Below are 113,792 nucleotides of genomic sequence, written 5' to 3'. Positions count from 1 at the left end.
GCACCTTGTTGTAGCCCTTGCCCTTTTCGGCGCCGCCTTCTTCGCTGATCACATCGGTGCCGTAGAGGGCATCGTACAGCGAGCCCCAGCGGGCGTTGGAGGCGTTCAGGGCGAAGCGCGCGTTCATCACCGGCACGACCAGCTGCGGGCCGGCCAGACGGGCGATTTCTTCGTCGACGTTGGCCGTGGTGGCCTGGAAATCTTCCGGTTCCGGCAGCAGGTAGCCGATTTCCTGGAGGAAGGCCTTGTAGGCAGCGGCGTCATGCGCCTGACCCTGGCGTGCCTGGTGCCAGGCGTCGATCTGCGCCTGCAGTTCGTCACGCTTGGCCAGCAGGGCGTGGTTCTTCGGCGCCAGGTCCTTGATGACCGCGGCGGCACCGGCCCAGAACTGGTCGGCAGCGATGCCGGTACCGGGAATGGCTTCGTTGTTCACGAAGTCGTACAGGGCTTTGGCGACCTGCAGGCCACCGACTTGAACGCGTTCAGTCATCACTTGCCTCACTCTCTGAGCTTTACTCAATCGCCGCTTCGGGCACCTCTGAAAACGACCTGCGCACTCTACACCTGCGCTTTCAGAGAGGCTCGTCGGAGACGGGCTGGCCGTCTTGTAGTCCGTGGCGCGGCATACTACATGAAGATTCCGGGGAAATGCAGTAGGTATGCGTCAGACCGCGACCAAAAGACTATTTCTAGTCACGCCCAATACATAGTGTGTTCAAAAAACTTACATATTGTTCCATAGAATTGTTAAAAAACGTACACGATTAATTGCTCGGGCTAGTGACAACGACGTCAATATGGCCTACGCGCCAGCTCGCCTATACTGCCTGACACATCATTCCGGAGCTGCCATGACGGTTTCCGCTGCGACCACGGCCGACCTCGCCGACCTCACCCGCCTGTTCGCCGGCTATCTGCGTTTTTATCAGGTGCCGCGCGCTGATGCGGACATCGCCGCCTTTCTCGGTGCGCGTCTGCAGTACGGTGATGCGCAGCTGTTCATCGCCCGTGACGGGCAGGGCACTGCGCAGGGCTTCGTGCAGCTGTATCCCTTTCATGCTTCGCTGGCGCTGGAACCGGCCTGGCTGCTCAGTGATCTGTATGTCGACGAAAGCGCGCGCCGCTGCGGCGTTGGCGAAGCGCTGATGAAGGCTGCCCGCGCCCATGCTGAGGCGAGCGGGGCCTGCGGTCTGCAACTGGAAACGGCGCAGAACAACCTGGCTGCTCAGCGTCTTTACGAGCGTCTTGGCTACGTGCGTGACGAACAGTTCCTGACCTACTGGCTGTCGCTGCGTGGCTGACAATTTCCCATCCTGTGAACGAGTGAGGTAGTACATGGATCATCTGGTACTGACGGTGATTGCCGAAGACCAACCGGGCCTGGTCGAGCGCCTTGCCGGCTGCGTGGCGAAACATGGTGGCAACTGGTTGGAGAGTCGCATGGCGCGCATGGCCGGACAGTTCGCCGGGATCGTGCGGGTGGATGTGCCGGCCGAGGCCCATGCCGGCCTGATCAAGGAGCTCGAAGCGCTCAGTGCGCAGGGCATTCGCGTGCAGCTGGCCGCCAGCGGTAGCGAACCGGGCGGGCGCTTCACCGCGATTCGTCTGGAACTCGTCGGTAATGATCGGCCCGGTATCGTCCGCGATATCACCCGAGTGCTGGCCGAGCAGGGCGTCAACCTGGAGAGCCTGCTGACCGAGGTGGCGCCAGCGCCGATGAGCGGCGAGTTGCTGTTCACCGCTGAAGCACTGCTGGCCGTACCGGAGGCGCTGGCGCTCGAGCAATTGCAGGCACGCCTGGAAACCCTGGCCGATGACCTGATGGTGGAGCTGAATCTGCGCGCCGAGGAGTGATATCCACGACGAGCGTGGGTCAGCCTGTGGGTAACTGGGGAGCCCCGGCGCACAACCTGGGCTGCCCCGCGACACCCTGAGGTGTCTGCGACCCGCGTAGGGTGCGCTGTGCGCACCAGCCTTTTACTGCGTCGAGCGCTTGCGCAGGTGCAGCCAGATATCCAGGCTGTATACAAACAGCCCGGCCCAGATGCAGGCGAAGGCCAACAGGGTGCTCGGCGAGAAGTGCTCATCGAACAGCAAGATGGCCTGCAGCAGCACCAGGGTCGGTGCCAGGTATTGCAGGAAGCCCAGCGTGGTGTAGGGCAGATGCCGTGCGGCGGCATTGAAGCACACTAGCGGCACCAGGGTGATCGGCCCGGCGGCCACCAGCCACAGTGCTTCGCTGCTGCTCCAGAAACTGGTCTGGCTGCTCATGGCGGCGGGATGCAGCGCCAGCCAGGCCAGCGCCACCGGTAGCAGCAGCCAGGTTTCCACCACCAGGCCGGGCAGCGCCGCCACGGGAGCCTGTTTGCGGATCAGTCCATAGAAACCGAAGGTCAGCGCCAGCACCAGCGACACCCAGGGCAGGCTGTCCACCTGCCAGACCTGCTGCGCCACGCCAACCACGGCCAGGCCGACAGCCAGCCACTGCAGGCGACGCAGGCGCTCGCCGAGAATCAGCAGGCCGAGCAATACGTTGATCAGCGGGTTGATGTAGTAGCCCAGGCTGGCCTCAAGCATGCGGTCGTTGTTCACCGCCCACACGTACACCAGCCAGTTGGTCGCGATCAGCAACCCGCAACCGGCCAGCACCGCCAGACGCTTGGGGTTGTCGCGCAGTTCACGCCACCAGCCGGGGTGCTTCCAGACAAGCAGCAGCAGACTGCCGAACAGTGCCGACCAAAGCACGCGATGGACGATGATCTCCATCGCCGGGATGCTTTGCAGGGCTTTGAAGTAGAGCGGGAACAGGCCCCAGATGATGTAGGCGGTAAGACCCAGAACGTACCCGCGTTGCGGGTTGGCGGTGGCCATCGAAAATCCTTGGTTAGGCAGCTAACGGTTGCCGCGAAATTCTAGCGCTCTGGCCTCTGCCTTGTCTGTTCGTTCAGCTTTTTATGCATACCGAAACGCCGGCAAAGTCGTAAGGCAAACTTTACGCGGTGCGCGCAACTGTATGGGTACGCGGGCCTGACGCCCCGGAGGCAATCCGGGAACTGCGCGCCCGGATGTCATCGGCTCAGAACAGCCGCAGTGGCTCCTCGTCCAGAGCCGCCAGCTGTTCGCGCAGGGCGAGAATCTGGTCGCCCCAGTAGCGCTCGCCGGCGAACCAGGGGAAGGCCAGGGGGAAGGCCGGGTCGTCCCAACGCTTGGCGATCCAGGCGCTGTGATGCATCAGGCGCAGGGCGCGCAGGCCTTCGATCAGCGGCAGCTCGCGGGCGGCGAAGTCATGGAATTCCTGGTAACCGTCGATCAGCTCGGCCAGCTGACCCAGGCGCTCGTGACGCTCGCCGGCCAGCATCATCCACAGGTCCTGTACCGCCGGGCCCATGCGGCAGTCGTCGAGGTCGACCATATGGAAGGCGTCATCGCGGTGCAGCAGGTTACCCGGGTGGCAGTCGCCGTGCAGGCGAATCGGTGTATAGCGCACGCGGGCGAACAATTCATCCAGGCGCGCGAGCAGATCGCGCGCGACCGACTCGTAGGCAGGCAGCAGGCTGCGCGGAACGAAGCCGCCTTCGAGCAGCGAGGCCAGGGCGGCGTGGCCGAAGTTGTCCACAGTCAGGCTTTCGCGGTGTGCGAACGGACGGCTGGCGCCAATCGCATGCATACGCCCGAGCAACTGCCCCAGGCGATACAGCTGGTCGAGATTGCCTGGCTCCGGTGCCCGGCCACCGCGACGCGGGAACAGGGCGAAGCGAAAACCGCCGTGCTCGAACAACGTCTCGCCATCGCGCGCCAGCGGCGCCACCACCGGGACTTCGTGCTCGGCCAGCTCGGCGCTGAAACTGTGCTCCTCGCGGATCGCCGCATCGCTCCAGCGATCCGGGCGATAGAACTTGGCGATCAACGGCGTTTCGCCTTCGATGCCCACCTGATAGACGCGGTTCTCGTAACTGTTGAGTGCCAATACGCGCGCGTCGCTGAGGTAGCCAAGGCTCTCCACGGCATCGAGCACCAGATCCGGGGTGAGGGTGGCAAAAGGATGGCTCATGAACGGCTCCGCATGATTGGGCGCTCAGTCTACCGGCTTGCGCCACACCTGGGGCGGGTGTAACCCGCCGTCAGCGTATTGGCGGTTTATCCCGCCCTTATAACTGAGTACCGAGCAGCACCTGACTGGCAGCGAACTGCGCACGCACCGGATCGCCCACCGCCAGCCTCAGGGCTGCCAGGCGCTCGGGTTCGATCGATGCGCACAAGGTCTGGCCGTTGCTCAGGCTCACGCGTACTTCGCTGGGGCCATCGCTGGCCGGCAGAATCTGTTCGATATGGCCTTCGAGTGTGTTGTGCTGTGCTGTGCGGGGAGCCTGTAGCGGTTGCAACTCCAGCCAGCCTGCTTTGATCAGCGCGACCACGCTGCTGCCTTCGCTTAATTGCAGGTTTTCCGTGCTGTCATGGGTAATCTGCGCCTGCAGGCGGCTGCCGCCGGGCAGTTCGATGTCGATCAGGTCGTTGTGGCCGTGGGCGTGAATCGCGCGCACACGGCCGGTGAGCTGGTTGCGCGCACTGGTGCGCAGCATCAGGCGACCGAGCAGTTCCAGGTCGGCGTCGTCACCGGCCGCCTGCAGCAGTTGCACCTGCAGCGCCTGCAGGCGTTGTTGCAACGCCAGCAGGCGCTCGCCCGCTGGCGTCAGGCGCGCGCCGCCGCCGCCTTTGCCGCCGACGCTGCGGCTGACCAGGGGCTGCTCCGAGAGGTTGTTCAGCTCGTCGATGGCGTCCCAGGCGGCCTTGTAGCTCAGCCCGGCAGCCTTGGCGGCGCGGGTGATGGAGCCCTGCTCGGCGATCTGTTCGAGCAGGGCCAGGCGTTTCGGGCGGCGGCTGAGCAGTTGGGCAAGGGCATCGAGCTGCGACATGATTCAGGCCTGGTCAGGGAGAATGCCGGGCACGGTGCGTGACTGCACCAGGCGCGTCAAGTCAGGTATCGCCCGGTCGCGGCGTACGTGCCAGGCAGTAGACATCGACGCGCAGGGCGCCGGCCCGACGCAGCAATTGCGCGAGCATGCCGGCGGTGGCGCCCGTAGTGAGCACGTCGTCGACCAGCGCCAGGTGTGCACCGGCTACCTGTGCGGGCTGTTTCAGGCTGAAGGCCTGGCGCAGGTTGCGCTTGCGTGTCGCGGCGTCCAGGCCTTGCTGCGCGGGCGTGTCGAGGTGGCGCAGGAGCCAGTCATGCCTGACGGGCAGATCGAGGCTGCTGCCCAGCCAGTCGGCGAGCATCTGTGCCTGGTTGAAGCCGCGTTGCCGTTGTCGTCTGCGCGCCAGCGGCACGGGTAGCAATGCCTGGGGGCGCGGCAGACCTTCATCGAAGGCGTGGCGCAGATGCTCGCTCAAGAGTTCGGCAAGCAGATGCCCGTGCGGCCACTGCGCCTGGTGCTTGAAGCGGGTGATCAGGTTGTCGACCGGGAAGGCATAGCGCCAGGGCGCTTCCACGCGGCTGAAACTCGGCGGCTTGTTCTGGCAGGCGCCGCAGATCATGCCGGGTACCGGCAAGGGCAGCGCACAGCACTGGCAGTGTGCGCCGAGCCAGGGCAGCTCGGCCTCGCAGGCGGTGCAGATGTTGTGTGCGGGGTGATCCGTGGGTTCGTCACAGAGTTGGCAGTGACGGCGCGGCCGTAGCCAGGGCAAGTGACGCAGTGAGGTGAGATCGAACGCGGGCATGGCGGCTCATCCATGAGCGGTGGTGCCTGAAGTCTAGCCGGCGTCAGCGAATCAGCCAGCCCATGACCATCAACCCCAGCAGCAGCCAGATCACCCCACCGATGATCGAGCGTCGCAGCAGCGCGCGTATGCCATTGACCAGAAACAGCAGGCCGATGATCAGCAGGATGATGCTGAAGATCGACACGTCCATGCCGATGGCCCTGGCCAGCCCCTGGAGGAAGTCGTCGATGGCATCGGCCATGGCGCCCAGCACGCCGGAGAGCATGTCGACGATAAAGCGAATGAAGCGCCCCAGCGCTTCGCCGAGCCCTTCGAAAAAGCCTTCTACCTGCATGCAGAACATCCTGTTGAAGAGGTAAGCATTGGGCCTTGTGCCATGCCATAAGTTCTATTGGTTGTTATTTGATCAGATGTAAACCTGTGTCTTTGTTGTGGTTGACAGCATCCAATCGCCACTTATGATGGCCAAAGCCTGAATGCCCCGCGCGGGCCTGACAACAGATGCCACCCAGCGTCGAAGGACTTCCCAGATGAGCGCAACCGCCGCAATCACCCCCCGTCACGACTGGAGCCTCGCCGAGGTTCGCGCGCTGTTCGAGCAGCCGTTCAACGACCTGCTGTTCCAGGCGCAGAGCGTCCATCGTCAGCACTTCGACCCGAACCGCGTGCAGGTCTCGACGCTTTTGTCGATCAAGACCGGCGCCTGCCCGGAAGACTGCAAGTACTGCCCGCAGTCCGGCCACTACAACACCGGCCTGGACAAGGAAAAGCTGATGGAGGTGCAGAAGGTGCTGGAGGCGGCCGCCGAGGCCAAGGCCATCGGCTCCACCCGTTTCTGCATGGGCGCGGCGTGGAAGCACCCATCGGCCAAGGACATGCCCTACGTGCTGGAGATGGTCAAAGGCGTGAAGAAACTCGGCCTGGAGACCTGCATGACCCTCGGTCGCCTCGATCAGGAGCAGACCCAGGCGCTGGCCGAAGCAGGGTTGGATTACTACAACCACAACCTCGATACCTCGCCGGAGTTCTACGGCAACATCATCACCACCCGCACCTACGGCGAGCGCCTGCAGACTCTGGCCTACGTGCGCGAGGCGGGGATGAAAATCTGCTCCGGCGGCATCCTCGGCATGGGCGAATCGGTGGATGATCGCGCCGGGCTGCTGATCCAACTGGCCAACCTGCCGGAACACCCGGAATCGGTGCCGATCAACATGCTGGTCAAGGTCAAGGGCACGCCGCTGGCCGAGGAGAAGGACGTCGACCCCTTCGACTTCATCCGCACCCTGGCCGTGGCGCGGATCATGATGCCGAAATCCCACGTTCGCCTGTCTGCCGGTCGCGAGCAGATGAACGAGCAGATGCAGGCCCTGGCCTTTATGGCCGGCGCCAACTCGATCTTCTACGGCGAGAAGTTGCTGACCACCGCCAACCCGCAGGCGGACAAGGACATGGCCCTGTTCAAGCGCCTGGGCATCAAACCCGAAGAGCGCGAAGAGCATGCCGATGAGGTGCACCAGGCGGCCATCGAGCAGGCGCTGATCGAGCAGCGCGATTCCCAGCTGTTCTACAACGCCGCTTCGGCCTAAACCGCTGTTTATGTAGGAGCCAGCTTGCTGGTGATTGCGACTGCCGCTAATCGCCGGCAAGCGGGCTCCACAAGGTATGTATATGCCTTTCGATTTATCCGCCCGCCTCGCCGAACGCCAGGCTGCCGACTTGTTCCGCCTTCGGCCCTTGCTGGACAGCCCGCAAGGGCCGCAGGTACAGGTCGATGGTCGGCGTCTGCTGGCCTTCTGTTCCAACGACTACCTCGGTCTGGCCAATCACCCCGACGTCATCGCTGCGCTGCAGCAGGGCGCGGAAAAGTGGGGTGTCGGCGGCGGTGCCTCGCACCTGGTGAGCGGCCACAGCACGCCGCATCATGAGCTGGAAGAAGCACTGGCTGCCTTTACCGGTCGGCCGCGCGCGCTGTTGTTCTCCACCGGTTACATGGCCAACCTGGCGGTGGTCACTGCACTGGTCGGGCAGGGCGACAGCGTGCTGCAGGATCGCCTCAACCATGCTTCGCTACTCGATGCCGGGCTGCTCTCGGGCGCGCGGTTTTCACGCTACCTGCACAATGATGCGGTGAGTCTGGCCAATCGTCTGCGCAAGGCCCACGGCAATTGCCTGGTGGTCACCGATGGCGTGTTCAGCATGGACGGCGACCTGGCCGATCTACCGGTTCTGTGCGCCGAGGCGCGTGCCGCGCAGGCCTGGGTGATGGTCGACGATGCTCACGGGTTCGGCCCGCTGGGCGCCACGGGCGGCGGTATCGTCGAGCACTTCGGCCTGGGTCAGGATGACGTGCAGGTGCTGGTCGGCACCCTGGGCAAGGCCTTTGGTACCGCTGGCGCCTTCGTCGCCGGCAGCGAGGAACTGATCGAGACGCTGATCCAGTTCGCCCGTCCCTATATCTACACCACCAGCCAGCCGCCGGCGGTGGCCTGCGCCACGTTGAAAAGCCTGGAGCTGCTGCGCAGCGAACACTGGCGCCGCGAACACCTGCAGCGGCTGATCACGCGCTTTCGGCAGGGCGCCGCCGAGATCGGCCTGAGTCTGATGGACAGCCCCACGCCGATTCAGCCGATTCTGGTCGGTGACAGCGCACGTGCGCTCAAGCTGTCGGCGTTGCTCAAGGCGCGTGGCCTGCTGGTCGGAGCCATCCGCCCGCCCACCGTGCCGGCTGGCAGCGCGCGGTTACGTGTGACGCTGTCTGCCGCGCATAGCGATGCACAGCTTGAGCGTTTGCTCGAGGCATTGGCCGAGTGCTGGCCGCAGGTGCAAACCGATGCGTGAGACCCTGATACTGCTGCCGGGCTGGGGCCTGGATGGTGCCGTGTTGCAGCCATTGGCCGAAGCGCTGGGGGCTGAGCTGAATGTGCAGGTGCCGACCCTGCCGCGACTGAACAGTGCCGCCGTTGCCGACTGGCTCGACGAGTTGGATACACGCCTGCCGCTGGACTGCTGGCTGGCCGGCTGGTCGCTGGGTGGCATGTTGGCTGCTGCCCTGGCGGCGCGGCGCGGCGCGCGTTGTCGTGGCCTGATCAGCCTGGCAAGCAATGCCTGCTTCGTTGCCAGTGATGCCTGGCCGACGGCGATGTCGGCGCAGACCCATGCCGCCTTCCATGAAGGCTGTCAGCACAACGGCAGCGCCACCCTCAAGCGTTTCGCCATGCTCTGCGCCCAGGGTGGTGCTGATGTGCGCGCCCTGTCACGACAGCTGCAAGGCCATCTGGCGACCGGCGACGAGCCGGCCCTGCTGGCCGGGCTACGCCTGTTGGCCAGCCTGGACAACCGCGCGGCGCTGACGGCGTTCAGCGGGCCGCAACTGCACCTGCTGGCCGAACAGGACGCGCTGGTGCCGGCCGCCGTTGCTTCTGAGCTGCTGGCGCTGCTGCCAGCAGGTGAGGTGGATGTGCTGGAGGACTGCGGTCATGCCTTCGTGCTTGAACAGGCCGATGCGCTGGCGACCCTGATGCTCGATTTTATCCGCGAGGCCTGTGATGCCTGAGATGTGTGCGTGTCCGTCTTCTGCTGTGCACGGCGCACCCTATGCGCTGCCGGACAAGCGTCAGGTCGCCGCTTCCTTTTCCCGCGCGGCAGCCAGCTATGACGCGGTGGCCGAGCTGCAGCGCAGTGTTGGTACGCAGTTGCTGGCGCGCGTGCCGGCCGAATTGCCGGTGCAGCGCTGGCTGGACCTGGGCTGCGGTACGGGCCACTTCACCCGTGTCCTGGCCGGGCGCTATGCGCAGGGCGAAGGGCTGGCGCTGGATATCGCCGAGGGCATGCTGCGCCATGCCAGGCCGCAGGGCGGCGCTGCACACTTTATCGCTGGCGATGCCGAAGCCCTGCCGCTGCAGGGCGCGAGCATCGATCTGCTGTTCTCCAGCCTGGCGCTGCAATGGTGCGGCGATTTCCCGCGCGTGTTGAGTGAAGCGCAGCGGGTGTTGCGTCCCGGCGGCGTGCTGGCGTTCTCCAGCCTGTGCGTGGGCACGCTGCAGGAGCTGCGGGACAGTTGGCAGGCGGTCGATGGCCTGGTGCACGTCAATCGTTTTCGCCATTTCGAGGATTATCAGCAGCTGTGCGCGGCCAGTGGCTTGCAGGTATTGACGCTGCAGCGCGAGGCTGAGGTGCTGCATTTTCCCGATCTACGCAGCCTGACCACGTCGCTGAAGGAACTCGGTGCACACAACCTCAACCCGGGGCGACCCGGCGGATTGACCGGGCCCTCGCGCATTCGCGCGTTGATCGAGGCCTACGAAGGTTTTCGCCAGCCGCACGGGCTGCCAGCCACCTATCAGGTGGTGTATGGCGTGTTGCACAAACCGTCGAGCCTGTATTGAGTGGAATATCAGCCATGAGCCAAGCCTACTTCGTTACCGGTACGGATACCGAAATCGGCAAGACCACCATCGCCGCAGGCCTGCTGCATGCCGCGCGTCTGCAGGGTTTGAGTACAGCAGCGGCCAAGCCGGTCGCCTCCGGTTGCAGGCGCACCGTCGACGGTTTGCGCAACGACGACGCGCTGGCCTTGCTCGCCCAGTGCTCGTTGCCGCTGCGTTATGAAGAGGTCAACCCATTTGCCTTCGCGCCGGCCATTGCCCCGCATCTGGCGGCCCGTGAGGCCGGCATCAGACTGGATGTCGCCAGTCTGATGCCGGCGGTGCAGGCGATCCTGGCCAAGGGCGCAGATTTCTCGCTGGTGGAAGGCGCCGGTGGCTGGCGTGTGCCCCTGGCCGGCGAGGAAAACCTCTCGGATCTGGCCATTGCCCTCGGCATGCCGGTGATTCTGGTGGTGGGCGTACGCCTTGGGTGTATCAATCACGCGCTGCTGAGTGCTGAAGCCATTGCGCGTGACGGGTTGCCACTGGCCGGCTGGGTGGCCAATATCTTCGAGCCGAAAACCGCCCGCCTGGAAGAGAATCTCGCCACTCTCTGCGAGCGCCTGCCGGCGCCCTGTCTGGGGCGTGTGCCGCACCTGGCTCAGGCGAACGCAGCCGCCGTGGCGGCGCACCTGAATCTCGAGTTACTGGCAGACTGGTAATAAACAGTAAACTGACCATAGCCATTTGCCTGTACGTTTTTTAGCCGGTTTCTGCTTCAATGGGCGCGTCTAGGTTCTACATCCCCCAGGGGGTTGACGATGGAAATCTCTGCCAACGCATTCCGGTCGGGTCTGAACGGTATCCAGTCCGGCCAACGCCGTGCCGATCAGGCTGCTGCCGATATTGCCAGCAGCACCGTCAATCCGGCGCAGCAGGCGACGCAGACCCCGCCGCAGAATCAGGTCAACCCCAGCTCGCAGGTTGCCGAGCGCAGCCGTCCCGATCTGACCGAAAGCCTGGTGACATTGCGTGCCGCTGAAAACGAAGTGCGTGCCAATGCGCGCGTCGTTGACACCGCCGATGAGGTGTTGGGTACGCTGATCGATACCCGCGCGTAAGCAGTTCCACCCCGGCCGCCCTCGCTGCCGGCAAGGGGGCAGGAGGGCGCACATGCAGATTGGCAGCAGCCTGCCACCTTTCCTTCCCGCGCCGTCCGCCAGTTCGGCCCGGTCACTGCCGCCCGAAGTTTCTCCTGACATTGCCCGTGCCGACCAGGCACCCTTAGCGGCGCCGCAGGAACAGCAGGCCGACTCACCAGCCTCCGGACGCGAAGAGGGTGATCGCGATAGCGCTGCAACAAGTGCTGACAAATCCGAACCCAGCCCTCGGGAGCAGCGCCAGCAGCAACTGGAAATCACCGAGCTGGCGCAACGTGACCGCGAAGTGCGTACTCACGAACAGGCGCACGCTGCCGTAGGTGGCCAGTACGCCGGTGCGCCGACATACAGTTTCAAACGCGGCCCGGACGGGCAGCGCTATGCCGTTTCCGGCGAAGTCAGCATCGACACGGCTCCCGTTCCCAATGATCCCGCCGCCACGTTGCGCAAGATGGAGATCGTCCTGCGCGCGGCGCTCGCCCCCGTTGAGCCTTCCCCGCAGGATCTGCGCGTCGCCGCCCTGGCCCAGGCGCAGGCGGCGCAGGCGCGGGTCGAACTGGCCGAGCAGCGCCGAGAAGAGGCCGTCACCGCCGTCGAGGCGCGCAAAGCCCGCGACGAGGCACGTGAGGCTGAGGACCAGCCCGCCGAGCAGTCGCAGCAGACACTGCCACCAGCGCCTAATCTTGATCTGTATCGGCGTCTGGGCGAACTGTCAGCGCCTGAATCGCGCATCGATCTGGTCGCGTAACCGGCCGATTGGCAGCGCTTGACAAGGGGGTGGCGTAAACGTATGTTTCAAACGCCTGTTTGATTGCTTCGGCCGCAGCCTCGTGGCCAGGCAGCCGGGATTGATCCGGAAATCGACCGCCAAAGCCGGTCACCCCAACTACTAGGAATCCACCGCAGAGGTTTACCGTTATGCCTGACTACAAGGCCCCCTTGCGTGACATTCGTTTCGTTCGTGACGAGCTGCTGGGCTATGAAGCTCACTACCAGAGCCTGCCAGGCTGTCAGGACGCCACGCCGGACATGGTCGACGCCATCCTCGAAGAAGGCGCCAAGTTCTGCGAGCAGGTTCTGGCTCCGCTGAATCGTGTGGGTGACATCGAGGGCTGCACCTGGAGTGAATCCGGCGTGAAGACCCCGACCGGCTTCAAAGAGGCGTATCAGCAGTTCGTCGAAGGCGGCTGGCCGAGCCTGGCGCATGACGTCGAGCACGGCGGCCAAGGCCTGCCGGAATCGCTCGGCCTGGCCATCAGCGAGATGGTCGGCTCGGCCAACTGGTCCTGGGGCATGTACCCGGGCCTGTCCCATGGTGCGATGAACACCCTGAGCGAACATGGCACCGACGAGCAGAAGCACACCTACCTGACCAAGCTGGTGTCCGGCGAGTGGACCGGCACCATGTGCCTGACCGAGCCGCACTGCGGCACCGACCTGGGCATGCTGCGTACCAAGGCCGAACCGCAGGCCGACGGCACCTACAAGGTTTCCGGCACCAAGATCTTCATCTCCGCCGGTGAGCACGACATGGCCGACAACATCGTCCATATTGTCCTGGCCCGCCTGCCCGATGCCCCGGCCGGTACCAAGGGGATCTCGCTGTTCATCGTGCCGAAGTTCCTGCCCAATGCCGAAGGCGGCGTAGGTCAGCGCAACGCTGTTTCCTGCGGTTCCATCGAACACAAGATGGGCATCCACGGCAACGCCACCTGCGTGATGAACTTCGACGGTGCCACCGGCTTCCTGATTGGCCCGGCCAACAAAGGCCTGAACTGCATGTTCACCTTCATGAACACCGCTCGTCTGGGCACTGCGCTGCAAGGCCTGGCCCACGCTGAAGTCGGTTTCCAGGGTGGCATCAAGTATGCTCGCGAGCGTCTGCAGATGCGTTCGCTGACTGGCCCGAAAGCGCCGGAAAAAGCCGCTGACCCGATCATCGTGCACCCGGACGTACGCCGCATGCTGCTGACCATGAAGGCGTTCGCCGAAGGCAACCGTGCCATGGTCTACTTCACCGCCAAGCAGGTGGATATCGTCAAGTACAGCCAGGACGCCGAAGAGAAGAAAGCCGCTGACGAACTGCTGGCCTTCCTCACGCCGATCGCCAAGGCCTTCATGACCGAAGTGGGCTTCGAAGCTGCTTCCCACGGCATGCAGATCTACGGTGGCCACGGTTTCATCGCCGAGTGGGGCATGGAGCAGAACGTTCGCGACTGCCGCATCTCGATGATGTACGAAGGCACCACCGGCATTCAGGCCCTCGACCTGCTGGGCCGCAAGGTACTGATGACCCAGGGCGGCGCGCTGAAGAACTTCACCAAGATCGTGCACAAGTTCTGCCAGGCCAACGAAGGCAACGATGCCGTCAAGGAATTCGTCGAGCCGCTGGCCAAACTGAACAAGGAGTGGGGCGACGTCACCATGAAGATCGGCATGGCGGCGATGAAGGATCGCGAGGAAGTCGGTGCCGCTTCGGTGGATTACCTGATGTACTCCGGTTACGCTTGCCTGGCCTACTTCTGGGCCGACATGGCGCGCCTGGCTGCCGAGAAGCTGGCCGCCGGTACCGAAGACGAGGCGTTCTACAAGGCCAAGCTGCAGACCGCGCGCTTCTACTTCGCGCGCATCCTGCCGCGTACCCGCATGCATGTCGAAGCCATGCTGTCGGGCGCCAGCAACCTGATGGAGATGGAAGAAGAGCACTTCGCTCTGGGCTTCTAAGACTGGCTCTGAGCCATCTCTTTCGGTTGAATCACAACGCCGCCCTCTGGGCGGCGTTGTCGTTTTTGCGCCGGGCACTGCAGAGAATGGCGCATCCTGTCGCTGTTTTAAGTGGGTCAAGCAGGCAGAATGCCTTCATCACTCCTCAGGATGCCCACGTGATCCGTCCGGCCGCTCTGCGTTTCAGTCACTTCTTTTCCTCGCTGCCCTTGCTGGTCGGTGGGGTCGTGGCTGCGCGGCTGCCGGTGCTCAGCGAGTTTTTCATCTCCCTGTTCAATGTGTTGCCGACCTTGCTGTTATTGCTCGGTGGGGCGTTCTGTCTGGTCTATGGCCGTCAGCGCGAAGTGTTTCTGCTGCTGGCGCTGTATGTCGGCTACTTCCTGCTGGATATCCAGGTCGACCACTATCGTGGTCATGGCCAGGTGCGTGCCGATGCGGCGCTGGTCTTTCATTTGCTTTGCCTGCTGTTGCCGCTGCTGTATGCCCTCTACGGTTGCTGGGAGGAACGCTCGCATCTGGCTCAGGACATGCTCGCCCGTGGCCTGGTGCTGCTGGCCGTCAGTGCCGTGGCGTTCGGCCTGGCACGGCGCTATCCGCAGGGGATCGCCGGTGGCTGGCGCAGATTCACTGGCCGGCGCTGTACGGCGCCTGGATGAGCCTGGCGCAGCTGGGTTATCTGCTGTTTGCCCTGGCCTTCATCGTCCTGTCCGTGCAATACCTGCGTCGGCCCAGGCCGTTGCATGCAGCGCAAGTGGTGGGCTTGTTCGGGCTGCTGTGGATGCTGCCGCAGGTGTTCATTCTGGCCAATGCGCTGCAGGTGATGATCAGCATAGTCATGCTCATGCTGGTCGCCGCTGTGGCGCACGAGGCCTACCAGATGGCTTTTCGCGACGAGCTCACCGGGCTGCCGGGGCGGCGCGCGCTCAACGAGCGCCTGCAGCGTCTGGGGCGCGACTATGTGATTGCCATGGTCGACGTCGATCATTTCAAGAAATTCAACGACACCCATGGTCATGACGTAGGCGATCAGGTGCTGCGCCTGGTCGCCAGCCAGTTGCGCAAGGTCGGTGGTGGCGGCAAGGCCTACCGTTACGGCGGTGAGGAATTCACCCTGCTGTTTCCCGGCAAAAGCGTGGAGCAGTGCATGCCGCATCTGGATATGGTGCGTCTGGCCATCGAGCAGTACCGCATGCAGCTGCGTGACTCGCAGAGCCGTCCGCGCGATGACCAGCAAGGCAGGCAGCGCCGTGCCGGCAAGGCTGCCAGCGAGGTGTCGGTGACCGTCAGCATGGGGGTGGCCGAGCGCCAGGCCGAGCAGCGCACGCCACAGGAGGTGATCAAGGAGGCGGACAAGGCGCTCTACAGCGCCAAGGCTGCCGGGCGTAACTGCCTACGCAGTGCCGCGCAACGGCGTGGCGCGGTCAAGGTTGCCAGCGCTGCCGACTGAGCCGGTTTATGGCGCCGCATTCAGGCCGCCAACGATGATTGTTGCCGGTTCGCGCATGGCAGTAGCGTGGTGACACCTGACCGCCAACCCGAACGGAGAATCAACATGCCTGAGTACAAGGCTCCCCAGCGCGACATGCGCTTTCTGATCGACGATGTCTTCGATTTTTCTGCTCATTACCAATCGCTGGGCGCCCACGAAGCCAGTCCGGATATGGTGGCGGCGATTCTCGAGGAGGGCGCGAAGTTCTGCGAGCAGGTGCTGGCGCCGCTCAACCACAGTGGTGACGAAGAAGGTTGTCACTTCGACAATGGCGTGGTGACCACGCCCAAGGGCTTCAAGGAAGCCTTCGCCCAATACGCCGAGGGCGGCTGGATGGGGCTGGCGGCCGACCCTGTCTATGGCGGTCAGGGGTTGCCGGAGTCGCTTGGGCTGATCTTCAGCGAGATGGTCGGCTCGGCCAACCTTTCCTGGGGCATGTATCCGGGCCTGACTCAGGGGGCGATGTCGGCCATTCATGCGCACGGCAGCGAGGAGCAGAAACAGACCTACCTGACCCGTCTCACCGAAGGGCGCTGGACCGGCACCATGTGCCTGACCGAGCCGCATTGCGGCACCGACCTGGGCATCATCAAGACCCGCGCCGTGCCACAGGCCGATGGCAGCTACGCGATCAGCGGGACGAAGATCTTCATTTCCGCCGGCGAGCACGACATGAGCGAGAACATCGTGCATCTGGTGCTGGCCAAGTTGCCGGATGCGCCGGCCAGCACCAAGGGTATTTCCCTGTTCATCGTGCCCAAGTTCATGCCCGAAGGGGATGGCATCGGTGCGCGCAATGCTGTGAGTTGCGGCTCCATCGAGCACAAGATGGGTATCAAGGCCTCGGCCACCTGCGTGATCAACTTCGACGGCGCCACCGGTTACCTGATCGGAGAGGCCAACAAGGGCCTGGCCTGCATGTTCACCATGATGAACCACGCGCGTCTGGGCACCGGTATGCAGGGGCTTTGCCTGGGTGAAACCAGCTACCAGGGCGCCCTGCGCTATGCCCGCGAGCGCCTGCAGATGCGCGCGCTGACCGGCGCCAAGGCGCCGGACAAGGCGGCCGATCCGATCATTGTGCACCCGGACGTGCGGCGCATGCTGTTGACCATGAAGGCCTTCAACGAGGGTAACCGTGCGCTGGCCTATTTCACCGCGCAACTGATCGACACCGCGCACCGTGCCGAGAGCGCCGAGGCACGCCAGGAGGCCGAGAATCTGCTGGCCTTCCTCACGCCGATCTGTAAAGCCTTCATGACCGAGACCGGCCTGGAGGCCACCAACCATGGCATGCAGGTATTCGGCGGGCATGGCTACATTCGCGAGTGGGGCATGGAGCAACTGGTGCGCGATTGCCGCATCGCCCTGATCTACGAAGGCACCAACGGCATCCAGGCGCTCGACCTGCTCGGGCGCAAGGTGCTGGGCAGCCAGGGCAAGCTGCTGCTGGGCTTCACCCGTCTGGTACACAAGTTCTGCCAGGCGCAGGCGGCGCATCCGCAACTGGCTGCCCAGGTGGCTCAGTTGGCTGCACTGAACAAGCAATGGGGCGAGCTGACCCAGCAGATTGGCATGGCGGCAATGAAGAACCCGGACGAAGTGGGCGCGGCCTCCGTCGACTACCTGATGTTCTCCGGTTACGTCACCCTGGCCTATTTCTGGCTGCGCATGGCGGTGGTTGCCCAGGAGAAGCTGGCGGCCGGTGCTGACAACGGTTTCCATCAGGCCAAGCTGACGACATGTGCCTTCTATTTCCAGCGCATCCTGCCGCGCACCGAGGCACATCGTCTGGCGATGGGCGCCGGCAGCGCCAGTACCATGGAGCTGGCGGCGGAGCACTTTGCCTTCTAAGTGCTCAGGTGTTTGGCATGTATAGGCGCGGCACTCCGCCGCGAATCCCAGGCCCGCATGTTTGCGGGCCTTTTTCCTGGTGGTGAGTGCAGACTTTTCATGAATTATTGGTCACAACACGACCCTATGTGTCTATCTTGTTGTTGTATTAAGCTCGTGGCTCTCAAGTAAGTCCGTTTCCGAGGATGTGTCATGGCCGATTACAAAGCCCCCCTGCGCGACATGCGCTTCGTGCTCAATGAAGTATTCGAAGTCTCCAAGTTGTGGGCCGAGCTGCCGGCCCTGGCCGAGGTGGTGGATGAAGAAACCGCCAATGCCATTCTCGAAGAAGCCGGCAAGGTCACTGCTGGCAGCATCGCCCCGCTGAACCGCAGCGGCGACGAGGAGGGCTGCTCCTGGGACAACGGCGTGGTGAAGACCCCGGCCGGCTTCCCCGAGGCCTACCGTACCTACGCCGAAGGCGGCTGGGTCGGTGTCGGTGGCGCGCCGGAGTTCGGCGGTATGGGCATGCCCAAGGTGATCGGCGCCCAGGTCGAGGAGATGGTCAACTCGGCCAGCCTGTCCTTCGGCCTGTACCCGATGCTCACCTCCGGCGCCTGCCTGTCGATCCTCAATCACGCCAGTGAAGAGCTCAAGGCGCAGTACCTGCCGAACATGTACGCCGGCGTCTGGGCCGGTTCCATGTGCCTGACCGAGCCGCATGCCGGTACCGACCTGGGCATCATCCGCACCAAGGCCGAACCGCAGGCCGATGGCAGCTACAAGATTTCCGGCACCAAGATCTTCATCACCGGCGGCGAGCACGACCTGACCGAGAACATCATCCATCTGGTGCTGGCCAAGCTGCCGGACGCACCGGCGGGCCCGAAAGGCATCTCGCTGTTCCTGGTGCCGAAGGTGATGGTCAACGCCGACGGCTCGCTGGGCGAGAAGAACGCCCTGGGCTGTGGTTCCATCGAGCACAAGATGGGCATCAAGGCCTCGGCCACCTGCGTGATGAACTTCGACGGTGCCACCGGCTACCTGATCGGCGAAGTGAACAAGGGCCTGGCGGCGATGTTCACCATGATGAACTACGAGCGCCTGGGTGTTGGCATCCAGGGCTTGTCCCTCGGTGAGCGCAGCTACCAGAGCGCCATCGAGTACGCCCGCGAGCGTATCCAGAGCCGCGCGCCGACCGGCCCGGTGGCCAAGGACAAAGCCGCTGACCCGATCATCGTGCATCCGGACGTGCGCCGCATGCTGCTGACCATGAAGGCGCTGAACGAGGGCGGTCGCGCCTTCTCCAGCTACGTCGCCATGCAACTCGATACCGCCAAGTACAGCGAGGACAAGGCCACCGCCCAGCGCGCCGACGAACTGGTCGCCCTGCTGACCCCGGTAGCCAAGGCTTTCCTCACCGACATGGCCCTGGAAACCACCGTGCACGGCCAGCAGATCTTCGGCGGCCACGGCTTCATCCGCGAGTGGGGTCAGGAGCAGTTGGTGCGCGACTGCCGCATCACTCAGATCTACGAAGGCACCAACGGCATCCAGTCGCTGGATCTGGTCGGGCGCAAGATCGTCGGCAGTGGTGGCAGCTACTACAAGCACTTCGCTGACGAGATCAAAGCCTTCGTCGCCTCGGCCGATGCCTCGCTGGCCGAATTCACCCAGCCGCTGGCGGCTGCCGTGGAGAACCTCGACGCGCTGACGGCCTGGGTGCTGGATAACGCCAAGCGCAATCCCAATGAAATCGGCGCGGCTTCGGTCGAGTACCTGCAGGCCTTCGGCTACACCGCCTATGCCTACATGTGGGCCTTGATGGCGCGCGCCGCGCTGGGCAAGGAGGCGCAGGACGAGTTCTACGCCAGCAAGCTGGGCACCGCGCGCTTCTACTTCGCCCGCCTGCTGCCGCGTATCCACTCGCTGAGTGCGTCGGTCAAGGCCGGTAGCGAGTCGCTGTATCTGCTGGATGCTGCGCAGTTCTGATCACGCTGCAGCGCAAAAATGAGCCCCGGCCCGCGTGCCGGGGCTTTTCATTTCAGGGGGCGCACGGGTTCAGCCTGGCCACGTAGAGCAGGGCGGGTCGTTGTGCGTGCAGGTGCAATTAGCCAGGTTCGTTCTCGATCAGTAGGCCATTGCCCGCTGCTAGCGGGTGCATCGCGCCGCCAGCATTCACGTCGACTGCGCTCTGGGCAGCATTCCACAGCAGCAGTACCGCCGCGTCGTTCTCCAGCCCCTGGGTTCCCTGCCATTTCAGCACCTGCACCCGATGCGTCCAGAGGCCTCGCCGGGTCATCAGGTTGAGGTCGGTGATCGGGCCGTCCAGCAGTTGTGCGCTGATCGTTTCTTCTCCGCCGAACACCGCGATGGCGCCATCGCGATGTAGCGTCTCGACCCGCCCATCCTCTCGGTGCAGGCGCAAGCCGTTGCCGGCGAGCACGGCCAGGCTGCGGTCGACGCCGGGGAAGCTGGAAAAGGCGCCATCCACCGCCACCTGAGCACTGCTGATACGCCAGGCGAAATCCTCCAGGCTGGCACCGCGCGGTGCAATGACCAGTTCCAGCGTCGTGCCGCCGCCGTTCTTCCAGGGCATCGCAATGGCTGTCGCGGGATCGAGCAGGGTGCAGGGCATGAAGCCTCCAAATGTATATACATAATGATTGGGCGACGAACGGCTCAAGTGCTTGCCTTAATTCTGTCCTCTCCAGCTTGAGCGTTCCTGCGCTCTACAGCTGAATCTCACGCGTCTTGTTGTGGCCTGAAGCGGCTGTGTAAGGCTTTTGTCTCTGACTTGACGACGATTCGATCTATCCATATTGTATATACAAAACAAGCCGGGAGAATCCCATGCCGATGCAATCCCCCTCGAAACAGCTCTGGCGCGATGTGCAGGTCTTCGATGGCCTGGCGCAGCTGGACGAGGCGATGAACGTGCTGGTCGAGGGCGGTCGCATTGCCGGCCTGTGGCCTTCGCGCACTTTCGACGAGGCGCTGGTTCAGGGAGCAGTCGAAGCTGAGCGTGGCGGCGTGATGACTCCGGGGCTGGTCGATTGCCACACCCACCTGGTCTACGCCGGCAACCGCGCAGGCGAGTTCGAGCAGCGCCTGGAAGGCGTCAGCTACGAAACCATCGCCCGCAACGGCGGCGGTATTCTCAGCAGCGTGCGTGCCACCCGTGCCGCCAGCGAGGACGAGCTGATCGCCGCCAGCCTGCCGCGTCTAGATGCGCTGCTGGCCGATGGCGTGACCACGCTGGAAATCAAGTCCGGCTACGGCCTGACTGTCGAAAGCGAGTTGAAGATGCTGCGCGTGGCCCGCCACCTCGGCCAGCTGCGCCCGGTGCGGGTGATCACCACGCTGCTCGGTGCCCATGCTCTGCCGCCGGAATACGCCGGCCGCGCCGACGACTACGTGAGCCTGCTCTGCGACGAGATGATCCCGGCTGCCGCCCGTGAAGGGCTGGCCGATGCGGTGGACGTGTTCTGCGAAGGCATCGGTTTTTCCCCGGCGCAGTGCGAGCGCATCTACCAGGCAGCACAGGCCCACGGTCTGGCGATCAAGGCCCATGCCGAGCAACTGTCCAACCTGGGTGGCAGTGAATTGGCTGCCCGTTACGGCGCCCTGTCCGCCGACCATATCGAATACCTCGACGAGGCTGGCGTGCGCGCCATGGCCGAGGCCGGCACGGTTGCCGTGCTGTTGCCCGGCGCCTTCCACGTGCTGCGCGAAACCCAGCTGCCGCCCATCGAACTGCTGCGCCAGTACGGCGTGCCGATGGCGGTGGCCAGCGATGCCAACCCCGGCACCTCGCCGATCTGCATGCCGACGCTGATGGCCAACCTGGCCTGCACCCTGTTTCGCCTCACCCCGCGCGAAGCCCTGGCCGGCATGACCGCCCATGGCGCCCGTGCATTGGGTCTGCCCGACCTCGGCCGCATCGCCGTCGGTGCACCTGCGGATCTCTGCGTCTGGGATATCCAGCAACCGGCCGAACTGGCCTACGCGGTGCAGGCCGGGCGCCTGCGCCAGCGCGTATTCAATGGAGTCGTGACCTATGCTCGCTGATCGTCACAGCATGGCCGCCTGGAGCGGTCGTACCGACCCGGAAACCGACAGCGCGCGCTGGCACCAGCGCATCCGTTCGCTGGTCGAAGACAGCCAGCCGGGCCTGGCGCTGCTGGGTTTTGCCTGCGATGAAGGTGTGCGCCGCAACCATGGCCGTGTCGGCGCCGCCGCAGCGCCGCAGAGCGTGCGCAAGGCGTTGGCCAACCTGGCCTGGCATCGTCAGGCGCCAGCCTATGACGCCGGTGACGTGGTCTGCGAAGACGGCGACCTGGAAGCCGCCCAGGCGCGCCTTGGTCAAAACGTCTGCGCGCTGCTGGACGCCGGCCATCTGCCGCTGGTGATCGGTGGCGGGCATGAAGTCGCCTTCGGTAGCTGGTCGGGCCTGGCCGAGCATCTGTCCGGTAATCCTGCGCCTCGTATCGGCATCGTCAACTTCGACGCCCACTTCGACCTGCGCGACCCGACCCATGTGCATTCCTCCGGCACGCCCTTCGCGCAGATCGCCGAGCAATGCGCTGCACGCGGCTGGCCGTTCCGCTATGCCTGCCTGGGCGTCAGTCGCGCCAGCAACACCCGTGCGCTGTTCGCCAAGGCCGCCGAGCTGGGCGTGCTGGTGCGCGAGGATCATGAAATTCGTGAGTCGACCCTCGATGCCATCGGCGCCGAGCTGGACGCCTTCACCGCCGAGTGCGACGCGCTCTACCTGACCATCGACATCGACGTGCTGCCGGCCTGCGAAGCGCCGGGCGTCAGCGCGCCGGCCGCCCGTGGCGTGCGCCTGGAGCAGCTGGAGCCGCTGCTCGAACGGCTCAAGGCCAGCGGCAAGCTGCGCCTGGCCGACCTGGCCGAGCACAACCCCGAATACGACATCGACAACCGCACCGCCAAGGTGGCGGCGCGGCTGATTCATCTGCTCAGCCTCTGAGCGCCGAACAACAAGAGGAAACCGCTGTGACCTCCAAATACCGCGATATCGAAATCCGCGCCCCGCGCGGCACCACGCTCACCGCCAAGAGCTGGCTGACCGAAGCGCCGCTGCGCATGTTGATGAACAACCTCGACCCGGACGTGGCCGAGAAACCCAAGGAGCTGGTGGTGTACGGCGGCATTGGCCGCGCCGCGCGCAACTGGGAGTGCTATGACAAAATCGTCGAGAGCCTGACCAACCTGAATGACGACGAGACCCTGCTGGTGCAGTCCGGCAAGCCGGTCGGCGTGTTTAAGACCCACAGCAACGCGCCGCGCGTGCTGATCGCCAACTCCAACCTGGTGCCGCACTGGGCGAGCTGGGAGCACTTCAACGAGCTGGATGCCAAGGGTTTGGCCATGTACGGCCAGATGACTGCCGGTAGCTGGATCTACATCGGCAGCCAGGGCATCGTCCAGGGCACTTATGAAACCTTCGTCGAAGCCGGTCGCCAGCACTACGCCGGCAACCTCAAGGGCCGCTGGGTACTGACCGCAGGCCTCGGTGGCATGGGCGGCGCCCAGCCGCTGGCCGCCACCCTGGCCGGCGCCTGCTCGCTGAATATCGAATGCCAGCAGAGCAGCATCGATTTCCGCCTGCGCAGCCGTTACGTCGACGAGCAGGCCACCGATCTGGACGACGCCCTGGCGCGTATCGCCAAGTACACCTCCGGAGGCAAGGCCATCTCCGTCGCCCTGCTGGGCAATGCCGCCGAGATCCTGCCGGAGCTGGTACGCCGTGGCGTGCGCCCGGATATGGTCACCGACCAGACCAGCGCCCACGACCCGCTCAACGGCTACCTGCCGATCGGCTGGAGCTGGGCCGAGTACAAGGATCGCGCAGCCACCGACCCGGCAGGTGTGGTCAAGGCCGCCAAGCAGTCCATGGCCGTGCATGTGCAGGCCATGCTCGACTTCCAGAAGATGGGCGTGCCGACCTTCGACTACGGCAACAACATCCGCCAGATGGCCAAGGAAGAAGGCGTGAGCAATGCCTTCGACTTCCCTGGCTTCGTCCCGGCCTACATCCGCCCGCTGTTCTGCCGTGGCATCGGCCCGTTCCGCTGGGCGGCGCTGTCCGGCAACCCCGAGGACATCTACAAGACCGACGCCAAGGTCAAGGAACTGATCGCCGACGACGCCCACCTGCACCGCTGGCTGGACATGGCCCGCGAGCGCATCTCGTTCCAAGGCCTGCCGGCGCGTATCTGCTGGGTCGGCCTGGGCCAGCGCGCCAAGCTCGGCCTGGCCTTCAACGAGATGGTGCGCAGCGGCGAACTGTCGGCGCCGGTGGTGATCGGCCGCGACCACCTGGACAGCGGCTCGGTGGCCAGCCCCAACCGCGAGACCGAGGCGATGCAGGACGGCTCCGACGCCGTGTCCGACTGGCCGCTGCTCAACGCCCTGCTCAACACCGCCAGCGGCGCCACCTGGGTGTCGCTGCACCACGGTGGTGGCGTGGGCATGGGCTTCTCCCAGCATTCGGGTATGGTCATCGTTTGCGATGGCACCGATGAAGCCGCTGCCCGCATTGCCCGCGTGCTGACCAACGACCCGGGCACCGGGGTGATGCGTCACGCCGATGCCGGTTACCAGATCGCCATCGATTGCGCCAAGGAGCAGGGTTTGAATCTGCCGATGATCGGCTGAGAGCATGTCCAAAGTCTGCTGCGCGTCGGCCAAACGGCGTTGCAAACGACTTCGGACTGCTCATTTACAGCTCGTAAACTCCGCGTCCTCAGCCATTTGCGCCACCGTTTGGCTCTAGCTCGCGAGACTTTGAACACGCTCTTTGGAAGAACACTTGATGAATACGCTTAACCTGAAACCTGGCCATCTGATCCTGGCCGACCTGCGCGCCGCCTACCAGGCGCCCGTGCACCTGACTCTGGACGCCAGCGCCCATCAGGCCATCGACGCCAGCGTCGCCTGTGTCAACCAGATCATCGCCGAGGGCCGCACCGCCTACGGCATCAACACCGGTTTCGGCATGCTGGCCTCGACCCGCATCGCCAACGATGACCTGGAAAAGCTGCAGCGCTCGCTGGTGCTGTCCCATGCCGCCGGTTTCGGTGAGCCGCTGGATGACGCCATGGTGCGGCTGATCATGCTGCTGAAGATCAACAGCCTGGCGCGCGGTTTCTCCGGTATTCGCCGTCAGGTGATCGACGCGCTGATCGCCCTGGTCAACGCCGAGGTTTATCCACACATTCCGCTGAAAGGCTCGGTCGGCGCCTCCGGTGACCTGGCGCCACTGGCCCATATGTCGCTGGTGCTGCTCGGCGAAAGCCAGGCGCGCCACAACGGCCAATGGCTGCCGGCCAGCGAGGCGCTGGCCATCGCCGGTCTGGAGCCGATGACTCTGGCCGCCAAGGAGGGCCTGGCGCTGCTCAACGGCACCCAGGTGTCCACCGCCTACGCCCTGCGCGGGCTGTTCGAGGGTGAAGACCTGTACGCTGCCGCCAGCGTCTGCGGCGCGCTCAGCGTCGAGGCGCTGCTCGGTTCGCGTTCGCCCTTCGATGCGCGCATCCATGCCGCACGCGGCCAGCGTGGGCAGATCGACGCGGCGGCTGCCTTCCGCCATCTGCTCGGCGCCAGCAGCGAAATCGGTAGTTCTCACGCCGCCTGTGACAAGGTGCAGGATCCGTATTCGCTGCGCTGCCAGCCGCAGGTCATGGGCGCATGCCTGACCCAACTGCGCCAGGCTGCTGAGGTGCTTGGGGTCGAGGCCAACGCGGTTTCCGATAACCCGCTGGTGTTCGCCGCCGAAGGCGAGGTGATTTCCGGTGGCAACTTCCACGCAGAACCCGTGGCCATGGCTGCCGACAACATCGCCCTGGCCATCGCCGAGATTGGCTCGCTGTCCGAGCGGCGTATCTCGCTGATGATGGACAAGCACATGTCGCAACTGCCGCCGTTCCTGGTGGCCAATGGTGGGGTCAACTCCGGCTTCATGATCGCCCAGGTCACTGCTGCGGCTCTGGCCAGCGACAACAAGGCGCTGTCTCACCCGCACAGCGTCGACAGCCTGCCCACCTCGGCCAACCAGGAAGACCATGTGTCGATGGCGCCGAACGCCGGCAAACGCCTGTGGGACATGGCCGATAACACCCGCGGCATCCTCGCTGTGGAATGGCTAGGTGCCTGCCAGGGCCTGGACTTCCGTGAAGGCCTGAAGAGCACGCCGGCGCTGGAGCAGGCGCGTCAGGCGCTGCGCGCCAAGGTGCCGTACTACGTCGAGGATCGCTTCTTCGCCCCGGACATCGCCGCTGCCAACGCCCTGCTCGCCGAGCGCGTGCTGACGCCGTTGCTGCCGGCCGGCATGTTGCCTTCCGTGAGCTGAACTGCGTAGCCCGGATGCAATCCGGGGCCTTGATTTCGAGGCTCCCGGATTTCATCCGGGCTACGGTCTTGGTGTAGGCGCCGCGCCCCACGGCGAATGGTGGGTACGCCGCAGAATGTGCTGAGTGGCCACAACCGCTTCGCCCCGGGGCGGGGCTCCTACGAGATCACGCGTATGGCTGATGTATCATCCGCGCACCGGGCATTTCCAAGGAGCAGCCGTGACCAGTCCCACCCCGCGCTACAAGGCCATCGAGGATTTCCTCCTCGAGCGCATTCACGGCGGCGCCTATCCGGTCAATCATCAGATTCCGCCCGAGGAGCAACTGGCGCGCGATTTCTCGGTCAGCCGCATGACCGCCAACAAGGCGATCCAGAACCTGGTGCAGAAGGGCTACCTGGTGCGTCAAGCCGGGCTTGGCACCTTCGTCACCGACCGCAAGGCAGAGTCGTCGCTGCATGAGGTGATGAACATCGCCAGTGAAGTGCGCGGTCGCGGCCATGCCTACAGCAACGATGTGGTGCGCTGCGAGGCCATCGCCGCCGATGACGAAGTGGCTCTACGTCTGGGGCTGCGCCTGGGCGCCGAGGTGTTTCACAGCATCCTCGTGCACCTGCAGGACGGCCTGCCGATCCAGCTCGAGGACCGCTTCGTCAACCCGCGCTGGGTGCCGCATTACCTGCAAAGCGATTTCACCCGGGTCACGCCCAACGAGGTGCTGGTCGCCAGTTGCCCGATCTCGGATGTCGAACATGTGGTCGAAGCGGTGCGGGTGGATGCACGCACCGCCGAGCTGCTGCAGATCGACCCGACCATGCCCTGCCTGAGCGTGATCCGCCGCACCTGGTCGGACGATCACCTGATCAGCTATGCACGACTGATCCATCCCGGCGACCGCTACAAGCTACGTTCACTGCACAAGCGCAGAGCGTAGGGCGATTGGTAGGGTGCGCTGTGCGCACCAAGCACGCTGTAGTTCAGCAGACAGATTCGGTGCGCACGGCGCACCCTACTCGGCGTCGCGATATCGAAAGCAGCGAGACCTCAATCAGCGATCAACTGATCCACCAGTGACGGATCGTCGATAAAGCGATTGCGTGTGCCCTGCAGTGCTTCGATTTTGTCATTGCGCGCCTTTTCCTCGGCATCGGGCGGATCCATGCGGTGCCAGTTCTTGTACATCGGTACCAGGCCGACGATGGGCAGGTCGTATTCGACATGCATGTAGAAGATCGCCCGGGCGATATTGCCCTTGGCTTCGTCGCGCGGGTTGAGCAGTTGGAAGCTGGCTTTAAGGTCACAGCCGATATCGGCGAATTTGCTTGGTCCATCCTCGACCTGTTCGCTGAACTGCGAATTACGCCGTATCAGCTCAACCCTCGCCAGCGCCGGGTAGTGGTTATGCAGGTCGGAAGCGATGTAGGGGTAGCGCGGGTTCATGATGGTGCATTGGCGGTCGGTAACGCAGCGCAACGCACTCTTGAGCTGTTTGCTGCTGTAGATCGGGCTGGCCGCCAGGTTGCCGCTGACGCGGGTAAAGGGCTGGCCACAATACAGTGTGGTGCCGCCGTTACCGTACAGATCCTGCCAGAACACCTGGTCGATGGCCTGTTTGACGTTGCCCAGTTGGCTCTGGCCGCCAGCCAGGGCAGTCGTGCCAATGCAGGTTGCCAGGCAACCGAGAAGCAGGGTAACTACGCGCATACTCTAGCCTCGTGACCGCCGTGATCGGGGGTCTGTTGTTTTTGTCGTTCGCGACTGAGTCTAGCAAGGCGCACCTTACAAAAAACATAGTCGATGAGATTCTTCCCGGCGCCATGCCATGGATGATGGAGTGTGTAAGCCATGGCTTACAGGATGTGGCGAGTATCGCTACTGTGAGGTGATCAGGTACGAGCGTACTCTTGCGCCCATGGATTCAGCGCAGGAAGCGCCTAGACGAACAGGGACACGCTGGACAGCCACCTGGATGGTGAGCAGATCAAGGATGTCAGGACAACAGTCTGCAGGCCCCGCAATCGCGGGGTTTTCTTTTTTGGGCAGCCGCCCGGAGCGCCAACGCCAGATACACAGTCGACGCCGCACGGTTTTCAGCCGGTACGGCGCCAGGGTCTGTATTCATCCGGCGTGCTTGGCCACCCACGCCGCATAGGCCTCGATGAACTTCTGCAGGAACGGCTTGATGCCGTCGCTGAGTACGCCGTTGTCGTCGAAGAAATTGCCGGCGCCGCCCAGATAAGCCTCCGGCTGCTGCAGCACCTGTACGTCGAGGAACACCAGGCACTGGCGCAGGTGATGGTTGGCACCGAAACCGCCGATGGCACCTGGCGAGGCGCTGAGCACGGCGCCCGGCTTGCCGCTGAAACCGCTCTGGCCGTAAGGGCGCGAACCGACGTCGATGGCGTTTTTCATCGCGCCGGGGATCGAGCGGTTGTATTCGGGGGTGATGAACAGCACCGCGTCAGCCGCCTTGAGCGCATTGCGAAACGGCGCGTAGGCGGCCGGAGCGCTGTCGCCGTCGGCGTCTTCGTTGTACAGCGGCAGGTCACCGATCTCGACGATTTCCAGCTTCAGCGAGGGCGGTGCCAGATCAGCCAGCGCCAGGGCCAGCTTGCGGTTGATGGAGGCCTTGCGCAGGCTGCCGACCAGCACGGCGACCTTGTAGGTCTTGCTCATATGAACTCCAGAAGCTGTAGTGAGGAAGGAACAACCACTATAGACCCCGGATGTTTCAGCAGGTGCCGTGCCTGGACATCATCAGGAACTTGGATGCGTTATCGCTAGCCAGCTCCCGCTGCGCCGGCAGATACAAAAAAACGGGCCTGTTCAGGCCCGTAAGTTCACGCTAAATAATTGACCTGCCATCAGTCCAGGCATTGCCCCAGGCCAATGCGTTCGGGCTGGAACAGCCGCGTATCCATTAGCTTCGGTTCACGCACGATGGGTACGAAGTCCATGCGCGCGAGGATGTCGCGCTGGATATCCACGCCCTGCGCCACTTCGATCAGCTCCAGCCCTTCGGTCGTCAGGCGCAGCACGCAGCGTTCAGTGACGTAGAGCACCGGCTGGCCGCGCTCGGCAGCCAGGCGGCCGGAGAAGGTGCGGTGCTCCACCTCACTGACGAACTTGCGCACGTCGCCGTCCTGGATGATGCGCAACTGGCCGTCTTCGATGCGGATGTCCTGTTTGCCGGCACTGAAGGTACCGACGAACACCACCTGCTTGGCGTTCTGGCTGATGTTGATGAAACCGCCAGCGCCGGCCAGGCGACTGCCGAACCTGGAGACGTTGAGGTTGCCTGCCGCATCGGCCTGGGCCAGACCGAGAAATGCGATGTCCAGACCGCCGCCGTCGTAGAAGTCGAATTGATAAGGCTGGTCGAGCAGGGCGCTGTGGTTGCTCGCCGCGCCGAAGTCCAGGCCCGAGGCCGGTACGCCGCCGATCACGCCCGGTTCGGCGGTCAGGGTCAGGCGCTCGATCACGCCTTCCTCGGCGGCCACCGCCGCGACGCCTTCAGGCATGCCGATGCCGAGATTGACCACCGCGCCGCTCTTCAGCTCCAGCGCCGCGCGACGGGCGATCAGCTTGCGCACGTCCAGCGGCATCGGCGTCAGGCTGTCCACCGGCACGCGGGTTTCGGCGGCGAAGGCGGGGTTGTAGGCCGTGGCGAAGGTTTGCTGGTGATTATCGGGTTCGGCCAGCACCACACAGTCCACCAGGATGCCGGGAATCTTCACCTGGCGCGCATTCAGCGAGCCGCGCTCGACGATCCGCTCGACCTGGGCGATCACCAGCCCGCCAGAGTTGCGCGCGGCCATGGCGATGGCCAGGCTCTCGATGGTCAGCGCCTCGCGCTCGAAACTGAGGTTGCCATCGGGATCACTGCTGGTGGCGCGGACGATGCCGACGTGGATCGGGAAGGTCGGGTAGAACAGGTAGTCTTCGCCATCGATGGGCATCAGTCGCACCAGATCGGTGGTGGTGCGCGCGTTGAGTTTGCCGCCGCCATGGCGCGGGTCGACGTAGGTGCCCAGACCGACGCGCGACAGCTGCCCCGGTTTGCCGGCAGCGATATCGCGGAACAGCTGGGAGATCACCCCCTGCGGCAGATTGTAGGCCTCGATGCGGTTATCCACTGCCAGCTTCTGCAGGCCCGGCACCAGCCCCCAGTGGCCACCGATCACCCGGCGTACCAGGCCTTCATGGGCCAGGTGGTTGAGGCCGCGACCCTTGCCGTCGCCTTGGCCGGCGGCATACACCAGCGTGAGGTCACGCGGCGTCTGTTCAGCCACGAAGCGTTGTTCCAGGGCGATGGCGATCTGCTCGGCGAAGCCGATGCCGACGAAGCCGCCGCTGGCCAGGTTGGCGTTGTCCGGGATGCGCGCCACGGCGGCGGCGGCGGTCATGATCTTGCTCATTGCGGGTACTCGTGACGAAGGGGTCATGTAGGCGCCGGCTTGCTGGCGATCCATGCGGTTCAAAGCATCGCCAGCAAGCTGGCGCCTACACCTTTTGCTGAGCGAAAGCGCAGCGTCTGGAAGGCTCTTATGGCTTAGAAGCTTCCAAACAGCGTGCCCAGGGTGATCACCACCGCCAGTGCCAGCAGCGGGAAGGCCACGGTGTTGACGAAGATGAATTTGTACGATTCGCGGTGAGTGAGCTTGCAGATCGCCAGCAGCGAAATTACCGCGCCGTTGTGCGGCAGGGTGTCCATGCAGCCCGAGGCCATGGCGGCGACGCGATGCAGCAGCTCGGGGCTGATGCCGGCAGCATTGGCCATTTCCAGGTACTGCTCGCCGAGGGTCTTCAGCGCGATGGACATGCCACCAGAGGCCGAGCCGGTGATGCCGGCGAGGATGTTCACCGCCACCGCTTCGGAGATCAGCGGGTTGCTGGAGACGCCCAGCACCAGGTCACGGATGATCACGAAACCGGCCAGCGAGGCGATCACCGTGCCGTAACCCACCTCGGCGGCGGTGTTGAGAATCGGCAGCATGGAGCCGAAGGCGCCGTCGTTGACGCTCTTCTTCAGATCCATCCAGCGCTTCCAGTGCATGGCGATCAGCAGCACGATGGCGGCGCCGAGGGCGACGATGATCGACCAGATACCGATCAGCGATTTGGCGTCCTGCAGGCCGCCGTATTCCGGTTTGGCCAGGTAGCTGGTGTCGACGCTCGGCAGAATCTGCTTGGCCATCAGGAAGTTCAGCGCGATCACCACGAAGATCGGCAGCAGTGCCAGCCAGAAGCCGGGAATGTTGCCGCGCTCCTCGCTGACTGGGTCGTCACGGTGTTCGCCGTAGCCTTCACCAGCGGCCATCATCTTGCGTGACTGCGCGGTGAGCCACCAGGTACCGAGGCCGAACATGATCAGCCCGCCAATCACCCCCAGACCTGGCGCGGCGAAGGCGTCGGTGCCGAAGAAGGGGTTGGGGATGGCGTTCTGAATCGCCGGGGTGCCGGGCAGCGCGGTCATGGTGAAGGTGAACGAGCCAAGGGCGATGGCACCGGGGATCAGGCGCTTGGGAATGCCCGCCTCGCGGAACAGCGCGGCGCCGATCGGGTACACGGCGAAGGCCACCACGAACAGCGAGACGCCGCCGTAAGTGAGGATGCCGCAGGCCAGCACGATGGCCAGGATCGCGCGCTCGCTGCCCACTTTCGCGACGATGCCCTGGGCGATGGCGCGGGCCGACCCCGAATCGTCCATCAACTTGCCGAACAGCGCACCGAGCAGGAACAACGGGAAGAACTGAATCACGTAGCCGCCCATGGCCTTCATGAACACCTGGGTGTAGGTGAGCAGCAGCAGGCCGACATCACCGGCGAACAGCAACGCTAGCAGAGCCAGCAGTGGGGCGAGGATCAGGACGTTGATGCCGCGATAGGCGAGGTACATCAACAGTGCGAGGGAAATCAGAATACCGAGGGTACCCATGGCTGGTTCCTTTTGTTGTTGTTCTAGCGGCTCAGGGCCGTTCTATCGTGAGCGCGCGGATACACCAGCGCGCCTCTGAGGTTTACAGAGCGAGAGTCGTGCCAGTGCGCGGTTGGGCCCTCTTGGAAAGTGCGCTAAGGCCTGTGGATAAAGGGGCGCAGCGGTTTATGACGGGTTCGGCGTGGCTGTTGCGGTGTTGAGTGGTTGTCCATTTTTCTGGACTTATTCCGATATCTTGGAATGCAAGGGCGAAATTCTGTCCAGGAAATTGGAATTTATGAGGCGCAGAATTAGAGCGCTGTTTCGTTTTGCCTGGGGTTCGCCGTTATGGTCCTGCTGGATTGTGCTGGCGTCGTAGGCAGGCGATCTCTGTGTTGGGGATCAATGGACGGATCTGCCAGGGTCTGCGATCAAGGTCGGGTAGCGACTCGAGGGCGAGCGCTGTCTTTTGTCAGAACGGCGGAGTAAGGTTGCCGCCGATGGTTCCGCCCGCACGTGCGTGCGGATGAAAAGGGAACAGGGTGCGGCGAGTCTCGCCAATTCCCTGGCTGCCCCCGCAACTGTAAGCGGCGAACGATGCCCGGATGCCACTGACTTCGGTCGGGAAGGCGGGCGAAGTGCCAAGCCGTGAGCCAGGAGACCTGCCATCGAATCCATCGATCCTCCAACTCGTCGCGCGGTGGGCGCGATCAAGGAACTTGCATGCATATCGAACCCGGTGTCGTCGAAGGCGCCAAGATCTTCCTCAGCTACGCAACCGCAGTCGGTGCCTTTGGCCTGACCGCCAAACTGGCGCGTGATGCCATTCGCGACAACGGCGGGGCGACCGCCCTGGCGCTGCGCAGCCTGCTGACCACCGCGCTGGTGTTCTGCTTCTTCGAGGTGTTGCCGCATCATGCGGTGGGGGTTTCCGAGGTGCATCTGATCCTCGGTTCGACCTTGCTCCTGCTGTTCGGCGCGGGGGCCACGGCCGTCGGTCTGGCGGCTGGCTTGCTGTTGCAGGGCTTGTTGTTCGCGCCGTTCGATCTGCCGCAGTACGGCATGAACGTCACCACCCTGCTGGTACCGCTGTGGGCCATCAGTGTGTTGGCCAAGCGTATCGTTGCGCCGGGCACCGCCTACGTCGACCTGTCCTACAAGCAGGCGTTGGCGCTGTCGACCGCCTACCAGGGCGGCATTGTTGCCTGGGTCGGCTTCTGGGCCTTCTATGGCCATGGCTTCACCAGCGATAACCTGGCCGCTGTGGGCAGCTTCGGCCTGGCTTACATGAGCGTGATCCTGATCGAACCGCTGGTCGACCTGGGCGTGCTGGCCGCTGCCAAGGCGCTGGCGCGTTTCAGTCAGGGGCCGCTGTTCAACGTGCGTCTGCACCAGGCGGCGGTCTGATGCAGTGCGCGGTGGCCGCTGGTTCGGTCGCCGCGCTAGGTTTTGCCATGAGGATGCAGGCAAGATGGGGGCGTTCGTTCTGCCAGGAAGATGCCTGTGAAAGCCTGCTCCGATGATTTCATCATTGCCAACACCCCCGAAGAGGCGGTCGACCGCCTTGCCGCGCTGCATCAGGAAGCCACCGGCGCCCTGAGCCACGCACTCAAGCGCTACCTCAAGGAACGCATCCGCCCGGATGCCAGCGAACACTGCCTGTTCCGCTACCCCGAATTGCGCCTGACCTACCTGTGCCAGGGCGAGGTGCCGACCACCGTGCGCGCCTATGCCAAGGTACAGGTGCCAGGCACCTACGCCATCACCGTGACCCAGCCAGCGGCCTTCCGTAAATACCTGCTGGAGCAGCTGCGCCCGCTGATGAATGACTTCACCTTGCGTGTCGAGGTCGGCCGCAGCCAGCAGAACATCCCTTACCCGTACGTGGTCGAGGGCGGCGATGAGCTGGCTGGCAGTGGCGTGACTGCCGCCGAGCTGGCGCGTGTGTTCCCCAGCACTGACCTGTCCGCCGCCACCGACGGTACCGCCGATGGCCTGTACGACTGGGAGAACATCGACCCGCTGCCGCTGGCGCTGTTCGACGCGGCGCGCACCGACTTTTCGCTCAAGCGCATCCAGCACTACACCGGCAGCGACTGGCGTCATGTACAGCCGTGGATCCTGCTGACCAACTACCACCGCTACGTCGACCAGTTCATCCGCCATGGCCTGGACATGCTGGTGAACGACTCACGCTTCACCCGCATGGTGCTGCCGGGCAACGTGGTGGTCGAGCGCGGCATGGCTGAAGGCGAAATGCAGGCGATCATCGAGAACGTGGTCTGGCACCGTTACCAGATGCCGGCCTACCACCTGCAGGCCAATGATGGCCACGGCATCACCCTGGTCAACATCGGCGTCGGCCCGTCCAACGCCAAGAACATCACCGACCACCTCGCCGTGCTGCGCCCGCACTGCTGGCTGATGATCGGCCACTGTGGCGGCCTGCGTCAGTCGCAGACCATTGGTGACTACGTGCTGGCCCACGCCTACATGCGCCGCGACGGCATTCTCGACCGCGTACTGCCGCCGCACATTCCGCTGCCGGCGCTGGCCGAAGTGCAGCAGGCGCTGCAGGAGGCGGCCAAGCAAGTGACGGGCGAGCAAGGCGATGAGCTGAAGAAGCGCCTGCGTACCGGCACCGTGCTGACTTACGACGACCGCAACTGGGAGCTGCGTTGGGCGCAGGAGCGGCCGCTGATCAACCTGTCGCGTGCGGTGGCGGTGGACATGGAAAGCGGCACCATTGCCGCGCAAGGCTATCGTCTGCGGGTGCCCTACGGCACGCTGCTGTGCGTGTCGGACAAACCCCTGCACAGCGAGATCAAGCTGCCCGGCGCGGCCGGTGCCTTCTACGAACGTGCGGTGACCCAGCATCTGCACATCGGCATCGCCGCGCTGGAGCTGATGCGCAGCCAGCTCAACTCGCTGCACTCGCGCAAGCTGCGCAGCTTCGACGAGCCGCCGTTCCGCTGATGGGCAATCCAGTGGTGAAGGCTTGAACGGGGTCAGCAGGTTGCTGTTTGCCAGTGGTGCGCACAGCGCACCCTACACCTTCAGCCACCGCTGGTAGGCGTAGCTCAGGCTGCTGCCGGGGTTTCGTCACGCAGCAGCTCGGCCAGCGCTGCGCGGTCGATGTTGGCGCCGCTGAGCACCACCGCCACGCGCTGGCCGGCATTGAGCTGGCGCTCCTGTATCAGGGCGGCCAGCGCCGCTGCACCGGCGCCTTCGGCGAGGTTGTGGGTGTCTTCGTGATAGGCGCGGATGGCCGCGCGGATCTCGTCATCGCTCACCCGCACGATGCGTGCAGCGCCGGCACGCAGCATGTCCAGTGCCAACTGCTGCGGCTGGCGACAGGCCATGCCGTCGGCCAGGGTGTCGGCGCGTTCGGTCTGTACCAGGCGACCCTGCTCGAAACTCTGCGCGTAGGCGTCGGCGCCGCTGGCGACCACGCCAATGATCTCGGTGTCGAGGCCGAGCAGGTCGCGGGTGCGGATCATGCCGCAGATGCCCGAACCGAGACCGATGGGTACGTACACCCGGCGCAGATTCGGCACCGCTTCCAGCAGTTCCAGGGCATAGGTGGCCACGCCGCGCACCAGATCCTCGTGCAGTGAAGGCACCCCATGCAGGCCATCGCGCTCGGCAATGCGTGCGGCTTCGGCGCGGGCTTCGTCGAAGTCGCGGCCATGTTCGATCACCTCGGCGCCGAGGGCGCGCATCGCCGCGTTCTTTTCGCGGGCATTGCCGTGCGGCACCACAATACGGATCGCCAGGCCGGCCTGGCGCGCGGCCAGCGCCAGGCTCTGGCCGTGATTGCCACGGGTGGCGGTGACCAGCCCACGCACCTGCGGCTCGCGGCGTAGCAGGGCGTCGATATAGACCAGCCCGCCGCGTACCTTGAAGGCAGCAGTCGGGGCGTGGTTCTCGTGCTTGACCCAGACCTCGCAGGCGGTGCGCTGCGCCAGCAGCGGCCAGCTCAGTTGCGGCGTCGGTGCCATGTGGCGGTGAACCAGTGCAGCGCTCTGGCGCAGTTGGGCGAGGTCGAACATGGCGGGCACTCCGGGTGGCGTTGACCCGGATGCTAGTGCGGCGCATTGTATGGGTAAATCTTTATATTGCATGGCAAGCAATGTGGCTTCCTGATCTGCAAGACAGCGCTCTGCCAACGTACCTGGCACTGGTCGAGGCCATCGCGGCGGCCATCGGCCGTGGCGAACTCAAGCCCGGCGAGCGCCTGCCGCCGCAGCGCCGTCTGGCCTGGGCGCTGGGTATCAACCCGAGCACGGTGATGCTCGCTTACCGCGAGGCGGCGCGCCGGCATCTGGTGTCCGGCGAGGTCGGGCGTGGCACCTACGTGCTGGCCGGCAGCCGCGAAGCGAGCCTGTTCCGCCTCAAGCAACCGGCCGCGCAGGGCGAACTGATCGACCTGTCGACCAATGTGCCGGTGCATGACCCGGACAATCGCGACCTGTCGGCCAGTCTTGCCGAGCTGATTTCGCGCGGTGAGCTGGATGTGTTGCAGGCCTACCCGTCGGCGGCACTGGTCGAGCGTGCGCATCTGGCCGGCGCGACCTGGCTGCGTCGGCGTGGCCTGGAGCTGGCGCCGGGCGGTCTGCTACTCAGCGCGGGTGCCCAGCAGGGCGTGTCTGCGGCGTTGCTGGCGCTGTGCGAAGCGGGCGAGCCGATTCTGGTCGAGCGCTACACCGCACCGGGGATCAAGGCCGCCGCACGCCAGTTGCGTTTGCCGCTGCATGGCGTGGCGATGGACGCACACGGCATCCTGCCCGATGACCTCGACCGCCAGGCCCGTGCTACCGGGGCGCGCGTGGCGGTGCTGACGCCCTGTTTGCAGAATCCCACCGGCGCCAGCCTGGACGCCGAGCGCCGCGCGGCCATTGCCGAGGTGGCGCGGCGCCGTGGCTTGTGGATCGTCGAGGACGATGTCTACGGCGTGCTCGGCAGCGAGGCGCCGCTGGCAGTGCAGGCGCCGGAGCGTTGCCTGCTGATCAGCAGCCTGTCCAAGAGCGTTGCGCCCGGCCTGCGCCTGGGCTTTATCGCGGGTGCGCCGGAGCTGCTCGAACGCATCGACCCTGAAGCGCAGGCCACGCGCTGGGCGGTGACGCCGCTGAGTCTGGCGCTGGCCTGTGAGTGGATCGAAAACGGTATCGCCGAACAGCGCCTGGCCTGGCAGATCGACGAGCTGCAACAGCGCTGGCGCCTGGCCGCGCGTGTGCTCGGCCCGCGCATGCCGCAGGGCAGGGCAGTGGCGCCGCATCTGTGGCTCGATGGCGCGCCGCCTGTGGGGCTGGTCGCGGCGTGTTGGCACAGCGGTGTGGAGGTGGTGCCAGCCGAGGTGTTCGCGGTCGAGGCCAATCCGGGGCATGCCGTGCGTATCAGTCTTGCGGCGGCGGTTAGCCGGGTCGAACTCAAGCGGGCATTGGCAGGGATTGTCGCGGCCTGGCCTGTCTAGCCCAGCGATAGATGCAGAATCGGAAACGGCCGCCCGCCGCCATCCAGGCGCGAGCGGCCGGTCACCAGGAAACCCAGGCGCTGGTAGAAAACCACGGCTTGCGGGTTCTGCTCGTTGACGTCGACGCGCGTGGCGCCCAGCTCGTCGATGGCATGGCGCATCAGTCGCGTGCCTACGCCCTGACCATGGCAGGCCGGATCGACGAAGAGCATCTCCACCATGCCTTCGCGGGTGCCGAGAAAGCCCAGTATTCGCCCTGACTCATCGCGCGCGCAGGTCAAGTGCACGGCCGGAAAATACTGTGTGCGCAGCAGTGGCTTGATCACCTGCAGATCGGTTGCTGGCAGGAAGTGATGGGTTGCGCGCACGGCAGCCTCCCAGATTTCTTCCAGTACAGGCAGTTCGGTGTCGGCGGGTGTGTCGAGAATCAGCATGCTAACAGGCCGTTGAAAAACGTAGGCGAGGCAGGCAAACGGGGGCGGAGTATACCCGTCGGTTGCGTGTCTCAAGGCTTCTCAACCCTGCGGATTTATTCCTGGAGCGCAACACCCGCGACAGGTGGGAGCCCGCTTGCGGGCGATCCTTCCAGGCCTATGATCGCCGGCAAGCCGGCTCCTATGTATGGACTCGCCCCCACTGTCAAACCTGCTTTTCAACACTGCTACCCGGCTGCATCTATGTATCAGGCCTATTCGAGGAAGCTGTCATCAGCTTCTGGCCAACATTGTGTGAGCTTGCGGTATGCCTATTACATTCAGACCTCGAAGGCCAGTAGGAGCCAAGGCATCAATCCGCAACGGTCTTACCTGGGGTCAATGTTTTCTAGCAGAGGTTGGAGCGACTTCGCGCCCCGGTGGCAGAACTCGGTGGATCAGTGACTCATTTCCGCCTGCCTGTCATTAACTGGCTGGCGTTGATAAGTCTGTTCATTCTGTAGCAGCACCCAGGCGATCCGTAGGTTGCGGTTGGCTAACCTCACCGCCGCCTCTTTGCGCCCCAGGCGACTCAGCCAGCCCAGCAAGCGGCGATCATCCGGTTGCTGCGAATCAGGCCGTAGTTGTCGGAGGACCGCATGCGCGCCCTGGATCATCAGGCTGCGCATGTAGCCATCGCCTCGCTTGCTCATCTTGCCCAGGCGGATCTTTTCTCCGCTGCTGTGCTGATCAGGCACCATGCCGAAGTAAGCCGCATATAAGCGGGCATTGGCGAAACGTTCAGGTTCGGTTTGCTTGGCCAGCAGCGCGGTGGCGATGATCGGGCCGACTCCGCGCACCGTCATCAGTCGTTTCGCGGTCTTGTCCGCGTTCGCAGCAGCTTCCAAGCGCCCGCTCAAGACGTTGATGCGTTCGCCCAATTGCCGCCATTCACCCAGCAATTCGTCGATCAACTCCCGCAGTATCTCCGGCAGTGGCTGCGTTGCATCTTCCAGCACCCTCGGTATCACGTGGCTGATAGCCGCATCGCCTTGCGCCAGAGCCACGCCGTGCTCCAGCAGCAAACCGCGCATCTGATTACTCATCGCCGTACGCCGACGCACATAACCCTGCCGAGCGCGATGCAGCGCCTGCATGGCCAGCGAGGCAGCGCTTTTGATGGGCACGGCTGAAATCTTGCTATCGCGACCGGCGCGCAAGATCGACAGGGCATCGTTACGATCATTCTTCGCACCGCTGCGGTGACCCTCGACGAGACGAGCCGGAAGAATCCGCGCCAGGTTGCCTTGCCCCTGTAGCTGCCGTGCCCACGCCTGAGCACCTGGGCCAGTTTCAACCAGCACGACGACACTCGGCGGCAACTTGCACAGAAACTCGTAGAACGCCTCACGCGACTTGATCCGCGCCTCGTAACGCACCTGACCAAGAACGTCTTCTCCCGCCACCTGAAAGACCCGCTTGGCAAGATCGACTGCCACTGTCGTGCAGGCCGATAGATCGTTTAAGGCCTGGGATTGATTAGTTGCTGTATGCTTTTTCATTGACTCGCCCTCGCTGCCGTTGGCTTCTTAGACTGCCACCGTGGCGCATTGACGCCTCGGCGTGGGCGAGTCCATGTAATTACACTCAAGTGACGCCGATAGCTTTCGCCCTTGCTGTCATTGGCTGGCGTCGAGCACCACGCGGTAGCGCGCCTTGCCGCTGCGCAGGTGATCGATGGCCGCGTTCACCTGGCTCATGGGGAAGTGCTCGACCTGCGGCAAAATTTGGTGCCGCGCGCAGAACTCGAGCATGGTCGCCATGGTTTTCGGCGAGCCTACCGGCGAGCCGGACAGGCTCTTTTGCTGCGGGATCAGGTTGAACACGTGCACCGGGATGGCGCTGGGCACGATGCCGACGAAATGCAGGCGGCCCTTGCCGCGCAGGGTGGCGATCAGCCCCTGCCAGTCCAGATCGGCGCTGGCGGTCACCAGGAGAAAATCCAGGGTGCCGGCTATTGCCTTCAGTGCCGCGCTGTCGGTGGAGGCCACGACATTGTGCGCGCCCAGGCGTTTGGCTTCGTCCTGCTTGTTCAGCGACGAGGTGAAGGCCGTCACCTCGCAGCCCCAGGCATTGAGAAAACGCAGCGCCAGGTGGCCGAGGCCGCCGATGCCGACCACGCCGACGCGGTCGGTGGGCTTGATGTCGTATTCCAGCAGCGGGCTGAACACCGTCGAACCGGCGCAGAACAGCGGGCCGACCAGGGCTGGGTCGAGGCCGTCTGGCAGCGGTACGGCCCAGGCCCAGTGCGAGCGCAGGCGGTCGGCGAAACCGCCGTGGCTGCCGACGATGGTCGGTTTCACCGAGCGACACAGCTGGTGCGAGCCTTCCATGCAGGAGCCGCAATGCATGCAGCTGCCCTTGTACCAGCCGATGCCAACCCGCTGGCCGAGCTTGAGCCCGCGCGCCTGCTCGCCGAGGCGGACGATGGTGCCAACCACTTCATGGCCGGGAATGAAGGGGTAACGGGCGTTGCCCCATTCGTTGTCGATCATCGACTGGTCGGAGTGGCAGATACCGCAGTATTCCACGGCGATCTCGACGTCTTCGGCGCCCAGCGGGCCGGGGTCGTAGCTCAAACGCTCCAATGGCGCCCCGGGCGTGGTGGCGGCCCAGCCGGTGAAGGTGGCGAGTTCGGCGTTGTTGCTCATCGGTGGCTCCTGAATGCAGGGGTAAACCTGCAGCTTAGTCGCTCTGGCCGGGCGTGGAAGCACCATCAGTGACGTTTATCGTGCGTTACACTGCGCAGCCCTGTCTGAGCGAAGATCGTTGCATGTCACGCCCTCGTCCTCCTGCCAGTCGCCGTCCCGCAGCCCCGCGTCGTGTGGCCAAGGCGCCACCTGCGCAGCCGCGCCTGCTACTGCTGAACAAACCGTTCGACGTGCTCACCCAGTTCAATGACGAGCAGGGCCGCGCGACGCTCAAGGATTTCGTCGATGTGCCCGGTGTCTACCCGGCCGGGCGCCTGGATCGTGACAGCGAAGGCCTGTTGTTGCTGACCAACGACGGCCGCTTGCAGGCGCGTATCGCCGACCCCAGGCACAAGCTGGCGAAGACCTACTGGGTGCAGGTCGAGGGCGAGCCGAGCGAGGAACAATTGCAGCAGTTACGCGCGGGCGTGACGCTCAATGACGGCCCGACCCTGCCGGCCGAAGCGCGTCTGCTGGACGAGCCGCAGCTGTGGGATAGAAATCCGCCGGTGCGCTTTCGCAAGAGCGTGCCCACGCGCTGGCTGGAGCTGGTGATCCGCGAAGGGCGCAACCGCCAGGTGCGGCGCATGACGGCCGCCGTCGGTTTGCCCACGCTGCGTCTGGTGCGTGTGGCCATCGGCCCCTGGCGGCTCGATGGCTTGCCGCCGGGGCAGTGGCGCGAGGTGCCGGCCAGGCTGGATTGAGATCAGGCGTTTTGTCGCAGGGGGCGGCCCTGGCGAACATGACCTGAGTCAATAACCGGCCTTGATCACGGCGATACCTTTGTTCAGCACTTCACGCCAGGCCTGACGCACATCCGCGTCGCACTCCTTGTCGTGTTCGCTGATGGTCAGCAGCAGCGCGTCGAGCCACAGGTCGTAGAGCTCGGGGCGGATGTCCAGATGCTGGCGCGAGTGCGATTCACCCAGAGCGCGCAGCTTGGTATCGGGCATGCCACGGGCGTGCATGACCAGGTTGAGAATGCCCTGGCGTAACAGCTGTTTCTGCGCACTCATGTCGGTGTCGACGAACTTCTCGCGAATCAGCGGCGAGCTGGCGAGGAAGTGGCGGTAGAAACTGTCGAAGAAATCCGGGCTGGCGCAGCAGCGGCCGTAGCTCTGCATCACCGTATTGGCGGCGCTCATGTGTCACTCCTTGGAAGGGCAGCAGGCCGCGAATACAGCGGCCATGTATCGATTACGCTGGCCGGGTCAGCCGTGAATGCCGCGCGCGGTCTCGATGATATAGGTAATGATTGGCTTGGCCAGGAAGGCGAACAGGCACAGCCCCAGGCCAAGGAACAGGATGGCGGTGCCGAGGCGACCGGCCTTGGACTTCTTCGCCAGATCCCAGATGATGAAGAACATGAACAGCATCAGGCCGCCCACCAGGACGTACATCATCAGGGCTTCGAATTGTTCGGTTTCCATGGTACCTCGTGATTCGCAGGGAAAACGCAGGGCGAAAATTATACGCGCCCCGGCCTGGTGCGCGGCATGATCGGGTTCACCCTGCGACTTTCAGTCGCGCAGATGCTGCAAGGGCAACTGCGTGCTGGACAGAATCTGCTGCAGCACGAAGCTCGAACGCACGCTGGAAACCCCGTCGATGCGCGTCAGGGTGCCGAGTAGCAGCTTCTGGTAATGATCCATATCCGGCACCACCACCTTGAGCTGGTAGTCGGCATCCATCCCGGTTACCAGGCAGCACTCCAGCACTTCGGGGCACTTGCGGATCTCGTCCTGAAAGTGCTCGAAACGCTCGGGCGTGTGCCGGTCCATACCGATCAGCACGTAGGCGGTCAGGCTCAGGCCGAGCTTCTTGCGATCCAGCAGGGCCACCTGGCCGGTGATATAGCCGTCGTCTTCCAGTTGCTTGACGCGACGCGAGCAGGGCGAGGGTGACAGGCCGATGCGTTCGGCCAGCTCCTGATTGGACAGGGCAGCGTTGCGCTGCAATTCGGCAAGAATATTCAGGTCGTAACGGTCGAGTTTGTCCATTTTCTAACCGGCTAAAGATTGAATTGCGCTAAATAGTGCTACTTTGGGTGTTAATTGCGCAATTGGTAAATTTGTAAGCAATATTAGCAATCTTATTTCGGCGTGCCAGGCGTAAGCTTTATCTCAGTTTCACGGCCCGGACGACAAGTCCTACCGGCCTCGCCCAACCAGGTGAGCCGGCGCCGACGATCCTTACCGGATCGCCTCGGCACCCGGGTCCGCACTGCCCAACCAGGCGGGCGACGAAAGCGGCGACAGCATCGCCAGCACCGGACAGATTTCCCGAGGGGGCCGCAAGGCCCCTTTTCTTTTTATCTCTTCTCAGTGGCTCTTACCTGAAGTGCTATCACATGCTAGCTACCATGGCAGGAAACCTTTTGAAGACGCCTAGGGAGCGCTATTATGAGCCAGCGACTGTTCCTGCCCCTGATAGGTCTATGGAGACGTGTATGCCGGCGAAGAAGAAAGCCCTCAGTGAGAAGGAAATTGCGAAGCTGGAGAACATGATCCCAGGCGTCGCGGTCAGTGCAACCCGATCCGCGCATTTCCGTGCCCTTTCCACAGGCATGGCCGTAATGGGCGTTCAGGGCCAGGATCTAGTTGAAACTAGCGCCGATGGCAGCGTCCGAGTCGTCGGCAAGGTCAAGCCGCGTCGGAAAGTCACCGTAGGGCAAGTTGTCACCGTGCAGCGCATGGGCTAGGCCTTTCGCCGGTGGAAACTCCTAGACTTCGCGTATTCGCAGGCCCGAATGGGTCAGGCAAAAGCACCATCAAGGCGCTCATTCCAGTCGCATTGATCAACATTTACGTCAACGCCGACGAGATCGAGAAGGCCGCCAGAGAAACTGGCTTCGTCGATCTCTCTGCATACGGTATCGTTTCGACTACTGAGGCTCTTCAAGCGTTCTTTGAACGGCACCACCTCACCGTCAAGGAAGGGCTCTTGGCAGAGTCTCGACTCTTGGTGATGGATCAGGGGCGGGTAGATTTCCGCAAGATTGCGAACATCAATTCCTATCATGCGTCGGTGCTTGCAGACTTCATCAGGCAACGGCTGCTTGAACAGAAGAAATCGTTCACTTTTGAAACCGTGATGTCTCACGAGAGCAAGGTCGAGTTTATGCGCGAGGCTCAGCAGCGTGGCTACCGAACCTACCTGTATTTCGTCGCCACTGAAGATCCGAAGATCAACATCAACCGGGTGGCCATCAGGGTCGAAGAAGATGGCCATGATGTCGACACTGACAAGATCATCAAGCGCTATCACAAGACACTGGCTCTGCTGCCATCTGCTGTAGCTGCCTCGAATCGTGCCTACATTTTCGACAACTCTGCAGACGAGTCCGTTTGGTTGGCCGAGATCACCGATGGCACATCTCTGGAGTACCGAACCGAAGAGATTCCTGAATGGTTCTTCACTGCCTACGTTGAGCGGGTGACTACGCCAAGCGCTTGAAGTGAAAAAGCCCCGTTAGGGGGCTGTAGGAGCGAATTTATTCGCGATAGAGTTTGGCTTCATGCCCGAACAAAATTGCGAATAAATTCGCTCTTACAGTGACAAGCCTTATTTGATCGGCATGACCCGTTAGGGCGCCTCTAAAAACGTAGGCGACGGCTGCAAGCATGGCTGGGCTTTCTTGATCAAGGCAGCGCTCAGTGCTGGATCACTTCCTGCGGGTCGGCGTGTACCAGTACCTCGGCACGTGGATAGTGCGCGTGGATGGCCTTCTCCACGGCGACGCAATGGGCGTGGGCCTGCGACAGGCTCATCTCGCCCGGCAGTTCCAGATGCAGCTGGACGAACCAGCGCGTGCCGGAGATGCGCGTACGCAGGTCGTGGGCGCCAAGCACGCCCGGTACGGCTGTGGCCAGCGCGTACATGTGCTGGGTGGTTTCGCCGGGCAGTTCCTCGTCCATCAGCACGCCAATTGCGCCGCGCACGATGCTCAGGGCGCTCCAGAAGATGTAGAAGGCGATGCCGATGGCGAACAGCGCATCCATCTGCAACCAGCCGAAGCGGGTCAGCAGCAGGGCAAGCAGGATGCTGCTGTTGAGTAGGATATCGGAGCGATAGTGCAGCGAATCGGCATGGATGGCCGTGGAGCCGGTTTCCCGCACTACCTTGCGCTGGAACGCCAGCAGAGCGACGGTCAGCGCCAGCGACAGCAGCATCACCACGATGCCGATACCTTCTGCTGCCAGCGGCTGTGGCGACTGCAGACGCTCGACGCCTTGCACGCCGATGAGCACGGCACTGATGCCGATGAACAGCGCCTGGCCGAGCCCCGCCAGTGCTTCAGCCTTGCCATGGCCGTAGCGGTGATCTTCGTCGGCCGGGCGCAGGGCGAAATGCACGGCGATCAGATTGATCAGCGAGGCGGCGCTGTCGAGCAGCGAATCGGTGAGACCCGCCAGCAGGCTGACCGACCCGCTCAGCCACCAGGCAATGGCCTTGGCCAGTACCAGGGTCAGCGCTACGGTCAGCGCTGACCGGGTGGCCAGGCGCATCAGCCTGGCGTGCTGGGGTGTGTGCATGGGTCAGGCAGCCGGGCGCAGGCCGTAGGCGGCCAGTTGCTCGGCGCTGCCGCTGTGCTGGATCAGACGCGGATCGTCGAGCGGCAGTTGATGCCCAGTGCTGGTCTCGATCAGCGTTTTCAGCGCGTACTGGTCGACCTTGCCGTCGGCGCCGATCAGTTGCTTGAGCTGTTGCGGATCGACCTGAGCGGTCTTGCCTTCAGGCAGGTAGATGGCGCCGGTGGCGAAGTCCACGGCAAAGGCGATCAGGCCCGGAATCACGTAGAACAGGATGCCGATGGCGTTGGCGCCGGCGATCACCGGGTCGATCTTGCCTTCGATCTGGCCACGACGATCCGGGTAGAAAATCGAGCCGCAGGCCGTCAGTTGAGTGAGCAGGGTTGCGGCGACAACGCCGGCGATAACGCGGGATTTCGTGCGCATGAGCACCTCCATAAAAACGTGGCGCAACTATAGCAAGGCGATGATTGCAAAACTGCAGCGCGCTGTTTCAGACCAGCAAGTTGGCAGGCGGTTCGCCGTTATAATCGCCAGCCTGCTGTGGAGAAATGATGAATACCCTGCCGATCGATTCGCTGCTGCCCGCCCTGCGCGATGCCTTGTCCGCCCGTCACGAAGTCGTGCTGGAGGCGCCGCCCGGCGCCGGCAAGACCACCCGCGTACCGCTGGCACTGCTGGATGCGCCCTGGCTGGCCGGGCAGAAGATCCTCATGCTCGAACCACGCCGATTGGCCGCTCGTGCTGCCGCCGAGCGCCTGGCCAGCGAACTGGGTGAACGGGTCGGCGAGACGGTCGGCTACCGCATTCGCCTGGACAGCAAGGTCGGGCCGAACACGCGCATCGAGGTGGTCACCGAAGGCATTCTCGCCCGCCGCCTGCAGGACGACCCGGCGCTGGACGGCGTTGGCCTGGTGATCTTCGATGAATTTCATGAGCGCAGCCTGGATGCCGACCTGGCCCTGGCGCTGACGCTCAATGGCCGCGCCATGTTCCGCGGCGCAGACAGTGGCGAGGCGCCGCTCAAGGTGCTGCTGATGTCCGCCACCCTCGAAGGCGAGCGCCTGGCCGCGCTGCTGGGCGAGGCGCCGGTGCTGCGCAGCGAGGGGCGCATGTTCCCGGTGGATATCCGCTGGGGCGCGCCGTTCCAGGCGGGTGAGTGGGTCGAGCCGCGTGTATTGCAGACGGTGCAGCAGGCGTTGGCTGATGAATCCGGCAGCCTGCTGGTATTCCTGCCGGGCCAGGCCGAGATTCGCCGGGTGGCCGAGCAGTTGCAGGAGGCGCTCGGCAATCGGCCGGATGTGCTGGTCTGCCCGCTGCACGGCGAACTGGACCTGGCTGCCCAGCGTGCGGCCATCGAGCCGGCCCCAGCAGGCAAACGCAAGGTGGTGCTGGCGACCAATATCGCCGAGACCAGCCTGACCATCGACGGTGTGCGCGTGGTCATCGATGCCGGCCTGGCACGGGTGCCGCGCTTCGATCCGGCCAGCGGCATGACCCGCCTCGACACTCAGCGTATCTCCCGTGCGTCCGCCACCCAGCGTGCCGGTCGTGCCGGACGCCTGGAGCCGGGCGTCTGCTATCGCTTGTGGTCGCAGGCGCAGCACGAACAGCTCAGCGCCTATTCCAGTGCGGAAATCCTGCAGGCCGACCTCGCCGGCCTGGCCCTGCAACTGCTGCGCTGGGGCGTGACGCCGCAGGAGCTGAGCTGGCTCGATGTGCCACCGTCAGCGGCCTATGCCCAGGCGTTGGATCTGCTCGGCCGCCTCGGCGCGCTGGACGAGTGTGGCGCGCTCAATGCCCACGGCCAGGCCATGGCCGAACTGCCCAGCCATCCACGCATCGCCCATTTGCTGTTGCGCGGCCAGACGCTGGGCCTCGGTACGCTGGCCTGCGACCTGGCGGCGCTGCTGGCCGAGCGCGACATTCTGCGCGGCGGCGGCGCGGATCTGCAGGGTCGCCTGGCCCTGCTCAGTGGCGAAAGCCGCGCCACTCGCTCGGCCCAAGGCGGCGTGCAGCGTGCGCGGCAACTGGCGAAACAGTTTCATGGGTTGATCAGGCATCGGCCGATCACTCAGGCGGTGAGCGACCGCGAACATCCGCGCTGGCTCGGCGGCCTGCTGGCCTTCGCCTACCCGGATCGCATCGCCCAGCAGCGCCGCGCTGGTGGTGCCGACTACCGCCTGGCCAATGGCCGCGCCGCGCAGTTTGCTGAAAGTGATGCGCTGATGAAGCACGAATGGCTGGTGGTGGCCGACCTGGGCAGCCGTCAGGGCCAGCGCGAGGAACGCATCTATCTCGCCGCCGATCTTGACCCGGCACTGTTCGAGCGTGAGCTGGCCGAGCAGGTACAGGCTGTGGAGGTGCTCGACTGGGACGAGCGCGAAGGCGTGCTGCGCGCCGAGCGCCAGCGCAAAGTCGGCGAGTTGCTGCTCGAGCGCCAGGCGTTGGCTACCCTGGATGAAGACAGCCGCTGTCGGGCGCTGGTCGGTCTGGTGCGGCGCAAGGGGTTGCAATTGCTGCCCTGGACGTCCGAACTGCGTCAGTGGCAGGCGCGCGTGGCGCTGCTGCGCGAGCTGGATTTGCAACAGCAGGGACAGAGCGACTGGCAGGACTTGTCCGATGCTGCGCTGCTGGCCAGCCTCGAACACTGGCTGACGCCCTTCCTGGGCAAGGTCAACCGGCTCAGTCATTTCGCCAATCTCGACTTGCCGGCGATCCTGCAGACGCTGCTGCCCTGGCCGCTGCCGCAACGCCTCGACGAGCTGGCGCCGCGCGCACTGAACGTGCCGTCCGGCTCGCGCATCGCCATCGACTACACGGAAAACCCGCCGGTGCTCGCCGTGCGCCTGCAGGAGCTGTTCGGTCTGGCCGCCACACCGCGCATCGCCGGCGGACGCCTCGGCCTCAAGCTGCATTTGCTGTCACCGGCCCGCCGCCCGGTGCAGGTGACCCAGGATCTGGCCAGCTTCTGGGCCAATACCTACGCCGAGGTGAAGAAGGATTTGAAAGGCCGCTATCCCAAGCATTACTGGCCGGATGATCCCTTGATTGCCGAACCCACTGCGCGCGCCAAACCAAGAAAGTGAGGCGTGAATGCTGACGCTGAACGTCGGGCCGCTGGCCCTGGGTGTCACCCATGTGCTGCTGCTTGCCAGCTTGCTGCTGGCGACCCTGGTCGGCTGGTTGATCGGGCGTCGGCACGGTTGCAACCCCGAACGCCAGCTGTTCCGCGCACTGCTGGTCGGGCTGCTGGTGGCGCGCCTGGCCTTCGTGCTGGTGTATGCCGAGTTCTACCGCGATGCGCCCTGGCGTGCCCTGGATATCCGCGACGGTGGTTTCATCGCCTGGCCGGGTGTACTTGCCGGGCTGGCAATGGGTGTCTGGTATTGCTGGCGCCAGGCGCGGATGCGCCGGCCGCTGGGCGTGGCGATGGCCGTTGGCCTGACGCTGTGGCTCGCTGGCAACCTGATGCTGCACGCGCTGGAGCAGGGCACGCGCTTGCCTGATCTGCAGGTGCGCGACATGCAGGGCCGCCCGGTGAACCTGCGTGATTACGCCGGTCAGCCGTTGGTGGTCAATCTGTGGGCGACCTGGTGCCCGCCGTGTCGGCGTGAGATGCCGGTGCTGATGCAGGCGCAGCAGCGTGAGTCGGCCATCACCATGCTCTTCGTCAATCAGGGCGAAAGTGCCGCGTTGGTGGCTGATTTTCTCGCCACGCAGCACCTGAGCCTGGATCATCTGCTGCTCGACGAGCAGGTCAAGTTGGGGCAGCTGGTCGGCTCACGCGCCTTGCCGACGACGCTGTTCTACGATGGCGAAGGGCGGCAGGTCGGCAGCCATCTCGGCGAGCTGTCGCACGCCAGCCTGGAGCGTGCGCTGGCCAGGCTGCGCGGCGATTGAAGGGTCAGTACAGCTGCAGATCCTCGCCGGCATCCTGCAAGCGCTGATAGGCCTGGTCCAGATCATCGCGCAGACGCTCGGCATTCGGGGCGTGGCGCGAATAGATCAGCCGCAGCGGCAGGCGTTGCACTTCGACGAAGGGCAGTTCAGCCATGTCCAGCGTGCGCATGGCCTGTTCGACGGGCGCCTGGTAGTCCAGCAGGTAGTCGCCACGTCGGCGCTGGAGCATCTCCAGTGCCGAGATATGGCTGCGGGTGCGGTGAAGGGAGATATTGCGTGCCGGGTCTTCCAGCCATTGGTTGACGTTCTGCCAGTAGCTGTAGCCCGTGATCAGAATCACCCCGCGACCTGTCAGATCGTCAGGAATGGTGGGCGCGGGTGTGTCCTGTCGGAAGTACAGGTTGAGGGTGATTTCGCCCAGCAGATGCCGACTCTCGAGGGTGTGCCCGGCCAACTGCGGTTTGCCGGATGCGCCAGCCCAGAGCTGGATGCTGCCATCGAGCAGGCCACTGTAGAGGCGGGCGCCGGGGTAGGAGCGAAAGTCGGCTTCATAGCCTGCCGCCTCGAGCAGGCGCGCGGTGAGTTCCAGCCCTGAGCCGCTGGGCTGCCCCTGGGCGTCGGTATAGGAAAAGGGCGGAAACTCGTAGTAACCCACATGAATGCGTGGCCTGGCCTCGGCAGTGCAGAGAGCCGGCAGCCAGAGCAGGGCGATGAGTAGCAGGCAGAAACGTCTTGGCATTTGGATCGCGGCGATTGGCCGTCTTGTCTTTTTTTTGTAATACCCGGCGAGCATGGACAAAACCGGGTTGGCTTGTCCAGCCCGGTTCATTCCTGACTGGGCAGGAAGAAGCGCCCGATCACCGGCAGGTGGTCGGAAATGCTCAGGGTGTCGTGCTGGCGCACCTGGCTGGCGAAGGGCGTCAGACGCGGGCTGTAGAACAGGTAGTCGATGGTGCGATCCGGGCCGTTTGCGGCCGGGTCGTTGGGGTAGTGGGTGTACCACTGTGCCTGTTCGGCGCCGCTGGCCTGCTGCAGGCTGGGGATCATCGGGTAGCGACGGGCCAGGTCCTGCAGTTCGCTGTCGGCGGCGTACCAGCTGCGCTGATCTTCCGGCAGACGCTGGAACTGACCCGGTGGCAGCAGGTTGAGGTCGCCACCCAGCACCCAGGTCTTGCCTGCATCCTGTAGCTGCTGGAGCAGGGCATCGGTCATCTGCACCTGGCGTTGCATGGTGTTCTGGCCCAGAGCAAAGGCATCGAAATGGGTGTTGATCGCCACCAGTTCCTCGCCGCCACGGATAGGCAGGTAGCTGACCAGCAGCGCGCGCTTGAGCTGGAACTGGCGGCTCAGCAGATCCGTTTCGAGCATGGGCAGTTGCAGGCGTTCGGCGCGGGCGATCTGGAAGCGGCTGAGGGTGCCCAGCTTCATACCGACGCTGCCGAGAATGCGCAGATGCGGGACGAACGCGGCCTTCCAGTAGAACGCCTGGCTGCTGCAGGGGTAGAGGTCGCCCAGGCGTGCCTGCAGCAGGGCCAGTTGATCCTGGTGGTCGCTGGCCCTGGCGTTATCGTGCAGCTCCTGCAGCAGCACCACGTCGGGCTTTTCGTCGCGCAGGATGCGCACCACTTCATCCAGCGTCAGGGCAAGGTCTTCGCTGCTCGGGCGCTCGTCCGGGCCATCGCCGCCGGGCAGGTCGTACCAGAACACATAGCGCTTACCGGCCAGGTACTGCACGTTCCAGGTCATCACCTTGAGCGCCTGGCCCGGTTGCAACTGCGCCGCCTGGCCCGTGCAGGCCACGGGTGCGTCTTCGCGTGGCTGCGGTCGCCAGGTCAGGCTGTAGACCAGCACGACGAGCAGCGCGAGCAACGCCAGCACGAGCAATAGAAGCAGACGAAGCGGACGGGACAGGGACATGACGACGCGGGCGGCTATGCTGAAAACAGCCGAGGATAACCGAGACCGGTGCGTCGGCCCAGACACCTGAGCGGGCGAGCGCACGTCATCTGTTGCGACAGATGCGATAACAGGTTGTAGTGTCGGCACGGTCAGGGCAGCAGGAGTCACGTATGTATCGCAAGGTGTTCGCCAGCAAGGTATTCGACCGCAAGGTGGTGCTGATCACCGGTGGTTGTGCGGGTATTGGCCGGGCCCTGGCCATGCGCCTGGCGCAGGCAGGCGCGCGCCTGGTGATTTTCGATCTCAACCAGGCGGCGCTGGACAGCCTGGTGCAGCACCTGGCCGATCACCACAACGCCGAGGCGCTGGGCCTGCTGTGCGACGTTGCCGATGCCGAGGCCGTGCAACGTGCCATGGCCCTTGCGCTGGAGCGTTTCGGCGGTATCGACGTGCTGGTCAACAATGCCGGCATCACCCACCGCAGCACCTTTGCCGAGACCAGCCTGGAGGTCTTTCAGCGGGTCATGGCGGTCAACTATTTCGGTGCCTTGCACTGCACCCAGGCGGCGCTGCCGAGCCTGATCGCCCGGCGCGGGCAGATCATCGTGCTCAGCTCGCTGTCGGGCATTGCGCCCCTGCTTTATCGCAGCGCCTACAACGCCAGCAAGCATGCGCTGCATGGCCTGTTCGAGACCTTGCGCTTTGAACTCAAGGGCTCGGGGGTGAACGTGATGCTGGTGTGCCCCGGCTTCACTGCCACCGATCTGCGCAAGAACGCCCTGGTCGGTGACGGCTCGGTGGCCGCGCAGGCACCGCTGGCGATGGGCAAGGTCGCCTCGCCGCAGGATGTCGCCAATGCCATCTACCAGGGCGCGCTCAAACGCCGGCGCTTGCTGGTGTTGTCGAATGTCGACTGGCGCGCACGGGTGCTGGCGCGCTTCTTCCCGAGGGTCTTCGAGCGTGTGCTGTTGCCGCGACTGTCCGGGTTGCGCCCGCAGGACTCGGGACGCCGTTGATGCGCTACTGGCTGTATGTGCTGTTGATGCTGGCGCCGCTGTGCCGCGCCGCTGATGGCGAACCCTTGCGGGTGATGACCGACCTCTGGCCGCCCTTTCGCATGGAGGGCGAGAATGGCCAGTTGCAGGGGCTGGACATTGATCTGCTCAATTAATTGTCACGCCGTACCGGTCTGCGCTTCGAGGTGCAGCGCGCGCCCTGGGCTCGAGGGTTGACGGCGCTGGAGCAGGGCAGCGCAGACCTGATGACCGGTTTGGCCAGAACGCCCGAACGCGAGCGCTACATTCGCTATCTGGACACGCCTTATTACGCCTGTTCGCCACGTTTCTATGCCGGCCCGGCACAGGCCATGCTGCTGAACGATTACGCATCGCTGCGCGGGCTGCGCATCGGCTACGTACTGGAGTCGGTGTACTTTCAGCCGTTCGACGCTGACAAGTCGCTGGACAAGGTCGGCGTCAGCAACGAGAAACAACTGCTGGAGATGCTGGTGCGCGGGCGTATCGATGTGCTGGTTGGCACCGATTGCCAGGTCGACTATGCCTTGCTGGCCCCCGAACTGGCCGGTCGCATCGTCAAGGCGGCCTATCAGCCGCAGGCGCGTACAGCGTTGTTTATCGGCTTCTCACGCAAGCGTCTGACGCACCTGCCGGCACTGGCGGCCGCGCTCGATGAGCTGTTTCGCGAGGGCTGGCTCGCCCATGCCGCGCTGCGCTATCAGCCGGTGGTTGCGCGTCATTAGCTGAGCTGTTTCAGCCGTGTTCGTGCTGCGCCGCATCGGCCAGCATCAGCGCCATGTCCCAGAAGGCCGCTTCGATCTTGTGGCCGTCGAGATCCCTGACGAAGCAGCCGTAATAGGGCGCGCCATACTCCGGGCGCGGCCCTGGTTGGCCTTCGTCCTGGCCCCCGGCCGCCAGCGCCGCCTGGTGAAAGGCATGCCCCGAGGCCTTGTCCGGGGCGACGAAGCCGAAGTGGCTGCCGTTGCCGAGTGTCGCCGGCTGACCGTTGATCGGCGTCTGCACCCAGAATTCCGGGTATTGGCGGCCGAAGGCCACCGCTGCGGGATGACGCATGATTTCCCGGCAACCGAGGGTGGCCAGCACCTTGGCGTAGAAGGCGCTGGCAGCCTCGAAATCGTTGGTGCCGATGGATACGTGAGACAGGATGCTGGGGTTGCTTTCGCTCATGACGCGCTCCTTGCTCGGGTCAACGCTGCAAGCCTAGTCACTGTTCTCGCTGTTTGTCGCCTGCTCCGGCTCCAGCAGCATGAACAGGCGGAACAGCACGACGATGGCGAACAGTTGCAGGAAGCCATTGCCGGCCTGATGCACCACCCACAGCAGGGTGTCGCCCTGGCTGGGTTGCGTCCACCAGTCGAGCAGCCACAGCGGCACCAGCACGTTGGCCAGGCAGGCGAATACCGGCCAGAAACGCCCCTCGGTCAGTGCGAAGCTACCCTGCAGCGCACGCAGGGGCGGCTCCTGACGCAGCACCAGGAGTATTTCGGCGAAGGCCAGGCGCATCATGATCCAGATACCCGGCACGATGAACAGCGACAGCCCGAGCATGATCGCCAGGGTGCTCAAACCCGCCATCAGGGCGAAGGTGGGCCACAGTTGCAGGCCGGCGGCGAACAACTGCGCGTTGCCGGGCGCCTGCCCGAGGCTGCGGGCATGCAGGAAGAGGATCAGCGGCGCGGCATACAGCGGGTAGACCAGAATGCCAAGCAGCACGGCATAGGCCGGATTGGCATCCTCGCCAAGCTGCGCAGCCAGTAACGCCTGGGCGATGGCTTCGAGCAGCAGCAGGGGCAGGGTCAGGCGGGCGATGGCCGCCAGGTTGTGGCTGGAGAAGAACCAGGCATCACGCAGGATGGAAAACGGACTCATCGGCAGGTTACCAAGTGTCGGGGCAGCAGCCACGGGGTGAGTGGCCGGGCCAGGTTCAGGGGCTCCCACTGGCGCTGCCTGTCAGGTGCCGCAACGGGGGCAGCGTGCGCAGGCGCTCAGGCTGGGGGCGTTGCCGCAAGGATAGGGGCTGGCGCGTGCCCGGGCCAGCCCGACGCATCATCGGCCAGGCTCTGGCATACTGGCGCCTTCGTTGCCCCCGAGGATTCCCGGTGAAGAAGATCGCCGTATTCGCCGATGTGCAGAACCTCTACTACACGGTGCGTCAGGTGCATGGCTGCCATTTCGACTACAGCGTGCTGTGGGCCGAGGTCAGCCGCCGTGGCGTGATCGTCGAGGCCTACGCCTACGCCATCGATCGTGGCGACGCCAAGCAGCAGCAGTTCCAGCAGATCCTGCGCAAGTTGGGCTTCACCGTGAAGCTCAAGCCCTATATCCAGCGTGCCGACGGCTCGGCCAAGGGTGACTGGGACGTAGGCATCACCATCGACGTACTGGATGCCGCCGCGCGGGTCGACGAGATCGTCCTGGCCTCCGGTGATGGCGACTTCGACCTGTTGCTCGAGCGCGTGCGCAGCCAGGGTGTGGCGGCAATTGCCTTCGGCGTGCCGGGGCTGACGGCGCAGTCGCTGATCCGCGCGGCGAGCCTGTATGTGCCCATCGAGGGTGAATTGTTGCTGCGCAATCACTGAGACGCTGTCAGCAGGTTCACTGCTGTGCTCGCCATGCTCAGGTCTTTCCATACACTCCGCTTGCGGCGCGTCGGCGAAACGCTTCCTGCCATCGCACGCGACGACTTCACCCGTTCTGAGGTTTTACGTGGAATCCATCGCCGTCATCGACTTCGAAACCACTGGCGTATCGCCGACCCAGGCGCGCGCCACCGAAATCGGCGTAGCGATCATCGAGGACGGACGCATCGTCGACCGTTATCAGAGCCTGATGAACAGCGGCGCCTGGGTGCCGCCGTTCATCGAGCAGCTCACCGGCATCAGCAACGCCATGCTGCGCAAGGCGCCGCCGTCGGATCAGGTGATGAACGAGGTGGCCGATTTCATCGGCGGGCGGCCGCTGTTGGCGCACAACGCCTCTTTCGACCAGAAGTTCTGGGATGCCGAACTGGCGCGGGTGCGCCGTCGCCGCTTGCAGCCGTTTGCCTGTTCGCTGCTGCTGTCGCGCCGTCTGCTGCCCGAGGCGCCGAGCCACAAGCTGGGCAACCTCAACGCCTGGGCCGGCCTGCCGGATACCGGCCGCGCTCACCGCGCCCTGGCCGACGCCGAGATGGCCGCGAATCTGACGTTGCACCTGTTTAGCCTGCTGCGCGAGCGCCATGGCCGGCAGCAGGCCGACCATGCCTTTCTCTGCCAATTGCAGAACCTCTCCGCCGCCAAGGTGCGTGCGCTGCTGGCCAGCGCTTGCTGAGCTGGCCTCGTCCCTGTCGGAGCGGCTGGGCGGCATTGCGCTTCAGCCGCGAGCTCTTATCGCGGCTAAAGCCCCTCCCACGAAGCCCCAGGCTTCATTGGTGAGTGGTACGCCGGAGGAATTTCTCGGCTGAAGCCGCTCTTGCGCAGTGGTAGCCCGGATGCAATCCGGGGAAACGGTGACAGTGGCCCCGGATTGCATCCCGGCTACGTGGGTCTGCAGCGCGGTTGGACATCTGTGGGAGGCACTTCAGCGGCGATCTTTACCGAGGTTGAAGGCGCTCGGCAGGGGGACAGGTTAAACTGCGCGCCTGTTTCCTTTCCGATTCGGTTGCCCCATGACCTTCGCCTCCCTCGGTTTGATCGAGCCGCTGCTGCGCACCCTCGCCGATTTCGACTACCAGACGCCGACCCCGGTGCAGACCCAGGCCATTCCGGCCGTGCTCAAGGGCCGCGACCTGATGGCGGCGGCGCAAACCGGCACCGGCAAGACTGCCGGTTTCGCCCTGCCGCTGTTGCAGCGTCTGACCCTGGAAGGCCCGCAGGTGGCGAGCAATTCGGTGCGTGCCCTGGTGCTGGCGCCAACCCGCGAGCTGGCCGAGCAGGTGCTGCAGAGCTTCCAGGCTTACGGCCAGAACCTGCCGCTGACCAGCTACGCGGTGTACGGCGGGGTCAGCATCAACCCGCAGATGATGGCCCTGCGCAAGGGCGTCGACGTGCTGGTGGCCACGCCAGGCCGGCTGCTCGACCTGTACCGGCAGAACGCGGTGAAGTTCGCCCAGTTGCAGACCCTGGTGCTCGACGAAGCGGATCGCATGCTCGACCTGGGATTCGCCCGCGAGCTGGATGAGCTGTTCAGCGCGCTGCCGAAAAAGCGCCAGACCCTGCTGTTCTCCGCCACCTTCTCCGACGTCATCCGGCAGATGGCCGGCGAGTTGCTGCGCGATCCGCTGTCGGTCGAAGTCAGCCCGCGCAATGCGGCGGCAAAAACCGTAAAGCAGTGGCTGATCCCGGTGGACAAGAAGCGCAAGAGCGAGCTGTTCCTGCATCTGTTGCAGGAAAAACGCTGGGGCCAGGTGCTGGTGTTCGCCAAGACGCGCAAGGGCGTCGACCAGCTGGAGCAGGAGCTACTGGCCATGGGCGTCGCTGCCGATTCGATTCACGGCGACAAGTCACAGCCGAGTCGCCTGCGCGCACTGGAACGCTTCAAGGCCGGCGAGGTGCAGATTCTGGTGGCCACCGACGTGGCGGCGCGTGGACTGGATATCGACGACCTGCCACTGGTGGTCAACCTCGATCTGCCGATCAACGCCGAAGACTACGTGCACCGCATCGGCCGTACCGGCCGTGCCGGCAGTACCGGCGAGGCGATCTCGCTGGTGTGCGCCGATGAAGTCGACCAGTTGGCGGCGATCGAGAACCTGACCCAGCAATTGATCAAGCGTGTCGATGAACCGGACTTTATCCCTGATCATCGCGTACCGCTGACGGCGGTCGGCGGCCAGGTGTTGAAAAAACCGAAGAAGCCCAAGCAGAAGCTGATCCCCGGTGCGGGCAAACCGGCTGGCAAGGGCAATATCCACCTCGGCCGCTGGTTCGAGGAAGAAGACGCCAAGCCCAAGGTCAAGGCGGTACGCAAGGTGCCGAGCTTCGGCAGCAAGCCCAAGGGCGGAAAAAAGTAGGGTGCACCATGCGCACCGAACTCAGAAGGGGTTGGCTGGTGCGCATGGCGCACCCTACGGCTTAGCTGATCAAGCCTGCGTCGCCACGGTTGCAGCGGTCATGTCGTAGAACGGTAGCCCGGATGAAATCAGGGAGCATCTGGCCCCGGTCGCGGATTGCAGCCGGGCTACGACAGCCTCAAGTCCTGGAGTTTGCCTGCGCCGCCACGGCTGCAGCGGTCATATCATAGATCACCAGGCACACATGCTCCACCGGCTGGCCGGCCAGCGGCAGCAGGGTGACGTTCTGGTACATGAAGTCGGCCTGGCCGGTGATCGGCTGGTAGCTCTTGAAGCGCATCAGGTACGGGCGCTGTTGCCACAGGCTGAAGGCGCGGGTGCCCAGTTGCACCACGCTTTCCACCTTGCGCTCCAGCCAGGGCCGGTCGATCTCGGGGAACAGCTCGAACAACGAGCGCCCCTGCGCCTGGTCCGGCCCCAGCCCGGAATGGTTCTCCATGAAGGCGTTCCACACCTCGACGCGGTACTGGCGGTCGAGCACCACCACGCCGACGTCGATGCACTGGACGATGTCCAGCAGCCAGTGGACTTCCTTGATATCGATCTGCGCGGGCATGGCCTTACTCCATCAGGTAGCCGATCTTGGCGGTCAGGCGTTTGATCGAGTCTTCGGTGAACAGCAGCAACAGGTCGAAGTGGATGTCATGGTCCTCCAGGCTGTAGCTGATTTCCACGGCCAGGGTCTTGCGCCAGCGTTTGCTGTTGACCTGCACCAACTGATCGAGGCTGGCGTGCTGGCCGAGCAGTTGCGGGTGGCCCTGGGAGAAGCGCAGGTCGAGCTGTTCGGCGATACCGGCCAGGCAGGCGCCGATGAGGATGCTGGCCAGATCCAGGAGCATCTCCGAGGTTTCGGCCTCGTTCTTCGGCTGCCAGCCGAGCAGGCGCGCCATGTCGTTCACTTCCGAATCATGGAACAGCAACAGCGCCTCACCGGCGATGGCCTCGCCGATAAAACCCTGGCAGATGGCGCTGAAGCGCTCGCCGCGCTGGGCGTCGACCAGGGTCATGTGCAGCTCGCTAACCTCGAAGATGTTCACCTGTGGTACAGGGAGCTGCACGAACACCCCGAGCACCTTGGCCAGCAGCGCGGCAGCGCGGCCCATGGCGACGTTGGTCACCTCGCGCAGCGCATCGCGAAAGCTCACCTTCAGCTCTGGCAATGCAACGGCCGGAGGGGGGGCCGCAGGGCGGGACTGGGGATTGAACAGGCCCAGCTCGATCAGCGTCTGGCGCAGGAGCTCGGGGTCGGCCGGTTTCTTGATAAAGGCCAGCGCGCCGAGTTCGCGCACGCGGCGCACGGCTTCGTCCTGTACATCACCGGAAACCACGATGACCTGGGTGTTCAGCCCTTCGGCCTTCAGTGCGGCGAGTGTCTGGTAGCCGTCGAGTACCGGCATGGTCAGGTCGAGCAACATGACCTGGCCCTGCCCCTGACGGATCAGGGCCAGCGCTTCCTCGCCATTGCTCGCCTGGCTGAGGGTAACCGGCCATTCAGCCGGCAGCGCGCGGATCAATTGCTTGCGCGCCATGTTGGAGTCGTCGCAGACCAGCAGCGGGATCACGGCGGGAGATTACCTGTGTGGGGAGCGCTGAGACTGAGCATAGCTGCATGCAAAGCGACGTCACAGCGGTTTCAGATTTTTCAGGCGTAGGGGGCATGGCGCGATGTTCCCCGGATTGCATCCGGGCTACGGCAATCCGTAGGGTGGGCTTCAGTCCGTAGGGTGGGCTTTAGCCCACCGACAGCGGCCAGCCTGGGCGGGCTGAAGCGGGGCGCCGCCCGATCCACCCTAAAACTACAAGGCTTGCAACCAGTCGAGTACGCCCTGCGCCGCGACCCGGCCACTGGCGAAACAGGCGGTGAGCAGGTAGCCACCGGTGGGTGCTTCCCAGTCGAGCATTTCGCCGGCGCAGAACACGCCGGGCAACGCCTTGAGCATCAGGCCGTCATCCAGCGGGGCGAAGGGCACGCCACCGGCACTGCTGATCGCTTCATCCAGCGGCCGGGTGCGCAACAGGGTGATGGGCAGCGCCTTGATCCAAGGCGCCAGATCGGCTGGTTCGGCAAAGGCTGCGGCCGGCGCCAGCTCGCGCAACAGAGCGGCCTTGACGCCATCGAGGCCCGCCTGGCGATGCAGGTGCTTGGCCATCGAGTGCTTGCCGCGCGGCTTGGCCAGTGCCTGCTGCAGCCTGGCCAGCGGCATCTGCGGCAGCAGGTCGAGGTGGATCAGCGCCTGGCCGTCGGCCTCGATGACACGGCGGATATCGGCGGAAAAGGCGTACACCAGGCTGCCTTCGATACCGCTAGCAGTCAGCACGAACTCGCCGATGCGTGCAGGCTGGCCGGGTAGGCTGAGGGCGACGTTTTTCAGCGGCGCCCCGGCGAATTTTGCCCTGAGATAGTCGCTCCAGCCGGCCACTTCGAAGCCGCAGTTGCTCGGTTTCAGCGCCGCGACCTCGATACCACGCGCCTGCAGCAGCGGCACCCAGGCGCCATCCGAGCCCAGTCGCGCCCAGCTGCCACCGCCCAACGCCAACAGGCAGGCATCGGCGGCCAGGGCGCGCTCGCCGTCCGCGCTGGCGATGCGCAGGCTGCCATCGGCGTTCCAGCCCAGCCAGCGGCTGCGGGTGTGGATCATCACGCCCAGCTCGCGCAGGCGGCGCAGCCAGGCGCGCAGCAGCGGCGCGGCTTTCATGTCAGTGGGGAACACACGGCCGGAGGTGCCGACGAAGGTGTCGATGCCCAGGCCATGAATCCATTGGCGCAGGGCGTCGGCGTCGAACTCGCGCAGCAGCGCCGCGACCTCGGCCTGGCGCTCGCCGTAACGACCGATGAAAGCGTCCTTGGGCTCGGAGTGGGTGATGTTCATGCCACCGACACCGGCCAGCAGGAACTTGCGCCCCACCGAGGGCATGGCATCGAACAGCTCCACGCGCACGCCGCCTTGCGCCAGCACTTCGGCAGCCATCAGCCCAGCAGGGCCGCCGCCGATGATGGCGACGTGATAAGCGTTGGGTGACGTGCGTGTGGTCATGGTGGCGGAACGATCCGAGAAAGGCTGCGCATTCTACCCGAGTGCCTTGCGGCCTTGTCATTTGCCTGGGGTTGCGGCAGGTTCTGTCCGAACCTTTTTGGCTGGAGCCCGTTATGTCCCAGATCTGCCCCGATATCGATCCCGATGGCCTGCTCGAATATTCGGTGGTCTACACCGACCGCTCGCTGAACCATATGTCGCAGTCGTTCCAGGGCGTGATGCGCGATATCTCTGCCACCCTGAAACAAGTCTATAACGCCCATGCCGTGGCAGTAGTGCCTGGCAGCGGCACCTATGGCATGGAGGCGGTGGCGCGCCAGTTGGCCACCGGGCAGAAGTGCCTGGTGCTGCGCAACGGCTGGTTCAGCTACCGCTGGACGCAGATCTTCGACATGGGCCGGATTCCTGCTGAAGCCCATGTGCTCAAGGCGCGCCCGGTCGCCGACGGCCCGCAGGCCGCCTTCGCCCCGGCGCCACTGGACGAGGTGCTGGCGACCATCGCCGCCGAGAAACCGCAGGTGGTGTTCGCCCCGCACGTGGAAACCTCCTCGGGCATGATCCTGCCGGACGACTACCTGCGCGCGGTGAGCGACGCGGTGCATGCCGTCGGTGGTCTGTTCGTGCTCGACTGCATCGCCTCCGGCACGCTCTGGGTGGACATGCAGGCCTGCGGCATCGACGTGCTGATCAGCGCCCCGCAGAAGGGCTGGAGCGCATCGCCCTGTTGCGCCCTGGTGATGCTCAGTGAGGCGGCTCAGGCGCGCGTCGAAGCCACCCAGAGCAGCAGCTTCGCCTGTGACCTGAAAAAGTGGCTGCAGATCATGCAGGCCTACGAGCAGGGCGGCCATGCCTACCACGCCACCATGCCCAGCGATGCCCTGGCGCGTTTCCGCGACGCCATGCTGGAGGCCAAGGCCATCGGCTTCGCCAAGGTGCGCGAGCAACAGCAGGAACTCGGTGATAGGGTGCGCGCACTGCTGGCCGCACGCGGCTTCAAGAGCGTCGCCGCCAAGGGCTTCGAGGCGCCGGGTGTGGTGGTCTGCTACACCGACGATGCGCAGATCAAGACCGGCGCCAAGTTCGCCGCCATCGGCCTGCAGATTGCCGCCGGTGTGCCGCTGCAGTGCGACGAGCCGGCGGACTTCCAGACCTTCCGCCTGGGTCTGTTCGGGCTGGACAAGCTGGGCAACATCGACCGCACGGTGAAGACGCTGGAGCAGGCATTGGACAAGGTGCTGGGCTGATCCTCAACGCAACCCTCGCGCCGCCCACACCCTTGCGGCGCTGTGATGGAGGATGCCGTGGCGGCGGGCGAGGGCGGCGTGGTCCTTGGAGTAGCCGCCGCCGATCACCCCCAGCACCGGAATGTCACGGCCCAGGCAGTGGTTCAGCACGGCTTCGTCACGTGCCGCCAGGCCTGCATCGGTCAGTTGCAGGTAGCCCAGGGCATCGTCCTTGTGCACATCGACACCGGCGTCGTAGAGCACCAGGTCCGGCTGGTAGAGCGCCAGCAGGTAGCCGAGGCTGTCGTTGACCACCTTGAGATAATCGGCATCGCCCATGCCGCGTGGCAGGGGAATATCCCAGTCGCTCTGCGCCTTGCGTGCCGGGAAATTCTGCTCGCAGTGCAGGGATACGGTGACGGCATCGGGTTCGTTTTCCAGTAGCCGTGCGGTGCCGTCGCCCTGGTGCACGTCGCAGTCGAAGATCAACACGCGCTGCACGCGTCCGGCTTCGAGCAGGTAGCGGGCGATCACCGCCAGGTCGTTGAAGATGCAGAAGCCGGAAGGAAAATCGTAGTGCGCATGGTGCGTGCCGCCCGCCAGGTGGCAGGCCAGGCCATGACGCAGTGCCAGTTCGGCGGTCAGCAGCGAGCCGCCCACGGCGCGTATGGTGCGCTGGGCCAGTGCTTCGCTCCAGGGCAGGCCTAGGCGGCGCTGGTGTTCATAAGACAACTCGCCGGCCATGTAGCGGGCGATGTAGTCCGGGCAATGCACCAGGGCGAGAATGTCCGCCGGGCACAGTGCGGGGCGTTGCAACTCGGCATCCGTGGTCAGGCCGCTGTCGACCAGGTGATCGCGCAGCAGGCGGAATTTCTCCATGGGGAAACGATGTCCGCTGGGGAAGGGCGGACTGTAATCCTCGTGGTAGACCAGCGGTAACGGCATACACTCAATACTCATCAAGGCGACGTTCTATGGTCGCAGCCTGGCGAGACAATCGCCATGCCCCGGCGCGAAGCTTCCCGCCTAGTGACGGGTAGGCATTGCGCGACTGATTGCACGTTAATGGCACGCCAGATGCCGACAGTGGCCGCCAAATTCTTTACCATCGCACACCCTGCATTCCCACTACCCCTGCACGAGGAGAGACTCCATGACCCAGGTGCTCGATGATCTGGTCGCGCTGCTCAGCCTGGAGCAGATCGAGGAAAACCTGTTCCGTGGCCGCAGCCAGGATCTCGGTTTTCGTCAACTGTTCGGTGGCCAGGTGCTTGGCCAATGCATCTCTGCGGCCAGCCAGACGGTCGAGGAGGCGCGTCATGTGCACTCCATGCACGGTTATTTCCTGCGCCCCGGTGATGCCAGTTTGCCGGTGGTCTATCAGGTCGAGCGCACCCGCGATGGCGGCAGTTTCAGCACCCGTCGTGTGGTGGCGGTGCAGAAGGGCCATCCCATCTTCTTCTGCAGTGCCTCCTTCCAGTACGACGAGGAAGGCTTTCATCACCAGAACCAGATGCCGGATGTGCCCGGCCCCGAGGATCTGAAATCGGAAACCGAACTGGCGCGCATGGTGGCGCCGATGATTCCCGAACGCCTGCGCGAGCGCGCCATCAGCGACAAGCCGATCGAGATTCGTCCGGTGACGCTGATCAACCCCTTCGCCCCGCAGCCCTGCGAGCCGGTCAAGTACGTGTGGTTCCGCGCGGCAGGCGAGTTGCCGGATGACCCGCAACTGCACAAGTACCTGCTGGCCTATGCCAGTGACTTCAACCTGCTGACCACCTCGATGCAGCCGCATGGTGTGTCGGTGTTCCAGAAATTCATGCAGGTGGCCAGCCTCGACCATTCGCTGTGGTTCCATCGTAACTTGCGCATGGACGACTGGCTGCTCTACGCCATGGACAGCCCCTGGGCCGGCAATGCCCGTGGTTTCTCCCGCGCCAGCATCTACAACCGCCAGGGCGAGCTGGTGGCCTCGGCCGCGCAGGAAGGCCTGACCCGCGTGCGCGAGGACTGGAAGTGAATACACTGCGCGAAGCACGTCATTGGGTGTTCGACATGGACGGCACCCTGACCCTGGCCGTGCATGATTTTGTCGCGATCAAGCGTGCCTTGGACATCCCCGAAGAGGACGACATCCTCCATCACCTGGCCGCGCTACCGGCGGATGAGGCCGCCGCCAAGCATGCCTGGCTGCTGGAGCATGAGCGCGAACTGGCCCTGGCCTCGCGTCCGGCGCCGGGTGCCATCGACCTGGTACGCGCCCTGCGCGAGCGCGGCTGTCAGCTCGGCATTCTGACGCGCAATGCTCATCCGCTGGCCCTGCTGACGCTGGAGGCCATCGGCCTGGAGGATTGTTTCGCGATTGATGACATCCTCGGCCGTGACGAGGCGCCGCCCAAACCGCATCCGGGTGGTTTGCTGCACTTGGCCGAGCGCTGGGCGGTCAAACCGCAGACGTTGGTGATGGTCGGCGATTACCGCTTCGATCTGGAGTGCGCCCAGGCTGCCGGGGCGCGCGGCGTGCTGGTCAATCTGCCGGACAATCCCTGGCCGGAGCTGACCGAGTTGCATGCGCGCGATTGTGCGCAACTGTTGGCGGGGTTGGGCTGAGCACGAATATCCTGGCTGCGCTCACTGCCCCGGATTTCATCCGGGCTACTGAACGGTTTCCCCCCTTTTTATCCGCACAAAAAAACGGCCCCGCAAAACTGCGGGGGCGGTGTGTTGGAGCAATCGTCCTTGACGCGGGGTGCGCTTAATCCTGCGAGGCGTTGCCCCCTGTAGCGCTCCAGCCACCCCCCAGCGCCTTGTACAGCTCCACTTCGCTGCTGAGCTGGGCCAGGCGGTCGATGATCAGTTGCTGGCGCACGCTGAACAGCTGGCGTTGGGCGTCGAGCAGGGTCAGGTAGCTGTCGACACCGGTGCGGTAACGGCGCTCGGCCAGTTCATAGTAGGTTTCGGTGGTTTCCAGCAGGGCGCGCTGGGCATCCAGTTGCTGACGATAGGTGGTGCGCGCGGCAAGGCGGTCGGCAACTTCCTGGAAGGCCACCTGGATGGCCTTCTCGTACTCGGCGACGCGGATATCGCTTTGCAGCTCGGCATAGTCGAGGTTGGCGCGCAGACGGCCGGCATTGAAGATCGGCAGGCTGATCTGCGGCTGGAACAGCCAGGTACCAGAGCCGCCGTCGAACAGGCCGGACAACTGGCTGCTGGCGGTGCCGGCATTGGCCGTCAGGCTGATGCTGGGGAAGAACGCCGCACGCGCCGCGCCGATGTTGGCGTTGGCGGCCTTGAGCCGGTACTCGGCATGCAGCAGGTCGGGGCGGCGCTGCAACAGGTCGGCGGGCAGGCCGGCGGGAACCTGTTCCAGCAGATCGGCATTGAGCTTCAGCCCCTGCGGCAGGTCGGCCGGCAGACCGGTGCCGAGCAGTTGGATCAGGGCGTTGCGATCCTGGGCGACCAGGCGCTGGTACTGCGCCAGGCTGACGCGCGCGCTGTCCACCGAGCTGCGTGCCTGACTCAGGGCCAGGGCATCGGCGACGCCGACGTCGAAGCTGCGCTGGGTCAGCTGATAGCTTTCCTCGAAGGTTTTCAGGGTGTCCTGGGTCAGCTGCAGCAGGGCCAGATCGGCCTGCCATTGCAGGTAGGCGCTGGCCACGCTGGCGACCAGGCTGATCTGCGTGCTGCGCGCGGCCTGTTCGGTAGCCAGGTACTCCTGCAACGCCTGCTCGCTGAGGCTGCGAATGCGGCCGAAGAAGTCCAGCTCCCAGGCGTTGACGCCCAGGGTGGCGCTGTACTGGCCGCTGGTACGGGCTTCGCCGGTCTGGCTCAGATCACCGGGCATGCGCTGGCGGCTGCCGCTGCCGTCGGCGGCCACCGAGGGCAGCAGATCGGCGCGCTGGATGCGGTACAGCGCGCGGTAGGCTTCGACGTTCAGCGCGGCGACGCGCAGGTCGCGGTTGTTTTCCAGCGCCACCTGCACCAGTTGCTGCAGCGCCGGGTCGCGGAAGAACTCGCGCCATTGCAGGTCAGCCGCAGCGCGGCTGCCTTCCGTGGCGGCGCTGCCATAGGCCTCGCCCTGCGGCCAGTCAGCCGCCACGGGCGCATCCGGGCGCTGATAGTCAGGGATCAGGCTGCAGCCGCTGAGCAGAGCGGCGGCCACGGCCAGGGACAACAGGGACTGCCTCATTGCAGTGCCTCCTTCTCGTTTTCACGGGCCGGCTCGGGGCGCTTTTTCTCGAACAGCGAGCAGACCACGACGTAGAACAGCGGAATCCAGAAGATCGCCAGGATCATCGCGCTGAGCATGCCGCCGATCACTCCGGTGCCGATGGCGTGCTTGCTGCCGGCGCCGGCACCCGTGGCGATGGCCAGCGGCAGGCAGCCGAGGATGAAGGCCAGCGAGGTCATGATGATCGGCCGCAGGCGCATACGACAGGCTTCGATGGCAGCCTCGGCGAGGCTCATGCCCTGTTCGTACTGCGCCTTGGCGAACTCGACGATCAGAATCGCGTTACGCGCCGACAACCCGATGGTGGTGAGCAGGCCGACCTTGAAGAACACGTCGTTGGACAGCCCGCGCAGCTCGGTGAAGGCCAGCGCGCCGATGATCCCCAGCGGCACCACCAGCATCACCGAGAACGGGATCGACCAGCTCTCGTACAGCGCTGCCAGGCAGAGGAACACGACGATGGCCGAGATCACGAACAATGCCGTGGTCTGCGAGCCGGCCAGGCGCTCTTCGTAGGACAGACCGGTCCAGGAGTAGCCGACGCCCTGCGGCAGTTGCGAGGCGATTTCCTCGACGGCGGCCATGGCATCACCGGTGCTATAGCCGGGCGCCGGCGCACCGAGGATTTCCACCGCCGAGACGCCGTTATAGCGCGCCAGCTTCGGCGGGCCGTAAGTCCACTCGCCACTGGCGAAGGCGCTGAACGGCACCATGCGGCCCTGGTCGTTGCGCACGTACCACTTGTTCAGGTCTTCCGGGCTCATGCGCGATTCGGCCGTACCTTGCAGGTAGACCTTCTTCACCCGGCCACGGTCGATGAAGTCGTTGACGTAGCTGGCGCCCCAGGCAATCGACAGGGTGCTGTTGATGTCCGCCAGCGACAGGCCGAGGGCACGGGCGCGTTCGTCATCGATCAGCAGTTGGTACTGCGCTTCGTCACGCAGGCCGTTGGCGCGCACGCTGTCGAGCACCGGGTGCTGGTTGGCCAGTTGCAGGAACTTGTCGCGTGCCTCGTTCATCACCTCATGGCCAACGCCTGCCTGATCCTGCAGGAAGAAGTTGAAGCCGGTGGCGTTACCCATCTCCATCACCGCCGGCGGAGCAAAGGCGAATACCAGGGCATCGCGGAAGCTGAAGAAGTGCATCTGCGCCCGTTGCGCCAGTGCGGCGACGCCATTTTCCTCACCCGGGCGCTCGCCCCAGGGCTTGAGCATGATGAAGGCCATACCGGAGCTTTGACCACGACCGGCGAAGTTGAAGCCGGTGACGGTGAACACAGATTGAACCGTACTGGCTTCCTCTTCCAGTAGGTACTGGCGCATCTCGTCGACCACCACCTGGGTGCGCTCGGCACTGGAGCCGGCCGGCGTCTGCACCTGGGCGAACAGCACGCCCTGGTCTTCCTCGGGGAGGAAGGCGGTGGGGATGCGGCTGAACATCCAGGCCATGATGATGACAATCACCAGGTACAGCAGCAGGTAGGGCGTCTTGCGCTTGAGCATGCCCGCCACGCCGCGCTGGTAGGCGTTGCTGCCGCGGTCGAAGGTGCGGTTGAACCAGCCGAAGAAACCGCGCTTGGCTTCGTGGTGGTCGCTGTCGATGGGTTTGAGCAGGGTGGCGCACAGCGCCGGCGTGAAGATCAGTGCCACCAGCACCGACAGGGCCATGGCCGAGACGATGGTGATGGAGAATTGCCGGTAGATGACCCCCGTGGAGCCGCCGAAGAAGGCCATCGGCAGGAACACCGCCGACAGCACCAGGCCGATACCCACCAGCGCGCCCTGAATCTGCCCCATGGATTTCTTGGTCGCTTCCTTGGGTGACAGGCCTTCCTCGCGCATCACCCGCTCGACGTTCTCCACCACCACGATGGCGTCGTCCACCAGCAGGCCGATGGCCAACACCATGGCGAACATGGTCAGGGTATTGATGGAGAAGCCGAACGCGGCGAGCACCCCGAATGTGCCGAGCAGCACCACCGGCACCGCCATGGTCGGGATGATGGTGGCGCGCAGGTTCTGCAGGAACAGGAACATCACCAGGAACACCAGCACGATGGCCTCGAACAGGGTGTGCACCACCCCTTCGATGGAGGCCGAGATCACCGGCGTGGTGTCGTAGGGGAAGACCACTTCCATGCCCGGCGGGAAGAACGGCTCGAGATTGGAAATGGTTTCACGCACCGCCTTGGCGGTGTCCAGCGCGTTGGCACCCGTGGCCAGACGAATGGCCAGGCCGGAAGCCGGCAGGCCGTTGAACTGCGCGTTGATGGCGTAGTTCTCGCCGCCCAGTTCGACCTTGGCGATATCCCCCAGGCGTACCTGCGAGCCGTCGGCCTGCACCTTGAGCAGGATCTTGCGGAACTCTTCCGGGCTCTGCAGGCGGGTCTTGCCGATGATGGTGGCGTTGAGCTGGTTGCCCGGCGCCGCAGGCAGGCCGCCGAACTGACCGGAGGAAATCTGCACGTTCTGCGCCTGGATGGCGCTGCGCACATCGACCGGGGTCAGCTGGAAGCTGTTGAGCTTGGCCGGGTCGAGCCAGATGCGCATGGCGTACTGCGCACCGAACACCTGGAAGTCGCCGACGCCCTTGGTCCGTGAAATCGGGTCTTGCAGGTTGGAGACGATGTAGTCGGACAAGTCCTCACGGGTCATGCTGCCGTCTTTCGACACCACGCCGATGACCATGAGGAAGTTACGCACCGACTTGGTTACGCGGATGCCCTGTTGCTGGACTTCCTGCGGCAGCAGCGGGGTCGCCAGTTGCAGCTTGTTCTGCACCTGAACCTGGGCGATATCCGGGTTCACCCCCTGCTCGAAGGTAACGATGATCTCCATGCTGCCGTCGGAGTTGCTCGACGAGCTGACATAGCGCAGGCCGTCGATACCGTTGAGCTGCTGCTCGATCACCTGCACCACGGTGTCCTGCACCGTCTGCGCCGAGGCGCCCGGATACGACACCTGGATGGACACAGCGGGCGGCGCGATGCTCGGGTACTGGTTGATCGGCAATTTGAGGATGGACAGGCCGCCGGCCAGCATGATCACCAGGGCGATCACCCAGGCGAAGATCGGCCGGTCGATAAAGAATCTGGACATTCAGTGTTTCTCCGTTAGTCCTGGCCGTTGGCTGGTTCGGCGTCTTGGGCAGGCTGTTCGGTCTTGACGTTGCTGGCCGGCACGGCCTTGACCTCGGCACCCGGCTGGACGAACTGCAGGCCTTCGGTGATCAGGCGGTCGCCGTCCTTCAGGCCATCCTCGACCAGCCAGGCATTGCCGGCGGTGCGGTCGGCCTTGAGTACACGCTGCTCCACCTTGTTTTCGGCATTGACCACCATCGCCGTCGGCTCACCACGCTGGTTGCGGGTCACACCTTGCTGCGGGGCGAGGATGGCGTTTTCCTTGACCCCGGACAGCAGTTCGGCGTGCACGAACATGCCCGGCAGCAGCAGGTGATCAGGGTTGGGGAATACCGCGCGCAGGGTCACCGAACCGGTGCTTTCGTCCACCGCGACCTCGGAGAACTCCAGCGTGCCTTCATGCGCGTAGCGGCTGCCGTCCTCCAGCTTCAGCGCGACCTTGGCGGCGCTGTCGCTGGCCTTCTGCAAACGTCCTTCGGCCAGGTCGCGGCGCAGGCGCAGCAGTTCCTTGCTCGACTGGGTGACATCGACGTAGATCGGGTCGAGCTGCTGAATGGTGGCCATGGCGCTCGCCTGGCCGTTGCTCACCAGCGCACCTTCGGTCACGGCGGAACGGCCGATACGGCCGCTGATCGGCGCCATCACTCTGGTGTAGCGCAGATCGATACGCGCCTGCTCCAGGGCGGCATCGGCCTGCAGGCTGGCCGCGCGGGCCTCGTCGTAGGCCTGCTGGCTGACGGCCTTGTCATTGACCAGCAGCTTGTAGCGATCAGCCAGTGACTTGGCGGACAACTGCGTGGCCTGGGCGCTCTTGTAGGCAGCCTCGTAGGTGGCCGGGTCGATCTGATACAGCTGCTGCCCCGCCTTGACCTCGCTGCCCTCGGTAAACAGGCGCTTCTGGATGATGCCATTGACCTGTGGGCGCACCTCGGCAATGCGATAGGCGCTGGTACGGCCTGGCACTTCGCTGGTCAGGGCATAGGGTTGCGCCTGCAGCGTGACCACACCAACCTCGGGGGTTGGCTGGGCCTGCGGGGTACTGTCTTCCTGGCAGCCGGTGAGCGTGAGCATTGCCACGGCGATGGCGGAAACCAAGGCGGCAAAGGCTGGTTTCTTGTGCATCTGAGAGAACCTCGTTTATCGGATACGCGGCCCGGGCGGGCGAAGGGATGGGAATTGAGAACCAATGACGCAGAATATACTTACATGCGTGAATGTTTGTAAATGCCTGGGACTGTCTGCATACTTCTGACCGCTTCTACTGAAGAAGCGTTTCAGGCAATGCGACAGTGGGTTAGGTAATGGCTAGACGAACCAAGGCAGAGGCGCAAGCAACGCGGGCGCTGATACTCGATGCCGCCGAGCAGGTGTTCCATGCTCAGGGGGTCTCGCATGCGTCTCTGGCCGAAGTGGCGAAAGCCGCTGGCGTCAGCCGTGGCGCCATCTACTGGCATTTCGAGAACAAGATCGATCTGTTCCAGGCCATGCTCGAGCGTCTGCGTTTACCGCTCGAGGAGTTGGCCCGCGCCAGCGAGAGCGAGGATGAGCCGGACCCGCTGGGCTGCATGCGTGAGCTGCTGATCAAGGCGCTGACGCGCCTGGCCTGTGACCCGCAGACATGCCGTCTGCATGACATCCTGCGTTACAAATGCGAATACACCGGTGAGCTCGTCGGGCTGCGCGAACGCATGCAGGCGCTCAGTCTGGAGTGCGACCAGCGCATCGCCAAGGCGCTGAGCAACGCCGTCAACAAGGGCCAGTTACCGAGTGATCTAGATTGCCAGCGTGCTGCCGTTTGCCTGCATGCCTATATGGAGGGTATCGAAGCCAACTGGTTGCTGGTGCCCAACTTCGATCTGGAGCAGCAGGCCCCAGCGCTGGTCGATACCATGCTGGACATGCTGCGCAGCCCGGCGCTGCGTTTGACGAGCAGTTAGGCCGGTTCGCGTTTTCAGTGCAGCCTGCGGCGTTGCCGCAACTCAGCTTGCCCGCCGCTGCGTGGGCCAGTCAGGCAGCACGTGCGGCGCGCGCAAACGGGCTTGCAGCGTGGCGACGAACTGGCGCGCCTCTGCTTCGCTGCGAAAGCTGATGCAATGCTGATCCAGGCGAACCTGCCACACGCGCTCACCGCCGCGATCACGGGACTGGATGAGAACTTTCATGTGAACCACCTCCTGAAGCTGCGACGAGTCGCGGGGCTTGTTGGGGACAGTCAGAATAGTCCGCCTGCATGACCTTTTGCTGACCTGGATCAAACGCCCATCCGCACCTCGTGCGCGGTGCGACCGGCGGTATCACCAGGAGCGATACCCTGGGACTTCAGCTCGGTACATCGGTTTGCGGGTCGCTGCCTCTGTCGCGCCTCAAGCCTGCAAAGCCCTGCTAGACTCTCGCAGGCAACGCCTGCGGCAATGCACCGCAGTGTCGCGCCCTCATCCTCTGTTTAGAGTCGCGCCTCATGAAACTGGCCCGCAAAGAACGCTCGCTGACCGCCTGGTTGCTGTATTTCAGCATCCTGTTCGGTGCGTTCGCCTGCGCAATCAGTCACGGCCAGATGGCCGGCATGCAGCTCAGCGGCCTGGACAGCCAGTATTGCTCGTTCGATGGCAACTTCGGTGCCGGTGCCAACCTCGACGGTTCCGGTATCGTCGCCCCTGACCCGGCCACCGGCTCCAACTGCGCCCTGGCCAGCCTGTTCAGCGCCATCATCCTCGCGGCGTTCTTCGGCCTGCTGGGTTTGCTCGCTGCCGAGCGCGTGCGTGCGCTGCCAGCCCTGTATATCCCGCGTCTTGCCCGCTATCGCTGGCCCCCCGCCAACCCTCGCGCTTCTCCGTTTTTCGCCTGATCCGTCCGCCCGTTTGGGCGTCCCTATCATGCGTATGCCTCGCCGCACGTTCACGCCTGCGGCTGGTTGGAGAAAGCTTCATGGCGTCTTCCCCCAATAACGTCGCACCGGCTCGTGAGCGTGCGGCACCGTCGTTCTACAACCTGGCCTGGCGCTGGCACTTCTATGCCGGGCTGTTCGTCATCCCGTTCATGATCCTGCTGTCGGTCACCGGGATGATCTACCTGTTCAAACCGCAGCTCGATGCGTGGATGTACGCCGACCTGATGCAGGTGCCGGTCGCTGAGCAGCGTCTGAGCGCCGATCAGCAACTGGCCATCGTTCGCGAGGCCTACCCGCAGGCCGCTGTCAGCAAATACCTGCCGCCTGCCGCGCAGGATCGCAGCGCGCAGTTCGTGATCAGTCAGGACGGCCGCGAGCTGAACCTGTTCATCGATCCTTACAGCGGCAGCCTTCTCGGCACTCAGGATGCGCTGTGGAACCTGCAGGCGGCCGAGCGCAAGCTGCATGGCGATCTGCTGATCGGCACCGTCGGTGACCGCCTGATCGAGCTGGCCGCGGGCTGGGGCATCGTGCTGGTGGTGTCCGGCCTGTACCTGTGGTGGCCGCGCGGCAGCAGCGGGGCGGGTGTGCTGTGGCCGCGCCTGAGCGCGCGCGGGCGTCTGTGGTGGCGCGACCTGCATGCGGTGACCGGCTTCTGGGGCAGTGCGCTGCTGTTGTTCATGCTGCTTACCGGCATGACCTGGACGGGCTACTGGGGTGCGCAGTTCGCCGGCGCCTGGAACCACTTTCCCGCCGCCATGTGGGATGACGTGCCCACGTCCGGGCAACTGACTGGCAGCCTCAACAGCAGCAGCCAGCAGACCGTGGCCTGGGCGGTGGAGGTCACGCCGCTGCCAGCGTCCGACCCGCATGCGGCGCACCTGGGGCATGCCGGGCACAGCGCCCCGGCAAGCTCCACCAGCCTGCTGCAGCATGTCGTCGACACGGCGGCTGAGCGTGGCGTGCAGCCGGGCTACAGCATCAGCCTGCCCAAGGGCGAGCAGGGCGTGTACACCGTCGCGCTCTTCGCCGATGACCCGCGCAACGACGCCATGCTGCACTTCGACCAATACAGCGGTGCGGTACTCGCCGACGTGCGCTGGCAGGACTACGGACTGGTGGCGAAAACCGTGGAAACCGGGGTGATGCTGCACGAAGGCAAACTGTTCGGCCTGGCCAACCAACTGCTGATGGTGGCGGTGTGCCTGCTGATCATCTTCAGCTCGGTCAGCGGCCTAGTGCTGTGGTGGAAACGCCGCCCGGCCGGGCGCTTCGGCGTGCCGCCGCTGCGTCACGACCTGCCGCGCTGGAAGAGCGCCATCGCCGTGATGATCGCGCTCGGCATCATTTTTCCGCTGGTCGGCGCTTCGCTGCTGCTGGTTTGGGCGCTGGATCGTTCGTTGTATTGGCTGCCCGGAACCCGGCTTGCCAACTGAAGACGTGCCATGCTTTTTGACAATACCAACCCGGAGACCATCCCTATGACCCTGAAGAAAACGCTGCTTGGCCTGACCCTGCTGCTGCCGGCACTGCTGGCCCAGGCGCATGAATACGAAGTCGGCCAACTGCATATCGACCATCCCTGGTCACGCGAAATGCCGCCGGTAGCGCCGACCGCTGCCGCCTACTTCGTCATTCACAACAAGGGCAGCGCGGCCGACCGCCTTGTTGCCGTCAGCACGCCGGTGGCCGGCAAGGCCGAGCTGCATGAGCACGTGCACGCCGATGGCGTGATGAAGATGCAGCAGGTGCAGGACGTGGCCATCCCCGCCGGTGGTGAAGTGAAGTTCGAACCCATGGGCTATCACGTCATGCTGTTCGAGCTGAAGCAGCAGGCCAGGGACGGTGAACGCTTCCCGCTGACCCTGACCTTCGAGAAGGCCGGCAGCGTCGACGTCGAGGTGGCGGTGCAGAAGGACGCACCGGCAGGCCATGATCATGGCGCTGTTCACGATCACGGCAAGCATCAGCACTGATGACCTTCACGGCACGCAGGCGCACTTTTGCTGCCCGGCTCGGGCTGCTGGCGTTCGTCCTTATTGTGTTGGCGCCACTGGCGTCGCAATTGCGTGCCGAAGCGCCTGACTGGCGCTGGCTGAGCGAGCTGGCGTGCCACGACGGCAGTGACCCGGCGCCACTTGCCAGCGATGACGGCAGGCCGCTGCTGCAGGTGGATGCCTGCGGCTACTGCTCGTTGTTTTCCCATTGTCCGGCCCTGGCCGATAGCCGCGGGGCACTGGTCGGGCGCCTGCCCGCTGCTCGGGACACAGGCGCCGTGTTGCCGCTTGCATCACCGTCCAGGCCTCACTTCCCCCGTGCGCTGTCACGTGCCCCACCCATGCCGACCTGATTACTCACTCAGCGAGGGCTAACCGGCCCTTATCGCCAATCGACTTTTCAGGTATCTGCATGTCCGTTTCCTTCGTTCCGGGCCGTGCTTTTCTGCGCGCTCGTTTTCCCCTCTCCGCTCTGACTGTGGCCTGTGGTTTTTGTACCGTTACGCCGCTGCATGCCGAGGAGCCTGTCCACGAACTGCCGCCCACGGTGATCACGGCAATCCAGCAACGCTCGCCGCTGACCGTGGTGGCCGATCCCAAGGAGCCACGCCAGCCGGTGCCGGCCAGCGATGCGGCGGATTATCTGAAGACCATTCCCGGTTTCTCGGCGATCCGCAGTGGCGGCAGCAACAGTGATCCGGTGCTGCGCGGGCTGTTCGGCTCACGCTTGCTGCTGCTCACCGATGGCGGGCAGATGCTCGGCGCCTGCCCCGGGCGGATGGACGCACCCAGCTCCTATATCGCGCCGGAAACCTTCGATCTGTTGACCGTGACCAAGGGCCCGCAGACGGTGATCTGGGGCCCCGGCGCTTCGGCGGGTGTGGTGCGTTTCGAGCGTGAGCCGGAGCGTTTCGGCGAGCTCGGCGCGCGCCTGCATGCCAGCGTGCTGGCCGGCTCCAATGGTCGCTTCGACCGCTTGATCGATGGCGCCGTCGGCGGCGAGCAGGGCTACCTGCGGCTGATGGCCAACCGTTCGCAGTCGGACGACTACGCCAACGGTGACGGCGACACCATCGCCTCGCGCTGGAACAAGTGGAATACCGACGTGGCCCTGGGCTGGACGCCGGATGCCGACACCCTGATCGAACTCAGTGCCGGCCGTGGCGACGGCGAAGCGCGCTACGGTGGCCGTGGCATGGACGGCACTCAGTTCCAGCGCGAAAGCCTCGGTCTGCGCATCGAGCGCAGCAACCTCGGTGGCGTACTGGATAAGCTCGAGGCCAAGGTCTATTACAACTACGCCGATCACATCATGGATAACTTCCGCCTGCGCGTGCCGAACCCGGGCAGCATGATGGCCATGCCCATGGCCTCGCAGGTCGACCGCCGCACCCTGGGGGCAAGACTGGCTGCGACCTGGCAGTGGCACGACGTCGAGCTGATCACCGGCATCGATGCACAGCGCAGCGAACACCGTGCACGGCGTTCGACCTACAGCATGATGACGGGCTACACCGACGCCGACCGTTTCCCCTGGGTGAAAGACGCCGTGATGCACAACTACGGCGCTTTTGCCGAGGCCACCTGGCGCCTGGCCGAGCGTGAGCGGCTGATCGCCGGCACACGCCTGGATCGCGCCTCGGCCAGGGATTACCGGCAGAGCTTTCGCAGCATGATGGGCATGACCCGGCCCAACCCGACGGCGGGCGAAACGCGCGCCGAGACTCTGCCCAGCGGTTTCGTGCGCTACGAGCACGACCTGTCCGGCTCGCCGACCACCCTTTATGCCGGCCTCGGCCACGTGCAGCGCTTCCCCGATTACTGGGAGTTGTTTTCCGCCGGGCTGAACGGCCCAGCCGGTTCGCGCAATGCCTTCGACGGTATCGCGCCGGAGAAGACCACCCAGCTCGATATCGGCATCCAGTACCAGGACGACAGGCTGCAGGCCTGGGCCTCGGCTTATGCCGGGCAGATCCGCGACTACATCCTGTTCGACTACCGTGGCATGAGCACTCAGGCCGACAACATCGACGCGCGCATCATGGGGGGCGAGCTGGGCGTGGCCTACGCCTTCGACGCTAACTGGAAGGCCGACGCGACCCTGGCCTACGCCTGGGGCAAGAACAGCAGTGACGGTGAAGCGCTGCCGCAGATGCCGCCGCTGGAAGCACGCCTAGGTCTGACCTATGCGCGCGACGACTGGAGCTTCGGCGCCCTGTGGCGTGTGGTCGACGGCCAGGGGCGCATCGCCGAAGGGCGCGGCAACGTGGTGGGGCAGGACTTCGCCGACAGTGCCGGCTTCGGCGTGCTCTCGCTCAACGCTGCCTATCGCGTCAGCCAGCAGGTCAAGCTCAGCGCCGGTGTGGATAACCTGCTCGACAAGCGTTACGCCGAGCACCTCAACCTGGCCGGCGATGCGGGCTTCGGCTTCCCGGCCGACACCCGTATCGACGAGCCGGGTCGCACCCTCTGGGCCAAGGTCGATTTCGACTTCTGAGGCTTCAGTGCCGTTGCTCCCCTCTGCCATTCATGGGAGCGGGGCTGAGGGGAGAGGGGGCTCTGCCGAACGCCCCGGATTGCATCCGGGGTACGATTTTTTGCGTGCTAATACGGCCTTAAGGTTGTGGCGCGAAAGTAGTCCCCGCAGACCCACTTTCCCCTGCATCCAAGAGGACTTCATCATGCGCAAACTGCTTCTGCTGTCTCTGGCTCTGGCCAGCCCGCTGACCTTCGCCGCGACCGAATGCACCACCGCCGACAAGGCGCAGTGGCAGGATCAGGACACCTTCCAGGCCGACCTCAAGGCTCAGGGCTACCAGATCAAGAAGTTCAAGGTCACGGGTGGCAACTGCTACGAAATCTACGGTTTTGACAAGGACGGCAAGAAGGTCGAGATCTACTTCGATCCGGTCAGCGGTAAGCCGGTCAAGAGCAACGTAGAAGGCTGATGAGCACTTCGACCGTACGCCTGTGGGACCCAGTGGTGCGCGTGTTCCACTGGTCCCTGGCCGGCGCTTTCCTGGCCAACTACTTCTTCACCGAAGAAGGTGAGAACTGGCATCGCTGGCTCGGTTACTACGCCGTAGCCTGGCTGGCGATCCGCCTGGTATGGGGCTTCGTCGGTACACCCGCGGCGCGCTGGGGCGATTTCTGGCCCACACCGGCTCGCCTTGGCGCGCACCTGCGCGCATTGATTGCCGGGCAACCCTACCACCGCCTGGGGCACTCGCCACTGGGCGCGCTGGTGATGATCCTGATGATGACGCTGATGCTTGGCCTCGGCGTAACCGGCTTTCTGATGGAGGAGGTCGATTATTTCTGGGGCGCAGATCTGCCGCTGAACATCCACGAATTCTGTGCCAATGCGCTGATGGCGCTGGTCGGCCTGCATATTGCCGCCGCGCTGCTGGAAAGCTACCGGCTGCGCGAGAACCTGCCGCTGTCGATGGTCACCGGCAAACGCCGCAAGCTGCCTGAGCACTGAGCGCGTCGCTGACTCGGTTACCGTCGCCTGAGCGATAACTGGCGCCGCCTCACCCGCGCCGTCCCAATCCATGCTGCGCCAGCTTGGCATAGAGCCCGGCGCGGGAAATGCCCAGGCGTTCGGCAGCCAACTGGCGGTTGCCGTTGCAGGCCGCCAATGCTGCCTGCAGCGCCTGGCGTTCGGCCTGCGCCAACTGTTCGGCCAGCGTCTGCGCCGTGTTCGTTGCCACTGGCAGCGTGGGCGTCGGCGTACTCGGCGCCACCGGATCGACCAGCAGCGTGCGCACGGCTTCGCCACTCAGGTGTCCATCGACGGCCAGTTGTGCCCGCTCCAACAGGTTGCGCAGTTCGCGCACGTTGCCCTTCCACGGCTGGGCGCAGAGCAGGGCCAGGGCGTCGTCGCTCAGCTCAAGGGGCGCCAGGCCGGAACGATTGGCCAGGTCGTCCAGCAGGTGTTCGATCAGTGCGGGAATGTCGCTGGCGCGTTCACGTAAAGGCGGCACGCGCAGGGCCAGCACGTTGAGGCGGTAGTAGAGATCGTCGCGGAACTGTCCAGCGGCCACCTTGGCTTCCAGGTCGATATGGGTGGCGGCGATCACCCGCACATTGAGCGGCTTGACTTGATTGGAGCCGAGCGGCTCCACCTCCTGCTCCTGCAACACCCGCAGCAGCTTGGCCTGCAGCGGCAGCGGCAGGTCGCCGATTTCATCGAGAAACAGCGTGCCGCGGTTGGCCACCTCGAACTTGCCGATGCGCCCTTTACGCTCGGCGCCGGTAAAGGCGCCCGGTGAGGTGCCAAACAGCTCGGCCTCCACCAGGGTTTCCGGAATCGCCGCAACGTTGACCGCGACGAACGGTCCGTTGGCCCGTGGCGACAGATTATGAATGCCTTGCGCCAGCAGCTCCTTGCCGGTGCCGGTCTCGCCGCGAATCAGCACCGTGGCGTCGAGCTGTGCAGCGCGGCGGGCTTGGCGCTTGACCTCGCTGGCCGCCGTGCTGGCGCCGATGAAGCCGGCAATGGTGTAGCGTGCCCGGCGTGCCTTGGCCAGCTCGTGCTGGGTGGCGAGCAGCTGTGTCTGCAGGTTGTTGTACTTGGCCATCAGCGGCTTTAGGTGACGGGCGCGGTCGAACAAGACGAAACCCAGCGCACCGACCAGCGTGCCATCCTCGTCGCGCAGCGGGATGCGGGTCACCACGAAATGCTCGCTGCCGAAGGCCATCAGGTCGAGCATGCTCGGCTGGCCGCTTTCCACCACCTCACGCAGGCGGCTGGCCGGCAGCACGTCTTCGATTGCCTTGCCCAGCGCCGTGCGCGGGTCAGCAATGCCGACCTTCTGCGCGTACTTGTCGTTGATCCAGACGATACGCGCCTGACGATTGACCGCGATGGTGCCCTCGCACTGCGCATCGAGGTGATCGAACAGCAGCGGCATGGCCACCGCCCGGAAGCGCTCGGGCGACACGCCGATGATCAGGCCATGCTGGTCGAGGTCGTCGCGGGAAATGGCCATGGGCGAGTGTCCGAAGTCAGAGTCCGTGATTATGGGCAGCGCCGCTCCACGCGGGCAACGGCAAGCCGCTATTGATCACCTGCATATCAGGCTACAGGGTGTGAAACCGGCAAGGCCGTCTATAGTTGCCAGATGGTGCGTAGCGGGGGAGTTGCGCACCACCGACGGCGGCGGTGCTGAACTATAAAATGGGCAACCCAAACTATAACGATCACAGGGATGTAGGCGCGGGGCACTATGAAGGCCTGCGCGAGTCCGGCAAGCGTGCGCTGATGCGCACCATCCTGCTCGCCACCGGCCTGACCCTGGGCGGCTTCTCCGTGCTGCAGACGCTGGCTGGCAACTACCCTTTCGCCATCCTCGAGATGTTGTGCACCGTATTGCTGCTGTTCGGCGCCTGGCGCATCGAACAGGCGCGGCATCTGTACTTCTGGATCTACCTGTACCTGATCCCTACCTTCTGTTTCATCCTCTACATCATCATCATGCCGGACGCCTCGGCGGCCGCGTTCGTCTGGCTGTACATGATCCCGCTGCTGGCCTACCTGCTGCTGGGCAAACGCCGCGCCTTCCTGCTCACGGCGCCCTTCATGCTCGCCGGGCTGCTGCTGTACTGCGCCGATAATCGCCTGAGCCTCGATACCCACGGTTTGATCGACCTGGGCAATGCGGCCCTGTGTGGCATGCTGATCCTGGTATTCGTGCATATCTACGACGGCCTGCGCATGCAGGCCCACGAAGAGTTGGAGCGTCTGGCGCAGACCGATGCACTGACCGGCGTGGCCAATCGCGGCAGTTTTCAGCATGCGCTGCAGCGCAGCATCCAGGAGGCCGAACGCAGCAACGGGCATCTGGTATTGGTGCTGCTCGACGTCGACCACTTCAAACAGGTCAATGATCAATGGGGGCATGAGGGTGGCGACATGGCCCTGCAGCATATCTGTCAGATCCTGCAGCAGCGCCTGCGCGTGACCGACTTCCTCGGCCGCCTGGGCGGCGAGGAGTTCGGCCTGCTGCTGCGCCACACTGACAGTGCAGGTGCTGGCCCTTTGGTGGAAACACTGCGCCGGCAGATTGCCGAACAACCGCTGAACTATGACGGCGAGCAGATCGCGCTATCCGCCACCTTCGGCCTCGCCACCTGGCCCGAAGACGGCCGCAGCGCCGCCGAACTCTACCGCAGCGCCGACCGTCGCCTGTACAGCGGTAAGGCCCGTGGCCGCAACCAACTGGTCAGCGCCGACCTGCCGGCCGAACTGCTGCTGGATAAGTTCGATGTGCGGCTGTGACTGCGCGGGTGCTGCGTTGGTGGATAGCACTCAGAAACGAAAAACCGCGCAATGCGCGGCTTTGAAGGTGGTGGGCCCACACGGACTCGAACCGTGGACCAAAGGATTATGAGGCAGTAAAAAGCACGTTTCTGGTCGTTTCCCGCCGTCTCCCGAAAAAAGCCGATTTAGCGCGTTATCCTGAAATCAAGGGGTTAGGTGTTTCCCCTTGGGTCTGGGTGTGGCCGGTCATGCCCTAAGAAACGGTACGCAAAACGGTACGCAAAATGGCATAGGCATCGGGCAAGACGAGCAGTAGGAAGTTTGTAACGGATGTGGAGCTGAAGGCGCTACGGCCTGGTCAGACTGCGACCGATTCGCTGCCAGGCCGTGGTAGCGGATCAATCTTGTTCGAATGCCGTACCTCGGGAGCTGTCGAGGCCTACTACCGCCGCCGTGGTGAGGGTGGGCAGAAGGTCAAGATAGGTGTCTTCAAGAAAACGCTGAAGAGCCCAGGTCTCTCCCTTACTGAAATTCGCGAGCAAGCTGTCCGTCTCGCCAAGATTGCCGCAGAGCATGGCGACATCAAGGCCTATCAAGCCAAGTGTGCTGCTGAGGAGGAGGCTCGGCAGGCTGAGCGCCAACGCCAGCTGCACGAGCAGCAACGTCTCGCTGAAATCGAGGCTGCAAAAGGCACCTTTTCTGAGCTGTTCCGGGATTACATCGAAGATCGTAGGCGCTCGGGTGTATCAGCCCAGCAGCTCGATGAGTTTGAGCGCGTGCTACGTAACGACCTGGAGGGCGAGAAAGTAGTGTCCGTGGCCGACGATGGTCAGGAGCAGAAGCTCAATGTCATGGCTATGAAAGCTAAGGATGTCAGGCCTGAGCATGTTAATTTGCTGCTGAAACCAATCTGGGACAGAGGTGCGGGGCGTCAGACTGGCAAGGTTCGTTCGTTTCTCGTTGCAGCTTTCAGTTTTGGCTTAAAAGCTGAGCATCATATCGACCGAAGCAGTAATAAAAGCTACGGGCTTCAGATGAATCCTGCTGATCCAGTGACTGTCCCGAACACATCAAAGCCTGGCGAGCGCGCTCTGACGGATAAGGAGCTGAAGCAATTTTGGCACACCATTACCAAGGTCGATTCGGTTGGTGCAATTATGGCGCGTGTCTTTCACTTTGCTTTTGCTACTGCAGGGCAGCGCCCCCTCCAGTTTATCCGTGAGCCTTGGACCAGCTACAACTTTCAAAAGAAGTACTTGAAGATCATCGATAGCAAAGGGCGTGGCAGTAAAAAACGTGCTCACTTCGTTCCCTTGAGCAGCAGGGCTTTGCAGATACTTGAACAGGTTCGTGCCTTGCAGCCTCCAGGGGCCGTATACCCTTGGAGCGTTGGTGGACAAAAGCCGATTCACGCGTCCAGCCTGTCTCATGCGGTGACCGGGTGGTTTGCGACTGAGCATGCCAAGTTGGATGGCCAGCCCGTGCCGAAATTTACTCCGCGTGATATCCGGCGTACCTGCACACAGTTCATGCAGCGCCACGGCATCAAGGATTTCGATAGCGACGCGTTGCAGTCGCACGGACAAACAGGTGTTGTCGAGGTGCACTATCGCAATAACCCCGAAGCGAAATTGCCTCAGATGCGCCCGACCATGGAGGCTTTCGATGCAGCGCTTAGCCGCCTGCTCGATAGTCCTGATGAGGATGAGTATCAGGCTGAGCAGCTGGATTTGTTCGAGAAAGGATAAGTTCCAGGAAAGTCAAGTATTTTGTTGTGCGGCCTAGGTTGCTGTGTAAATATACAGGCGTGAGGTTATCCGGAGCCTCTAGGTTTGCTGCTGTGACGTTGTCTACTTGATGCGCAGCGGAATTGGAAAAGTAGAACTAATGCCTGGAAGGCATGATCCGGCAGAGCAGTCAGCTATGAGGAACGCATTACCACCGCAGTGCCCACATGAATCCACCAGCCTCTCTTTCTGGGAGGTGGGTTATGTCTGAGATGATCCTTCTGGACTTCAATGCGGTTAGCCGCAAAGTCGGATTGAGTCGTAAAACTATCTACTGCCGTATCCGAGAGGGTGACTTCCCGAGACAGGTGAAGATAGGCCGAGCAAGCCGCTGGCTTCAGCACGAAGTCGACGACTGGATAGCCAGTGCAGCTGCAGCGAGATAGTAAAGAGGCCGGTCATATGACCGGCATTTTTTTGCCTGAAAGGATCATAGGACTTTTGATCCTATGATCGCTTCTACAGTGCTGGTCGGAGGAATATGGTGTCGACCGTTTGAACCAGAATCAGTATCAACGGTTGGCCACTACCTGCATCGTTCTGCGTAGATCTAGCTCATGCTTATTCGCGCGTTAGCCTGATTTGAGCGCTGGGGATCAAGGAGTATCAAATGTTTCGTAGACCCATTCACGATGAGGTCATGGGCCTGGCTTCACGCCTTGCGGATAAATGCCATCCGCAAGTGGCGCAGAAGCATGCAGACGAGTTGGCTCGGTATGCGCGGCTGACGTCGGCCTGCACTGCCCTGGAGTCTTTTAGTGGGTGCCGCCCCAGAATGGATGACGATGCTTTTGATGTGCTTGCCAGGCGCCGCTCGCAGGTGGCGGATCTTATCGCGCATGCGAACTTGCACGCCTATGAGCAGGAAGCGCCTGAAGGGCTTTACTTGGCAATACCCTTCTTTTCGCGGTGCTCGGATAAACAGCCAGTCTGGTTGTTGAATCGCACTGCTCAGTCTGTCACTTATCTGCGGAGGCAGTTGTATGCATACGCAAGCACGGACGATGGTATTGATGAGTGAATCGCCCCTCATTAAGTAGTTACTCGATAGCCTCTTGGGCTGGATATGACCGGCAGCTGTCGGCCAGAAGCAGCCGTCTGATGAAGATAGATTTCCACCTCAAGCGGAATATTACTTGGGGAAACTCTGAATAAGACTTCCCGAATCTGGTGAAATACGCCGATTGCTTGTCGAGTTTATGTGGCCGGCCTCTCGGGCTGCCAAGGATTGCAGCGAAGTTATTCAGGCCGTCGCCGTAGGGACTATGCCGCCCCCAATGTCATCAACCTAAGCTGCAGCCCTGCCCAAGGCAAGCCCCCCGAAGCAGCCAGCCGCCATGGCCGTCGGGCGATGACCAGGCCTCTGCCGCTCAATCAGGCGGTCTAACTGGGCTGGCGGTGATGTGATCATCGTCTGTTCCGGCTGTCTAGGCGAGATTTCTCGTTCTCCGGACGAGCCTATGCCGACCGCTTGTGGCCAGCTTTTTTTTGCACGGAGGTTGGGCGGTGGTGTTTCTTCAGCGCGTCGGTTTGTAGCCCTCACAACCTCGGCTGGCTGCGCGTTTGCGTTGGCGCGCAAAGCTACGGCCTGAGCGTACGGCACTGAGGCTTTTAGCCATCAAGGCCAGCACATTGCTCAGCCCCTGAGCACAGGTCCGGAGCACTGATGCTCGATTTCCTTGGTAACGGCGACGAGCGCTATCGTGCAGCTCACGACGGGATTCTTGCAGCTATCGAGAAGGTCATCCACAGTGGACCCAAGACCCGTGACTTAGGGGGTAGCGCTTCGACGCAGGAAGTTGTCCAAGCCATCGCTGCAGCTCTCTAGAAAAGGTGTTCACCCGAGCCAGTCACAGTTATAGGGGCGTGGGGTAGGAGGTTGACCTTGGCTACTCGCGCTGAGCCTTCCTGATGCGACGGATGATGGTGCCTAGCACCAGCACCACTACAGGTGCGGCGTAGAGACTGGCGTCACGCGGCGATAGGTCTAGGCCGAGGCTGCGCGCGCCTTCATAGAGCAGCTTGAGCAGGCTCAGCAGGTAGTAGCTGATGGCGATGATCGATAGCCCCTCGACTGCTTTCTGGATCTTGATCTGGGTGGTGGCGCGTTCGTTGAGGCTGTGCAGGATGGCGCCGTTCTGTTCCTCGACCTCGACCTGTACGCGGGTCTGCAGCAGTTCGCCGAGATTGGCCACGCTCTCTTTGACCCGTTCCATACGCTGATGTGTGGCCGAGCAGTAGCGTACGGTCGGGCGGAAGCGCCGTTCGATAAACACGCCTAGACGCTGGCGGCCCAGCACGTGGCTCTCGCGCAGCTCGGCGATGCGCTCGAAGACGATCTGCGCATAGGCCTCGGTGGCGCTAAAGCGCTGGCGGGTCCTGGCGGTCAGACGAACGATGCGCGAAGAAAGGTCAGAGATGCTCTTTAGGATCTGCCGGGCGTCGCTGCTGGAATGCGCGTTCTGGTCGGACAGTTCGGTGAGCTTGCGCTCGTAATTCCGCAGTTCCCTCGCGACATCCTTGGCCACCGGCAGGGTGAGCGAGGCCATCATACGGTAGGTCTCGATCTCCAGCAGGCGGCGTACCATGCGCCCCAGGCGGTAGGCATTGAGGTTATGGTTGACCAGGAGGATGCGATTGACTCCATCCGGTGTCAGGCGGAAATCGCTCCAGATCACAGCGTCGCCGGCGCCGACCTGCGAGCCGCAGGGATCCCTGAACCCATAGCGCCCGGTGCTGCCTCCCCATTCCTCGGCGGACTCCACCAGCACCTGCGAGCATTCGATCAGCAGCTCCTCGTGCCCTCGGATCAGGGCGGCGAGGCTCTCCGGCAGCGGCGGCCAGAACTCCGCGTGAGCCTGCTTGGGTACGACCATGGTGAGGGAGAGGAACTCGGTGTGCCGCTCCCACTTGGTCGCGTATCCATCCAGGCTGACCAGTCCTTGCAGGGCATCCGCAGCCAGGTCGTCAAGGGTTTCGACGATGCTATCCAGCGCATCGCTGCATTCGAGCAGGGTCAGGTGATAGATATGTGCCGGCTCGTTGAAATAGATTGAGGGGCGCGCGTGCAGCTCGTCGTGCAGTGCGGTGCGGAAGGGATGCATCGTTTGGTGGGTGTTCACTGAACTTGGAGCCGGGCAGGTTATCGAAATCGACGCCGGCCACCCCCGCGGGCGCTGGCACCGTTTATGGGCATCCGCTGCCATCTGGACAGATGCTGGATCGCCGCGTGGCGGCTTAGAGTTGTGGTTGCTCCCAATAACTGACGCGTTGGGTGGATGACACCTCTTTCATCCACCTTTACAGAACCACTGCGGATGTAGAAGGTGACATACACCCTACGCTCGTACTACGCCGTTCAGAGTATCGCTAGGCCAAGGATGGCACGACACTCATCGAGCGAGCGATGCTCGGTGGCGGCATAGAGCTGCAACTCGTCGAGTACCTCTGCGCCGAGGGCGAGATGGAAGTCCGCCTGGTTGGAGCTGATCGCGTAGCTAGCCTGGGCGTTGTCGCCGAGGTTGGACTGGAAGATCCCCGCCGCGCTGACCGGCAGGAAGTCTTCATATACCAGCGGATCGAAGCGGATATGGCCGGCGGCTATCAGTGCCTCCAGGGTCTGCGGACGCTCGCTAGCGGCGCGGCCCTGTTCGGTAACGCTGTAGCGGAAATACGCCAGGCCTTCGGTGCGCATCTGCGCGTAGCTGTCGGGGAAGGCGCGGAAGTGCTTTGCCAGCAGCTCACCATACAGCGCTGCGTTGTGCTCGTTGGGGGCTTCCTTGAGCTCGGCGCGGGCGGCATTGAGTAGTTGGTCGTAAAGGGTGCGGCCTTTCGGGGTCAGGGCGGCGCCGCGCTGTTCGATCTCGCCGAAGCGGGCGGTGTGGCTGCCGTCGGCGCCCTGCTGGTCGGTGAAGGCGACCTTCTCCTGCAGCGCCTTGAAGCTGGTCTGGCGCAGCAGGATCGGGCAACGGCGACGGGGCGGACCTTCGACCACGGCTTTCGGCGTGATGCCGTGGGTGGGCATGCCGGCCTGGATCTGGTCGATGTCCAGGGTGCGCGGGGTCAGGTGATTGATGTGTGGCCCCTTGAATGCCACCACGTCGGCGATCAAGCGGTGCTGGGCGTGCAGTTGGTCGTACTCGGCGGCACTGACGGTGGCCTGGGTGTGCCAGCGGAAGGTCTCCAGGGCCTGGGTCACGAACTCCCTGGCGTCCGCCTCATTCAGACCACCATCGGCCTCACACTGCTCGATCAGTTGCAGCGCTCGCGGCGTGAAGATATTGCGCTTGGCCAGCAGGCGCGCGGCCAGGTCACGCAGCTCGGGGTTGTCGATCAGCTCCAGGCGCAGCAGTGAGGTGAACACGCGGAACGGGCTGTGCTGCAGGGCGGCCTCATGCACCGCGCGGAAGGCCGTGGAGTGGACCGGTACGCCAGCCGGGCTGAGGTCGTAGTAACCCACGGGCTGCATGCCCATCACTGCGAACAGGCGACTTATGGTGGCCAGCTCACTGGCGGTGCCGACACGGATGGCGCCGTGACGTTCCATGGCCAGGCGCTCCAGTTCGCCGCTGTGTTGCAACTGTTCGGCGATTTCGGGGCTGTCTTGCAGCACCTGCTGGTTGACTTGTTCGACCAACTGCAGGAGATCTCCATAGAGTGGGACTTCCGCTTTGTACATATCGGACATGGCGCGAGAGAACTGCGCGCGAATCTCGGATGGATCGATGAACGCCGGTTTGCTCATGATCAAGCAATCTCCTGGAGGGCATGGGTGGGTTGAAGCCTGGGCATGGATTGGATTCTGGGCACCGGCGTGGTGCGGCACAAACGACATCTTCTCAGTACTTCATTCGCTGGGGGAATGAATCGCTTGCGTCGTAGGAGCGGCTTTAGCCGCGAAACTCGCGGATAAATCCGCTCCGGGGCGCATAACAACCAACGTGGACATGGCCATAAAAACAACCCCCGGCAAGCTGGGCCGGGGGCTTAGAGCAAAGGGATCAGGGCCGGCACAAGTGCCGTTTAAGCGCCTGTATAGGGTGGGGCAGGGACTGCGAGCTGAGGCGCTCGGCCTGGCTGCGGCAGGAATAGCCGTTGGCCAGCAGGCGTGCGGGGTCGATGTCGCCTTCGACCCGCTCGCGCCAGGACAGGTCGTAGATCCGCTCGGACGTCTGCCTGTTCGCCGCCTCGTGCCCATAGGTGCCGGACATGCCGCAGCAGCCCAGCGGCAGGCTTTTGAGGTTCAGCCCTAGGTGCTGGAACACCTGGACCCACAGTGCCGTCGCTGCCGGAGCGTTGGTCTTCTCTGTGCAGTGGCCCAGCAGGTAGTAGTCTTCTCCAGGGTTGACCACGTCGGCGGGCAGCTTGTCCAACTGCTGCGCCAGCCATTCCTGCGGCAGCAGCACTTTGGGCGCCGCATCGCCCAGGAGCTTGTGGTACTCCTGGCGGTAGACCAGTGTCATGGCTGGGTCCAGGCCCACCAGTTGCACGCCATGGCCACTCAACGTGTTGAGCATTGCTGCATTCCGACGCGCGGCCTTCTCGAAGGCCCCAAGGAAACCCAGTACCTGCAGCGGCTTGCCGTTGGGCAGAAAGGGCGCGAGCAGTACCTGCACGCCCAGGCGTGAGAGCACCTCGATCAGATCCGCCAGCACCTCGGTGTCGAAGTAGCGGGTGAAGGCATCCTGTACCAGGATCACGCTACGTTCGCGTTGCGCCGCAGGCAGCCGGCGCAGGTTTTCCGGCGTGGCCTCAAGTACGTCCCAGCGTTCTAGCGTCGCCTTCAGGTCGAATCGGCTGAGCAGCGGGCTGTCGATCATGCCGGCGTAGCGGCGCAGCATTGCTTGGCTAATATTCAGCTGCATCAGGCCGTTGTAGAGCCATGGCAGTTTGGCGAAATAGGGGATGCTGAACTCCAGCGAGCCGATCAGATAGTCCTTCAACGGGCGCAGGTAGCGGCTGTGGTACAGCTCTAGGAAGCGCGAGCGGAACTCCGGCACGTTGACCTTGACCGGGCATTGCCCTGCACAGGATTTGCACGCCAGGCAGCCCGACATGGCCTCGAACACTTCGTGGGAGAAGTCCTCATCGCCGCGGCGTTTGCTCAGGGTGTTGCGTACGCGGCCGGTGAGGCCGCGTAGCGGCGATGTATTGCGCAGCTGTTGGCTGGCGTCGAGTACATCGACACCGGCCTGCTCCTGCAGGCGCAGCCATTCACGCAGCAGCGAGGCGCGCCCTTTGGGCGACTGGGTGCGCTCGCGGGTGGCCTTCCACGACGGGCACATGGCGTCGTTGGGATCATAGTTGTAGCAGGCGCCGTTGCCGTTGCAGTGCATTGCCGCGCCGTAGCTGCTCCACACGCGCTCGTCGATCTGCCGGTCGAGGTCGCCGCGCAGCGGCACTTCGTCGACCTTGGTCAGCTCGCTGCCAGCCGCCAGCGGCGTGGCGATCTTGCCGGGGTTGAGCTGGTTGTCCGGGTCGAAGGCGCTCTTGATCGCCTGCAGTGCCGGGTACAGATCGCCGAAGAAGCGCGGCGCGTATTCCGAACGCAGGCCCTTGCCGTGTTCGCCCCAGAGCAGGCCGCCGTATTTGTGGGTGAGGGCGGCCACGCCATCGCTGATTGGGCGGATCAGCGCCACCTGGGCAGGGTCTTTCATGTCCAGCATCGGGCGCACGTGCAGCACGCCGGCATCGACGTGACCAAACATGCCGTACTGCAGCTGATAGCCGTCGAGCAGGGTGCGGAACTCGGCGATGTAGTCGGCCAGTGCCTCGGGTGGCACAGCCGTGTCCTCGACAAAGGGTTGCGGGCGCGCTTCGCCGTCCACGTTGCCGAGCAGGCCCACCGAGCGTTTGCGCATGTTGTATACGCTGGCCACGGCGGCTGAACCTCGGGCAATGGTGTGGCCGAGGCGCTGCACGCTGGCATCGCTGGCCAGGTGTGCGGTGAAGCGCTCGACCTGCTCATCCAGCAACGCGGCGTCTTCACTGCTGAACTCCACCAGGTTAATGCCTTGTGTCGGGATGGCCGGATTGGCCGAGAAGTACTCGGCCACGTCATGCCAGACGATGTCCTTCATCGCCAGATTGAGCACCCGCGAATCCACCGTTTCGATGGACAGCGGTGCCATGGCCATCAGTGCCTGGGCATCTCTGAGCGCGTCCATAAAGCTGGCGTAGGACACATTCACCAGCACCGAGTGCTTCGGGATCGGCAGTACGTTGAGGGTCGCCTCGACGATAAAGCCGAGCGATCCTTCTGAGCCACAGAGAATATTGTTGAGGTTGAAGCGGCCATCGGCGTCGCGGATATGCGCCAGGTCGTAGCCGGTCAGGCAGCGGTTGAGCTTGGGAAAACGTTGTTCAATCAGCCCGGCGTGTTGCTCGTGTACATGGAGCACGGCGCGGTATACCTCGCCACAGCGGCTGTCGTCCTGCAGAACCTTTTGCAGCTCGTCCTCGCTGAGCGGGGCGCTGTACAGGCGCTCGCCGCCGAGCAGGATGGTCTGCAGTTGCAGCACATGATCACGTGTCTTGCCATAGGTGCAACTGCCCTGGCCGCTGGCGTCTGTGTTGATCATGCCGCCGATGGTGGCGCGGTTAGAGGTCGACAGCTCCGGGGCGAAGAACAGCCCGTGCGGCTTGAGCGCGGCGTTGAGCTGATCTTTGACCACACCGGCCTGCACCCGCACGCGGCGGTTGTCGGCGTCGATCTCGAGGATGCGATTCATATGTCGTGACAGGTCCACCACTACGCCATTTGTCAGCGACTGGCCGTTGGTACCAGTACCGCCACCGCGCGGGGTTAGGACGATGTCGCGGTACTGCGGCTGCGCGGCCAGACTGGCCAGCAGGCGCACGTCTTCGTCGTGTAAGGGGAAAAGCGCCGCTTGTGGCAGGCGCTGGTAGATCGAGTTGTCGGTCGCCAGTACGGTGCGGCTGCCATGATCGGAGGCTATTTCCCCCTGGAAGCCAGCCTGCATGAGCGAGTCGAGAAAGGCGCGGTAGTGCCTCGTGAGCGCTGCCGGTGGAGCTACTTTGGCAATCATGGGGTTAACGGATTCCTGCCAGGCAGTCTTCGATAATGTCCAGTCCCTGCTCGAATAGCGCCGGCTCGATGGTCAGCGGCGCCAGCAGGCGCACGATGTGCCGGCTCTTGCCACTGGGCATTAGCAGCAGGCCCTTGGCACGCGCAGCCTCCAGCAGGGCAGCGAGTTGCGTGGTGCCGGCCTTGCCCTCTGCCGTCAGCAATTCGATGCCGCGCATGGCCCCGGTGCCGGTCAGCCGGCCCAAGCAGGGCGAGATCGCCCGTTCGCGCCAGCTGTTGTAGCGGCGCACGATGGCCTGCTCCTGCGCCTCGCCCCAGGTCGCCAGGTTGGCGTCGCTCATCGCCTCCAGGCTGGCCAGCGCGGCTGCGCAGGCTAATGGGTTGCCCGAGTAGGTGCCGCCGAGACCGCCCTTGGGCAGGATATCGAGCAAGTCCTTGCGGCCGACCACCGCACCCAGCGGCAGGCCGCCAGCGATGCTCTTGCCGAGCAGCAGCAGGTCCGGTTCTATGCCCAGACGACTGAAGGCGAAGCGCTGGCCGGTGCGACCGAAGCCGGACTGGATCTCGTCGGCGATCAGAAGGATGCCGTTGGCATCGCACAGCGCACGCAGGCGCCGTGCGAACTCGGCGTCCATGGCTAGGAAACCGCCTTCGCCTTGTACCGGCTCGAAGATGATGCAGGCGACTTCGTTGATATCGACCTCGACGCTGAAAAGCCGCTCCAGTGCCTGCAGGCCCTGTTCGGTGCTGACGCCGGTATCCGCGCTGGGGTAGGGCACGTGGTAGACCGGGCCGGGCAGCACACCAACACGCTGCTTGTACGGGGCGACCTTGCCGTTAAGGTTGAGCGTGGCCAAGGTACGACCATGAAAGCCGCCGTCGAAGGCGATCACCACACTGCGTCCGGTGGCGGCGCGAACGATTTTCAGTGCATTTTCCGCCGCTTCCGCGCCACTGTTGGTGAGCATGCCAGCTAGTGGGTAGCTGAGCGGGATGAATGCGGCGAGAGCGTCCATAAGTTGGTGGTAGCCGCTGTGCGGAACTGCGTTGAAGGCCGAGTGGGTCAAGCGCTGGGCCTGCGCGCCAATGGCGGCGACCACACCTGGATGGCAGTGACCGAGGTTGAGTACGCCGATGCCGCCGACGAAATCGATGTAGCGCTTGCCCTCGGTATCCCAAACCTCGGCGTTGCGGCCGTGACTGAGAGCTATAGGGTGCACGATGGACAGCGAGGCACTGATGGGCGACGTGCTCATGCGCGGCCCTCGGGCAGCGCGGAGGCATGAAATGACATTGCGGCGTTCCTCGTCGAAGGGGGGATTCCCTTCTATGAAAACGAGGAAGGCCGAGGCTGCACAAACGAAAAAAAATTACCGGGTCATTCCAAAGATTCAGGAACTAGCATGCCCCTGCCGGCTATGCGCCTTGTCCAGTATCCAATCGACAAAGCTTCTGACCTTGGGAATATCGATCGACTGCTCGGCATAGGCCAGGTAATGCGAGCCTTCGCTGGGCTTGTGATGAACCCAGGGAATCACCAGCTTGGCGTCGTCCAGTTCGTCCTCGACCAGAAAACGCGGCACCAGGGCGATGCCGCATCCCGCGCGGGCAGCACGGATGCACATGTAGAAGGTGTCGAAACGCGGCCCATGATAGCTGTGCTCGGTGTCGATGCCTTGTTCCTCGAACCATTCGTGCCAGGCCTCGGGGCGCGACGTGCACTGCAGCAGGACGAACTCGGCCAGCTCTGTGGCGCCTCGTAGCGCACGCCCCTGCAACACGTCCGGCGAGCACACTGGCACCACCTCCTCGCCGAAAAGTTCGATGCAGGTAGCCCCCGGCCAGGAACCCTGGCCGTAGAAGAAGGCTACGTCCGCCTTGGCCTGCACCAGATCGAAAGGCTCCAGCTCGCTCCTGATATCGAGGTGGATATTGGGGTGGTGCTTGGAGAAGCCCTTGAGGTTGCTGATCAGCCAGCGCGCGCCAAAGGTCGGTTGGGTGGCCACCCGCAGCACCTCGGTTTCGCCACCGTAGGAGAGGATGTAGCGGCTGGAGATGTCCACCTGGGTAAGGATCTTGTTGACCTCGGCCAGGTACAGTTCGCCTGCCGGGGTCAGCTGCAGGCGCCGACGTACGCGATGGAACAGCAGGTGCTGGAGCATGTCCTCGAGTTGGGCGACCTGTTTGCTCACCGCGCTCTGAGTCAGGAACAGCTCTTCGGCGGCGCGGGTGAAGCTCATATGACGGGCGGCGGCCTCGAAGCACTGCAGGGCGGTCATGGTGGGCAGCAGGCGCTTGGGCATGTTGGTCTCACGGGCAGGTGAATGGTGAGTTCATTCTGCTGGGGAATGATGTGGTGCGTAAAGGTCGTTTGTTGGCCTGCGCAAATCGGTTCGATACTGACCCTCGTCAATGAACCCCAGTGCTCAGCGGATGTAGGAGAACAATATGGTTGGCGAGCTGCTCAACACCCTCGGCGTGCAAGCCCACGCGTACCAAGGCGGCGATCATGCCGTGCACAGTCCCATCGACGGCAGGCTGATCGCCTCGATCAGCCTGGAAAGCGCCGACGTCGTACCGGCCAAGGTGGATGCGGCGCATCAGGCCTACCTTAGTTGGCGCAACGTCCCAGCCCCGCGTCGTGGTGAGCTGGTGCGCCTATTCGGCGAAGTGCTGCGCGAATACAAGACCCAGCTCGGCGAGTTGGTGTCGATCGAAGCCGGCAAAATCACCCAGGAAGGCCTGGGCGAAGTGCAGGAGATGATCGATATCTGCGACTTCGCCGTCGGCCTGTCGCGCCAGCTGTACGGCCTGACCATCGCATCCGAGCGCCCGGGCCACCATATGCGCGAGTCCTGGCACCCGCTGGGCGTGGTCGGGGTGATCAGTGCATTCAACTTCCCGGTCGCGGTCTGGGCTTGGAACACCACGCTAGCGCTGGTGTGTGGCAACTCCGTGATCTGGAAACCGTCTGAAAAGACTCCGTTGACCGCGCTGGCCTGTCAGGCGCTGTTCGACAAGGCGCTGGCGCGTTTCGGCGATGCACCGGCGAATCTCAGCCAGCTGATCGTCGGCGATGCCAAGGCCGGCGAGGCGTTGGTGGATGATGCGCGCGTACCGCTGGTCAGTGCCACCGGCAGCACCCGCATGGGTCGTGCAGTCGGCCCGCGCGTCGCCGCGCGCTTCGCCCGCAGCATCCTCGAGCTGGGCGGTAACAACGCGATGATCCTCACCCCTAGCGCTGACCTCGACCTGGCTGTGCGCGGCATCCTGTTTTCCGCGGTGGGCACCGCCGGCCAGCGCTGCACCACGCTGCGCCGCCTGATCGTGCACCGTTCGGTGAAAGACGAAGTGCTGGCCCGGGTCAAGGCCGCCTATGCCAAGGTGCGCATCGGCGACCCGCGTGCCGGCAACCTGATCGGCCCGCTGATCGATAAACAGGCCTTCGATGCCATGCAGGACGCCCTGGTGCGTGCGCGCGACGAGGGTGGCGCGGTGTTCGGTGGCGAGCGTCGCCTGCAGGAGCAGTACCCCAACGCCTACTACGTCGCCCCAGCGATCGTCGAGATGCCAGCGCAGAGCGAAGTGGTGCGTCACGAGACCTTCGCGCCGATTCTCTACGTTCTTGCCTACGACGATTTCGAGCAGGCGCTGGCACTAAACAACGAAGTGCCGCAGGGTCTGTCGTCCTGCATCTTCACCACCGATGTGCGCGAGGCCGAGCGTTTCCAGAGCGCCTCGGGCAGCGACTGCGGCATCGCCAACGTCAACATCGGCACCAGCGGTGCGGAGATCGGCGGGGCGTTCGGCGGCGAGAAGGAAACCGGCGGCGGCCGCGAGTCCGGCTCCGATTCATGGAAGGCCTACATGCGCCGTCAGACCAACACCATCAACTATTCCCGCGAGCTGCCCCTGGCTCAGGGGATCGTCTTCGACTGACCAAGCGTTAGCCATGTCGGCCAGGTTCGGCATGGCGTTCCCACTTAGGCACGGAGAATCAGTAGTCGTCAACCCTTATAAGGCGGTCTTTGCCCGTAGGCATCATGGGTAGCAAAGGCCGTGAATGCAGAGCAATAACAACAAGAGAGGCTCGCCATGAGTGCTACACCCCATTTTGCTTACTGCCCCCGTAAATCAGAGGAGTTTTACCTTGGACGCTCATAAAGAAGTGACCAGGGAGGCACCGTCCTTTGCTGTGGCAGTGGCTCCCCTCGTAATTACCGCCATCTTGCTGATGGTCCAGTTCTTCGTCTTCGAGGATTTCACCCCCCATGTGCCGCTTGCCTTTGGTGTGCTGGTGTGCGGACTGTTTGCGGTATTCCGGGGTACACCTTGGTTCAGCATCGAGGCGTCGATGTTCAAGGTGGTGCAGATCGGCATTCCGGCCATCTTCATCCTGATGTGTATCGGCATGCTGATAGGCTCGTGGATCGCCTCCGGCACCGTGCCGACGCTGCTCTACTACGGCTTCAGCTACCTGTCCGGCGGCAGCTTCCTGGTGATGACCTGCCTGCTCTGCTCGCTGATCTCGCTGATGACCGGTACCTCCTGGGGCACGGTCGGCACCGTCGGCCTGGCACTGATGGGCGTCGGCGAAGGCCTCGGCGTACCGGCCTACCTGACTGGCGGGGCAATCGTTTCCGGCGCTTTCTTCGGTGACAAGATGTCGCCGCTGTCGGAAACCACCAACCTGACCCCGGCCGTGTGCGGCACCGACCTGTGGAGCCACATCAAGAGCATGCTGGCCACCACCGTGCCGGCCATGCTGATTTCCCTGGTGCTGTACGCCTGGATCGGCGCCAGCTTCGCCGACAATGCGGTGGATGCCAGCAGCATCGAACTGATGCGTGCCGGCGTCGAGCAGCACTACAAGATCGGCCTGCTGACCCTGTTACCGCCGCTGGTGGTGATCATCCTGGCCATGCGCAAGGCACCGGCGCTGCCGGTGATGTTCGCCGGGGTAGTGCTGGCCGTGGCCGTGGCGGTGTTCTATCAGGGCGTCGGCATCAAGGAGATGACCAACATCCTGCAGAACGGATTCGTCAGCCAGACCGGGATCGAGTCGGTGGACAAGCTGCTGTCCAAGGGCGGCATCATGTCAATGACCTGGGTGATTACCCTGACCCTGATCGCGCTGGCCTTCGTCGGCGCCCTGGAGGCCCATGGCACCCTCGACGCCATCCGCAAGAAACTCGATCAGGTTATCAAGGGTCGCTTCGGCCTGGTGCTCAGCAGCCATGCCAGCGTGCTGGGTGTCGGCACCCTGGTTGGCGATGTTTACACCTCGCTGGTGCTCCCAGGACAACTGCTCAAGGACAAGTACGCGGCCATGGGTTACAAGCCGACCGTGCTATCGCGCAGCATCGAGGATTGCGGCACTCTGTGCTCGCCGCTGATTCCGTGGAACATGGGCGGCGCTTTCGTCTCCTCGTCCCTCGGTGTGCCGACGCTGCTGTACGCCCCGGTGGCCTTTGCCTGCTGGCTGTCGCCCGTGATCGGCCTGATCTGGGCCGCCACCGGCCTGTTCATGCCGCGTGTCGAACCCGCAGCCGTCGAGGCTGAGATCGACGAAGCCTACCCGGCTGCTGCCGTGCAGCGCTGAACGGGTCACACCCTCCCCCGGCGTGCCGGGGGATTTTCTCTTTACCGCGCTAACTGATGTGGATGTTGAAGAGGTATATGACATGACGGTTTTTCATCAACAGTGCCTCTGGGAAAAGGCCACGCCTGTGCGCATCGACGTCGTGGCGCTGAAGGGCGTGGTTAAGGCCGACGTGTGCGTCATCGGCGGTGGCATCACCGGCCTCAGCGCCGCGCTACGCCTGCTCGAACAGGGCAAGACAGTGTGCCTGCTGGAGGCCCATGAGGTCGGCCACGGCGGCTCAGGGCGCAATGTGGGTCTAGTCAACGCCGGCACCTGGATTAAGCCTGATGACGTCGTCGCGGTGCTCGGCCAGAAGCAGGGCGAGCGGCTCAATAGCGCGCTCGGCCAGGCGCCGGCCGAGGTTTTCGCGCAGATCCGCCGCTACGGCATCGACTGTCAGGCACGTAACCAAGGTAGCCTGCACATGGCCCACAACGACGCCGGTCTTGACGACCTGCGTGCCCGCGAGGCGCAGTGGCAAAGGAGGGGAGCTGATGTCGAACTGCTTACCGGCGCCGTCTGTATCGATCATTGCGGTACCGACAAGGTCACTGGCGCGCTGCTCGACCGCCGTGCCGGCGTCATTAACCCAATGGCCTACACTGTCGGCCTGGCGCAGGCCTTGCAACGCCTAGGCGGCGCGTTGTACCAGCATTCGCCTGTCAGCCAACTGCAGCGGCAGGGCGGTGACTGGCTAGTGCGCACCGAGAATGGCGAAGTCCGCGCCAGCCAAGTGGTAATCTCTACTGGTGCCTACACCGAAGGTGAGTGGACCGAGCAGCGTCGTAGTTTTTTCCGTGGCTACTACTACCAGGTGGCCTCAGTACCTCTGAGTGGCGCGGCGGCTGACGATATTCTCAGGCACGGCCAGGGCTCTTGGGACACCCGTACGGTACTCAGCAGCATCCGCCGCGATGCCGAAGGCCGCCTGCTGCTGGGCAGCCTGGGCAAGGCGAGCAACAAGCCTGACTGGTTTATCCGGCGCTGGGCCGACCGCATCCAGCAGCACTACTTCCCTGCATTGGGTCGCGTGGAGTGGCAGATGCACTGGACCGGCTGCATTGACTTCACGCCGGATCACCTGATGCGCGTATTCCAGCCAGCGGCTGGCCTGGTGGCTGTGGCTGGCTATAACGGTCGGGGCAATACTACCGGAACGATAATTGGTAGGGCATTAGCAGACTTCCTGCTTACGGATAATTCCGAATCGCTTCCGCTGCCTTTCGAGCCGTTTCAGAAAGTATCGATGCCGGCGTTGCGCAGTTACTTTTACGAGACGGGTTTTTCTCTCTATCACGCCGGGCAGTGTTTGAAAGTGGTGCTTTGAGCTGCTTGCTAGACTCGTGCCTGCTTCAGTCATCAGTACAGACTTGGTCGGATGACCGAGCTCAGGCGCCACGCAAGACGGAAATTTGTAGATCTGATCGATCGATTAGATCGAACGTTGTTGTACAAGGCTCTACATATGACCTAACGAGCTCGACCTTTAGGGGCCGTACTTCTTGGTTTGATGGAGCGTATTGATGTAATGCGTCCTACCTGTCAAAAACCGGCGCCCAGTAGGGCGCTCGGATACGTTGGCTGAGGCTACCGCCTTAAAAGAGCAGTAGCTCAGCTATCCCCGGCAGGATCTACAATCGGTACACTGAGATCGTAGACATCAAGCATTGAAGCGTCGCGATGTCCACTCGCTTCCTGCTTTTCTGCCCGGTTGCCAGCAGTGTCCGTAATTCCTCGTCTTTTGAAGTCATGAAGGCCGAAGCGCTGCTCGGTAGTCATTATTCCGTTCTCAAGAGCCTGGTGCACCAGACGCTGCCAGGCGGTATCCAAACTCGACTTCTGTAGTGCGCCTCCGTGGGCTGCCACGATAATTCTGCGCTGTTCCCCCATCGAGGCAGTCAGGCTGCATTCGGACAGCATGGCGGTATGCGAACAGATGCTGACTCATGGTCAGGTGCAATTCTTGCTCTGTCACCGCCATCCTGAGGTCCCCCCCGTTTACCCCTGGATCAGTTCGTCAGCAAGAAAATCGGTGAAGACATTCTGTTGCCTCTTGCGGGCACATCCGCTGAATTCGGATCGTCTCCGGCATCCCTTCCCTATCTCGCTTACACAGACGAGTCGGGGCTAGGTCGAATTGTTTCTCACCGTCTTCAGGGCAGGGCTGACTACCTTCACTTAAAGCCTCTCTTCAGCAGCCACCTGGCAGCCGTGCTGATGTCGATGGCCTTGGAAAATAAAGGTATAGCCTGGCTACCCAAAAGCCTCAGTGAGCAAGAGGTGGTCGACTTAAGGCTCAGTCGGGCCCTGGACGAGAGCTGGGATATACCTTTGGAAATTCATCTGACACGGCCGATTGCCCCGTTAAGTCCGTTCGCAGAAGCCTTTTGGGCAAACCTATACTAGCGGGTAGCCTCTTAAAGATCACAAACTCGGCCTGTATTGACTGGTCTTAACGTCAATGAGTCATTAGCGAAAGACCGCTACTGACTAATTCTGTTGAAAAAGTCGGCTGCTGAGAGAGCGGCTTAACGACAGCGCAAAAAAACGCTCGATTTCGGCGTTGCTCCGTAAAAATCAACGCAGCTCTGTCTTATGAACGCACCAGACGTCGCTCACGCTCTTTCATGGGGAAAAATCGCGACGGGACTTTTTCAACAGAATCGACCGATACCAGATTCTTACTACGTCCACTTCCGGCCAAGAGCAGACATTTAGTGCAGGGTAGGGGAAATAGGTCTGTCCCTTTTCCTCGTCCAAACTCGCTGCTCTGTGCATCCAAACAGTGCATCCAGCGACCCGGCCGCTTCAACGGGTGGAGCTACCTCTCCGCAAGAGCTTTCCGTACGAAGTCACCGAAGCTACCCGCCCCCCAGGTGCGGATATCCAGGGCCTTGGCCCCAGCTTTAAAGTCCTTGGGATTGGCAGTAATCACCAGAAGGCCTGCAGACCATTCTCCGTAATCAATGTCGGTCTGATGCTTGAGCAGACCGCTCCCCATCCTCTTCACACCGCTGGCGCCGCCGATTCGGTGTTCGTTCGCGTCGGCATACGCCCGCCCTTCGACACTGGTCAGGAACCCCCCACCCGTGACGCTACCGTCAGTCTGCAACTCACCGAAACCACCCCCACTTGGGGCCGGGGCATTAATATCCCTGAATTGAAACCAGACTGCGGGTTCTGCTTCTAGGGCTGCCAGTTGCGCTCGTGCGTACTTACCAACTCGCTGGGCGTCTTCACTCGGATGAGAGCCTGCCGGGATCTCAATCAAGCCAAGATCGCTGACGGTGAATTGCAGATCTTCCCCGCACTCGTCGACCAGAACGACTCCTCGACTTTCAAGAATATCCCATGCGCAGTTGTCGATCAGTACCGTTTCACGAACCATGTTTGCTTTGCCTCCCTGTTGTTGTGCAGAGCCGCAGTTCTCTGAAGCTCGCTTCCAGCAAATAGCTGCCTATTCAACTGCATAGAAATCGGCTCGGACCGGAGGTTTAGATCGTGGCGTGTGATCAAGGCTTTAGCAGAAGACTGGCGCCAACTTTGGGATCTTCATAGCGCACAACAAACCCGTTAAGACGTTGCTGGCGCTGCAGTTGATCCTTAGCTATGTCTGCATGTTCCCGGCCTTTGTAGGGGCCACAAAAGATCCGATTCATGCCATCAGCCGTGGTTGTGTACACTTCATACCCGGCGTCCTTTAAGCGCATTTCAAGCTTCTCGGCTGTCTCTTTACTGCTCAAGGACGCGACCTGAACACTCCACAAAAGCTCATCATTCACAGAAACCGGTTTTTTGGGGGCAGCCGTGATCTTGTTGTTGGCTTCAGTCAGTCGGCGCTGCTGCTCCTTCTCAATCGCTGACATGATTTCAGCCGCATTATTGAACTGCACCAGCTGCCAGTAACCACCCTGGTCACGCAGGGTGAACTTCATCTCAAGGGGAAGATCGAGCTGTTCGTTACGGTAGGGTATGGTCACGATGGCCACCTTGCCCTGCTTCTCGACGTCGTAATCCTGCAGCTTCAACTGCTCCAGGCCAAATGACGATGCCATGCCGTCAAGACTGGCCTTTTTAGCCGCATCACTGGCAACAGCAGGCACTGCAGAGGGCGCGACACGTTGTCCGCCTTTAACCAGCTCGCCCGTTTCGACGTACCGCAAGGTCGACGACTTCAGCGCGCTCACAAGAGTTGGCTTCATCATCTGCACAATGCCCGTGCCCAAGGCACTGCCGAGCGTGCTCCAACCGGAGTTATCCTCATTAGCGGCCTGGAAGAGTGCTTGCGCCATCACATCGTCAATCAGGCGATTGAAGAGCGTGTCGACATCAACATGCTTTTCGAACAAGGCCACGTCATGGTCCTGTACCGCGTTGCGGATCTGCAGGACGGAATAGGTTGGTGTGGTCGTGTAGTAGTAGAAACCACCCACTGAAACGGCAACCAGCCCCAGAACGGACAGAAGTAACTTCCTTTTCATCAGGCTCCTCACAAGCATTTTTGGGGCTATCCAGTTTGTGATCGAAAACCAGCCAGCGCCGGCTTCACACGTCGGAGTTTGGCGTTATCTGTTCTGGCTGGCCAGTAAACGGGATCTTTTTGTGTGATCAGCGCGCGACGCATCTACCTCTGCCGGTCTCGCCAGCCCCACAACCCAGTCGGTAAATAATCGGAGACACGATATTGATGCTGCCGAGCGTCAGCTCGGGGTCGACTCTGTCTTTCGTGACTGACCGCTTCTGGCCGATTCCAGCCTGTTGCAATCAGTATTGGATATGGCCGTCTGCTTTCGCCCACGGGCGATAGCTATCCTTTTTGATGGTTTGGGCCCGTTGAGGGGCCTGGAAGCCAGCCACGAGTAGCGGCTGGAAATTCAATCAGGCCAATCACCCTGCCGTTTCCGTACCGTGGAGGACTCTTGGGTTTTCGTACCCTGGACAGGTCAATGCCCTCTGCAGGTCTGATGTGGCTTTTTCGGTCTGCGCCAGAGCGCCCATCGCCATAGACGCTGATCGATTCTGTGGACTGATGCCCCATGATGTACGCCATGGTTTCCGGATTTTCTCCAGACGCTTTCAGAATCGAGCCGATCTGATGTCGGAAGCTCTTTAGCGTTGGATGCTTTTTGCGTCTAGACCAGAGACTCCGGCATTCCCTGCGAAAGCGGTCTCTGATAGCAGTGTTGGTGCGTTGGCACTTCGACATCCTGTGAGCAGCCCACTCAATCAATTTCAAAATGCGGGGTTTCTCGATCACCAGCGTTCGGTCAGCACCACGGTGCAGCTCTGCGGATTTTTTGCCACCGCAGATATGCACCAAGTTGCCGGTGACAGGTGCTGGAGCAGGTTCGTGCCTTGCAGCCGCAAGGGGCTGTATACCCATGGAGCATTGATGGGCAAACGCCGATTCACCCGTCCAGTTTGTCTCATGCGGTGAGCGAGTGGTTTGCGACTGAGCATGCCAAGCTGGATGGCCAACCCGTGTCGAAATTTACCCCGCGTGATATCCGGCGCACGTGCACGCAGTTCATGCAGCGCAACGGTATCAAGGATTTCGATAGTGACGCTTTGCAGTCACACGGGCAAACAGGCGTTGTCGTAACGCACTACCGCAATAACCCTGAAGCGAAATTGCCTCAGATGCGCCCGACCATGGAGGCCTTCGATGCCGCGCTTGGCCGCCTGCTCGATAGTTCTGATGAGGATGAGCATCAAGCTGAGCAGCTAGATTTGTTCGAAATTGGATAAGTTTCAGAAAAGTCAAGTATTTTGTTGCGCAGCCTATATTGCTGTGGAAATATACAGGTGTGAGGTTATCCGGAGCCTCTAGGTTTGCTGCTGTGACGTTGTCTACTTGATGCGCAGTGGAATTGGAAAAGTAGAACTAATGCCTTGAAGGCACGATCCGGCAGAGCAGTCAGCTATGAGGAACGCATTACCACCGCAGTGCCCGCATGAATCCACCGGCCTCTCTTTCTGGGAGGTGGGTTATGTCTGAGATGATCCTTCTGGACTTCAATGCGGTTAGCCGCAAAGTCGGATTGAGTCGTAAAACTATCTACTGCCGTATCCGAGAGGGTGACTTCCCGAGACAGGTGAAGATAGGCCGAGCAAGCCGCTGGCTTCAGCACGAAGTCGACGACTGGATAGCCAGTGCAGCTGCAGCGAGATAGTAAAGAGGCCGGTCGATTGACCGGCGTTTTTTTGGTGCGCCAGGCATGGCGCGTAGCGCCGTGACTGGCGCTGTTCGGTTCACTGTGGTGGTGAGCTGGACGACTAGGAGGTGAAAGTCCTCTACACACCCGGCAAGGGGAAGTGTTAGCCAGAGGCAAGGGTGTCGTGGGTGACTGCGAATCTGAAGGAAGCCCGAGGCAAAATGCTGGCCTGACGAACAGGAAGCGGATTAGGCGGTGCAGCGGGGTAAGGTAGCCAAAATTGCCAAAGCCCAATACTTGCACGGAACGCTGTGACGTAGATCCGACAGGCATAAGCAGGAAAGTCGCGCGAATTACCCTGGGAGATCTGTTTGACCTGCCATGTGCTACCGGCGCCGCGAGGTGACGGGATGGGCGAACAGAAGTCAGCAGAGGCCGTAGTAGTTGCTCGCAACCGGAGCAATGAAGGGCTGAACCTGTCATGAGTGGATAGTCAGGTGTGCTCTCTGTTGGAGCGTAAAGCAGAAGCGTCGTGAACAGCGGCGGTCGAGACCACCAGGAGGTAGGAGTCGGAAACTCCGAGGGCCGGTCTGGGCGCTTAGTTACCACAGGCGACACATCAACGGAACCAAGCTCGCTGACGCTGTTGGTCAGTAGGCAGGAACCGCCGTATACGGAACCGTACGTACGGTGGTGTGGGAGGACGGCGGGGGTGACCCCGCCTCCTACCCGAATTCTGCTTGGAACGTAGGATTTTCAGTTCTAGTGCCCGGTCTGTGGGTAACCCCCTCCCAGATCTCGAAGATGGTGGCAGGGTTTGAGCAGCTTTTTAGGTATTTTTCATTGAAGTTGGGAAAGGATGTATTGAGCTTCTTTTTTCATTCCAATTCTGGCCAGATATTTGGCAAATATATGCCACGGTGGAATGTTGCTCATGTAATCGCTGGGGCCTGCATACATTCCTCCGCCTGGTCCGCTATAAAGGCCACCACCAGGCCCTATGTATAAGCCTCCACCGGGGCCAGTATAGGCGCCGCCTCCTGGGCCGGTATAAAGTCCGCCGCCAGGCCCCGTATATAAACCCCCTCCCGGCCCTGTATACATACCGCCTCCTGGGCCAGAGTACATACCACCGCCTGGTCCAGTGTATGCGCCACCACCAGGGCCTGTGTACATCCCGCCACCAGGGCCCGTGTATAAGCCGCCGCCGGGTCCAGTGTATAAATTACGTGGCCACATCTAGACCTCCTTCTATGTACTGGCGCTCATAGTTCAGGCACGGCCAGTACAAGTTAGTGCTAACCCTGTGAGCAATGCTGCTAGAGACTTACCAGCTCGGCAATTTTTTGCGCTACCACTGACATGGAGTCTTCTGCAGTGTCTAAGCCGCTTCGGGACGCAAGTAAGGGACTGACATTGCGAAGAGCGTCGTATGTGGTGTTGTGTACAATCGGAACTAGCTGATTACCTGCCAGGAGTGCTGACAGTTCTTTGTCGGCGACGCTCTCTTTCGGTAGGCGAGCCAATAGCGCAGGGGTCACCAGGACAAGTCCAATCCGTGAATTTGCTAAGCCTTTGTCAATGGCACGCATCATCGGAACGCCAAGTCCAAGATCCTTCTCGCTGAACCAAACTTTGACTCCCGCTGCTATCAGGAGTTCGTGCAGTTCTTTAGCTGCTCCCTGGCGGTCGTCCCATGCGTGACACAGAAATACGTCACGTAGGTCAGGTTGCACAGCTGCTCGCGTCTCTACTGTCTGACGAATTGGTGTGAGGGATTGGACTTGAGCAAATGTGTATGGCACGGATGAACCCGCTTTGGACCAGCGTGGCCTTGAGCCCCCGCTAGACCTACCTCCACCACCGACACTTCCGTAGCTACTCCCGCCACCGCTTGAGGATGGGTAGTAGGATCGAAAACTGCTGCGGTATCGACAAGCAGGGCAGGCGGCAGCAGCTGCTGCTGAGCTATGCCCACGTACTGGAGCTGTGCATCTAGACATGTCGTAATCCTGCATGAGTTGGAGCTAGCCCCAGGGCAGAGAACCTGCCCTGGGTGTGTTAAGCGATCAAATCAATTGGCCGCTTTGGGGCGAATAACGATGCGGAACGGTTGACCGTTAGCGCGCCGGATCACCTTTCCCGACTTGGTGGTGATAGTCATGCGATAGATGACCTCACCTTCCCCGTCGGGCTTTTCGAACATCTCAAGCTGGGACATAAATTGTCTCCCATTGAGGTGGCTCGAACACAAAACTCGCTCCCTTGCATAAGCAGACCCTTGGGGCTACCATCGCAAGGCTTTCCTCACAAAAGCGCGAGAGACATCTAGAGCCAGTTCAGATGTCTTTTACCGAGGCCGGTCAAGTTTGCACCTTGATCGGCCTTTTCGTTTCTGGCGTTTACCACGCCGTCAAGCTCATATCTAAGTCACCTTATGTGCTATAAAGTAGCGACCAGGAAGATCATAATTTAACCATATCATCATCATTTTGATTAGGTCAAGCGCTCGTGTGCTATCGTTCTCATCAGATGGGATCGATCGTGTGCTGGCCATGCACCAAGACAGGTAAGCCGATTCAGTAGGCACGACGGAGAGCAGATGATTGACTTGAAGGATTACAGCCAGGCACAGCGGGAGCGCTTGGTGTACATAGACTTCCGTCTCTATTTCACAGGGGCCGTCTCCCGAGCGGATCTAATGGACCGTTTCGGGGTGGGCGCCGCTGCCGCTACTCGGGACTTCGCGCAATACCGTGAGATTGCTTCAGGAAACACTGAGCTCGACACGGTGGCTAAGCATTACGTGATACGCGACAGCTTCTCTCCCATAGTTGCGCATTCACCTGAGCGAGTGCTCACTGCCCTTTCCCATGGATACGGTTACGGCCTAGAGGGCGAGCAGCCTTTGATCCTCAATGAGGCGGTTTCACTACTCAGCAAGCCGAAGGTTGAAATCCTTGCACCAATCACTCGTGCGATCAGCCTCAATCAAGTGGTGAAAATTAACTACACGTCGGGCTCGGGGGAGTCTGAGCGAGAAATAGTGCCCTTCGCTGTCGGATGTGATGGGTTGCGCTGGCATGTTCGGGCTTACGATAGGAAGCGTGAGAAGTTTGTGGACTTCGTACTGGCGCGCATCGGTCACGCTCAAGTTCAGTTGGGGCAGAAACCTCGTAGCGTAGAAAATCCAAAGCATGATGATCAGTGGAATCGCATGCTGGATTTGCCCCTCGTCCCGCATCCAGATAAAAACTGTGAGCGGATAGTGATGTGTGACTATGACATGCCTGATGGTGTGCTCAGGCTTCGCGTACGCGCGGCGATGGCAGGATATGTCCTGCAGCAGTACCACGTTGACTGTTCTCCAGACCATAGCAATAAGGACAAGGCTTACCGTCTCTGGCTGAGTGACCCATTAGCTCTGTATGGAGTAGAGAGTTCAATGTTTGCCCCCGGATACAAAAGCCCGAATAGCTAATCATCTTCCGAGCGGGGGAGTATTCGTTCTGCGTCAGCAAGGTGTTGTGATGGGTTATGAATAGTCCACCCCAAGACGTCTCCTAATCAGTATTTAAACCCGATGCGATGGGCTGTGTTGAGATTGTTGTAGGGGGGCGGGACAGCAGCCTGGTTTGTGGGCTTTTAGCCCATCAAGATGTTTGTGCAATATCTTCTTCGAGCTCCCTTACGGCCTTGGTTACCTTGACCTCGAAAAGCCGCTCCACCTGGTCATCGCGTAGACGCTGGGCAGCATCCCCAATCCATAGTGCCAGTAGCTTGCGTTTGTCCGCGATACTGTGGTCGTCCAAGTTGGGGATGTAGGTATGGTTGCCAGCTCTTCCACGACGAAGCTCATAGAAGGTCTTGATCAACGATTTTGTTCTGATTTTTCCGTTAAGCGAAAAGCGTGTGGTCAGGTTGCGGATCGTATGATTGACCGACCGCAGCTGCGCTGTCGACGTAATTTGGGAGAAGTACGAGGCCCAGCCCCGTCGTTTGCCGCCGAAGAAGCAGCCGGTGATCCGAAGGTTTACCTTCCATTCACAATACGCCCTAGCTCGCTCTATATCCTCTGGTGACCTTGCGGTTGCAACCTTGTGTCGGTAAGCCGTGAAAATTTTGGCAATCGAGGACTCGAAGCGGAGGATGCTCTCCCGGCGAATAATGATCTGACCGCCTTCGACCTGATACCCCAGGAAACTGAAGGGTTCTGTAAGAGGTGCAAACTTAGATTTTGATTCCGGACCAAACTCGTGGGGCTGTAGTCCCATGTTCTTGAGCTCGTTAATGAGCTCATTGGCCACTGCCTCGGACTGATTCTCTGGCGTAAGGATCAAGATGTCATCGACGTAGCGCTTGTACCAAATATCTGGTCGACTCTTGAAAGCTAAGTCGACGTCTTGAAGTGCAATTTCGGCCAACAAGTTGGAGACTGCCAGGCCCTGGGGTACGCCAATGGTTGTGTTGGGGGTGTCTTTTCTGCCTTTGGACTCAGGCACGGTCGGCGTGGTGATTGCAGATGCAATAAGTTGCTTCAGTTCCGTCTTGCGGATCTTTTTTCGAACAGCGGCATTGATCAGAGAGTGCGGGATTGAAGGGTAGAAATGCTTCAAGTCAATCTTGGCGTACTCGCTATAGACCCCAGATGCTAAAGCGCTCTTCAGGTCTTCAATGACTCCCTGGGGTAGCGAGAGCTTGGCTGCCGGGTATACCTCAGCAAGACACTCACACAGTGCTCGCAGGACAATACGATCCCGTGCTGTTGGGATTGATATCTGTCTAGGGAGGGCGGTGGCTCCCTTGAGGATTAGCTTTTCCTTATAGGCTGTGAACCTATATTTACCCTGGTGAACCTTCTGAATGATGAGCTCAAGCTCATTTGTCAGTTTGGCGTCCAGCTTGGCCGGTCTAGTGCGGTCAAGCCCGATGGCCCCCGAAGTTTTGATCTTTTCGGCATAGACTCGGAGGAGCGATCTGCGAGCAAAGTATTTCTTGAAACTACGCGCAGCGCTCATTAGCACATCCAGGTCAGCAAACCCACGGCAAGGGGAAGTACATATAGGGCTACGGTAATAATCAGGCGAGCGCTGAGCCAGGATATGGCATAGCAATTCTCGAACGCTGTCGGGTTTCGACTGGTAAGCCCGGTTGCAAATACGCGTGCAATGCGGTCGTCGATTTCTCTGTGATTTTCACACTCAGCTAGCAGCTCGTCATACTTTGCCGCTTGCACTGGGGTCGGGGCGGCGCCGAGGGAAAGATCACGGTATAGGGCCTGCAGTTGCAGGTAGTTTTTGCGCATCATCATGGCGCGAGCCCGAAAGTCGCGGTTAGTCACTGCGAGCGAGACGCCAAGTAAAGCGATGGAAAGTACAGTGGCCATCATGTCGGTGTCGGGGCCGAGGAGATGTTCGTAGCGAATGGTCAGTACGCCTAATGTTGCGCTGAGTATTGCGTACCACACCAGTAGCATCTGTGAGTGGAAGTCCAGCCAATCTAGGCGGTGATGGGCCTGAATGCGGGCCTTGTAGGTGAACCAGACGCTGTCCTTCACGCGTACATCTCCATAGGGATTAGGGGAAGAGGCAGGGGGATTTGAGTAACCTTTGAACATCCCCAGTGGGGATCAGTGGGGTTTTAGCCCAACAGCCGAAGCTGTTAATTATCAGAACCGCCCTCGAATAAACGAGAGGAGGAACCTGCCTCTTCCGCAGTGATCTTACAATGCCACTACCCATCAGAGAAGCTTACAGCGCAATGGCGGCAAGGCTATGGGACGCGATGGTACTTCTAGGTGCATGATTGTTCGCTATTGACTGCTTTATGCCCGTCCTCCGAGGAGAATCTTCATTTATCCACTGCTGGCGATAGCTACCCTGTTTGACGCCGGCTTGATCGGCGTTATACAAAAATAATTGATTTTAGTGTTGCAATAGTTTTTACTCATTTCTCATGCTGGTTGTGTACGAGAACGTCGTAAACACAACAAGAAGAATCAGCATGAACACAGAAACCCAAAATGCTTACCGCTCACTGGCGAGTCACTTTTACGCCACACACCTGCCAGACACTCCACTTAGCGAACTCAACGAGTTCAACATCATTGGTGCATTGCTGCGCGCCGCCCCAGGCTATCGGCCTGACTATTTCAGGCGGTTGCGCAATGCGTTGGCTCTGGATCAAAAGCTAAGGGGCAAGTTTTGGATTGCTCAGGAGATCAACCGGACGCTCAACCCGGTTACCGTGCTCGGCTTGCCGCGTAAGCGAAAGCCAGTCCGGCAGCAGAGAATTTCTGATGAGGATTTTGGCCGTTGGGTGGAGGGGCTTTTGGCGGATGAAATGCCTGTCGAGGCAGGGGCGTTGATGTTGATTAGCATGACTGGCGCGAGGCCTTGCGAGCTGGCGGGCATCACTGTAGATGAGCAGCGGATCATTATCCCTGGCGCTAAGCACAGTCATGGTGGATTGCGCGGTGCTGACCGAGAGCTTGAGGCCAGTCAGGAATTCTGCGATCTCGTGTGTAATGCTCTGGAAGCTTTTCACAAAGAGGATCGAAGCCTCGACTCCATGCGTATGGCGATCCACGCGGTGGCCAAAAAGATCTTTCCGCGTGGGCGGACTCCCTCCATGTATACGTTGCGACACCAGTTCGGCGCGAATTTGAAGGCCACTGGAGCGTCCAGGCGTCAGATGGCATATGTGATGGGGCACCAGGCGACGGATTCCATTGGTCGCTACGGCGACAAGCGCTTCGGGCGAGCCGAAGCTGTCCAGGTAAGGCCTGCCAAGGACGCGGATCTATCGGCTATTCGAACAACGCATGCGGCGTATGCTCGCACTCGCTCAAAGGCACTGCGGGTAGATTGCTGATGATTGAGTTCATCTGCTGCTAATTTTCAGCATCTCAGCTCATCTGTAGGCAGGGGCAATCAAATGGTCGGGTATGCGACCAGGCTGATGCCTTCTGCCCGCACCCTGTGCAGAGGCGTATCAGTAAAAAAGACAGATCGCGAAGGGGGCGGGTGCTCTGGAGTCGATCATTTCCAGCCGCACCTGATGTAAGTCCCCGCAGACGGTTTCTGCCCAGGTGCCATAGGGCGTGAAGTCCGCAGCCAGAAAGGTGTCGTCGTGAAAGACGATGCCGTTGGCGGCGCTGATGGTGGTTGCGAAGTCAGGCGTAGTGTTCAGCTCGGTATCGAGTTCAACTTGCAGCGCCGCCTGGGCCTGCTCGAAGGAGTTGATCTGTGGCCCGTGCTCTATCAAGTAGTGGCCAAGGTGGGTGGCTTGCTGCCATGAGAGTGGTGTGTACAGGCATTTAGGACCGCCCGCGCCACCAAGCTGAATCAGCGCGAGTGATACGGCGGGCACGCTCTGGTATTCCGCTCTGGCGGCAATCCCGTTGTTGTAAGAAGCGTTAAATATCCATGGCTTGGCATTGTTCATCGACCTGTGTCCTATTGAGTGGCTCCTCGTGGTGAGGCGCTCAGCCCTGACAGGCTTTAGGTCGTTCTAAGCTCCATGATTTTTCGTGACAGGCTTCGCATTCTGCGGCGATGCTTCGTAACTTAAGCAGGCGGCTGGATAGCAGCCACGCGAGTGCCAAAACTTTACCTGTATGCACAGCCAAGCTGGCCCGATATGGCCGAAGTGGATAAGGTTCGCGTGTTAATCGCAGGTGGCTATCGCCCACTTATCTCAATGCATCTGCTGATGCTCAGCCAGCTTCTGAAGCGAACTGCAGGGGCATGGCAGAGGGCTAAGCCTGCGTACTTATTTTTTACACCAGCAAGGATTGTTCGTGGCTATCAAGAAATCCGACCTTTACTCCTCCCTCTGGGCTTCGTGCGACGAGTTGCGTGGCGGGATGGATGCCAGCCAGTACAAGGACTACGTCCTGTTCATGCTGTTCATCAAGTACATCTCCGACAAGTACGGCAATTCGGATGACTTCGCGCCACCGGTGACCATCCCGGCAGGTGCCAGCTTCAAGGATATGGTCGCCCTCAAGGGCAAGGCCGATATCGGCGACAAGATCAACACGCAGATCATCCAGCCGCTGATCGATGCCAACGCCCGGCTTGCCCGCAGTGACTTCCCCGACTTCAACGACCCGAGCAAGCTCGGCGAGGGGAAGGACATGGTGGAGCGACTCAGCAATCTGGTTGCGATTTTCGAAAAGCCTGAGCTGGATTTCTCGAAGAACCGCGCCGACAACGACGACATCCTCGGCGACGCCTACGAATACCTGATGCGCCACTTCGCCAGCGAAAGCGGCAAGAGCAAAGGGCAGTTCTACACTCCGTCCGAGGTCAGCCGCGTTATCGCCAAGGTCATTGGTATCACGCCTGCAAATTCAGTGGGCTCAACCACGGTATATGACCCGACCTGCGGCTCAGGTTCGCTGTTGCTGAAAGTGGCTGACCAGGCCGGGAAGCACATCACCCTGGAAGGGCAGGAGATGGACGTGACCACAGCTGGTCTTGCCCGCATGAACATGATCCTTCATGACTTCCCGACCGCCAACATCCTGCAGGGCAACACGCTGTCCACGCCCAAGTTCAAGGATGGCGAACAGCTGCGTACCTATGACTACGTGGTGGCTAACCCGCCGTTCTCGGTCAAAACCTGGAGCGTTGGTTTAACGCCTGCCAACGATCCCTACCAGCGCTTTGCCTGGGGCGAGCCGCCCGCCAAACAAGGCGACTATGCCTTTCTGTTGCACATCATCCGCTCCATGAAAAACACCGGCAAAGCCGCCTGCATCCTGCCTCACGGCGTGCTTTTTCGTGGCAATGCCGAGGCGGTAATCCGCGAGAAGCTAGTGCGCTCCGGCTACCTCAAGGCCATCATAGGCTTGCCGGCCAACCTGTTTTACGGCACCGGCATTCCCGCCTGCATCCTGGTGTTGGACAAGGAAAATGCCAGCGCGCGTAAAGGCATCTTTATGATCGATGCCGCCAAAGGCTTTATCAAAGACGGCCCGAAAAACCGTCTGCGCGACCAGGATGTGCACAAGATCGTCGATACCTTTACCCGCATGGTCGATGTGCCGCGTTACGCACGTATGGTCGCCTTCGACGAGATCAGTGATCCGAAGAACGACTTCAACCTCAACCTGCCGCGCTATATCGACAGCAGCGAGCCGGAGGATATTCAGGATATCGACGGCCACTTGCGTGGCGGTATTCCCGAGCGGGATATCGATGCTCTGGATCGCTACTGGCAAGTGATGCCTGATCTGCGTACGGCCCTGTTCAAACCCGCCAGCCACGCCGGTTACTTTGAGCTGGTCAACTGCGACGTGAAGCCGGTTATCTTCGGCCATCCGCAGTTCACTGCGTTCAAGGCCGGGGTGGATGTGCTGTACAACCAGTGGCTGGCTAGCAGCATTCCGCAGCTCAACGGCTTTGCTGCGGATGCCGCCAGCAGCCATCCCAAGGAACTCATTTTCAAGCTCTCGGAAGAACTGCTTAGCGTCTTTGCCAAGGCGCCCTTGCTCGACCATTACGACATCTACCAGCACCTGATGGACTACTGGGCCGAGACCATGCAGGACGACTGCTACCTGATCAGCGCCGATGGCTGGATGGCTGGCGCGACAGTGCGTGAGATCCACAAGGTAAAGGACAAGAACAACAAGCTGGTCTGGGCGGAGAAGCATGACTACAGCCAAGGCAAGCGCCGCTTCAAGTCCGACCTGATTCCAGTCGAGCTGCTGGTTGCCCGCTACTTCAGCGCTGAGCGTAGCGCCATCGAAGGACTGGAAACGCAGCTGTCCAGTATCGAGCAAAGCATGAGCGAACTGCTCGAAGAGCACAGTGGTGAGGATGGCTCGCTCAGCGAGGTGATCGAAGGCGAAGGCGACAAGCAGAAAGTCACCGCCAAAGCCATCAAGGCCCGCCAACGCGAGATCGATAACGACCCGGACTATGAGGATGAACTCAAGGTGCTGGCCGACTATGCCAAGCTGCTCGACCAGCAAGGCGCCCTCAAGGCCAAGCTGAAAAAGGCCGAGGAAGACCTCGACAACAAGATCCACGGCAAGTACCCGCAGCTCAGCGAAGCCGAAATCAAAACCCTGGTGGTGGACGACAAGTGGCTGGCCACCCTGACCGTCGCCGTACAGGGCGAACTGGATCGTGTGTCGCAAACCCTGACCGGGCGTATTCGTGAACTCAGCGAGCGCTATGCCATGCCATTGCTGCAGCTTGTTGATGAAGTCGCCGTGCTGGCTAGTCGTGTGGACGAACATCTGAAGAAGATGGGGGCGGTATGGCCGTGAAGCCGGGCTACAAGCAGACCGAAATTGGCGTTGTTCCAATGCAGTGGGAGGTTAAGTCTTTAACAGAGATAGCCGAGAAAATCATGGTCGGTATTGCTAGCGCCGCGACCCACGCCTACAGAGTCAAAGGCGTGCCGATGTTCAGAAACCAGAATGTCAAAGCAGGCAAGCTAGATGACAGTGATCTGCTTTTCATCGCCCCCGAATACGAAATAACCTTTAAAAACAAAAGGCTTCGTAGCGGTGATTTGCTCACTATGAGAACGGGCTATCCAGGTGTTACGGCCATCGTTCCGCCCCAGTACGATTCCGCTCAAAGTTTTACCACGCTAATCACCCGGCCAAATCATCGTGAGGTGGATAGTAGTTTTCTATGCCACTACATCAACTCTGAGATCGGGCAGAGATTTTTCACTCAGAGTCAGATTGGTGGGGCGCAGAAGAACGTAAATGCCGGCACGCTTCGTATGATGCCCGTTCCGATTCCCTCTCTGTCCGAACAGCGTGCCATCGCGACGGCACTAAGTGATGTGGATGAGCTGCTGGGTGCGCTGGAGCGGCTTATCGCGAAGAAGCGAGACCTTAAACTGGCTGCCATGCAACAGCTCCTCACCGGCCAAACCCGTCTTTCCGGCTTCCACAGCGAGTGGGAGGTTAAGCGGTTGGGGGAGATTTGTGACATAGCCATGGGGCGCACGCCGGCGCGCTTAAACAAAAAATTTTGGGGGCGTGGCTATAAGTGGCTTTCTATTGCTGATTTTCAAGGAAAAGTGGTTTCAGAGTCCAAAGAGGAAATCACAGAGTTGGCAGCCTCAACAATGGAGGTTATCCCCAAAGGAACACTGTTGATGAGCTTCAAGCTTTCTATCGGGCGGCTGTGTTTTGCGGGCTGTGATCTTTACACCAATGAAGCTATCTGCAGCTTCAAAAATCTTCAAGCCAGTGGTGAATTCCTGTACTACGCACTCGGAAGAACTGATTTTTCTCTGTATGGCAAACAGGCCGTGAAAGGTTACACCCTGAATAAAGAGTCGCTAAAGATTGTTGAGGTTGATCTGCCATCGCTTCCTGAACAAACCGCCATCGCCTCCGTGCTATCCGATATGGACGCCGAATTGGCCGTTCTGGAGCAACGCTTGGCCAAAACCCGTGTCCTTAAACAAGGCATGATGCAAGAGCTGCTCACCGGAAGGACGCGCTTGGTATGACCGACTTGGGCATGGGTGCAAAACAAGCGCAGCAGGCCACCGAACTCTCCAGCACGATCACCAGCGTGTATGACTTGCTTATGGACCCGGCGCTGGAAATTCCCCAGTACCAGCGTCCGTACAAGTGGACCGGCAAGAACATCAACCAACTCTTCTCCGATATCGCCATCCACAAGGACAAGTCCGCTTACCGCCTGGGCACTATCGTGTTTCACCGGGAGGGCGAGAAAAACAACATCGTCGATGGTCAGCAGCGCACCATCAGCCTGCTGCTGGCGGCCCGTGCATTGATTCAGCGGAGCAAGGAAAAGAAGCTCGAACGCAAAGACCTACAGGAGCAGTTACTCAAGCTTGAGCAGGTAATGATCAACCCCAGCTTTACCAGCGAGATCTCGCATAAGAACATCCACAGCAATTACCTTGAGGTGGCCCGCATCGTCTCCCGTGCGGACTTTACCGAGGCGCATATCGACTTCTTCCTGAACAAGTGCCAGGTCGTTGCGGTGGCGCTGACGGATGTGTCCGAGGCCTTCCAGTTCTTCGACTCGCAGAATGCTCGGGGCCGCGATCTGGAACCGCATGATCTGCTCAAGGCCTACCACCTGCGTGAGTTCAGCCCGCGTGACGAGCCATTGAAGGTGGCCACGGTGGCCCGCTGGGAAAACAGTGATACCAAGGAGCTGGCCACGCTGTTTTCGCAATACCTGTACCGCATCCGCAATTGGTCAAAAGGCGTATCGGCGCGTTACTTCAGCAAGGACGATAGCGACCTGTTCAAGGGCGTGAATATCGATACGGTGGCCAGCTACCCCTATGTGGAGCAACTGCGTATCGCCCACCATTTTGTCGATCACTACAACGGGCAATACGAGCGCAAGGTCGATTCGCGTGAGATGGGTTTTCCCTTCCACCTGGACCAGATCATCATCAATGGTCGGCGCTTCTTTGAGCTGATCAGCCATTACCAGAGCAAGGTGGCGCGCATCAGCGGCAAGCCCAGGAATGAGCATGAGCGAGGCGGGGATGCAGCGCTCGATGGCTTTGCACCAAGGATCATGGCGGTGCTCGACAACTACACGGCGAGAGCCCGCACGGGTGATCGTTACGTGCGGGCGATGTTCGATTGTCTGTTGATCTACTACATCGATAAGTTCGGCCACGCCGAGCTGTCGCGGGCCATCGAGAAAATCTTTATCTGGGCCTACAGCCTGCGTTTGCAGATGCAGGTGGTGCAGCTTGCG

Annotated in this window: 99 protein-coding genes, 6 pseudogenes and 1 riboswitch (2 of these 106 cut by a window edge); of the genes and pseudogenes, 58 read left to right on the top strand and 47 right to left on the bottom strand. The window is 62.5% G+C overall.

Annotated elements, in window-relative coordinates:
* Positions 1–490 carry the 5' portion of a malate synthase G gene (locus tag J7655_RS19420; protein ID WP_230925808.1) on the bottom strand. 1,688 nt of this gene lie to the left of the window's left edge, so the window shows 490 of its 2,178 coding nt (coding positions 1–490); it begins with the start codon at positions 488–490; its stop codon lies beyond the left edge, outside the window.
* Between the two features lie 361 nt (positions 491–851).
* Here J7655_RS19420 and J7655_RS19415 point away from each other — a divergent pair, with 361 nt between their 5' ends.
* A complete protein-coding gene (locus tag J7655_RS19415) occupies positions 852–1,301 on the top strand; it encodes a GNAT family N-acetyltransferase (RefSeq protein ID WP_230925807.1) in 450 nt (149 codons plus the stop codon).
* Between the two features lie 34 nt (positions 1,302–1,335).
* On the top strand, positions 1,336–1,854 hold the full coding sequence (locus J7655_RS19410) for a glycine cleavage system transcriptional repressor (RefSeq protein WP_147810810.1): 519 nt from the start codon (positions 1,336–1,338) through the stop codon (positions 1,852–1,854).
* Between the two features lie 123 nt (positions 1,855–1,977).
* Here J7655_RS19410 and rarD read toward each other — a convergent pair whose 3' ends face one another.
* From rarD to J7655_RS19385, 5 genes are all read right to left on the bottom strand, one after another.
* The gene (gene rarD, locus J7655_RS19405; protein WP_230925806.1) at positions 1,978–2,871 is read right to left on the bottom strand and encodes an EamA family transporter RarD; all 894 of its coding nucleotides are present in this window, start codon (positions 2,869–2,871) and stop codon (positions 1,978–1,980) included.
* 205 nt (positions 2,872–3,076) lie between these two features.
* Positions 3,077–4,051, bottom strand: a complete 975-nt coding sequence (locus J7655_RS19400; protein ID WP_230925805.1) for a serine/threonine protein kinase — start codon at positions 4,049–4,051, stop codon at positions 3,077–3,079.
* Between the two features lie 97 nt (positions 4,052–4,148).
* Positions 4,149–4,913, bottom strand: a complete 765-nt coding sequence (locus J7655_RS19395; protein WP_230925804.1) for a TOBE domain-containing protein — start codon at positions 4,911–4,913, stop codon at positions 4,149–4,151.
* A gap of 61 nt (positions 4,914–4,974) precedes the next feature.
* A complete protein-coding gene (locus J7655_RS19390; protein WP_230925803.1) occupies positions 4,975–5,715 on the bottom strand; it encodes a ComF family protein in 741 nt (246 codons plus the stop codon).
* Between the two features lie 43 nt (positions 5,716–5,758).
* Entirely contained in the window at positions 5,759–6,052 is a 294-nt protein-coding gene (locus tag J7655_RS19385) for a hypothetical protein (protein WP_230925802.1), read from the bottom strand.
* Between the two features lie 196 nt (positions 6,053–6,248).
* On the opposite strand from J7655_RS19385, the gene bioB reads away from it, so the two are divergent.
* The 11 genes and pseudogenes from bioB (at position 6,249) to J7655_RS19330 (ending at position 19,283) form a co-directional block, all read left to right on the top strand.
* Positions 6,249–7,307: a biotin synthase BioB gene (bioB, locus tag J7655_RS19380; RefSeq protein WP_230925801.1), complete on the top strand. Its 1,059-nt coding sequence runs from the start codon at positions 6,249–6,251 to the stop codon at positions 7,305–7,307.
* 82 nt (positions 7,308–7,389) lie between these two features.
* Complete coding sequence (gene bioF, locus J7655_RS19375; RefSeq protein ID WP_230925800.1) at positions 7,390–8,559, top strand: 8-amino-7-oxononanoate synthase; 1,170 nt, start codon at positions 7,390–7,392, stop codon at positions 8,557–8,559.
* Positions 8,552–9,274, top strand: coding sequence for an alpha/beta fold hydrolase (locus J7655_RS19370; RefSeq protein WP_230925799.1), 723 nt, complete (start codon positions 8,552–8,554; stop codon positions 9,272–9,274). Before bioF ends, J7655_RS19370 begins: the two co-directional genes overlap by 8 nt.
* Position 9,275: 1 nt before the next feature.
* The gene (gene bioC / locus J7655_RS19365; protein WP_230927760.1) at positions 9,276–10,106 is read left to right on the top strand and encodes a malonyl-ACP O-methyltransferase BioC; all 831 of its coding nucleotides are present in this window, start codon (positions 9,276–9,278) and stop codon (positions 10,104–10,106) included.
* Positions 10,107–10,120: 14 nt separating this feature from the next.
* Positions 10,121–10,807 (top strand): dethiobiotin synthase, encoded by a 687-nt coding sequence (gene bioD / locus J7655_RS19360; RefSeq protein WP_230925798.1) that lies wholly within the window; start codon positions 10,121–10,123, stop codon positions 10,805–10,807.
* A 99-nt stretch (positions 10,808–10,906) separates the two neighbouring features.
* The gene (locus J7655_RS19355) at positions 10,907–11,206 is read left to right on the top strand and encodes a hypothetical protein (protein ID WP_230925797.1); all 300 of its coding nucleotides are present in this window, start codon (positions 10,907–10,909) and stop codon (positions 11,204–11,206) included.
* Between the two features lie 52 nt (positions 11,207–11,258).
* Positions 11,259–11,993: a putative metalloprotease CJM1_0395 family protein gene (locus J7655_RS19350; RefSeq protein WP_230925796.1), complete on the top strand. Its 735-nt coding sequence runs from the start codon at positions 11,259–11,261 to the stop codon at positions 11,991–11,993.
* Between the two features lie 170 nt (positions 11,994–12,163).
* A complete protein-coding gene (locus J7655_RS19345) occupies positions 12,164–13,969 on the top strand; it encodes a phenylacyl-CoA dehydrogenase (RefSeq protein WP_230925795.1) in 1,806 nt (601 codons plus the stop codon).
* Between the two features lie 158 nt (positions 13,970–14,127).
* Positions 14,128–15,416, top strand: a pseudogene (locus J7655_RS19340) (GGDEF domain-containing protein).
* Positions 15,417–15,521: 105 nt separating this feature from the next.
* Complete coding sequence (locus J7655_RS19335) at positions 15,522–17,312, top strand: acyl-CoA dehydrogenase C-terminal domain-containing protein (RefSeq protein ID WP_230925794.1); 1,791 nt, start codon at positions 15,522–15,524, stop codon at positions 17,310–17,312.
* 192 nt (positions 17,313–17,504) lie between these two features.
* Positions 17,505–19,283, top strand: coding sequence for an acyl-CoA dehydrogenase C-terminal domain-containing protein (locus J7655_RS19330; protein WP_230925793.1), 1,779 nt, complete (start codon positions 17,505–17,507; stop codon positions 19,281–19,283).
* A gap of 118 nt (positions 19,284–19,401) precedes the next feature.
* Here the strand turns inward: J7655_RS19330 and J7655_RS19325 are convergent, their stop codons facing one another.
* Positions 19,402–19,929 carry a HutD/Ves family protein gene (locus J7655_RS19325; RefSeq protein ID WP_230925792.1) on the bottom strand — a complete coding sequence of 176 codons (528 nt, stop codon included), beginning with the start codon at positions 19,927–19,929 and terminating at the stop codon, positions 19,402–19,404.
* Positions 19,930–20,144: 215 nt separating this feature from the next.
* Between J7655_RS19325 and hutI the strand changes: the two genes are divergently transcribed.
* The 5 genes from hutI to hutC all read left to right on the top strand — a co-directional run bounded on the left by hutI (position 20,145) and on the right by hutC (position 26,605).
* On the top strand, positions 20,145–21,362 hold the full coding sequence (gene hutI, locus J7655_RS19320) for an imidazolonepropionase (protein ID WP_230925791.1): 1,218 nt from the start codon (positions 20,145–20,147) through the stop codon (positions 21,360–21,362).
* The gene (hutG, locus tag J7655_RS19315) at positions 21,352–22,287 is read left to right on the top strand and encodes a formimidoylglutamase (RefSeq protein ID WP_230925790.1); all 936 of its coding nucleotides are present in this window, start codon (positions 21,352–21,354) and stop codon (positions 22,285–22,287) included. Before hutI ends, hutG begins: the two co-directional genes overlap by 11 nt.
* A 26-nt stretch (positions 22,288–22,313) precedes the next feature.
* Entirely contained in the window at positions 22,314–23,978 is a 1,665-nt protein-coding gene (gene hutU, locus J7655_RS19310) for a urocanate hydratase (protein ID WP_230925789.1), read from the top strand.
* A gap of 157 nt (positions 23,979–24,135) precedes the next feature.
* The gene (gene hutH / locus J7655_RS19305; protein ID WP_230925788.1) at positions 24,136–25,671 is read left to right on the top strand and encodes a histidine ammonia-lyase; all 1,536 of its coding nucleotides are present in this window, start codon (positions 24,136–24,138) and stop codon (positions 25,669–25,671) included.
* A gap of 220 nt (positions 25,672–25,891) precedes the next feature.
* Positions 25,892–26,605, top strand: a complete 714-nt coding sequence (gene hutC / locus J7655_RS19300; RefSeq protein ID WP_230925787.1) for a histidine utilization repressor — start codon at positions 25,892–25,894, stop codon at positions 26,603–26,605.
* A 110-nt stretch (positions 26,606–26,715) separates the two neighbouring features.
* Here hutC and J7655_RS19295 read toward each other — a convergent pair whose 3' ends face one another.
* From J7655_RS19295 to J7655_RS19280, 4 genes are all read right to left on the bottom strand, one after another.
* On the bottom strand, positions 26,716–27,375 hold the full coding sequence (locus J7655_RS19295; RefSeq protein WP_230925786.1) for an endonuclease: 660 nt from the start codon (positions 27,373–27,375) through the stop codon (positions 26,716–26,718).
* 414 nt (positions 27,376–27,789) lie between these two features.
* Positions 27,790–28,347: an NADPH-dependent FMN reductase gene (locus J7655_RS19290; protein ID WP_230925785.1), complete on the bottom strand. Its 558-nt coding sequence runs from the start codon at positions 28,345–28,347 to the stop codon at positions 27,790–27,792.
* Positions 28,348–28,535: 188 nt separating this feature from the next.
* Complete coding sequence (locus J7655_RS19285; protein ID WP_230925784.1) at positions 28,536–30,089, bottom strand: acyl CoA:acetate/3-ketoacid CoA transferase; 1,554 nt, start codon at positions 30,087–30,089, stop codon at positions 28,536–28,538.
* 134 nt (positions 30,090–30,223) lie between these two features.
* The gene (locus J7655_RS19280) at positions 30,224–31,609 is read right to left on the bottom strand and encodes a GntP family permease (RefSeq protein WP_230925783.1); all 1,386 of its coding nucleotides are present in this window, start codon (positions 31,607–31,609) and stop codon (positions 30,224–30,226) included.
* A gap of 463 nt (positions 31,610–32,072) precedes the next feature.
* Positions 32,073–32,272, top strand: a riboswitch (cobalamin riboswitch).
* A gap of 39 nt (positions 32,273–32,311) precedes the next feature.
* Here J7655_RS19280 and J7655_RS19275 point away from each other — a divergent pair.
* A complete protein-coding gene (locus J7655_RS19275; RefSeq protein WP_230925782.1) occupies positions 32,312–32,995 on the top strand; it encodes an energy-coupling factor ABC transporter permease in 684 nt (227 codons plus the stop codon).
* 96 nt (positions 32,996–33,091) lie between these two features.
* A complete protein-coding gene (gene amn / locus J7655_RS19270; protein WP_420850897.1) occupies positions 33,092–34,564 on the top strand; it encodes an AMP nucleosidase in 1,473 nt (490 codons plus the stop codon).
* Positions 34,565–34,668: 104 nt separating this feature from the next.
* On the opposite strand, the gene J7655_RS19265 is transcribed toward amn, so the two are convergent.
* Entirely contained in the window at positions 34,669–35,640 is a 972-nt protein-coding gene (locus J7655_RS19265) for a threonine dehydratase (RefSeq protein ID WP_230925780.1), read from the bottom strand.
* Positions 35,641–35,720: 80 nt separating this feature from the next.
* Here J7655_RS19265 and J7655_RS19260 point away from each other — a divergent pair, with 80 nt between their 5' ends.
* Positions 35,721–37,061, top strand: coding sequence for an aminotransferase-like domain-containing protein (locus J7655_RS19260; RefSeq protein ID WP_230925779.1), 1,341 nt, complete (start codon positions 35,721–35,723; stop codon positions 37,059–37,061).
* On the opposite strand, the gene J7655_RS19255 is transcribed toward J7655_RS19260, so the two are convergent.
* The 3 genes from J7655_RS19255 to ahr form a co-directional block, all read right to left on the bottom strand.
* Positions 37,058–37,495, bottom strand: coding sequence for a GNAT family N-acetyltransferase (locus tag J7655_RS19255; RefSeq protein WP_230925778.1), 438 nt, complete (start codon positions 37,493–37,495; stop codon positions 37,058–37,060). The genes J7655_RS19260 and J7655_RS19255 overlap by 4 nt on opposite strands.
* Positions 37,496–37,932: 437 nt before the next feature.
* The gene (locus J7655_RS19250) at positions 37,933–39,036 is read right to left on the bottom strand and encodes an IS110 family RNA-guided transposase (protein ID WP_230924828.1); all 1,104 of its coding nucleotides are present in this window, start codon (positions 39,034–39,036) and stop codon (positions 37,933–37,935) included.
* 117 nt (positions 39,037–39,153) lie between these two features.
* Positions 39,154–40,185, bottom strand: a complete 1,032-nt coding sequence (ahr, locus tag J7655_RS19245; RefSeq protein ID WP_230925777.1) for an NADPH-dependent aldehyde reductase Ahr — start codon at positions 40,183–40,185, stop codon at positions 39,154–39,156.
* A 173-nt stretch (positions 40,186–40,358) separates the two neighbouring features.
* On the opposite strand from ahr, the gene J7655_RS19240 reads away from it, so the two are divergent.
* Entirely contained in the window at positions 40,359–40,928 is a 570-nt protein-coding gene (locus J7655_RS19240) for a pseudouridine synthase (RefSeq protein ID WP_230927759.1), read from the top strand.
* Between the two features lie 48 nt (positions 40,929–40,976).
* On the opposite strand, the gene J7655_RS19235 is transcribed toward J7655_RS19240, so the two are convergent.
* From J7655_RS19235 to J7655_RS19225, 3 genes are all read right to left on the bottom strand, one after another.
* A complete protein-coding gene (locus J7655_RS19235; RefSeq protein ID WP_230925776.1) occupies positions 40,977–41,369 on the bottom strand; it encodes a globin in 393 nt (130 codons plus the stop codon).
* 66 nt (positions 41,370–41,435) lie between these two features.
* Positions 41,436–41,654 (bottom strand): DUF2788 domain-containing protein, encoded by a 219-nt coding sequence (locus J7655_RS19230; RefSeq protein ID WP_003240295.1) that lies wholly within the window; start codon positions 41,652–41,654, stop codon positions 41,436–41,438.
* A gap of 90 nt (positions 41,655–41,744) precedes the next feature.
* Entirely contained in the window at positions 41,745–42,224 is a 480-nt protein-coding gene (locus tag J7655_RS19225; RefSeq protein ID WP_004424680.1) for an Lrp/AsnC family transcriptional regulator, read from the bottom strand.
* A gap of 449 nt (positions 42,225–42,673) precedes the next feature.
* On the opposite strand from J7655_RS19225, the gene J7655_RS19220 reads away from it, so the two are divergent.
* Together J7655_RS19220 and J7655_RS19215 are read left to right on the top strand one after the other, a co-directional pair.
* The gene (locus J7655_RS19220) at positions 42,674–42,925 is read left to right on the top strand and encodes a hypothetical protein (protein WP_230925775.1); all 252 of its coding nucleotides are present in this window, start codon (positions 42,674–42,676) and stop codon (positions 42,923–42,925) included.
* A gap of 11 nt (positions 42,926–42,936) precedes the next feature.
* The gene (locus J7655_RS19215) at positions 42,937–43,680 is read left to right on the top strand and encodes an ATPase (RefSeq protein WP_230925774.1); all 744 of its coding nucleotides are present in this window, start codon (positions 42,937–42,939) and stop codon (positions 43,678–43,680) included.
* A gap of 197 nt (positions 43,681–43,877) precedes the next feature.
* Here the strand turns inward: J7655_RS19215 and J7655_RS19210 are convergent, their stop codons facing one another.
* Positions 43,878–44,759, bottom strand: coding sequence for a cation diffusion facilitator family transporter (locus J7655_RS19210; RefSeq protein ID WP_230925773.1), 882 nt, complete (start codon positions 44,757–44,759; stop codon positions 43,878–43,880).
* A gap of 3 nt (positions 44,760–44,762) precedes the next feature.
* Complete coding sequence (locus J7655_RS19205) at positions 44,763–45,182, bottom strand: polyribonucleotide nucleotidyltransferase (protein WP_230925772.1); 420 nt, start codon at positions 45,180–45,182, stop codon at positions 44,763–44,765.
* A gap of 128 nt (positions 45,183–45,310) precedes the next feature.
* Between J7655_RS19205 and hrpB the strand changes: the two genes are divergently transcribed.
* Both hrpB and J7655_RS19195 read left to right on the top strand, forming a co-directional pair.
* Positions 45,311–47,845: an ATP-dependent helicase HrpB gene (hrpB, locus tag J7655_RS19200; RefSeq protein WP_230925771.1), complete on the top strand. Its 2,535-nt coding sequence runs from the start codon at positions 45,311–45,313 to the stop codon at positions 47,843–47,845.
* 7 nt (positions 47,846–47,852) lie between these two features.
* Complete coding sequence (locus J7655_RS19195; protein ID WP_230925770.1) at positions 47,853–48,659, top strand: TlpA disulfide reductase family protein; 807 nt, start codon at positions 47,853–47,855, stop codon at positions 48,657–48,659.
* Positions 48,660–48,663: 4 nt separating this feature from the next.
* On the opposite strand, the gene J7655_RS19190 is transcribed toward J7655_RS19195, so the two are convergent.
* Positions 48,664–49,398 carry a substrate-binding periplasmic protein gene (locus J7655_RS19190; RefSeq protein ID WP_230925769.1) on the bottom strand — a complete coding sequence of 245 codons (735 nt, stop codon included), beginning with the start codon at positions 49,396–49,398 and terminating at the stop codon, positions 48,664–48,666.
* An 86-nt stretch (positions 49,399–49,484) separates the two neighbouring features.
* Positions 49,485–50,576, bottom strand: coding sequence for an endonuclease/exonuclease/phosphatase family protein (locus tag J7655_RS19185; protein ID WP_230925768.1), 1,092 nt, complete (start codon positions 50,574–50,576; stop codon positions 49,485–49,487).
* A gap of 152 nt (positions 50,577–50,728) precedes the next feature.
* Between J7655_RS19185 and J7655_RS19180 the strand changes: the two genes are divergently transcribed.
* Together J7655_RS19180 and J7655_RS19175 are read left to right on the top strand one after the other, a co-directional pair.
* Entirely contained in the window at positions 50,729–51,574 is an 846-nt protein-coding gene (locus J7655_RS19180; RefSeq protein WP_230925767.1) for an SDR family oxidoreductase, read from the top strand.
* Positions 51,574–52,317 (top strand): annotated as a pseudogene (locus J7655_RS19175) (substrate-binding periplasmic protein). Before J7655_RS19180 ends, J7655_RS19175 begins: the two are co-directional and overlap by 1 nt.
* 10 nt (positions 52,318–52,327) lie before the next feature.
* Here J7655_RS19175 and J7655_RS19170 read toward each other — a convergent pair.
* Positions 52,328–52,762, bottom strand: coding sequence for a VOC family protein (locus tag J7655_RS19170; RefSeq protein ID WP_230925766.1), 435 nt, complete (start codon positions 52,760–52,762; stop codon positions 52,328–52,330).
* Positions 52,763–52,795: 33 nt separating this feature from the next.
* Positions 52,796–53,464, bottom strand: coding sequence for a hypothetical protein (locus J7655_RS19165; RefSeq protein ID WP_230925765.1), 669 nt, complete (start codon positions 53,462–53,464; stop codon positions 52,796–52,798).
* Positions 53,465–53,694: 230 nt separating this feature from the next.
* Here J7655_RS19165 and J7655_RS19160 point away from each other — a divergent pair, with 230 nt between their 5' ends.
* The 3 genes from J7655_RS19160 (at position 53,695) to J7655_RS19150 (ending at position 56,585) form a co-directional block, all read left to right on the top strand.
* Complete coding sequence (locus tag J7655_RS19160; protein WP_230925764.1) at positions 53,695–54,174, top strand: LabA-like NYN domain-containing protein; 480 nt, start codon at positions 53,695–53,697, stop codon at positions 54,172–54,174.
* Positions 54,175–54,301: 127 nt separating this feature from the next.
* A complete protein-coding gene (locus J7655_RS19155) occupies positions 54,302–54,904 on the top strand; it encodes a 3'-5' exonuclease (RefSeq protein ID WP_230925763.1) in 603 nt (200 codons plus the stop codon).
* A gap of 337 nt (positions 54,905–55,241) precedes the next feature.
* Positions 55,242–56,585 (top strand): RNA helicase RhlE1, encoded by a 1,344-nt coding sequence (locus J7655_RS19150; RefSeq protein ID WP_230925762.1) that lies wholly within the window; start codon positions 55,242–55,244, stop codon positions 56,583–56,585.
* Positions 56,586–56,763: 178 nt separating this feature from the next.
* Here the strand turns inward: J7655_RS19150 and J7655_RS19145 are convergent, their stop codons facing one another.
* The 3 genes from J7655_RS19145 to J7655_RS19135 form a co-directional block, all read right to left on the bottom strand.
* Positions 56,764–57,201 (bottom strand): PAS domain-containing protein, encoded by a 438-nt coding sequence (locus J7655_RS19145; protein WP_230925761.1) that lies wholly within the window; start codon positions 57,199–57,201, stop codon positions 56,764–56,766.
* Between the two features lie 4 nt (positions 57,202–57,205).
* Positions 57,206–58,207 (bottom strand): response regulator, encoded by a 1,002-nt coding sequence (locus tag J7655_RS19140; protein WP_230925760.1) that lies wholly within the window; start codon positions 58,205–58,207, stop codon positions 57,206–57,208.
* Positions 58,208–58,441: 234 nt separating this feature from the next.
* Positions 58,442–59,680: a TIGR03862 family flavoprotein gene (locus J7655_RS19135; protein ID WP_230925759.1), complete on the bottom strand. Its 1,239-nt coding sequence runs from the start codon at positions 59,678–59,680 to the stop codon at positions 58,442–58,444.
* 113 nt (positions 59,681–59,793) lie between these two features.
* On the opposite strand from J7655_RS19135, the gene J7655_RS19130 reads away from it, so the two are divergent.
* Complete coding sequence (locus J7655_RS19130) at positions 59,794–60,924, top strand: aminotransferase class V-fold PLP-dependent enzyme (RefSeq protein ID WP_230925758.1); 1,131 nt, start codon at positions 59,794–59,796, stop codon at positions 60,922–60,924.
* A 3-nt stretch (positions 60,925–60,927) separates the two neighbouring features.
* Here J7655_RS19130 and J7655_RS19125 read toward each other — a convergent pair whose 3' ends face one another.
* A complete protein-coding gene (locus J7655_RS19125) occupies positions 60,928–61,848 on the bottom strand; it encodes a histone deacetylase family protein (protein ID WP_230927758.1) in 921 nt (306 codons plus the stop codon).
* A 208-nt stretch (positions 61,849–62,056) separates the two neighbouring features.
* On the opposite strand from J7655_RS19125, the gene tesB reads away from it, so the two are divergent.
* Together tesB and J7655_RS19115 are read left to right on the top strand one after the other, a co-directional pair.
* Positions 62,057–62,926 (top strand): acyl-CoA thioesterase II, encoded by an 870-nt coding sequence (gene tesB / locus J7655_RS19120; protein ID WP_230925757.1) that lies wholly within the window; start codon positions 62,057–62,059, stop codon positions 62,924–62,926.
* Positions 62,923–63,516, top strand: a complete 594-nt coding sequence (locus J7655_RS19115; RefSeq protein ID WP_147811151.1) for an HAD family hydrolase — start codon at positions 62,923–62,925, stop codon at positions 63,514–63,516. The genes tesB and J7655_RS19115 overlap by 4 nt, the downstream gene beginning before the upstream one ends.
* Before the next feature lie 145 nt (positions 63,517–63,661).
* On the opposite strand, the gene adeC is transcribed toward J7655_RS19115, so the two are convergent.
* The 3 genes from adeC to J7655_RS19100 are packed head-to-tail and all read right to left on the bottom strand — an operon-like array spanning position 63,662 to position 69,398.
* Complete coding sequence (gene adeC, locus J7655_RS19110; RefSeq protein ID WP_230925756.1) at positions 63,662–65,095, bottom strand: AdeC/AdeK/OprM family multidrug efflux complex outer membrane factor; 1,434 nt, start codon at positions 65,093–65,095, stop codon at positions 63,662–63,664.
* Positions 65,092–68,235, bottom strand: a complete 3,144-nt coding sequence (locus J7655_RS19105) for an efflux RND transporter permease subunit (protein WP_230925755.1) — start codon at positions 68,233–68,235, stop codon at positions 65,092–65,094. Before J7655_RS19105 ends, adeC begins: the two co-directional genes overlap by 4 nt.
* A gap of 14 nt (positions 68,236–68,249) precedes the next feature.
* On the bottom strand, positions 68,250–69,398 hold the full coding sequence (locus J7655_RS19100; RefSeq protein ID WP_230925754.1) for an efflux RND transporter periplasmic adaptor subunit: 1,149 nt from the start codon (positions 69,396–69,398) through the stop codon (positions 68,250–68,252).
* 179 nt (positions 69,399–69,577) lie between these two features.
* On the opposite strand from J7655_RS19100, the gene J7655_RS19095 reads away from it, so the two are divergent.
* Complete coding sequence (locus J7655_RS19095; RefSeq protein ID WP_230925753.1) at positions 69,578–70,213, top strand: TetR family transcriptional regulator; 636 nt, start codon at positions 69,578–69,580, stop codon at positions 70,211–70,213.
* Between the two features lie 42 nt (positions 70,214–70,255).
* Here the strand turns inward: J7655_RS19095 and J7655_RS19090 are convergent, their stop codons facing one another.
* Positions 70,256–70,438: a hypothetical protein gene (locus tag J7655_RS19090; protein WP_230925752.1), complete on the bottom strand. Its 183-nt coding sequence runs from the start codon at positions 70,436–70,438 to the stop codon at positions 70,256–70,258.
* Between the two features lie 296 nt (positions 70,439–70,734).
* Between J7655_RS19090 and J7655_RS19085 the strand changes: the two genes are divergently transcribed.
* The 7 genes from J7655_RS19085 to J7655_RS19055 all read left to right on the top strand — a co-directional run bounded on the left by J7655_RS19085 (position 70,735) and on the right by J7655_RS19055 (position 76,644).
* A complete protein-coding gene (locus J7655_RS19085) occupies positions 70,735–71,121 on the top strand; it encodes a DUF2946 domain-containing protein (RefSeq protein ID WP_230925751.1) in 387 nt (128 codons plus the stop codon).
* Between the two features lie 80 nt (positions 71,122–71,201).
* Positions 71,202–72,599, top strand: a complete 1,398-nt coding sequence (locus J7655_RS19080; protein ID WP_230925750.1) for a PepSY-associated TM helix domain-containing protein — start codon at positions 71,202–71,204, stop codon at positions 72,597–72,599.
* A 45-nt stretch (positions 72,600–72,644) separates the two neighbouring features.
* Positions 72,645–73,139, top strand: a complete 495-nt coding sequence (locus tag J7655_RS19075) for a copper chaperone PCu(A)C (RefSeq protein WP_230927757.1) — start codon at positions 72,645–72,647, stop codon at positions 73,137–73,139.
* The gene (locus J7655_RS19070) at positions 73,139–73,513 is read left to right on the top strand and encodes a DUF2946 domain-containing protein (RefSeq protein WP_230925749.1); all 375 of its coding nucleotides are present in this window, start codon (positions 73,139–73,141) and stop codon (positions 73,511–73,513) included. Before J7655_RS19075 ends, J7655_RS19070 begins: the two co-directional genes overlap by 1 nt.
* A gap of 59 nt (positions 73,514–73,572) precedes the next feature.
* On the top strand, positions 73,573–75,657 hold the full coding sequence (locus J7655_RS19065; protein WP_230925748.1) for a TonB-dependent copper receptor: 2,085 nt from the start codon (positions 73,573–73,575) through the stop codon (positions 75,655–75,657).
* A 184-nt stretch (positions 75,658–75,841) separates the two neighbouring features.
* Positions 75,842–76,108: a PepSY domain-containing protein gene (locus J7655_RS19060; RefSeq protein ID WP_147811145.1), complete on the top strand. Its 267-nt coding sequence runs from the start codon at positions 75,842–75,844 to the stop codon at positions 76,106–76,108.
* The gene (locus tag J7655_RS19055; protein WP_230925747.1) at positions 76,108–76,644 is read left to right on the top strand and encodes a cytochrome b/b6 domain-containing protein; all 537 of its coding nucleotides are present in this window, start codon (positions 76,108–76,110) and stop codon (positions 76,642–76,644) included. Before J7655_RS19060 ends, J7655_RS19055 begins: the two co-directional genes overlap by 1 nt.
* Before the next feature lie 49 nt (positions 76,645–76,693).
* Here J7655_RS19055 and J7655_RS19050 read toward each other — a convergent pair whose 3' ends face one another.
* Positions 76,694–78,154 (bottom strand): sigma-54 interaction domain-containing protein, encoded by a 1,461-nt coding sequence (locus J7655_RS19050; protein WP_230925746.1) that lies wholly within the window; start codon positions 78,152–78,154, stop codon positions 76,694–76,696.
* A gap of 188 nt (positions 78,155–78,342) precedes the next feature.
* On the opposite strand from J7655_RS19050, the gene J7655_RS19045 reads away from it, so the two are divergent.
* The 4 genes from J7655_RS19045 (at position 78,343) to J7655_RS19030 (ending at position 82,233) form a co-directional block, all read left to right on the top strand.
* Positions 78,343–79,443: a GGDEF domain-containing protein gene (locus J7655_RS19045; RefSeq protein ID WP_230925745.1), complete on the top strand. Its 1,101-nt coding sequence runs from the start codon at positions 78,343–78,345 to the stop codon at positions 79,441–79,443.
* A gap of 386 nt (positions 79,444–79,829) precedes the next feature.
* Positions 79,830–81,173: a site-specific integrase gene (locus J7655_RS19040; protein WP_230925744.1), complete on the top strand. Its 1,344-nt coding sequence runs from the start codon at positions 79,830–79,832 to the stop codon at positions 81,171–81,173.
* A gap of 206 nt (positions 81,174–81,379) precedes the next feature.
* Positions 81,380–81,598: a helix-turn-helix transcriptional regulator gene (locus J7655_RS19035; protein WP_307692157.1), complete on the top strand. Its 219-nt coding sequence runs from the start codon at positions 81,380–81,382 to the stop codon at positions 81,596–81,598.
* Between the two features lie 224 nt (positions 81,599–81,822).
* Positions 81,823–82,233, top strand: a complete 411-nt coding sequence (locus J7655_RS19030) for a hypothetical protein (protein ID WP_230925743.1) — start codon at positions 81,823–81,825, stop codon at positions 82,231–82,233.
* A 496-nt stretch (positions 82,234–82,729) separates the two neighbouring features.
* On the opposite strand, the pseudogene J7655_RS19025 reads toward J7655_RS19030, so the two are convergent.
* A pseudogene (locus J7655_RS19025) lies at positions 82,730–82,864 on the bottom strand (IS4 family transposase); the annotation flags it as partial.
* Between J7655_RS19025 and J7655_RS19020 the strand changes: the two are divergent.
* Positions 82,837–83,040: pseudogene (locus tag J7655_RS19020) on the top strand (tartrate dehydrogenase); the annotation flags it as partial. The pseudogenes J7655_RS19025 and J7655_RS19020 overlap by 28 nt on opposite strands.
* Positions 83,041–83,101: 61 nt before the next feature.
* On the opposite strand, the gene J7655_RS19015 reads toward J7655_RS19020, so the two are convergent.
* The 5 genes from J7655_RS19015 to J7655_RS18995 all read right to left on the bottom strand — a co-directional run bounded on the left by J7655_RS19015 (position 83,102) and on the right by J7655_RS18995 (position 91,562).
* Positions 83,102–84,316 carry a DUF3422 domain-containing protein gene (locus J7655_RS19015; RefSeq protein ID WP_092377173.1) on the bottom strand — a complete coding sequence of 405 codons (1,215 nt, stop codon included), beginning with the start codon at positions 84,314–84,316 and terminating at the stop codon, positions 83,102–83,104.
* Positions 84,317–84,570: 254 nt separating this feature from the next.
* Complete coding sequence (gene hglS, locus J7655_RS19010) at positions 84,571–85,956, bottom strand: 2-oxoadipate dioxygenase/decarboxylase HglS (RefSeq protein ID WP_230925742.1); 1,386 nt, start codon at positions 85,954–85,956, stop codon at positions 84,571–84,573.
* Between the two features lie 256 nt (positions 85,957–86,212).
* Positions 86,213–89,260, bottom strand: coding sequence for a D-2-hydroxyglutarate dehydrogenase YdiJ (ydiJ, locus tag J7655_RS19005; RefSeq protein ID WP_230925741.1), 3,048 nt, complete (start codon positions 89,258–89,260; stop codon positions 86,213–86,215).
* A 4-nt stretch (positions 89,261–89,264) separates the two neighbouring features.
* Positions 89,265–90,515, bottom strand: a complete 1,251-nt coding sequence (locus J7655_RS19000; RefSeq protein ID WP_230925740.1) for a 2-aminoadipate transaminase — start codon at positions 90,513–90,515, stop codon at positions 89,265–89,267.
* A 135-nt stretch (positions 90,516–90,650) separates the two neighbouring features.
* The gene (locus tag J7655_RS18995; protein ID WP_092377160.1) at positions 90,651–91,562 is read right to left on the bottom strand and encodes a LysR substrate-binding domain-containing protein; all 912 of its coding nucleotides are present in this window, start codon (positions 91,560–91,562) and stop codon (positions 90,651–90,653) included.
* 145 nt (positions 91,563–91,707) lie between these two features.
* Between J7655_RS18995 and amaB the strand changes: the two genes are divergently transcribed.
* The 3 genes from amaB to amaA all read left to right on the top strand — a co-directional run bounded on the left by amaB (position 91,708) and on the right by amaA (position 96,230).
* Entirely contained in the window at positions 91,708–93,198 is a 1,491-nt protein-coding gene (gene amaB / locus J7655_RS18990) for an L-piperidine-6-carboxylate dehydrogenase (RefSeq protein WP_092377157.1), read from the top strand.
* Positions 93,199–93,460: 262 nt separating this feature from the next.
* Positions 93,461–94,861, top strand: coding sequence for a Na+/H+ antiporter NhaC (gene nhaC, locus J7655_RS18985; RefSeq protein ID WP_230925739.1), 1,401 nt, complete (start codon positions 93,461–93,463; stop codon positions 94,859–94,861).
* Between the two features lie 82 nt (positions 94,862–94,943).
* Positions 94,944–96,230 (top strand): L-pipecolate oxidase, encoded by a 1,287-nt coding sequence (gene amaA, locus J7655_RS18980; protein WP_092377154.1) that lies wholly within the window; start codon positions 94,944–94,946, stop codon positions 96,228–96,230.
* A gap of 284 nt (positions 96,231–96,514) precedes the next feature.
* On the opposite strand, the pseudogene J7655_RS18975 reads toward amaA, so the two are convergent.
* Positions 96,515–96,787, bottom strand: a pseudogene (locus J7655_RS18975) (hypothetical protein); the annotation flags it as partial.
* Between the two features lie 4 nt (positions 96,788–96,791).
* On the opposite strand from J7655_RS18975, the pseudogene J7655_RS18970 reads away from it, so the two are divergent.
* Positions 96,792–97,309, top strand: a pseudogene (locus J7655_RS18970) (LysR substrate-binding domain-containing protein); the annotation flags it as partial.
* Between the two features lie 415 nt (positions 97,310–97,724).
* Here J7655_RS18970 and J7655_RS18965 read toward each other — a convergent pair.
* Positions 97,725–98,291, bottom strand: a complete 567-nt coding sequence (locus J7655_RS18965) for a hypothetical protein (protein WP_230925738.1) — start codon at positions 98,289–98,291, stop codon at positions 97,725–97,727.
* Positions 98,292–98,415: 124 nt separating this feature from the next.
* On the bottom strand, positions 98,416–99,384 hold the full coding sequence (locus J7655_RS18960) for an SPOR domain-containing protein (RefSeq protein ID WP_230925737.1): 969 nt from the start codon (positions 99,382–99,384) through the stop codon (positions 98,416–98,418).
* 853 nt (positions 99,385–100,237) lie between these two features.
* Between J7655_RS18960 and J7655_RS18955 the strand changes: the two genes are divergently transcribed.
* Positions 100,238–100,651, top strand: coding sequence for a site-specific integrase (locus J7655_RS18955; RefSeq protein WP_230925736.1), 414 nt, complete (start codon positions 100,238–100,240; stop codon positions 100,649–100,651).
* A gap of 206 nt (positions 100,652–100,857) precedes the next feature.
* Positions 100,858–101,076 (top strand): helix-turn-helix transcriptional regulator, encoded by a 219-nt coding sequence (locus J7655_RS18950; protein ID WP_307692157.1) that lies wholly within the window; start codon positions 100,858–100,860, stop codon positions 101,074–101,076.
* Between the two features lie 1,301 nt (positions 101,077–102,377).
* On the opposite strand, the gene J7655_RS18945 is transcribed toward J7655_RS18950, so the two are convergent.
* A complete protein-coding gene (locus J7655_RS18945) occupies positions 102,378–103,061 on the bottom strand; it encodes a toll/interleukin-1 receptor domain-containing protein (protein WP_074856372.1) in 684 nt (227 codons plus the stop codon).
* Positions 103,062–103,132: 71 nt separating this feature from the next.
* Entirely contained in the window at positions 103,133–103,279 is a 147-nt protein-coding gene (locus J7655_RS18940; protein WP_169713323.1) for a hypothetical protein, read from the bottom strand.
* 381 nt (positions 103,280–103,660) lie between these two features.
* Here J7655_RS18940 and J7655_RS18935 point away from each other — a divergent pair, with 381 nt between their 5' ends.
* Positions 103,661–104,539 (top strand): helix-turn-helix transcriptional regulator, encoded by an 879-nt coding sequence (locus J7655_RS18935; RefSeq protein ID WP_230925735.1) that lies wholly within the window; start codon positions 103,661–103,663, stop codon positions 104,537–104,539.
* 172 nt (positions 104,540–104,711) lie between these two features.
* On the opposite strand, the gene J7655_RS18930 is transcribed toward J7655_RS18935, so the two are convergent.
* Positions 104,712–106,076 carry an RNA-directed DNA polymerase gene (locus J7655_RS18930; protein WP_230925734.1) on the bottom strand — a complete coding sequence of 455 codons (1,365 nt, stop codon included), beginning with the start codon at positions 106,074–106,076 and terminating at the stop codon, positions 104,712–104,714.
* The gene (locus tag J7655_RS18925; RefSeq protein WP_074856360.1) at positions 106,076–106,615 is read right to left on the bottom strand and encodes an SLATT domain-containing protein; all 540 of its coding nucleotides are present in this window, start codon (positions 106,613–106,615) and stop codon (positions 106,076–106,078) included. Before J7655_RS18925 ends, J7655_RS18930 begins: the two co-directional genes overlap by 1 nt.
* A 446-nt stretch (positions 106,616–107,061) precedes the next feature.
* Between J7655_RS18925 and J7655_RS18920 the strand changes: the two genes are divergently transcribed.
* Positions 107,062–107,931 carry a site-specific integrase gene (locus tag J7655_RS18920; RefSeq protein ID WP_230925733.1) on the top strand — a complete coding sequence of 290 codons (870 nt, stop codon included), beginning with the start codon at positions 107,062–107,064 and terminating at the stop codon, positions 107,929–107,931.
* 120 nt (positions 107,932–108,051) lie between these two features.
* Here J7655_RS18920 and J7655_RS18915 read toward each other — a convergent pair whose 3' ends face one another.
* A complete protein-coding gene (locus J7655_RS18915) occupies positions 108,052–108,504 on the bottom strand; it encodes a hypothetical protein (protein WP_230925732.1) in 453 nt (150 codons plus the stop codon).
* Positions 108,505–108,859: 355 nt separating this feature from the next.
* On the opposite strand from J7655_RS18915, the gene J7655_RS18910 reads away from it, so the two are divergent.
* The 3 genes in view from J7655_RS18910 to J7655_RS18900 are tightly spaced (each overlapping or abutting the next) and all read left to right on the top strand, a layout consistent with a single transcriptional unit that may run on beyond the window.
* Positions 108,860–111,343, top strand: a complete 2,484-nt coding sequence (locus tag J7655_RS18910; protein WP_230925731.1) for a type I restriction-modification system subunit M — start codon at positions 108,860–108,862, stop codon at positions 111,341–111,343.
* Positions 111,334–112,551, top strand: coding sequence for a restriction endonuclease subunit S (locus J7655_RS18905; RefSeq protein ID WP_230925730.1), 1,218 nt, complete (start codon positions 111,334–111,336; stop codon positions 112,549–112,551). The genes J7655_RS18910 and J7655_RS18905 overlap by 10 nt, the downstream gene beginning before the upstream one ends.
* Positions 112,548–113,792, top strand: the 5' portion of a protein-coding gene (locus J7655_RS18900; protein ID WP_230925729.1) for a DUF262 domain-containing protein. It continues 165 nt past the right edge of the window; 1,245 of the gene's 1,410 nt are visible here — the first part of the coding sequence; its start codon is at positions 112,548–112,550; the stop codon falls past the right edge of the window. The genes J7655_RS18905 and J7655_RS18900 overlap by 4 nt, the downstream gene beginning before the upstream one ends.

It is taken from the genome of Pseudomonas wenzhouensis (genome assembly GCF_021029445.1).
Classification (GTDB): Bacteria; Pseudomonadota; Gammaproteobacteria; order Pseudomonadales; family Pseudomonadaceae; genus Aquipseudomonas; species Aquipseudomonas wenzhouensis.
The sequence above is the reverse complement of the archived record's forward strand: the minus strand, read 5'-3'. Positions and strand labels throughout refer to the sequence as shown.

Excerpts from the sequence above, each read along its gene's own strand:
- J7655_RS19415 (WP_230925807.1), top strand. The coding sequence starts at position 852 with ATGACGGTTTCCGCTGCGACCACGGCCGACCTCGCCGACCTCACCCGC.
- J7655_RS19410 (WP_147810810.1), top strand. The coding sequence starts at position 1,336 with ATGGATCATCTGGTACTGACGGTGATTGCCGAAGACCAACCGGGCCTG.
- rarD (WP_230925806.1), bottom strand. The coding sequence starts at position 2,871 with ATGGCCACCGCCAACCCGCAACGCGGGTACGTTCTGGGTCTTACCGCC.
- J7655_RS19400 (WP_230925805.1), bottom strand. The coding sequence starts at position 4,051 with ATGAGCCATCCTTTTGCCACCCTCACCCCGGATCTGGTGCTCGATGCC.
- J7655_RS19395 (WP_230925804.1), bottom strand. The coding sequence starts at position 4,913 with ATGTCGCAGCTCGATGCCCTTGCCCAACTGCTCAGCCGCCGCCCGAAA.
- J7655_RS19390 (WP_230925803.1), bottom strand. The coding sequence starts at position 5,715 with ATGCCCGCGTTCGATCTCACCTCACTGCGTCACTTGCCCTGGCTACGG.
- J7655_RS19385 (WP_230925802.1), bottom strand. The coding sequence starts at position 6,052 with ATGCAGGTAGAAGGCTTTTTCGAAGGGCTCGGCGAAGCGCTGGGGCGC.
- bioB (WP_230925801.1), top strand. The coding sequence starts at position 6,249 with ATGAGCGCAACCGCCGCAATCACCCCCCGTCACGACTGGAGCCTCGCC.
- bioF (WP_230925800.1), top strand. The coding sequence starts at position 7,390 with ATGCCTTTCGATTTATCCGCCCGCCTCGCCGAACGCCAGGCTGCCGAC.
- J7655_RS19370 (WP_230925799.1), top strand. The coding sequence starts at position 8,552 with ATGCGTGAGACCCTGATACTGCTGCCGGGCTGGGGCCTGGATGGTGCC.
- bioC (WP_230927760.1), top strand. The coding sequence starts at position 9,276 with ATGTGTGCGTGTCCGTCTTCTGCTGTGCACGGCGCACCCTATGCGCTG.
- bioD (WP_230925798.1), top strand. The coding sequence starts at position 10,121 with ATGAGCCAAGCCTACTTCGTTACCGGTACGGATACCGAAATCGGCAAG.
- J7655_RS19355 (WP_230925797.1), top strand. The coding sequence starts at position 10,907 with ATGGAAATCTCTGCCAACGCATTCCGGTCGGGTCTGAACGGTATCCAG.
- J7655_RS19350 (WP_230925796.1), top strand. The coding sequence starts at position 11,259 with ATGCAGATTGGCAGCAGCCTGCCACCTTTCCTTCCCGCGCCGTCCGCC.
- J7655_RS19345 (WP_230925795.1), top strand. The coding sequence starts at position 12,164 with ATGCCTGACTACAAGGCCCCCTTGCGTGACATTCGTTTCGTTCGTGAC.
- J7655_RS19335 (WP_230925794.1), top strand. The coding sequence starts at position 15,522 with ATGCCTGAGTACAAGGCTCCCCAGCGCGACATGCGCTTTCTGATCGAC.
- J7655_RS19330 (WP_230925793.1), top strand. The coding sequence starts at position 17,505 with ATGGCCGATTACAAAGCCCCCCTGCGCGACATGCGCTTCGTGCTCAAT.
- J7655_RS19325 (WP_230925792.1), bottom strand. The coding sequence starts at position 19,929 with ATGCCCTGCACCCTGCTCGATCCCGCGACAGCCATTGCGATGCCCTGG.
- hutI (WP_230925791.1), top strand. The coding sequence starts at position 20,145 with ATGCCGATGCAATCCCCCTCGAAACAGCTCTGGCGCGATGTGCAGGTC.
- hutG (WP_230925790.1), top strand. The coding sequence starts at position 21,352 with ATGCTCGCTGATCGTCACAGCATGGCCGCCTGGAGCGGTCGTACCGAC.
- hutH (WP_230925788.1), top strand. The coding sequence starts at position 24,136 with ATGAATACGCTTAACCTGAAACCTGGCCATCTGATCCTGGCCGACCTG.
- J7655_RS19295 (WP_230925786.1), bottom strand. The coding sequence starts at position 27,375 with ATGCGCGTAGTTACCCTGCTTCTCGGTTGCCTGGCAACCTGCATTGGC.
- J7655_RS19290 (WP_230925785.1), bottom strand. The coding sequence starts at position 28,347 with ATGAGCAAGACCTACAAGGTCGCCGTGCTGGTCGGCAGCCTGCGCAAG.
- J7655_RS19285 (WP_230925784.1), bottom strand. The coding sequence starts at position 30,089 with ATGAGCAAGATCATGACCGCCGCCGCCGCCGTGGCGCGCATCCCGGAC.
- J7655_RS19280 (WP_230925783.1), bottom strand. The coding sequence starts at position 31,609 with ATGGGTACCCTCGGTATTCTGATTTCCCTCGCACTGTTGATGTACCTC.
- J7655_RS19275 (WP_230925782.1), top strand. The coding sequence starts at position 32,312 with ATGCATATCGAACCCGGTGTCGTCGAAGGCGCCAAGATCTTCCTCAGC.
- J7655_RS19265 (WP_230925780.1), bottom strand. The coding sequence starts at position 35,640 with ATGTTCGACCTCGCCCAACTGCGCCAGAGCGCTGCACTGGTTCACCGC.
- J7655_RS19260 (WP_230925779.1), top strand. The coding sequence starts at position 35,721 with ATGTGGCTTCCTGATCTGCAAGACAGCGCTCTGCCAACGTACCTGGCA.
- J7655_RS19255 (WP_230925778.1), bottom strand. The coding sequence starts at position 37,495 with ATGCTGATTCTCGACACACCCGCCGACACCGAACTGCCTGTACTGGAA.
- J7655_RS19250 (WP_230924828.1), bottom strand. The coding sequence starts at position 39,036 with ATGAAAAAGCATACAGCAACTAATCAATCCCAGGCCTTAAACGATCTA.
- ahr (WP_230925777.1), bottom strand. The coding sequence starts at position 40,185 with ATGAGCAACAACGCCGAACTCGCCACCTTCACCGGCTGGGCCGCCACC.
- J7655_RS19235 (WP_230925776.1), bottom strand. The coding sequence starts at position 41,369 with ATGAGCGCCGCCAATACGGTGATGCAGAGCTACGGCCGCTGCTGCGCC.
- J7655_RS19230 (WP_003240295.1), bottom strand. The coding sequence starts at position 41,654 with ATGGAAACCGAACAATTCGAAGCCCTGATGATGTACGTCCTGGTGGGC.
- J7655_RS19225 (WP_004424680.1), bottom strand. The coding sequence starts at position 42,224 with ATGGACAAACTCGACCGTTACGACCTGAATATTCTTGCCGAATTGCAG.
- J7655_RS19220 (WP_230925775.1), top strand. The coding sequence starts at position 42,674 with ATGCCGGCGAAGAAGAAAGCCCTCAGTGAGAAGGAAATTGCGAAGCTG.
- J7655_RS19210 (WP_230925773.1), bottom strand. The coding sequence starts at position 44,759 with ATGCACACACCCCAGCACGCCAGGCTGATGCGCCTGGCCACCCGGTCA.
- J7655_RS19205 (WP_230925772.1), bottom strand. The coding sequence starts at position 45,182 with ATGCGCACGAAATCCCGCGTTATCGCCGGCGTTGTCGCCGCAACCCTG.
- hrpB (WP_230925771.1), top strand. The coding sequence starts at position 45,311 with ATGAATACCCTGCCGATCGATTCGCTGCTGCCCGCCCTGCGCGATGCC.
- J7655_RS19195 (WP_230925770.1), top strand. The coding sequence starts at position 47,853 with ATGCTGACGCTGAACGTCGGGCCGCTGGCCCTGGGTGTCACCCATGTG.
- J7655_RS19190 (WP_230925769.1), bottom strand. The coding sequence starts at position 49,398 with ATGCCAAGACGTTTCTGCCTGCTACTCATCGCCCTGCTCTGGCTGCCG.
- J7655_RS19185 (WP_230925768.1), bottom strand. The coding sequence starts at position 50,576 with ATGTCCCTGTCCCGTCCGCTTCGTCTGCTTCTATTGCTCGTGCTGGCG.
- J7655_RS19180 (WP_230925767.1), top strand. The coding sequence starts at position 50,729 with ATGTATCGCAAGGTGTTCGCCAGCAAGGTATTCGACCGCAAGGTGGTG.
- J7655_RS19170 (WP_230925766.1), bottom strand. The coding sequence starts at position 52,762 with ATGAGCGAAAGCAACCCCAGCATCCTGTCTCACGTATCCATCGGCACC.
- J7655_RS19165 (WP_230925765.1), bottom strand. The coding sequence starts at position 53,464 with ATGAGTCCGTTTTCCATCCTGCGTGATGCCTGGTTCTTCTCCAGCCAC.
- J7655_RS19150 (WP_230925762.1), top strand. The coding sequence starts at position 55,242 with ATGACCTTCGCCTCCCTCGGTTTGATCGAGCCGCTGCTGCGCACCCTC.
- J7655_RS19145 (WP_230925761.1), bottom strand. The coding sequence starts at position 57,201 with ATGCCCGCGCAGATCGATATCAAGGAAGTCCACTGGCTGCTGGACATC.
- J7655_RS19135 (WP_230925759.1), bottom strand. The coding sequence starts at position 59,680 with ATGACCACACGCACGTCACCCAACGCTTATCACGTCGCCATCATCGGC.
- J7655_RS19130 (WP_230925758.1), top strand. The coding sequence starts at position 59,794 with ATGTCCCAGATCTGCCCCGATATCGATCCCGATGGCCTGCTCGAATAT.
- J7655_RS19125 (WP_230927758.1), bottom strand. The coding sequence starts at position 61,848 with ATGCCGTTACCGCTGGTCTACCACGAGGATTACAGTCCGCCCTTCCCC.
- tesB (WP_230925757.1), top strand. The coding sequence starts at position 62,057 with ATGACCCAGGTGCTCGATGATCTGGTCGCGCTGCTCAGCCTGGAGCAG.
- adeC (WP_230925756.1), bottom strand. The coding sequence starts at position 65,095 with ATGAGGCAGTCCCTGTTGTCCCTGGCCGTGGCCGCCGCTCTGCTCAGC.
- J7655_RS19105 (WP_230925755.1), bottom strand. The coding sequence starts at position 68,235 with ATGTCCAGATTCTTTATCGACCGGCCGATCTTCGCCTGGGTGATCGCC.
- J7655_RS19100 (WP_230925754.1), bottom strand. The coding sequence starts at position 69,398 with ATGCACAAGAAACCAGCCTTTGCCGCCTTGGTTTCCGCCATCGCCGTG.
- J7655_RS19095 (WP_230925753.1), top strand. The coding sequence starts at position 69,578 with ATGGCTAGACGAACCAAGGCAGAGGCGCAAGCAACGCGGGCGCTGATA.
- J7655_RS19090 (WP_230925752.1), bottom strand. The coding sequence starts at position 70,438 with ATGAAAGTTCTCATCCAGTCCCGTGATCGCGGCGGTGAGCGCGTGTGG.
- J7655_RS19085 (WP_230925751.1), top strand. The coding sequence starts at position 70,735 with ATGAAACTGGCCCGCAAAGAACGCTCGCTGACCGCCTGGTTGCTGTAT.
- J7655_RS19080 (WP_230925750.1), top strand. The coding sequence starts at position 71,202 with ATGGCGTCTTCCCCCAATAACGTCGCACCGGCTCGTGAGCGTGCGGCA.
- J7655_RS19075 (WP_230927757.1), top strand. The coding sequence starts at position 72,645 with ATGACCCTGAAGAAAACGCTGCTTGGCCTGACCCTGCTGCTGCCGGCA.
- J7655_RS19070 (WP_230925749.1), top strand. The coding sequence starts at position 73,139 with ATGACCTTCACGGCACGCAGGCGCACTTTTGCTGCCCGGCTCGGGCTG.
- J7655_RS19065 (WP_230925748.1), top strand. The coding sequence starts at position 73,573 with ATGTCCGTTTCCTTCGTTCCGGGCCGTGCTTTTCTGCGCGCTCGTTTT.
- J7655_RS19060 (WP_147811145.1), top strand. The coding sequence starts at position 75,842 with ATGCGCAAACTGCTTCTGCTGTCTCTGGCTCTGGCCAGCCCGCTGACC.
- J7655_RS19055 (WP_230925747.1), top strand. The coding sequence starts at position 76,108 with ATGAGCACTTCGACCGTACGCCTGTGGGACCCAGTGGTGCGCGTGTTC.
- J7655_RS19050 (WP_230925746.1), bottom strand. The coding sequence starts at position 78,154 with ATGGCCATTTCCCGCGACGACCTCGACCAGCATGGCCTGATCATCGGC.
- J7655_RS19045 (WP_230925745.1), top strand. The coding sequence starts at position 78,343 with ATGGGCAACCCAAACTATAACGATCACAGGGATGTAGGCGCGGGGCAC.
- J7655_RS19035 (WP_307692157.1), top strand. The coding sequence starts at position 81,380 with ATGAATCCACCAGCCTCTCTTTCTGGGAGGTGGGTTATGTCTGAGATG.
- J7655_RS19030 (WP_230925743.1), top strand. The coding sequence starts at position 81,823 with ATGTTTCGTAGACCCATTCACGATGAGGTCATGGGCCTGGCTTCACGC.
- J7655_RS19015 (WP_092377173.1), bottom strand. The coding sequence starts at position 84,316 with ATGCATCCCTTCCGCACCGCACTGCACGACGAGCTGCACGCGCGCCCC.
- hglS (WP_230925742.1), bottom strand. The coding sequence starts at position 85,956 with ATGAGCAAACCGGCGTTCATCGATCCATCCGAGATTCGCGCGCAGTTC.
- ydiJ (WP_230925741.1), bottom strand. The coding sequence starts at position 89,260 with ATGATTGCCAAAGTAGCTCCACCGGCAGCGCTCACGAGGCACTACCGC.
- J7655_RS19000 (WP_230925740.1), bottom strand. The coding sequence starts at position 90,515 with ATGAGCACGTCGCCCATCAGTGCCTCGCTGTCCATCGTGCACCCTATA.
- J7655_RS18995 (WP_092377160.1), bottom strand. The coding sequence starts at position 91,562 with ATGCCCAAGCGCCTGCTGCCCACCATGACCGCCCTGCAGTGCTTCGAG.
- amaB (WP_092377157.1), top strand. The coding sequence starts at position 91,708 with ATGGTTGGCGAGCTGCTCAACACCCTCGGCGTGCAAGCCCACGCGTAC.
- amaA (WP_092377154.1), top strand. The coding sequence starts at position 94,944 with ATGACGGTTTTTCATCAACAGTGCCTCTGGGAAAAGGCCACGCCTGTG.
- J7655_RS18965 (WP_230925738.1), bottom strand. The coding sequence starts at position 98,291 with ATGGTTCGTGAAACGGTACTGATCGACAACTGCGCATGGGATATTCTT.
- J7655_RS18960 (WP_230925737.1), bottom strand. The coding sequence starts at position 99,384 with ATGAAAAGGAAGTTACTTCTGTCCGTTCTGGGGCTGGTTGCCGTTTCA.
- J7655_RS18950 (WP_307692157.1), top strand. The coding sequence starts at position 100,858 with ATGAATCCACCGGCCTCTCTTTCTGGGAGGTGGGTTATGTCTGAGATG.
- J7655_RS18945 (WP_074856372.1), bottom strand. The coding sequence starts at position 103,061 with ATGTCTAGATGCACAGCTCCAGTACGTGGGCATAGCTCAGCAGCAGCT.
- J7655_RS18940 (WP_169713323.1), bottom strand. The coding sequence starts at position 103,279 with ATGTCCCAGCTTGAGATGTTCGAAAAGCCCGACGGGGAAGGTGAGGTC.
- J7655_RS18935 (WP_230925735.1), top strand. The coding sequence starts at position 103,661 with ATGATTGACTTGAAGGATTACAGCCAGGCACAGCGGGAGCGCTTGGTG.
- J7655_RS18930 (WP_230925734.1), bottom strand. The coding sequence starts at position 106,076 with ATGAGCGCTGCGCGTAGTTTCAAGAAATACTTTGCTCGCAGATCGCTC.
- J7655_RS18920 (WP_230925733.1), top strand. The coding sequence starts at position 107,062 with ATGAACACAGAAACCCAAAATGCTTACCGCTCACTGGCGAGTCACTTT.
- J7655_RS18915 (WP_230925732.1), bottom strand. The coding sequence starts at position 108,504 with ATGAACAATGCCAAGCCATGGATATTTAACGCTTCTTACAACAACGGG.
- J7655_RS18905 (WP_230925730.1), top strand. The coding sequence starts at position 111,334 with ATGGCCGTGAAGCCGGGCTACAAGCAGACCGAAATTGGCGTTGTTCCA.